We start from the raw sequence: 97,200 nt of genomic DNA, 5'->3' as shown, positions 1-97,200 counted from the left end.
TCCTTCAGATTCCGTCTCGCGGCGGACACCCTTGCCTTCGGCTATATCCTTCCCACTACCGGGTGGATTCGGGACTTGAACCCGTTGGAAACGTGCGCCGCTAGGCGCACTACAAGAATACCGCAGCCCTGTGGGCCGCGGTATCTTTCGAGTATTCTTTATTATTCAGTGAGGATCCTGTTCCCTGAGTCAGTCAGGATCCTGTTCCCTGAGATTTATTTATCCGGACAGTATTCTGCGTCTTTTCAGAACACATTGTCTCCCAATGCGAGAGTTCGGTCAGACCTTGGCCTTCTTGGCGTTTTCCTGCGTTCTCTTTTCTTTAATCTCAGCCAGTTCGTCGAATATGTAATCGTTCAGCACCTTGATGTAGGTGCCTTTCATGCCGCTTGATCTTGATTCTATGACGCCGGCGCTCTCAAATTTACGAAGCGCATTGACAATAACAGATCTTGTGATTCCGACGCGGTCCGCGATTTTGCTTGCGACAAGGATTCCCTCCGTGCCATCGAGTTCATCAAAAATATGGATAATCGCCTCCAGTTCAGAAAAGGACAGTGTGCTGAACGCAGATTTCACCACCTGGATCTTGCGATTCTCCTCTACATTTTCCTCATTTACAGAGCGCATCATCTCGAGCCCGACGACTGTAGTCCCATACTCACTGACAATGATGTCATCGATATCATACTGCGGTTTATACCGGTACATGAAGACCGTTCCGAGTCTCTCACCGGCAATCTCAATCGGATTAATAATTGCGGTATAGTTCTCGTACTTCTCCCCTTCAAAACCAAGCGTATTCAGATTGACATTTTCCTGCGTAGAAAGGACATTCAGAAAACGGTCATTCAATAAAGGATCCACGTGCGTTCCGACCTCATCTGTGATCAGCTCACTGATCTCATCAACACCGCTGCAGGTTGACACTCCGAGTACCTTTCCCTTCCGGCTGATAACGAGAATATTGGACTGGAGACAGTCCACCAGCACATCGCAGATGTCATTAAAGACAACCTTCGTTGAATTGTTGTTGTGAAGCAGTTTGTTGATCTTTCGTGTTTTGTCAAGCAGCTGTACGCTCATTACAATCTCCTTTCGTACGATGGGAATTTTCCATACCAATATCGACAACATATATAATACAGACACAAATAATTCAGCAGATGTTGTTTCGTCGGGATAAAACCAAAAAAGAATTGAACATATAAATAGAATCTACTATTCAACTAGAAGAATAGTAGCACAGCTTTTTTCTGAAATCAATAACAACTCATATATTTTGTCGAAATGTTCGACCATTTTTGTATAGATTCACAAGAATGCTTTTCGGAAAATTACGAAACATGTACTAAAACACCAAGGCATTCCCTTGAAATATATATATTTATTCATCGAAACTTCGATTCCACATCCTGTGTCAGCAAAAATTCTCATAAAAAAGATTACGAAAACAGGCGAAAAAAACTGTCCTCTCTGCAAAGATATCTGACAATCCGCGTCAGAATCCAGTCACAGGAGGACAGAATCACTTAATCATTCACTAAAATCGGTGTTTCACCGCTATATCCTTCGTTTGCTTTCCTTCCGGCTCAGTCAGTTCCACTCAATCCTTACAGATCAGTCATTCTGACTCCGTCACAGCCTCCTCAGGCTTTCCCGACGCCGCCTTCGCGGTATCCGGATCCTCCTGCTTTGGCCTCGGCATGACGTATCCGCATTCCTTGTCTGCACACACAAGCCGGCTTCCCTTTTCGAGCATATAGCCTCCGCATTTCGGGCAGCGGATGTTCGATGGCTTCTGCCATGTCATAAAGTCGCAGTCCGGATTATGCTCGCAGCCGTAATAGATCCGGCCCTTTCTGGTCTTCTTCAGGAGAACCTCTCCGCCGCATTTCGGGCACTTCACACCGATCTTCTCCAGATACGGTTTTGTATTGCGGCATTCCGGAAAACCGGGGCAGGCAAGGAACTTTCCGTGCGGGCCATATTTGATCACCATGTGCCGTCCGCAGTTCTCGCAGATGACATCGGTTACTTCATCCTCAATCTTCACCTTCTCCAGTTCTTTATCAGCCTTCTGCACAGCGGCATCCAGATCCGGCCAGAAGTTGCGCACAACCGTTTTCCACTCAATCGTGCCATCTCCGATTGCGTCCAGGAGCTGTTCCATGTTAGCGGTAAAATCCACATTCACGATGCCCGGAAACGCCTCCTTCATCAGATCATTTACCGCTGTTCCCAGCTCTGTGATGTAAAGGTTCTTCTTCTCACGTGTCACATAATGGCGTGCAATGATTGTTGTGATGGTGGGAGCGTAGGTACTCGGCCGTCCGATTCCAAGCTCCTCCAGCGTCTTGACGAGAGAAGCCTCGGTATAGTGAGCCGGAGGCTGCGTAAAATGCTGTTCCCTGTCGAAATTGATCAGAGAGAGCGTGCTCTCCTTCGTAATTCCGCTCAGATGATCATTCTCAAGCTTTTTGTCATCGTCCTGTGTGTACACCGTCATGAATCCGGCGAATTTAATCCTTGACGAGGACGCGTGAAATACATACTTTCCACCGGTTATTTTCACTGTGTTCGTCTCGTAACGGGCAGAAGCCATCCGGCTTGCCGCGAATCTCCGCCAGATCAGCTGATAGAGACGGAACTGATCCCTGGAAAGGAACTCCTTCACAGACGATGGCGTCCTCGTGATATCCGTCGGTCGTATCGCCTCATGCGCATCCTGTGCGTGCTTATTCTTGTTCTCTGTCGTGCTTCCGTCCGACAGGAACTGTTCCCCGTACTGCTCCCGGATATATTCTCTCGCCGCCTGATCCGCTTCTGTCGAGATACGGGTGGAATCGGTACGCAGATACGAGATCAATCCCACCGTACCGCCCTTTTTCAGATCGATTCCCTCGTACAGCTGTTGGGCAATCTGCATCGTCTTGTAAGTGGACATGTTCAAGGTCTTTGAGGCTTCCTGCTGAAGCGTACTCGTCGTAAAGGGCAGCGGTGCCTTCCGGCTTCTCTCAGAGGTCTTCAGCTCACTGACATGATAATCCGCATCCTTCAGACTATCCAGAATTCCCTGAAGCTGTTCCTCAGAGGATATCTCAATCTTTCCCTGCTGGTCTCCATAAAAATGAGCAGTCAGAGGTTTCTTCTCTCCGCTGACCTTGAAATCCGCATCCAGTGTCCAATACTCCTTCGGGATAAATGCGTTGATCTCCTCCTCACGGTCTGCTATGATCCGCAGCGCGACAGACTGCACACGGCCGGCAGACAGGCCCCGCTTGATTTTCTTCCAGAGCAGCGGACTGATCTCATATCCTACCATACGGTCAAGGCACCGCCTCGCCTGCTGCTCATCCACGAGATTCATGTCAATATCCCTGGCATTCTTTAAAGAGGATTTGACCGCTGTTTTCGTTATTTCATTAAAGGTAATCCGGCGCATCTTCTTCGGATCCAGCCGAAGGGCCTTTGACAGATGCCATGAGATCGCTTCTCCTTCGCGGTCAGGGTCTGTCGCGAGGTAGACTTTATCTGCCTTGTCTGCCGCCTTGCGGAGGGAAGCAACCAGTTCTCCCTTGCCCCGGATCGTAATATATTTCGGTTCAAAGTCATGCTCCACGTCAATGCCAAGGCTGCTTTTCGGCAGATCCCTGACATGACCGTTCGATGCCAGGACATTATAATTCTTCCCGAGAAATTTTTTGACAGTCTTAACTTTCGTCGGTGACTCTACAATCACAAGATAATTTGGCACGTAAACACCTCCATAAGCATTACCGGCGCTTTATGAGCGCTACGATTAGCACTATAACGCAAATAATTTGACCGTGCAAGCCCGAGTTATCTTCCAGGTGTCTTTCTATAAGCCCGAGTTATCTTTCACGTGCCTTTCATGCCTTGCAAATCACTGTCAAAACGAACGAACTACGCCAGCCGCAGGCTGAACGAGATAAAACACGCTGCGCGAGTTTTATCTCGCTATCGCGACGCTCGCCGCACACGAATACTTCGCATTCGGCTGCGGCTCACTGTTCGCGTACATATGCTGCGGACAGCTCCGTGCCGCCCGCTGAAAAATTCAGCTTCTGCTGTAATACCCTGCCGGAGCCTCATGCACATATCCGGAAAAGGTCAGCTGCACCAGTACTTTTGTCAGCTGCGAGAGCTCCATGCCGGTTCTCTCCTGCAGCGCATCCAGGCTCTGAGGATCATAGGAAAGCTTGCCGAATACCCTTTGAAAATCCTCTGCATCCTCATACTTCTTTGACAGCCTGCGCGGTGATTTTTCTTCTGCCGTTCCTCCTTCTCTCCGCCTGACACCATTTTCCTTTCCTTTCTTCTCTTCTTCTTTCTTCCCCGCTGTCATTCCATCTTTCTTTCCATCTTCCCTTCCATCTTTTATTCTGCCTTTCTTTCCGTCTTCCCTTCCAACTTTTATTCCGCCCGCCTTTCCACCTTTCTCTTCTTCGTTCTTTCCTGTATCCTTCTCCTTTCGCGCCCTTTTGCTGCCGCTCACGATCCCGAGTTCTTCCAGTATGACCTCCGGGTCCCATGCAATGCCGGCGCCCTGGGCAATCAGACGATTACAGCCACGGCTCAGCTCATCCAGGTTCCTCCCCGGAACCGCGTATATAGTTTTTCCCTGAGAAAGCGCATAATCCGCAGTAATCAGCGACCCACTGCGAAGCTTTGCTTCTACGACAAGAACCACATCGGCGAGCGCACTGATAATCCGGTTGCGAATCGGGAAATGCCAGGCTGCAGGACCATCACCCGGCTCAAACTCGGACATAATGCCTCCACCCTCACGGATAATCCTTCTATATATATGGTAGCTTTCCTTCGGATAACACACATCTACACCGCAGCCCAGTACCGCAAACCCTTGTCCTCCCGCCTGCAGAGCGCCATGCAGCGCCCACGAATCCACGCCATATGCCATGCCGCTGATAATCTGTACGCCTTCCGCGGCAAGCTCTTCACCAAAACGGATTGCCTCTGCCCTGCCGTACGGGCTGCACATCCTCGCCCCCACGATCGCGACCGTCTTCTTCCCGGGATCCGGAAAATTTCCGACAAGATACAGACCTGACGGCATCCTCGGATAATTACGCAGCTGCTCCGGATACTCCTGATCCTCACGCGCCACATATCTGATCTGTTCCAGAATCTCCGGGTTCTGCTCCCTGCGGAATCTGGCGTTCGTATTCTTCTGATTTGACTGCATTTGCACGTTCCCCCCGACTTGACTGTGTCGCCATTTTCCCGTGATCCAGCTGGCTCATCATTTTTTCGTCATCCGGCTGACTTGTCATTTTTTCGTCATCCGGCTGGCTTATCATTTTCTCGTCATCCGGCTGGCTCACCATTTTCTCACCGCCCGATACCATCCTCATCCTCCCTTCTGCCGTTTCGACGGCACCCTCATGCCCGGCATCTGATACGCTGAGGCGGAAGAAAAGCTTTCACTGCATCGCAGGCAGATCGCTTCGCTGATATGAGCATCATTGATCCGGTCGGTTCCCTCGAGATCCGCGATTGTCCGCGCCACCTTGATAACATGATGATACCCTCTTGCCGAAAGGCCCAGTTTGTCAAAGGCCAGCCGCACTGTCAGCTCCGCCTCATCAGTCATCTCGCAGTGTTTTGCGATGGAGGACGCCGTCAGTTCACTGTTAAATGTCACCCCCGTCCCCCGATAACGTTCCTTCTGAATCTCGATCGCGCGCATCACCTTTTTCCTCATACTGGAAGAGGAAACCTCGAAATCTCCCTTTTCCGTAAGCGACTCGTAACTGACGGCCTGCACATCGCATTTCAGATCGATACGATCCATGAAGGCCTTGCTCAGTTTTTTCTGATAATCCAGGACATCTCTGTGGGTACAGATACAGCGGTTCATATCCGGGAAATACCCGCAGGGGCATGGATTCGCCGCGGCAACGAGCAGAAAGGATGCCGGATATACACAGGTGCCTCCCAGCCTGGAGATCGTGATCTCGCGGCTCTCAAGCGGCTGCCGCAGCATCTCCAGTGTGGCAGGCATCATCTCCGGAATCTCATCCAGGAACAGGACTCCTCTGTGAGCAAGGGTTACCTCGCCGGGATGCGGGTAAAATCCGCCGCCGCAAAGCGCAGTCGGCGTAATCGTGTGATGCGGCGCCCGAAACGGTCTTCTCCGAATCCTCGAGACCCCGCGCGGCATCAGACCAACCACGCTGTAGATCTTGGAAACCTCCAGACTTTCCTCCTCTGACAGCGGCGGAAGAATGGTAGGTATCCGCTCCGCCGTCATGGATTTCCCGGATCCGGGCGGCCCTGACAGAAACAGGTTATGAAAACCCGCCGCTGCGATCAGGGCAGCGCGCTTGACTGTCTTCTGTCCGTGAATATCACTGAAATCAATCGTGTATTCCTCGTCTTCCGGAACGGAATTTCGCGGAACCGACGCCGGGGCTTTTCCATGGCTGAAGGCAATCAGTTCTGAAATATTTCTAACGCCGACAATCCGGATACCATCTACAGCACTGCCCTCCGCGGCATTTTCTGTCGGAACGATACACAGCTCACATCCGTTTTCCTTTGCGGCGATCACACTGGGCAGAACTCCTGGTATTTTCTCAATTGTCCCGTCCAGATGAAGTTCTCCGAGCACCATCGCCTTTCGAAACGCTCCCTTCTCAATATATCCCAATGCCTCCAGAACCGCAGTGGCAATCGGCAGATCAAACCTGGTTCCATCTTTTCTGATGTCTCCCGGCGCCAGATTGATCGTTATCCTCTTTGGAGCAAGCACTATACCGATATTGCGGAACGCAGTCCGAACCCGTTCCTGTGCCTCTCTGACCTGAGAAGAGACGCTGCCGACAATCGCGAAATAAGGCATCCCCTCGCTCACATCCGCCTCTACCGTCACGGGAACAGCCTCCACGCCGGAAATTGCAGATGATACTATGCTGCAAAACATACAAATTCCTCCTCTCCGCAGGCCTGTATCTGACAGGCATTGCCGAAAAATGCAGCAACCGGACGAATCGGACCTGCAAGATAAATACGAAGCCCGGTAAAAACGCTCCCCGTTTGCGACAAAATAAACGGTATTACAGATACCGGGCAACACTGTTTAATTAAAATAAAAATGGAATAGAATAGAATGAAATGATGTAAGTGTTCTTTTTTCAGAAGCAGGATAAAAATCGAAGAATAGTCAAAGAAGGATCAAAGAATCCGAGAATCAAAGATAAAACAAGAGAAAATAATAGGAAAGGACTCAATCACAAGGGTTCGATCACAGAACCGATGACGACGGGCAAGATCCGTCAGAAAGAATTGTTATATATATATAAATAGCACAAAACCCGCCTGCTGTAAATCATTAACTTGGAGCGGACAATAATGTCATTAACTCGGGAACGAACAATATTGTCCGCTCCGCAGTTTATGATTCCATGTTCTGTATCCCGTTACGGGCTTTCCGCAGTAAGGCTTTGTCCTGATTCCGTAAACACCAATGCCAGAACACATGTCGTTGCCATCCGTCGCGGTCGGAACATCCGAGCTTTTTCTGATCCCGTGAACAGCAGTGCCGGAACACGGCATTTGCTGTTCACATGTAGCAGATCACTCTGCTTCCTTCTTCATGCGAAGGATATCATTGACATCCGCTTTCTGCCCGAGGTCTACGTGCAGTTCCTGCTGCGGATGCGGCGCCGAGTCCATGGACTCGCCGTTTTCGTTATAAATTGCCCGAACAGTCACCTCTACATTCCGGCCGTCCGGCTTCATAATCTCAATCCTGTCTCCGGTCCGGAATTTGTTCTTCTGTCCGATCACAGCATATCCATTTTCATCCGTCGCGGATACGACACCCAGATACGTGTAGTTTGTGATATAGGTGTTGCTGTCATAGATCTGGTCCTCTTCGGACGGCTTTCCGTAGAAGAAGCCGGTCGTGAACCTGCGGAACGTGCAGTCCGCGATCTGCTCCTGATACCAGGGGAGATTTTTCTCATAGAGTGCGGGATCCCTGGCATAGTCGTCGATTGCCTTGCGATAGGTGCGGGCAACCGTCGCGACATACAAGGCTGTTTTCATTCTTCCCTCGATCTTGAAGCTGTCAATACCGGCAGTCATCAGATCCGGGATATGTTCAATCATACACAGATCCTTTGAATTGAAAATGTACGTGCCGCGCTCATTTTCCTCGATCGGAAGATACTCTCCCGGCCGGCTCTCCTCCATGACAGCATATTTCCACCGGCAAGGATGGGTACATGCTCCTCTGTTCGCGTCTCTGCCCGTAAAATAATTCGACAGAAGGCATCTTCCCGAATACGATATGCACATTGCTCCGTGAATAAAGGTCTCAATCTCCATGTCCTTCGGAATCTGTCTGCGCATCTCGCGGATCTCCTCCAGGGACAGTTCACGGGCAGTTACCACTCGTTTTGCCCCCTGCCGGTACCAGAACCTGGCAGATGCCCAGTTGGTATTGTTTGCCTGTGTGCTGATATGCCGCTCGATCCCGGGGCACTCTTCTCCCGCGATATCGAAAATACCCGGGTCCGCGATAATCAGCGCATCCGGCTGAAGCTCGTTGAGCTCGCGCAGATACAGACGGACGCCCTCCAGATCATCATTGTGTGCCAGAATATTCACCGTCACATGTACACGAACTCCGTGGCTGTGCGCGTAACGGATTCCTTCCGCCATATCCTCGTGATTGAAATTTTTTGCCTTGGCCCGAAGCCCATAGACATCTCCACCGATATAAACCGCATCCGCGCCAAAAGCAACCGCTACCTTCAGCACTTCGAGACAGCTCGCCGGGATCAGAAGCTCCGGCTTTCCGTTTGCAAGCATAAATAATCTCTCCTGTCTTTGATCTGTGACACCGGCTCTGTCCGCAAGAGAAAAATCTCCCGTGCGGACCTGTCAGGCGAAATCCGCCGCCGTGTCAGTTTAAATTTCCTCCGGCTGCTTCATGACTGAGATGGAGATACCATCTCCGAGCGGGACGATACTCGTCTCCAGACACCTGTCATCTTTCAAAGCCCGGAGATAATCTCTCATCCGCTTATAAATCGTTCGCTTTCTCCGCTCCACAATATAATGAGACTCGATAATATCTCCCTCCTGGAGAACGTTATCGGAAATCAAAACGCTTCCCGGACGCATCAGCCGGAGCACTTCCGGGAGGAAATGAATATACTGTCCCTTAGCCGCATCCATGAAAATGAAATCATACGGCCCCGCAAGCGTCTTCAGGACATCTGCCGCATCTCCCTCCAGAAGAGTAATCCGGTCCTCATATCCCGATTTTCGAAAATTCTCGCGCGCGACAGGGATCCGCTTCTCATAGTTCTCAATCGTTGTGATCCTGCTGGATTCCGGCCCGCAGGCGGCCATCAGGATCGTAGAGAAACCGATCGCAGTGCCGACCTCAAGGATCCTCTGAGGCCGCTGAATCCGGAGAAATACTTTCAGGAAGCTCTGCATCTCCCGGCGGATAATCGGGACATTATCCTCTGCCGCCGTCTCCCGGAGTTCTTCCAGAAAAGGGGTAAGCCCATGATCCAGAGAATTGATGAAGGTTATCATCCGTTCATCTACAATCATTCTGTCACCTCCCACAAAAGGGCCGCCGCACGAACTTTTCGCTGTTTCCGAGCGTCTTTCGTGCAGCAGCCCTGTCTTATACCGATAAACCGCACGCCCGTCCGGCGCGAAACAGTCTTCAGTCTGCCTATATGTATCATCCGGCAGCTGTCATACCATCATGACAGCAATGCTCAGCTCCGGTGTCTCTATGCCGGACTGCCGCGTTATGCGCCGATGCACCTTCTGTCCCCGGCGCCCATCATGGACCGCCTATGACACAGATATACACCGTTATTGCGCTGATGTCGATTCCACGCTGTCAGCCGAAACATTATCCGGAGTGTCAGAGTCCTCCTCCTGCGCAAGGATCGGGAACATATCATCCGCGGTCATGGACGTTCGAAGAGTGTATGTTCCGGGCAGGATCTCCCCGTGATAACCGGAAATCAATTCCTGAACCACAAATGCGTTTGCGCTCTCATTCAGAAGCCCGTTGGAAATCAGAAGCTTGCCGATCTGCCGCACCGACATATCATCTGTAATCGTTACGGTAACCGCCCGGCCGTCTCCGGAATCCACAGCCTTCTCATCAAAGATTTCATAGCCGAGCGAATAAGCCTGTTTCCCCAGATAGACCAGAATCATAATCAACGCGATGATGACAAGAATCCTGACAACACCCTTTATTCCACCCAGTGCAAGACGATATCCCAGGCTGTCATCCTTCTCTTCCCTTTTCCCTGCTGCCATTAAAAACTCCTTACCTTCCTGAATCGCCGTCCGGCTCACATGGGAACTTCTACATGGACTTCCCGGTTAATCGCGTTCATGACACGCTGAACCATTCTGCAGACAGCGCTCTCAGCATCCAGATAATCCGCTGCAATCTCATTGCGCAGGAGCGGCGAATACTCGTTAAGCACATAATCCGTCTCGTCATAGAGATCTCTGCCTGAGGTCTGCATCTCGTAGACCTTACGCCTGTACTCGTTGATTTTCTGCCTGAGCTCAGGCATCTCCTTCAGCTGGTTCTCAAGATTCCGGTACCTGATAAAGTCCTCACTCTGTTCCAGAGCCTGAATGAGCTCCTCCGCCTTCTCCTTCACGCTGTCCATCTTATGCCTCCATAATGATCGGCAGTATCATCGGATTGCGCTGCGTACGCTTCCATACAAAACTTCCCAGTGAATCCTTGATTGCCGATTTCAGCTTTCCCCAGTCAGTGATGTGATGTTCCAGGCAGTCGTTCAGAGCGTCCTCAACGATCAGTCTTGCTTCATCCATCAGATCCTCAGACTCCCTTACATAGACAAAGCCTCTGGACACAATGTCCGGACCGGCAAGAAGCTGTCTGCCGTATTTCTCAAGGGTGAGAACGACAATCAGAATACCATCCTCGGACAGATGCTGTCTGTCCCGAAGGACAATATTTCCGACATCACCGACTCCGAGTCCGTCAACCATAATCTCGCCCGTCTCAACCTTACCGGTCACCTTGGCTGACTTCTGATCCAGTTCAAGCACATCTCCGGTCTTCATGACGAAGATATTCTCCTTCGGAATACCCAGCTGAAGTGCCAGATTCTTCTGCGCTATCAGATGGCGGTACTCGCCGTGGACCGGAATTGCGTACTTCGGCTTAACCAGGGAGTAAATCAGCTTGATGTCCTCCTGGCAGGCATGTCCCGATACATGAACATCCTGGAAAATAACCTCCGCGCCTTTTTCATACAGCTCATTGATGACATTGGAGACCGCCTTCTCATTTCCGGGAATCGGATGAGAGGAGAATACAATCAGATCGCCGGGCTTAATTGTCACCTTCTTGTGGATGTCCGCCGCCATTCTCGACAGGGCTGCCATAGACTCTCCCTGGCTTCCGGTGGTGACAAGCACCATCTGACTGTCCGGATAATTTCTCATCTGATTGATATCGATGAGCGTATTCTGCGGCACATTCAGATATCCGAGTTCCTGTGCGATGGAGATGATATTCACCATGCTTCTGCCTTCTACAACGACCTTACGGCCGAATTTGCAGGCGGAATTGATGATCTGCTGTACACGGTCAACATTTGAGGCAAATGTGGCAATGATCAGACGCTGATTCCTGTGTTCGGAAAAAATCTGATCAAAGGTTCTGCCGACCGTGCGCTCCGACATCGTATAACCGGGCCGCTCCGCGTTTGTGCTGTCGCACATCAGCGCAAGAACGCCCTTCTTTCCGATCTCGGCAAAACGCTGCAGATCAATCGCATCACCAAATACCGGTGTATAATCCACCTTGAAATCTCCGGTATGCACGATTGTCCCGGCGGGTGAATAGATGGCAAGCGCTGCCGCATCCTGAATACTGTGGTTCGTCTTGATGAATTCAATCCGGAAGTGTCCGAGATTGATCGACTGTCCGAAACGGATCGTCTTCATCTTCGTACTCTTAAGCATGTTGTGCTCTTCAAGCTTGTGGCTGATCAGACCGATCGTGAGCTTGGTCGCGTAAATCGGAACGTTAATCTCACGCAGCACATACGGAAGTGCACCGATGTGATCCTCATGACCGTGGGTGATCACAAACCCCTTCACCTTGCGGATATTCTGCTTTAAATAAGTAATATCCGGAATAACCAGATCAATTCCGAGCATATCGTCATCGGGGAAGGCCAGACCGCAGTCCACCACCACAATGCTGTCCTCGTACTCGAATGCAGTGATGTTCATGCCGATTTCTTCCAGACCGCCCAGCGGAATGATCTTCAGCTTACTCGTATTTTCTTTTCCTTTCAAATTATACCTCCGTTCATTTTTTATTCACTCAAAAGACACGTCGTCCATCATCTGCTCGAAAATGCGTGCCACCGCCTCGTACTCCACATCATCTTCGACCATCACATACCGTGCTTCCGCCTCGCCGTCTTCCGAGAGATCCTTCATAATATAGGCGTTTGCCTCCTCGCCGTCAGAATCGGTCACGAGAAGATAATCCACGCCGCCTACCCGCGTTTCTTCCTCAACGAAAAACTCCTGCTTTTCTCCGTCTTCCGTTTCAAATAAAATTTTTTCCATAGAAATCCGATACTTATCCTTTATCTGTTTCCGTTGTTTCCTGTCCGCCGCAGTTGTCGAGCCATTCCTGCAGAATGATGCCTGCCGCGATCTGATCGATCACCGCCTTGCGGTTGTGCCTGCCCCGTACATCCATCTCGTCAAGAATCTCATCCGCCGCCACGGTCGTAAGCCTTTCGTCCCACATGATAACCGGAAGTCCGGTTCTCCGGTGCACAAGCTCACCAAATTCCGTTGCCTTCTCAGCACGCTCTCCGGGTTCGTCATTCATATTCAGAGGAAGTCCGACCACAATCTTCTCCACCTGATATTCTCTGCAGATTTCTCCGATCCTGGCGAGCGTCTGCCGAAGCTTGCTCTCTCTTTGACGGACAATCGTCTCCACTGCCTGAGCTGTCAGACCGAGCGGGTCACTGACTGCCACGCCTACCGTTACAGACCCGTAATCCAGTCCCAGGATCCGCATTATCTGGTCTCTTTCCAGGATTCGTTCCGAATGTACTCCTTAAGAAGCTCCTCGACCAGCTCATCGCGTTCCACCTTCATGATCATGCTTCTCGCACCATTATGACTGGTAATGTAGGTCGGATCGCCTGACATGATATAGCCGACGATCTGATTCACAGGGTTGTATCCCTTCTCCTCCATTGCGTGATATACAAGATCCAGAACCTTTTTCACGGAAATCTCATTTTCTGTATTTACTCTGAAAAATTGTGTGTTGCCTAAATCTGTCATCCTTATTCACATCCTTACTTATTCTGCAAAGAACTGCCAAGCTGCATCCGGCGTGACAAGCTGTATAAGCCTCACACCTCCCGCACACGTCCGAACACTCGTAATGATTCATTATAAACCAGATGTCCCGGATTGGCAACCCGGCAGCACATCTTTCCTGATTCCGGAAAGTCCACCGTAAAAGTTCGCAGCAGATTCTGCTCACACCGCAAGCAGGTACTCCTCTGACACAAGCGCCTGCGGTGTAACCACCATCATCTGATTCGTAAGATCTCTGGTATCGGCGAGCAGTATCTTCTGATACTCTCTTCCATGACCTGTCCAGTATTTCCTGCCCTCCAGTTCGATCTGCTCTTCAAACAGAACCTCAACCGGCCTTCCAATATAATAATTCAGGAATTCCTTTCTGCGCCGGATGTCTGTCTCCCGAAGCACGGCTCCCCTCTGTTTCTTGACCGCCTCCGTGTTCTGTTCCTTCATTGCGGCCGCCTTAGTGCCCTCTCGGCGGGAGTATGGAAAAATATGTGTCTCAAAAAAATGTACCTCTGACACAAATCTGCGGGATTCCTCAAAATCCTCCTCTGTCTCCCCGGGGAAACCGGTTATGATATCTGTCGTAATCGCGGGATGCTCATAATACTTCCTTAAAAGCCGAACTACCTCCATGAACTTCTCCGGAGTATAATGACGGTTCATATCCCGGAGCGTCCTGGCACATCCACTCTGAAGGGAAAGGTGAAAATGCGGGCAAACCTTGCGCAGCCCGCTGAGGCTCCGGATTACATTCTCGCTCATCGAACCGGGTTCAAGGGAGCCCAGACGAATTCTTTCAATTCCGCTGACATCGTGAATAGCGCGCAGCAACGCAACCAGATCTTCTCCTTCTCCCATATCCCGTCCATAGGAGCACAGATGAATTCCCGTGACCACAATCTCCCGAACTCCGGAAGCCGCTAGCCTCATGACCTCTTCCCGCACATCCGGAATCTTGCGGCTCCGCACACGGCCTCTGGCATAGGGGATGATACAATAGCTGCAAAACTGATTGCAGCCGTCCTGCACTTTGATAAAAGCTCTGGTATGCTCCTCCGTACGGTCGATCTGAAGGTTCTCATACATCCTGTCCACGGACCAGTCGCTGGTATCCAGCTGCTTTTCGCCGCTGCTTCTGAACTGCTCCAGTTCACGAATCAAATCTTCCTTGCGGTTGCTTCCAATGACGAGATCAATGGCAGGGTCCTTCTCAAGTTCCTCCCCTCTGACCTGTGCGTAACATCCCACGGCCACCACGATTGCTTCCGGATTCATTTTCTTCGCCTTATGCAGCATCTGCCTCGATTTCCGGTCCGCTATATTGGTTACGGTACATGTATTGATTACATATATATCCGCACCGGGTTCAAATGGCACGATATCATATCCGGCCTTCTCCAGCATCTGCTGCATCGCCTCCAGCTCGTAGGCATTTACCTTGCACCCCAGATTATGAAGAGCCGCCTTTTTTCCTCTTGACACCTTGACTTTTCTCCTGTTTACCATTAAGATTATTTAAGCAAATGCTTAAGAAAACTACTGCAATTTCGATATAATAAGGGAGGATATTAAATGCAAACGGTACAGATTTCATTAAATTCAATCGATAAAGTAAAGAACTTTGTAAACGCCATTTCAAAGTTTGACTTTGACTTTGATCTTGTGTCCGGCAGATATGTCATCGACGCGAAGTCCATCATGGGTATCTTCAGCCTTGATCTTTCCAAACCGATTGATCTGAACATCCACACGGAAGGCTCCGAGCTTGAGTCTGTCATGGAGGTTCTTAAACCGTATCTGATCGAGCAGTAATCCTCTGCCCACTCCATCCGGCATATATCGGAAATGACGGGAACATCGGAAGATGCAGGAAGCGCAACCGCGCTCCCCTGCATCTTTTTTCGTGTATAAGCTCTTCGAAAACGCAGACAGGATCGTCGCACGCGAAGCGCGCGTAAGAGACTGTATGCGATTTCGAAGGCAACAGGTATGAGCACGAAGTGACGCGCAAGCGGCACAGAAGTGCGAATATGCGCGGGCAGTGAGCCACAGCCGCTCACACATAGTGTGAAGCGGTGGGGCGAACGCCGCGACAGACTGACGAAGTCGGTCACCTGTAGGATTGCGAGAGTGCGAAGCACGGAGCAATCCGTAGCTTATACACTTTGTGATACAATATGTTCTTGGCCCGCGGGGAGCTTGCTCACCAGTGGGCAAGAACATTAGCGACGACAACAGGTATGAGCATGGAGCGGTGCGAAGCACCGCTCCTTATTCCTCTCCGTCCACCACAATCGTTTCCGTCGTCTCAATTGCTTCCTTCATCAGCGGCTCGATGACATCATCCAGCTTATGTTCCGAGTGCTCGATAACCTTCAGAATCGGATGGGTCACGGGATGCTTTGCGACAAAGATCGTACAGCAATCCTCGTAGGGAAGGATCGAAGTATCAAAGGTCCCGATCTGCTGTGCCCGATCCACGATCTCCTGCTTGTCAAAGCCGATCAGCGGACGGTAAACGGGAAGCGTACACACGGCATTGGTACACAGAAGACTCTGCGCCGTCTGACTGGCAACCTGACCAATACTTTCTCCTGTGATCAGTCCCAACGCGCCGTCCTGTCCGGCAAAAATTTCCGCGATCCGCATCATGTATCTTCTCATGATAATCGTGAGCTCCTCGTGCGGACATTTTTCATAGATTGCCATCTGGATATCCGTGAAATTCACAATGTGAAGTCGTATCTGTCCGGCATATCTCGCCACGAGCTTTGCCAAATCAACGACCTTCTGCTTTGCCCGCTCACTGGTGTACGGCGGCGCATGGAAATACACCGCATCGATCTTTACTCCGCGCTTTGCGATCATATACCCCGCAACCGGAGAATCGATTCCTCCCGATAACAGAAGCTCCGCGCTTCCGTTCGATCCCACGGGCATTCCTCCCGGCCCGGGTATTGTCTCGGAGTAGACATAAATACTCTGACGCACTTCTACGGAAAGCACCACATCCGGATTGTGTACATCAACCTTCATCCACGGGCAGCCGAGAAGCACCGCCTCGCCCAGATCTGCATTGAGTTCCATGGAATCATGAGGATATTTCTTGTTCGGCCTTCTGGCAACTACCTTGAAGGTTCTCGGAGTTCCCTCCGGATAGACGGTTCTCACAAACTCCGCAACCTGTGCCTTGACGTTGTCGTAATCCATATTCTCGATGATCAGTACCGGGCTGATACCCGCGATCCCGAACACCGTCTTCAGCGCCTCTATCGCGCCCTCATAGTCGAAGTCACCATCGGTGCGGACGTAGATTCTTCCCATTTCTCTGGTGACATCAAAGGTACCGTCTACTCTCTTCAGAGCTCTGACAATATGATGCACAAGCGCGTCCTCAAAGAGATGCCTGTTCTTTCCTTTGATACCAATCTCCGCATATTTGATTAAAAATGCCTGATACATAATTTTTCTTTCCTTTTTGCTTTCCTGCACGCGCTGCTGCCCGATCTTCCGAAACGTCCGCCGCGCATCACTTCCCGTTGAATCTTCAAAGCCGCGCCGCCGTATCTTATTTTCTGGTGAATCTCCGGAGCTGCGGCACCACTTCATGGAGTACCCCGATGGTATAATCAATTTCCTCCATCGCCGTCAGCTCGGAGAAGCTGAACCGCACCGAAGACTCCATGATTTCTCTCGGTGCATGAATTGCCTCCATAGTTGCGCTTCCTCCCCGCCTGTGGCTGGAACAGGCGCTTCCCGCAGAAACGCTGATTCCTCTGGACTCCAGGGTGTGCAGAAGCACCTCACTGCGAATTCCCTCGAATGAAATATTCAGAATATGCGGAGCACCCTTCCGGAGATCTGACGGCCCGTTGATATGGATCTTTCCGAGATCCGCTACGCCCTCTGCCAGATGTTCCTTCAGACTGTACATATGCTCCGCGTTTTCCCTGAGCGATGCACAGATTTTCTCCGCGGCGGTACCCAGTCCCGCGATTCCCGGAACATTGTCCGTTCCGGAACGCATTCCATTCTGCTGCCCGCCTCCATAGATCAGCGGATTTATCTTCACCCGCTGATCTATGAACAGAAATCCCGATCCCTTTGGTCCATGGATTTTGTGTCCGCTGACGGAAAGCATATCTATCTTCATTCGTTTTGGATAGATCGGATACTTTCCGAAGGACTGAATCGCGTCTACATGAAAAAAAGTACCCGGATACCGGCTGCGCAGCATTTCGCCGATTTCCGCCACAGGCTCCACAGATCCAATCTCATTATTCACCATCATGACGGACACCAGTATCGTGTCCTCCGTCATTGCATTCTCCAGATCATGAAGATCCAGAACGCCGTCTCTGCCAACTGGAAGCTTGACAATCTCATAGCCCATAGCCTCCAGTGCTGCTGCCGGAGCCGCAATCGCCGAATGCTCAATCGCTGTAGTGATAATCCGTCTGCCTCTGCGCCTGTTCGCGAGCGCCGTCCCGAACAGCGCCCAGTTATCCGACTCCGTGCCGCCGGATGTAAAATAGATCTCGCCCGGCTTTACCTTCAGAATCCCGGACAGAATTTCCGCGCTTTTCCGGATATATTTTTCCGCTTCGACGCCCTTCTGATGCATAGAGGAAGGATTGCCATAATCCTCCAGCATCGTTTTTCTCACGATATCCGCAACCTCCTCGTAGCAGCGGGTTGTTGCCGAATTGTCAAGATATGCTTCCATTTTACCGTTCTTTCCATATAATATTGATACTTTATCACGCGCTGCGGAATCCCCGTCAGTCTCTTTCCAGAAGATACATCAGGATCGACAGCATGGTCATTCCTGCAGTCTCCGTTCTGAGAATTCTCTTGCCGAGAGTAATGGTCGTAAATCCGCTCTTTCTCGCATCCTCAGCTTCCCGCTCATCAAACCCGCCTTCCGGGCCGATCAGGACACCGACAGACTGTCCCGGCCGGATGCCGGACAGAACCGATCGCGTCTTTTCCATTCCGCCCTCCATTTCATAGGGCATCAGCCGGACATCAAGGCTTCGGGAAAATTCCAGTGCCTCCCCGAACGTCATGATATCGTGAACCTCGGGGATGATGAGACGTTTTGACTGCTTGGCCGCGCTCTCTGCAATCTTGTTCCACCGGACCACCTTCTGTGCTGCTCTCTTCCCATCAAGCTTCATGATACACCGCCTGGACGAGACCGGAATCACCGAATATGCTCCCAGTTCGACCGCTTTCTGAACAACGGTCTCCATTTTATCACCTTTGGGAAGACATTGAAACAGGAAAATCCTCGACGGGAGTTCTTTTCCGGGCAGCTGTGCGTCCAGAATCCTGCAGACCACTTCTTTCTCCGACAGAGAAACCACCTCACAGGTATACTCCCACTCATCCTGGCAGGAGATCAGAACCGTTTCGCCCGGACGCATCCGCAGCACATTACGAATATGCTGTACATCCTCTCCCGTAATATGGACCAGACCGTCTTCAATCTGTGACCGGTCCGCAAAAAATCTGTACATATCTCCGCCCCTGTCTTAATCCGGCTTTCTCGCGGTAATCGATACCCACTCACCCTGCTGCGTCTGCTCCACTATTTCAAGCCCCGCCGCCCTGCAGGCATCCAGAACCTTGTACGCCTGATCCTCCAGAATACCGGAGGTGATATAAAGACCGCCCTTCTTCATCGCCGGCACAACCGCCGGAGTCATCGGAACCAGGATATCCGCCAGAATATTAGCCGTAACGATATCATACTTCTCATATCCCGCTCTGTCCCGTGTCTCCTGGTCATCGATCATATTGCCGATGATCATGTCAAAGGCGCCGTCCGGTATATCGTTCGCCTTCCTGTTATCCTCGACCGCAGGCACTGCGCAGGGATCCAGATCGGTTCCAAGCACATGCCCTGCGCCAAACTTGACCGCGACAATTCCGAGAATTCCACTTCCCGTTCCCACATCCAGCATCTCCATACCCGGCTTCACGTATTTCCTGAGCTGACGGATACACAGCTGCGTCGTCTCATGCATTCCGGTTCCAAACGCGGTGCCGGGATCGATGTGAAGGATCATCTTGTCCCTGTCCTCTTCCTTCACCTGCTCCCAGGATGGAATGATCAGGATATCATCCACATAGAACTGTTTGAAATACTGCTTCCAGTTGTTGATCCAGTCCTTATCTTCCGTCTCGGACTCCTCGATCGTTCCCTCCCCGATATCGGTGTAGGAACGCAGTTCGTCCAGAGCTTCCCTTGCCTTCTGAAGGACAGCTTCCGTATCTGTCTCCTCCGGGTCCAGATAAAAATTCAGATATGCGATGCCGTCATCGTCGGGCAGATCAGGCAGAATATCCACAAACATCTGTTCCTTTTCTTCCCTGGTAAGCGGCTTCTTGTCCTCAATCTCAGCACCTTCAATGCCACAGTCATAGAGCGTTGCAATGACTATATCCTCCGCGTCTTCGATTGTCTTTAAACGGTATTTCTTCCATTTCATCTCTGTAAATCCTCTCATTCATCGACATGCTTACCGGATTGCCCGGATGCGCAGTATAAAAACAATTCCCGATAGATCAGCCGTTTCCTCTCAGGGCATACATCGTGTACGGGTCCATTGCAAACAAAAAGAAGCCGCCATAAAAAATGCTTTCTCACCGGCAATGCGGTTTGTATGGGCCCGATGTCGGAGTATAGATACCACACGGTCTTTTTCGTCTCTTGAAGTATAACCGTATTTTCACTTCTTGAAAAGGAATATTTCCTGAAAGAGCGGTTTTTCTGAAAGAGCGATTTTCCTGAAAGAGCAGTTTTGAAATGAGAATGAACAGAGAAATACCTCCTCCCGGACTGCAGGGAGGCTGCCGTACCGGCCCTTCTCAGACCGATGCGACAGCCTCCTGATCTTCCGGCTGGATGCACCGGAAATCTGCTCTTCACTATTACCGTTTGTGGCACTATTACCGTTTGTGGCATGATTATCGTATGGGCGTTACTCTTTTTTCCGCCCAAATCTTACCTTTTTCTTCTTCGGCTCTTCTTCGCTTCCCAGAGAATTGCCGCTTTCGGCATCAAATTCTCTCAGAAGATCCTTTGCCTCTTTTGAAAGATTTGTGGGGGTCTGCACAATCAATGTCACATATTGATCGCCCCGCACATTTTTGTTGTGGATCGATGGAACGCCCTTTCCTCTCAGCCGGATTCTCGTCCCCGTCTGAGTTCCCGGCTTCACCGTATACACCACATCGCCGTCCACCGTATTCAGCCGGATATCCCCGCCAAGTGCAGCCTGCGCAAAGCTGACCGGTGCTGAGGAATAGATATCCACTCCGTCACGCTGAAAAATCGGATGTGGAGCAACCGCTACCTGCACAAGCAGATCCCCTCTCGGGCCTCCGTTTACGCCTGGTTCTCCCTTGTCGCGGATGCGGATGCTCTGTCCGTCATCAATTCCGGCAGGAATATCGACCTGAATTTTCTTTCTGGAGGAAGTGAACCCACTTCCATGACAGTCGGGGCATTTATCACGGATGATCTTTCCGGTTCCTCCGCAATGCGGACAGGTCTGGATATTCTGAATCATACCGAACATGCTCTGCTGGGTCTGCCTGATCTGACCGGTTCCGTGACAATGGGGACAGGTCTCCGGTGAAGTTCCGGGTCTTGCCCCTGAACCGCCGCACGTCTTGCAGGTATCCTTCAGCGTCAGCTCAATTTCCTTCTTGCAGCCGAATACAGCCTCCTCGAATGAAATGTGCACAATGGCTCTCAGAGATGCGCCTCTTCTAGGACCATTGTTCGCGCTGCTTCTTCCGCCGCCGCCGAAAATATCTCCGAAAATGTCGCCGAATCCACCGGAGCCGAAAATGTCATTGAAGTCAAAGCCTCCGAAACCGCCGGCGCCACCGGCGCCGCCATTCTCAAAGGCAGCATGGCCGAACTGATCATACTGTCTTCTCTTGTCCGGATCACTCAGAACGGAATACGCTTCACTGGCTTCCGCAAATTTCTCGGCCGCATCCTTATCTCCGGGATTCATGTCCGGATGATATTTTTTTGCAAGCTTACGATACGCCCGCTTGATGGTCTCCTCATCCGCATTCCTGTCAACCCCCAGGACCTCGTAATAGTCTCTCTTTTCAGCCATTGATTTTCCTCACAATCTGCTTCTGTTTCTAAAAATCAGAGAACGAGTTCCGGCCGAACGGATCGAAACCCGTGACCGGAACATCGCTGTCTCCTGTAATCTGAATCAGACTTCCTTGTAGTCTGCGTCTACGACATCGTCGCCGCCGTTATTGCCTGCGCTACTTCCGCCCTGAGCTCCGCCCTGCGGGCCTGCGCCTGCGCCCGGATTCGGGCCGCCCTGATTCTGCTGCATATTCTCGTACATCTTCGTGAACAGAGCCTGTGAAGAATTCATCAGTTTCTCCTTCGCCGCTTTGATGTCCGTTACCTGCGCGTCGGTCAGACTTCCGTCTGCCGGAGCCTTCGCGAGCAGATCCTTCAGTGCGTTCAGGTCTGCCTCAACGCCGCTCTTCTGATCCGCCGGCACCTTGTCGCCGACTTCCTTCAGAGCCTTCTCTACCTGGAATACCGTCGAATCCGCTTCATTCTTCGTGTCTACGGCTTCCTTTCTCTTCTTGTCCTCAGCCTCGTACTGCGCTGCCTCTTTGACTGCCTTGTCGATCTCCGCGTCGCTCATGCTCGATCCGGAAGTGATCGTGATGTGCTGCTCCTTGCCGGTTCCGAGATCCTTGGCGGATACATTTACAATACCGTTCGCGTCGATATCGAAGGTCACCTCGATCTGCGGAACACCACGCATTGCCGGCGGGATTCCGTCCAGACGGAACTGACCGAGGGACTTGTTGTCTCTGGCGAACTTACGCTCACCCTGTACGACGTTGATATCCACTGCGGTCTGGTTGTCCGCTGCCGTGGAGAAGATCTGGCTCTTCTTTGTCGGAATTGTGGTGTTTCTCGGAATCAGCGGTGTCGCGATTCCTCCCATGGTCTCGATGGAAAGAGTCAGCGGTGTGACATCGAGCAGAAGCACGTCTCCGGCTCCAGCGTCTCCGGCCAGCTTGCCTCCCTGAATCGATGCGCCGATTGCCACGCACTCATCCGGGTTCAGGTTCTTGCTCGGCTCATGTCCGGTCAGCTGTCTTACCTTGTCCTGTACCGCCGGGATACGTGTGGAACCGCCGACCAGAAGGACCTTCGTAAGGTCAGATGCGGTAAGTCCCGCGTCGTTCAGAGCGGTTCTTACCGGCTCCGCGGTCGCTTCCACAAGATCTGCGGTCAGCTCATCGAATTTTGCCTTTGTCAGGTTGAGATCCAGATGCTTTGCGCCGTCCGCCGTAGCGGTGATGAACGGAAGGTTGATGTTCGTGGTGGTTGCGCTGGAAAGCTCGATCTTTGCCTTCTCTGCCGCCTCACGGATTCTCTGCATCGCCATCTTGTCGCCGGAGAGGTCGATGCCTTCCTGCTTCTTGAATTCACTTACGATATAATCGGCAACTCTCTTATCAAAGTCGTCGCCGCCCAGATGGTTATTGCCGGCGGTAGCCAGTACCTCGATGACTCCGTCGCCGATCTCGATGATGGACACATCGAAGGTGCCGCCGCCGAGATCGTATACCATAACCTTCTGCTCTTTCTCATTGTCCAGGCCGTAAGCCAGCGCCGCTGCTGTCGGCTCGTTGATGATACGCTTTACATCAAGTCCGGCGATCTTGCCGGCATCCTTTGTCGCCTGACGCTGTGCGTCATTGAAATATGCCGGGCAGGTGATAACGGCCTCTGTGACCTTTTCTCCAAGATAGCCTTCCGCATCGCTCTTCAGCTTCTGCAGAATCATTGCGGAGATCTCCTGCGGAGTATAGCTCTTGCCGTCAATGGTAACTCTGTAATCGGAGCCCATGTGACGCTTGATCGATGAAATCGTGTGATCCGCGTTTGTAACTGCCTGACGCTTTGCCGGCTCGCCTACCAGACGTTCTCCTGTCTTTGTGAACGCGACAACGGACGGGGTCGTACGGCTTCCTTCCGCGTTTGCGATAACGGTGGGTTTTCCACCTTCCATAACGGCTACACAGCTGTTTGTTGTACCAAGGTCAATACCGATAATTTTTCCCATTCTATTTTCCTCCTGATCGGATCTGCTTTTCTGTAGTGTCAGTTGGCTACCTTCACCATACTGTGACGGACCACAACATCCTTGTACTTATATCCCTTCTGAAGTTCCTGTGTGATGATGTTTTCACCGACATCCGGGTTGTCTTCATGCATTACCGCGTTATGAAGATTCGGATCAAACTCAGCGCCCTCCGCTTCGATGGTCTCGACGCCCATATCTGTCAGGATCTTCGTCATCTGCTTGTAAATCTTGTTCATACCCTGAACAAACGAATCCGACTCATCCGCTCCGGCAAGTCCTCTCTCAAAATTATCGACAACCGGAAGGATCTTCTCGATAACATCTCTCGCGCCCATATCGAACATCTCGGATTTTTCTCTCTCCGTACGCTTGCGGAAATTGTCGAACTCAGCCATCTGACGCTGCAGTCTGTCGGTGAGTTCTTCAATCTTCTCATCCTTTTTGTCTTTTTTTATTTTTTTCCCGGAACCGGATCCTTTCGCATTATTACCATTTTCCACAGAGCCGGCGCTTTTTGCCTCATCCTGCTTCTCTTTGGAATCAGATTCCCCGGCTTCATTCTGCTTTGCCTTCTCTTGGGTCTGATCCGCAGCTTTTCCATTACGAACTCCGTCTTCCTTTTCTGTCTTCTCTTCCTTCATCGTATCTGTTTCTGCTGTACATTTCTCTGTATTTTTTTCTTTTTCTTCGTTCATATGATTATCCTTCTTCATGGCTCTTTTTTCCTCTGCTTCCGGGTCTGCCCCGTCGGCGCCCCGCCTGCTGTTATTCACGTCTGCCATGTCTGTCCCGCCTTTCTGTTTTATTGCTTCTAATCTAATGTGAATCTCCGCATGGATTGAGCACTTCTTCGTGCACTCCCGGATCCCGGTCTGCTAGGACTCTGTGCTGTCATCGATAATACCATGATCGGACGAAGTCTCGAGCTTGGCGTCCCCGTTTCCGAAGAGAGCATTCATCTGTGATTTCAGCTGTTTCAGATTTTCTACTACTTTCTTATAATCCATTCTACGAGGGCCTACAATAGCTACCGTTCCCTTCATCCCGTTTCCAAGATTGTAGTTTGCGGTGACAACGGAGCAGTCCTTCATGCCCTGAATCGGGGATTCGTTCCCGATATAGGCGGTGATCCCGTTCGAGGCTTCCTCGCCCGGGGCCGTCTCGCGGATCATCTCGGCCAGCTCCTTCTTGTCTCCGAACGCGGTCATCAGCTCCTTGGCTTTTCTTGAATCCGCAAGTTCCGGATAATCGAAAATGTTTGTTGCGCCGCTGAGATAGATCGGCATGTCCTCATCTCCCGGCTGTATGGTCTCCGCCACCGCATCGATCACGCTGCTGATAACCTCACTGTGTATACCCGCCTGCTGCTTCATCCGGGTGATCATATCCAGATTGATCTCGCCGATTGTCTTTCCGTTCAGCTCGTTGTTCAGAAGCAGATTCAGTTTCAGAATATCGTCTTCATCAATAGATTCCTTGAGGTCAATCATCTGGTTTTTCACCAGATTTCCCTGTGCCACAACTACCGCAAGAAGCTGTTTCTCATTGATCCGTGACAGCTGAATAAATTTCAATGAATTCTGATGATACGACGGTCCGGCAATCATTGTCGCATAATTGGTGTTCTGTGCCAGCACATCCACGACCTGCTTCAGTATTTTTTCCATACGGTCCGTTTTCTGAATCATCAGCGTCTGTGCTTCGGCATCCTGATTTGTTTTCTGTATCAGCTCATTTACATAAAGCCGATATCCCTTATCGGAGGGAATCCGTCCGGACGAAGTATGCGGCTGAATAATATACCCCATTTCCTCCAGATCCGACATCTCATTTCGGATGGTCGCGGAGCTCAGATTCAGGTCTGTGTATTTGGAAATTGTCCGTGATCCGACAGGCTCTCCCGTCTCCAGGTATGTCTGGATAATAGCCTTTAGAATCGTCTTTTTTCGTTCATCCAAATCTTCTCCCACTCCTTGGCTCCTTTCTTCCTTACTGAGGATTAATCTCCGACAGGATCGTTCCCTCTGCCGGTTTGTCAGCACTCTAAATTGCAGAGTGCTAACGCCTATGTTTCATAAGATAGCACTGCATTATTTTTTTGTCAACTACTTTTGCTGTTGAGTGGTGAATGCGCGGTGAATTGAGCGCGGCGCTAATGGCAAATTATTTTCGGGTTATTCTTATGGCAATTCATCGCAAAAATATTTGAACAACACTCCGGAAGGAATGACCTATCGGAAAATCCAACACATCAGCGAAAGAGATCTCCTTGATCTGTACTACTTCCGAAATGAGGAAGACACCGATTCACAACGAGATAAAACACGCTGCGCGAGTTTTATCTCGCTATCGCGACGCTCGCCGCACACGAATACTTCGCATTCGGCTGCGGCTCACTGTTCGCGTAAAAAAAGCAGGCCGTCACAGTCCCTTGTCTGCTCCAGCCTGCTGCCTGTCGGCATATAATACCGCGCAAGAGCGCAGCTTTATCCCTTGTAATGCTTCTGGTTATAATGCTTCTGCTTGTAATGCTTCTCTTTATAATGTTTCTGTCAAATCATTTACAATGCTTCTATTAAAATAAATGTCAGGGACTTGTCACTGCTTAGTATGACATGTGTCCCTCGCCATATGTCACGTGTCAGATGTCCTTTGCCGCACTGACCATGAATCTGTTCCTGTCAGTCGCTCAGATACCCGGCTTCATTGTAGATCAATGCCATGAACTCCAGATCATCGTCCGAATTGTTCTCCATGCTGTGATACTGTCCGACCTCAATCACGCAGACGTCTCCGGCTGACACATGATAAATCCTGTGGTCATTATCAATAAAGTCACCGTGGCCCTTCAGAATATAGTAAGGCTCCGTGTCATGTACATGCTGATGCCAGCCTACGCTTGCGCCTGGCGGAAGTGTAACCTTTGCGTACATCCTTCCATGCCCCATAAGTTCCTCCCTGGACACGATATGGGAAACCTTTGCTCTTCCTCTTCCTCCTGCAAGGCCATCTACATAAGTAACGTTCTCTTTACGGACCATTTTCTGTCCCCTCCTGTCTGGTTTTTAAAGCCGATGCACCTGTCCTTATCCTGAATATTGAACCCTGACCTGAATGTGCTGACATTCTGTTTTTTCTCAGACACGGATTGTGAGTATCCTGCCCGAGGAGTTATATTTTTCAAACTCTACTCCAGCTGCCTGAAACATCATTTTCGATGCAATGACGGAAGGTGTTTTGTCATACTTGTCATCATCATAGATGACCTTCCGGATTCCCGCCTGGATAATTGCCTTCGCACATTCATTACACGGAAAAAGCGAGACATACAGCTTTGCACCTTCGAGACTTCCGCCCCGGTAATTCAGGATCGCGTTCAGCTCGCTGTGCGTCACATAGACATACTTTGTCTTCAGCGGATCCTCGTTGCTTCTGGCCCACGGAAAGGCATCATCGGAGCAGCCTCTCGGAAATCCATTATAGCCGATGGAAAGAATCTTGTTGTCCTGGCTCACAATACAGCATCCCACCTGGGAATTCGGATCCTTGGAACGCATGCCTGCCAGCTTGGCAACTGCCATAAAATACTCATCCCAGGAAATATAGTCTTTTCGCTTATCTGACATCGTTCCTCCAGCATTCTGTGTATAAGCCCTTCGAAAACGCAGACAGATCGCCTGTAGGATCGCAAGTGTACGAAGCATGGGCAATCCGCAGCTTATACAATGTGTGCCCCTGTTCACAACATGTCGGCGCTTTACTTTGTTCCGAAAATCCTGTCTCCCGCATCGCCGAGTCCGGGCACAATGTATCCTTGTTCATTCAGATGATCGTCCAGCGCGCCTACCACGATCGATACATCCGGATGTTCCTTCTGCAGGCGCTCCAGTCCCTGCGGCGCCGCAATAATACACAGGAAATGGATTTTCTGGCATCCATGCTTTTTCAGCTGGCGGATCGCGTCACACGCAGAGCCTCCGGTCGCAAGCATCGGATCCACCACAAAAACCTCACGTTCTTCAATGTCGGAAGGAAGCTTACAGTAATACTCCACCGGCTGCAAGGATTCTGGATCTCTGTACATGCCGATGTGTCCGACCTTTGCGGCGGGGATCAGCGTCTGGATACCGGAAACCATTCCCAGACCCGCACGAAGAATCGGTACGATGGCCAGCTTCTTGCCGGCCAGTCTCTGAACGGTTGTTTTTGTGATCGGTGTCTGGATCTCAACATCCTCAAGCGGAATACTGCGTGTTGATTCATAGCACTCCAGCATGGCAATCTCGGAGATAATTTCGCGAAATTCCTTGGTTCCCGTACTTTCCTCGCGGATGATTCCGATTTTATGCTTGATCAGCGGATGATCCATAATAATTACTTTTCCCATTTTTCTTCCTTTCCACTCATATAAATGCAAGACACAGGTTCCTTACAGACGATCTGTCTCCGTCCGGACACAGGTGCCGCATTCTCCGGCAAATTACCGCTTCCTTCCGGCATCCAGGTCCTTTGCATTACTGTTTCCACGAGTTGTTCCTCTGCAACATGCAGCGGGCTTTCTTCCGGCAATTCGATTTTCGCCTCGTTACTGTTCCTCTTCAATCTTACGGATCCTTCGGATATGTCTCTCCCCTTCCGAGAACGGTGTGCTTAGAAACGCATCTACAATTCCGCACGCAACTCCGGGTCCCGTGACTCTTCCGCCCATCGCAAGTACATTGGCATCGTTATGCTCCCGCGTTGCCCTCGCCATATACTCGTTCGTGCAGAGTGCGCAGCGGATTCCCTTCATCTTATTTGCAGTGATCGAGATGCCGATTCCGGTACCGCAGATCAGGATTCCCTTCTCGCAGCTTCCATCCTGAACAGCGTGCCCGACCTTGTGGGCATAATCCGGGTAATCGACAGATTCTTCGCTGAAACATCCAAAATCCCTGTATGCGATTCCCTTAGCATCAAGATGAGTTTTGACCTCCTGCATCAGCCGGTAACCGCCATGGTCACATCCAAGTGCTATCATTTTGTCCTCCTTCTCTGCAGCACGCATGTGCTGATCTGTATCTGCCTCTTTCTGAAAACCCGGTCAGGCACCTATCACGCCTGAATCACTTCATGGCCGGCCGCCTTGATCAGACGATTCATGATTGCCTGACCCATTCTCGGTGTCTCAAAGGATTCTGTATAGATATAGTCAACCCCGTCAGCATCGAAGTCCCGCAGAATCTCATATAGATGGTGCGCAATAGTCCTGTCGTCTGCCCTGCTTCCAATACAACGGATATCTCCTTCTGTGTACCGGTCCCGGCTCTCCTCTGTGCAGATGATACCGACACGAAAGCCCTCCGAAAGTCTCTTTTCGGTCAGCTCCCGGATTTTTGAAAAAACAGCCTCCGGCTGTCCCTCTACGATCGCAAGATCTGCCTTCGGCGCATAATGCTTGTACCGCATGCCCGGTGCCTTCGGCCGCACATGAATATTCTCGGACATGATACCAGGGTCAACTGTGACCTCTCCGATCACCTTCTCCAACATCTCCTGATTCAGAAAACCCGGACGCAAAATGACCGGATGTCCCTCACTGAAATCCACAATCGTAGACTCCAGACCGATATTCACCTGACCTCCGTCAATGATCATATCGATCTTGCTGCCGAGATCCTCCTCCACATGACTGGCGAGTGTCGGGCTCGGTCTTCCGGACGTATTCGCGCTCGGCGCGGCAACATATCCTCCTCCCTGGCGGATCATCTCCCTTGCAATGGCATTGTCCGGAAAACGAACCGCCACCGTATCCAGCCCTCCCGTTGTCTCATAGGGAACCAGATCGGTCTTCTGAAAAATCATGGTCAGCGGTCCCGGCCAGTATCTCTCTGCAAGTCTCCTTGCTCCCTCCGGGAACTCACGAACCAGCGGAAATAGATGCTCCAGATCTGCGATGTGTACAATCAGCGGATTGTCCGAGGGTCTTCCCTTCGCGGCATAGATCTTTCGGGAAGCCTCAGGATCCAGGGCATTTCCTCCAAGTCCGTAGACCGTCTCCGTCGGAAACGCGACAAGGCCTCCCTCTCTCAGAATTCTTCCCGCCTCACGAAGGGCATCCATATCCAGGTTATCTTCCGTCATCCTGACAATTTTTGCTTTTCCAGTCTGCATGGATCGGTTCACTTCCATCCTTTAATAATCATCTTCGCGAAGCGGCAGGTCACAGTTCTCCCCTATCTCCGGGCTTTCGTTCACAATATCCTGAATCGTCTTGTAGGAATTCATGAACTGCTTCTGCACGCGGTTGAAGATCTCGACAACATTTGCAAGCTCTTCCTGGACAGCTTCATACTTCTGTTTCCCCTCGCGGTTGATCTCATCAACTTCCTTCTGCACGCCCGCCAGAGTTTTCTGTGCCTCCACCTGCGCTTCGTCACGAATTTTCCTTGCTTCCGTCTCCGCCTCTGAGATTCTTCTCTGCTTCTCAGCCTCAGTCTCACGGTCAATCTGCTTTGCGCGGATCTTTGCCTCATAGATCAGGCTTCCGATTGTCTCATAATTATCGACATACGACTGATACTTCTCGCGGATGGTTTTCTCCATCTTGAGGATCTCCTGATCCCGCGCCTCCAGTGTCTCCTGAAGCTCCGCAATCTTTGCGTCCTTTTCACTGATCTCGTTATCCTTCGCTGCAAGGGCTTTCTTTGCATCCGCGAGATCCCGGATTATTTTGCTCTTTTCCTGATAGGCATTATCCTTTAATCGCTGAATCTCAGCCAGCACATCGTCCTTGTCGTACCCTCCAAATGCGGTAGTCTTGAACAATTCTTCATTTTCGGCCATAGCGGTTACCCCCTTTGATCGTATACTCCCGTAATCGAAACGAGATAAAACGCACTTCGCGGGTTTTATCTCGTCTTCGCAATGCCCGCCATAAGGCGATGAGCGCCCGGCTCACCGTAAGCGTAAGTAAAGTATAGCACAGCATCCCCGGATTTTAAATCTCGGATTCCATTCCGGCTTTTCTCCCTGCCCGTCCGCGATCTCTGCTCACTCGCTGTCTTTCAGATAACTGCTGATGATTTTCCAAACATCAGATCGCTCGTAGCCGAGCCTCCATTCCGCAACACCGGCAAGACCCGCCTTTCGGATCAGTTTCATCTTCTCTTCGATGGATTTTTCATCCTCCAGCCAGATGCTGTAGGTCTCATCACCCACGGTGACACTCCCCGTGTTCTGACCGCTTTCCGAATCCCATCTTGTCTGGATACCAAGAGACTTTACCCACTCGTCCGCCTCGTCCATACCAAGAGCCTCACTCGAAGGTGCCTCCCCGGACACCGTCGTCCAGCCCCTCGTGTAAAACGGGATCGCGTTGATCACCTGGTCAGCGGAAACCTCCGCAAGCGTATCCTCAATGCCCTGCTTTACAAAGGAGAGCGAGGCAACCGACCCCGCCTCGTCGGATCCCGCCGTGTGCTCGTCGTATCCCATGATAACAAGATAATCCACGGTTTTCGCCTGTTCGGCACGATTCAGATATGCTGTATATACCGGAACATAATTATCTACGGAGACAATCAGATCTTTCGCATGAGCGGCAACGGAGAGTTCCCGAAGAAACTGCAGATACTGCGGCGTGTTCTCTGCAGTAACCGTTTCAATATCGACATTGATTCCGTCCATTCCCGTGTCTTCCGCAGCCTGAATCAGCTGAGTGATCACGAGAGAACGGCTGTCACCGTCCATCAGTATGGTGCCGATGTCGGCCTTGCTTCCGCCCACGTCCTGCAGACATCCCCATACCTCAAGTCCTGCGTTATGCGCCATGTTCACATATTCCGCATTGGCGTAGGAAGTCAGCTTCCCCTTGTCATCGGAAAAGCTGAACCACGTCGGAGAAATCGTATTCAATCCCTCCGCATCCTTGGTCAGCTCGGTGAAAGAGCCCGTTCCATCATCATTCTCACTGCAATACTGCCAGGCGAGATTAATCTTCTGATCCGCGAACTTATGGTCAAAGATGAAGCGGGAGTCCGTGGTATGCTTGATCGTACCCTCAGGAGCTGTCTTCAGCTCCGACTTCAGAATATATCCGATAAATCCGTCACTCGTGGACACCTGACACCATTCATCCGCATTCCCAGTCAGAACAACGACGTCGCCTTCCTTCACGCTGGTCAGAACATCGCTCTTCGGACCGCCGCGGAAGCGGATCACATCATCTTTTGTCACCGTCTCTGCCGTAAGGTTCGTCCATTTGGTTCTTGCAACGACTCTCCACGGATCCTGATACACTTCAAGATCGATATCCGAATTCTCCCCGATACAGTCCGCAGAGATATACACGGTGTCTCCGTCCTTCAGAACCGCATTGCTCCCGTCATCAGGCGTCCAGGTTTTTGTGCCGTCCGGAAGAGTGAGCAGAAGCTTTCCGCTGCCGCTTTCCCAGAAAAATCCCGGATTCAGATAGTTCTCCACGGTATCATAATCTACATACACCTGATTGTTCTTTACCAGCCCCTTGGTCTCCAGAACGGCGTCATCCACAACCAGTGCCGCCTCCTTCCCGGATGTAAGACCAAAGTAGGAATCCAGATCCATCTGATCATAGGTAAAGGAATGCCGGTTATAGATAAATGCCGCAGTTCCGATAATCAATACTACAATGATACCAAAAATAACAGCAGGGAGAACAGAACGCTTTCCCCTCCTGCTTCTCTTTCGCGAATTCGACATAACAGACCTCTTGCGCCTCAAACGGACGTCTTTTTTTACAATATATTTCCGTGCCAGGCGAAAGGACCCTGCTGCTCATTCATCCATGCCCGCCTGCTCAGGCGCTGCGGCCGAAATCCGCTCTGTCACAATCGGACTTATTTTAACATGTTAAATGAGGCATGGCAAGGAGAGCACCTTCCTTGAACTACCCCAACTGACCGAAGTCAGTTGGGGATTCCGATGGGTCAGCCTTGCGGCTTCCCCATAAGAACCCTCGGTTTTACCAGCTACGAGGTATATGCATGCTCTTTTCGAAACAAAGAAACCGAAGCCTCCCGAATCTAATGGGACATGCTTTCGAAGTCCGCATAGAAGCGTCCGTCCCCGCACCAGAGAGTGACATACAACTGCCGAGGCCAAATGTCGGGGTACCGCTATACGGCGTGATCCCTTGCGGGATGTTAATGATTACTACGATAGAAAACGGCAGATACCGGTTTTCTCGAAACAATACCGTTTATGATTACAAAGCGGCTGTGTACCAGGCAGGACAGCTTTTATCGTTCTGCCGCAGCCAGTCTTTTAATTTTGTGACAGTGCCAAGGTCCGGAAGATCCAGGTAGAAAGCATGTGTCCGGATTCCGGACAGCTTCTTATACAACGCCACGTCTTTTTCTGCAGCATAATAAGGGCCGGTCTGCTTTTTGCTGTCGAGAAGGTGTCCGTACACATCAGGGATGATAAGCTCGTCCAGTCTTTCCAGAGCACGGAGTCCGATGCAGTAAGCCGCGGCGGTATGGACGGAGATTCCGTACTTTCGCATGAACAGCAGCTTTCCCCAGAAGCTCGTATAGGCCGGATCTACGTACAGGACAGAAAAACCTTTGCGGCTTCCCTGTGAATCCAGATGAAAGCGAAACTTTTGATAAGCAAAGGACGAAACGAGGAAGTTGGATCTTTTTACGCTGTATTTCATGGAAGCCCGTTTTGTGGTAAGATCCAGATTCTCAAATACCAGCGGTCTGCCGGTTTCCTTGTTGAGTACTGCCACCCGGGAGACTACGTCGCCTATGATCTGATTGCGTTGCGTCGATGACTTATGTTCCAGGTCAAATGGGATTTTCCCATAACGAAGCAGTTTACCGGAAGGATCCACTTCCACCCATGCCAGATGATCCACATTCAGGTCACAGGAGATGCATCCCTCGGACAGATCCGCCGACGCTTCATGATCCGGGAGATCAAAGTTGGCGGATACGATTAAATATTCCCGGCCGTTTCCATCTGTCATCCGTTTCATCCGATAGCTGACGGCCTGACGAAGGTCTTTGCTGCACTGGAAACACGCGCGCCATTCCGCCTCATACCGCGCAAGGTGAAACTTTGGAAAAACAACCGTTCCCATCCCTTTCGGAAGATCCCAGTGCAGGTTTCCCGTTTCATCCGGATGGACCAGATAATTCCCATAACGGCTGGTATGCCTTCCGGTTGCCTGCATGGTTCGATATCTTCTTCGATGGAACTCTCTGCGCCATGTGTCGTCGCATCCGACGGTATCCTTGGTTTTATAAAATGCCATGGATCCGAACAAAATACGATCCGGGTTGGACTTGCCAAGTTTTTCCAACTTACACTCCCTGCGTCGGAAAGCTGCCTGTACGTTGTGCAGCCGCGCATTGGTATTGCGGATCCGCTGTTCGACGAGACGTTCATATTCTTCCAGAGCGTAGACGTGTCTTCCACCGGGAAAAGCCGTCTGCCCGCTGATTTTCATCATACAGCCCTTATAGGGCCGTTTGAATTTCCCGGTCCTAACATATGACACAATCGTTTGTTTGATCGCCCGCAGTTTTGTCAGGCTTTCCGTCAGGGAGATGATCTTTCTCTTCCGGGCAGCCAGATCATCTTTGATCCTTGCGAGATACCACTTCCGGAATTCTCTTTGTGAGGATAAGAGACCGGTGACTTCCGCATAGAGAGAAGTGGAATAATAATCATTGATGCCGTACTCCTTCATCCATGCGCTGTAGGTTATCTTTTTCAATCCAAGGATATCTCCCTTGGATCCCGGGAGATATCGATTGGCGTATATTGCATTATACATTTGGATCTTGAAATCGTTATAGCAACAGATCGATTGGATACAGAGATCAAATGCGCCTGACGCTAATTCTTCTTTATAATACCTTGGCCCGTTGATCGTAACCTTCATGTTTTATCCTCACATAAGATTGATTCAAATGCTTATTTATGTTAGTATTATAGCATGCAGTGTGTAAAATATGAAACGCAACATTACATTTATTTTGGAGGCTCAAAGGCCATGGAATATACAAAGGGCGCGCATTCGGTTTACAGTATGACCTACCATGTTGTACTGGTTACAAAATACAGGAGACCTGTTATGACGGAAGAGATGCGCGCGGCTGCAAAAGAAAGGGTTGCGTATCTTCTCAAGCTGTATGACGGGCGGATGATTGAAATGAAAGGAGAGCCCGACCACCTGCATATTCTGTTCAGCGTTCCACCGGCAAAAGCACCGGCTGTAGTCATAGCAACACTGAAAACGCAGCTGTCCAAGTTTTTCAAAGCGGAATACCCCGAACAGGTGAAACGATATCTCTGGAAGGATGCTTTCTGGTCGTCTAGTTATTTCGTATCAACAACAGGCGGTGCTTCCACCCCGACGCTTGAAGCGTATATCCGTGACCAGGGAACGGAACATCACAAACGAAAGTATGTGTGGTCCGGCAAGTATGCCAAGAAAAGAAAAAGGGCCGATTCATCCCCGACCGACTAAGGTCGGATCGGGGCGTTCTCGGCAAAAAATAGGTAAAAAAAAACAGGAAACTGCTCTTCGTAAGCGTCAAACGAGATAAAACACGCTGCGCGAGTTTTATCTCGCTATCGCGACGCTCGCCGCACACGAATACTTCGCATTCGGCTGCGGCTCACTGTTCGCGTAAAAAAGAGCCCCCTCCGGATGCGCGGATACGGTCGGGTATCTCTCATCGTCAGAAACGCAGCCGGTGAGGCTCTTATGATAATCTGACGCATCACGGCCATTCAAATTGCCGAACTGCCATCTGTGCCATTCTGTATCAGTTATCTGTCATTCTTCCTGATTCGTTGTGAATCAGATTATAATTGAGCATTTTCTCTCCAGTCACCGGATCATAATAAAAATCCGGCATGTAACATCCCCCTTCATGAACGGCATTTGCCCTCGCATTTTCAATCAGGATCGGGTTACTGGGATGATTGTCCAGATAAAGCTTCCACCCCTTCTCCTCCCACTGGAAGAGCTCCGACTCCGATGAATTCATCATTGCTCCTTCATAATACATTCTGATTCCCCCTCCCAAAAAACGTCGAAATATTACTGTATAAGCTCTTCGAAAACGCAGACAGGATCGTCACGCGCGAAGCGTGTGTAAGAGACTGGATGCGATTTCGAAGGCAACAGGTATGAGGATGAAGCGCGAACGCGCGAAATCCGAATACCTGTAGGATTGCGAGAGTGCGAAGCACGGAGCAATCCGTAGCTTATACGTATAAAGCCGTCGTCAAGCGGGCAGTTTTGGGCATGCGAAGCATGCACAGAAAACTGCATGCTTGATCGACGCTAACATGTATGAGCATGGAGCGATGCGAAGCAACGCGAGAATGCGAATACATGTGGCAGCTGCGTGAGTTGCGAAGCAACGGAGCAGCTGGCTTTATACACATTGGCGCACCCCGCCTGCGGCACAACAACCACATTGCCCTACTGCCATCAGTACAGATCTTTCCTTCCCACGCATGAAATCACCGGGAACGGTACTCTCAGAGATTCCGGAATCAGCGGAATCTGCCGGGATTCCGCGTTCCGGCTCCAGCAATCCATCACTGGAAGGAAAGAAACTTTAAGTGATAAACTGCTAAAAAAATAGGATTCTTCCGTGATAAAACTATATTGAATGAAAAATGGGATTCTTCCGGATAAGAACAGACCTCTGCCGGGAGGCAGTATTGGAAGAACAGAAAATATGGAAGAATAAGAAATATAGAAGAAAGACATTTCAGATTACAACCAGAAATATCCGCATAAGCTCTGACGAACTACATAACAGACCGGTACATAAGGATCACCTCTTTTCCTCACGCCGCCGATGTATTTCATGTATGTATATTATACATAATGCAGGTATATTGCACAAGCAGAAATATCCGAACCACTTTACAATTTTTCAGAGTGTGGTATATACTGTGGCTGAAAGGAAGTGATGAGATGAAAATCGAAAAAATTAGCGATAATAAAATACGCTGTATTTTGACGAGCGAAGATCTTTCCAGCCGAAATATCCGGCTGAGCGAGCTCGCATACGGTTCCGACAAATCGCGCAAACTCTTTCAGGACATGATGAGAGAGGCACACTATGAAGTCGGTTTCGATTCCGGGAACTCTCCTCTGATGATCGAAGCGATCCCCACCTCTTCCGAAAGTCTGACTCTGATAATTACAAAGGTGGAAGACCCGGAGGAACTGGATACCAGATTTTCAAAATTTACCCAGCCGACTGCCTCCCTGGGTGACGGCCTTTTCTCTGATTCGACAGGGGGCGATGCGGCCACCCTTGCGGAACTCTTTGACCGGCTGTTCGAGGCGAGAAGGAAGGACACCGGTGACACCGGAAAATCCGTTGCAGCCAAAGATGCTGCAGGGAACAAAACAGACGCTTCTCCTGCCACAGAAACCGCGGACTCCAGACGCTCAAAGCTGAATGATATGCTTCCAAAAAAGCTCATACAGGTATTCCAGTTCCGGAGCCTGGACGACGTCATTTCAGCGTCCAAAGCGGTTCACAATTTCTACAGAGGATCAAATTCGCTCTACAAGACCGAGGCGGAGCAGAACAATTACGAGCTGATCCTGCATCAGTCCGGGATGTCTCCGGTGGATTTTTACCGGACCTGCAACATTCTGAGTGAATACGGCACATGCAGCACAGTGGATGAAGCCGGCGAAGCTTTTCTGCGGGAGCACGGCACTTCCCTGATTTCGTCAAATGCGCTGTACAGGCTTTCACAGCTTTGACAATGAGATAAAGGGACGGCAAAAGAGCTTCTGATCTGAGTTCAGATCAGAAGCTCTTTTGCTGTCTACATATCTTCACATTTTCAGAGGCGGCCGCCCCGCCCGTGTAAATAAATCCGTTTCACTTGTCCTGTGTGAGATAGCTGCGGATGTTCTGAATTGCTTCCTGCTCATCTGCGCCGTCAGCGGTTACAATCACATTCTCACCGTTATCCAGTCCCAATGTCATCATTCCCATGATGCTTTTCGCATTTACCTTCTTTGTACCGCTCTCAAGATAAATGCTGCTCTCATACTGACTTGCCACCTGAACCAGCATAGCGATCGGCCTGGTCTCAAGTCCGTTGGAAATCTGAATTGTAACATTATCTTTAATCATCCTGAAAATTGCCTCCTTGTTTCTCCCTCAGGTCCTCAGCAATGATACTGATCTTCCTTAATCTGTGGTTGACCCCTGACTTACCCACCGGAGAGCTGAGATGCTTTCCAAGCTCAGATAAAGTCGCTGTCGGATATTGTAACCTAATGTTAGCCATTTCGTCAAGTGCTTCCGGTAAATTGGACAGACCGATCCGCTCCTCGATCAGCCGTATATCCGCTATCTGCTTTGCCGATGCCGTGGCCGTCTTGTGGATATTTGCTGTCTCGCAGTTGACCTGACGGTTCACATTTCCCCGCACTCCGCGCACAATCCGGATATTCTCAAACTCAAGCAGAGAAGCGCTCGCGCCCATCATGCCCAGCAGATCAGAAATCTGCTGACTATCCTTCACATAGACAACCCTGTATTTTTTTCGCTGAACAACCCTTGCGTCAACCTCCAGCATCTCCAGGATATCCCGCACTCCCTCGGCCTGCTCCTCCGTGGTACATACGATTTCCAGGTGATATGACGTGTTCGGATCGCTGATCGAGCCACCGGCCAAAAAAGCGCCCCGGATAAATGCCCGCTTGCAGCAGGTCCTCTGAAGAATGACCTGCCGGCTGATCGGCACACTGTCAGAGATGCGTTCCCTCTCATCGAGAAAGCGCACCGCCTGCAGAATACGAACGGCGGTCTCCCTGTCTTCCACGATAATCTGGTACAGATCCGTCTTTTTTCTCCTCTTATCTTCCACTCTGACAAGCTCCGGACGGATGCGGAAGATTTTCTTCAGCAGCGACAGATATTTATCCGCGACATCCATGTGCTCCGTGCGGAAAACGATCTGATAATCATCTTCTTCCGTCGTCCTGACCGTCGCGCAGAAAATCAGAATCGCAGCAAGCTCGGCAATCTGACAGTGTCTGGCCGGACCAGCCTGGCCGATAAGTTCTTTTTTTACCTCTCCGGAAAAAGACATGATTTCATGATTTCCTTCTCGCGGCATCCTTATCGATGTCGCGGTGCTCAATTCGAAGTCCGTACTCGCCGGAGTGGTCGAGGCGGTGATACAGTTCCTCGGCAAGGGTAACCGAGCGATGCTTGCCGCCGGTGCATCCCACGGCGATTACAAGCTGCGTCTTCCCCTCCTCGATGTAATTCGGGATCAGAAACTGCACCATGTCCACCAGCTTTGCGATAAACTGCCTGGACACATCGTATTTCATGACAAAATCATGAACCTCGCGATCCTTTCCGGTCAGATGCTTCAACTCCGGAACATAGTATGGATTCGGCAAAAACCTTACATCAAAGACGAGATCTGAATCGGCCGGGATGCCGTACTTGAATCCAAAGGACAGGATCGTAACCATGAGACTCTTGAAATCTTCATCCTCAACAAAAATCTTCTCCAGTTCCGATCTCAGCTCTCTGGTGAGAAGCTGACTCGTGTCCAGAATATAATCTGCCGCCTTTTTCAGTTCTTCCAGCTGCTCCCTTTCCCTGGCGATCCCGGTCTCGACCCTGCCTCCCTTCGCGAGAGGATGGCTTCGCCTCGTCTCCTTATAGCGCTTGATCAATGTACTGTCATCTGCATCCAGGAACAGAATCTTGTAGCGAATTCCCTTCTCCCGGAGCCCGCGCAGCACATCGCGAACCTCCGTCAGGCTTCCGCTTCGGATATCGACTCCCATCGCTACCTTATGAATCCTGCCCTCTTCTCCGTCAACGGTAAGCTCGATCATTTTTCCGATCAGAAAGACGGGAAGATTATCAACACAGAAATATCCCATATCCTCGAGCATTTTCAGAGCGGTGGACTTCCCCGCTCCTGACATGCCGGTTACAAAAACAAGTTCCAGTTCATCCATCTGCCTTCATCCTTTCCGATCTGCAATTATCCAGATCTGATACGGTTCTCACACTGACCAAAGGCTCATAAGCTCCCAAATACGATTCCCGCACTGACCAAGGGCTCATGAGCTCTTAACCGCGGTTCCCGCACTGACCAAGGGCTCATGAGCTCCCAAATACGGTTCCCGCACTGACCAAAGGCTCATGAGCTCCCAAAACGGGATTTTGCCTTCATCCGGAGCTGATGTAAGAAAAAACAGCCCTCTGTTCTCAGTCCCGGAATCCCAGGAAACGGACCTCCGGCTCCAGATGCACCTGAAATTTATCCCAGACGCGCCTCTGAACCTGACCAATCAGTTCCCTCACGTCCTCTGCCGTCGCGTGATCACGATTGATCACAAAACCGCAGTGCTTCTCCGAAACCTGTGCGCCTCCTACCCGGAAACCGCACAGTCCTGCGTCCATGATCAGTTTTCCGGCAAAATATCCCTCCGGCCTTTTGAAGGTGCTGCCGGCACTCGGATACTCCAGTGGCTGTTTCGTTACGCGCGCATCCCGAAGTTCGTTCATCCTTGCGGTGATTTGCTCTCTGTCACCCTCTGTAAGCGAGACCTCCGCCTCCAGAACGATCCATCTCCGATCCATGATCCTGCTGTGACGATAACCGAGATCCAGATCCCCGACCGTGACAACGCGAACCTCCAGATTCTCATCAAGAACGGTCACAGATTTCAGAACATTCTTCATCTCTCCCCCGTAGGCCCCCGCATTCATCGTGCAGGCTCCCCCGAGCGTTCCCGGTATGCCGGATGCGAATTCCAGCCCAGCAAGCGAGTGATCTCTCGCCTCTGCCGCCAGTCTGGACAAAAGGATTCCCGCTTCCGCGTGGATTATACTTCCCTCTGTGTGGACGTGCTGCAGATTCTGATCAATCCGGATGATCACACCCCGGTATCCCTCATCGCTGACCAGAAGATTGCTCCCGTTGCCGATGATAAACCATGGAATCTCCTGACCCCGGCAGAATCTGACGGTTTCTGCCACCGCCTCGCCTGACGTCGGACAGACCATCAAATCCGCCGGGCCGCCGATCCGGAAGGTCGTATGCCGTGACATCGGTTCCTCGCGGAATGCGTTATCTGCGCCGACAATCCTCTGGATTTCAACTATTGCTTCATTATTCATGTGTGTGCGTATTCTCCCTTCAGCCTCCCCAGCCTGACTGATTGAGCCCGTTAGCTGCTCCTGCTGTTCCCACATCTGCTCCTGTATCTGTTCCGGCGGTATCACCATCTGCACCTGTACCCGTTCCGGCTGTTCCGGCGCCTGCTCCATTACCGGTTCCGTCTGTTCCCTCATCATCCGCTATACCGTCGCCGTCCGCGTCGGCGTATCCGTTGTTCTGCGTCCCTGCCGTGTCTGCCGCGCCGGCGGTGCCCGCAGTATTCTCTGCTGTACCTGCCGTATTCGCAGCCGCTCCGCTCTGTCCAGTGCCGGAACCGGGTGTCGTATAGGTTCCGCCAAGCTCGGTAATGGCATACTCCGCGTATTCCGCCCTCCGCGTGTCCGGATTCGCGTCGATGATCGCCTGATATTCAGCGATTGCCTTGTCCGTGTCCCCGTTTTTCGCGTAGGCCTGTGCAAGGAGATTCATTACCTCGTAGTTATCGGCAGCATCCGAGGAATCGGTCAGCGCCAGTGCCTTCTCAAGATACGAAACCGCATCTTTCCAGTTTTCCTGATAAAAAGCAGTCTGCCCCTGCGTCACATAGGAGCTGTATGCCTGGCTCTGAAGATCAGACTTAATTGAGTCATAGATCTCACTCGCCTCTGTTGAAAGCAGGGAATTGTCCACCTTTGCGAAAGCGTCTCCGGCAGACTCGTAATCCCCGTTCTGATAATCCACATACGCCTGAAGCAGATTGTCATAGGACTGCTCCGTCGACTGAAGATCGGCGACCTGATCCTTCGCTGAACTCACCGAGCTGGTTGAATCATCAACCTGCTGCTGAAGATCATTGATTTTGCTCTGCTGCGCGGCGATCGTCGTTGTATATTCCGTGATCCTGGAATTTGTCGACTCACTGAGGCTCTTCCGGACAGCCGGACCGACCACAAAGGCCGCTCCCGCGATGCCAATCAGAACACCAAACAGTACATTTACCAGTGTCAGATACGCCGGCCTCTCACGAAATGCAGCCTGCCTGACTGCGGCGTTCTGCTGCAGATCCTCGTCCGGATTCTCATTCTTCTTTCTGCCTCTTCTTCTGTCGCGGGTCCGAATGTCCATTGTCGTCGTTGTGCCCGTCGCCTCATCAATCTCCCTGAGGTAACGAAGCGCGGACGGATTGACCCTGTCGATGCGAAGCACCCGCTTCAGCATCCTTCGCGCGTGAGAATACTTTCCATCCTTGATCTCAATCAGTGCCAGAAGGAGATAAGCGCTGACGAGCTTCGGATTGCGGCTGACAATTTTTCGAAGCTCAACCGCCGCGATATCATCGTTTCCCTCCCGGCAGGATCTCAGCGCCTCATTGTACTGACGAATTGTCTGATTCAGCTGTTCCAGGTGCTTCGGATCCGACCGCAGATTCTGAATAAAGTAAGCAGCATCGTTTCCTGCAGGTCGGAGATTGGCGCTGATAACCCATTCACTCAGGGCGGAAACCGCCTCCCCTGTCTCATAATATACCAGCCCGAGAAGATTTCTGGCCTGGATATTATTCTTGTTAAACTGCAGGCTGATACGAAGCTTATCAACCGCGCCGGAAAGGTCACGGATCTGGGCCATATCAAGTCCCTGATTGTAATAGCTTCTCGACAGCTGCTCCGCTATATCTTGGCCGAAAACCATTCATGACTCCTTTTCTGTCTTCGAAGAATTCCTATGATTGAGTTCCAGTTCTCTGAGAAGATCGACAATGTCTGTCAGATCCTGATTTTTTATCGCATTCTCAACATTCTCCACATCAAGACTCGGCTTAAACTTTTTCAGTTCCTCGTCATAATCCAGCATACAGAACCTGCTCCTTTCGTGTGTGAACTCCGGCGTTTTCTCCTGTTTTACTTCGTCGCATCCAGGAAACCTTCCGTTTCTCCTTGCAGCGTTCAGATAAACCTTCCGTTCCTCTTTGCTCCGTTCGGATAAGCCCTCAGTTTCTCTTTGCCGCGTTCAGATAAACCCTCAGTTTCGCTTTTCAGCGTTCAGATAAGCCTTCAGTTCTCCCGCCAGATACAGCGAACCGACGCAGAACAGCATACCATCCTCCTTCAGGACAAGGGCCAGATCAAGAGCCCGCTCTGGTGAAGGCTCCGAGAAAACCGCCACCGCTCCATCATTCCGAAACAGCTCAGCAAGTTCATCCTCGGAAACTTCACGGCTGCCGGAGATCCGGGTCGTAATGACGCGGTCAGGGTGAATTCCCTCCACCAGTTCCCGGATCATGTCCTGGTATCTCTTGTCCCGGACACAGGAAAACAGCAGTGTGATCTCCTGATCCTTATGAAAATGTTCCACTGTTCTGACAAATTCGGCAATTCCGTCCGCATTGTGTGCGCCGTCAATGATGACATCCGGAAGCACCGTCTCCATCCGGCAGGGCCATTTCATCCGGTAAAGGCCTGTCGCCAGTTTTTCCTCCGGTATCCCATGTACCTTCTCCAGAAGTTTCATCGTGAAAAATGCGAGCGAGGCGTTCATCATCTGATACTCCGCGATCTGTGGAATTCTGAGGCGAACAGCAACAGTGTCATCCGGCGTGAAATCAAAAGTGACTCCTTCCTTCGTTGTACGCACCGCATGGTACATGGCAGGTGTCAGCTCATAGCAGGGCGCTCCAAGTTCCTCTGCGCGCTTCCGGATCACTTCGGAAGCTTCCCCATCATGTCCGTCAAAGATTACCGGTGCGCCCTCCTTGATAATCCCCGCCTTCTCAAAAGCGATCTCCGGGATTGTATCCCCGAGATACTCCGTGTGGTCCAGGCTGATCGATGTAATGATGGATGCGAGGGGATGCCGGATCACATTTGTCGCATCCAGCCTGCCTCCCATTCCGACCTCAAGGATCGTATAATCTACCTGTTTTTCCCGGAAAATCATAAGGCCCATCAGGAATAAGGTCTCAAAGTAGGTCGGATGAGTATCCCCCTCCGCCATGGTCAGCTTCACCGCTGCCATCACTTTGTCAAAAGCCTCTGTAAACAGATCATCACTCACCGTTTCTCCGTTGATCTGGTATCTCTCATTGATCCGGATCAGATGCGGAGAGGTGAAAAGTCCGACCTTATACCCACCCTCCATCAGCATAGAATTCAAATAGGCGCACACACTGCCCTTACCGTTTGTCCCGGCCACGTGTATAATCTTCATTCCCTCTTCCGGGTGTCCGAGCCTGTCCAGAATGCGTCGTGTGTGATCAAGAGACGTCTTGGTGGTAAATTTCGGGATGCTTTCAATATAATCTACTGTTTCATTGTATGTCAATTTTTGGTTGCCTCTCCCTTTTCAAGGTATAATGCGAGCGGTTTTTCATCCGTTTCCGACAGGATCTCATTCGAAGTATCACTCTTCTGGACAACACTGATCTCATCCGTGCCTTTCAGCTCTAGTCCCTGCGCAAGAAGCAGGCCGTTGCTGACACAGACCGTATCCTTCACTATGTCACCATTCACCGCAAGTCTGCTGGCCGCTGTGAAGTTCTGTCCATAAACGTAATAAAGCGGTTCCTCATTGGTTCCGGACTTCACGATCCGCTCCACACGAATCGGCTCAGTACCCATCTTCATATCGGTCGGTGCGAACGGGCTCGTTCCGTTATAGACGTACCTCTCTCCATACAGCATATCGTACTGCATAACCTCTAGATTGCTCTGGTAGAACCTGTCTCCACGCTCCGACTCATGGTATCTGACCAGAGTTCCGTCGTACAGCCCGAGTCTCTTCAGGACCTCGGCTCCGATCTGGTAGGCTGCCAGATTCTTGTTTTTCTTCTTCAGGCCCATGTTATCCCAGATGATATAGGGTGTTCGGTAAAGATTCCATCCCTTCACATCACTTTCCTTCAGTCCCATCGTCGGCAGATGATCTCCGTACATCACCAGAACAACCGGCTCATCAAAATTCTGAAGCGTATCCGTAAGCTCATGGACGAACTGATCCATCTCATGAATCTGCTCACAGTAATATTCCCACGAATAATCGTTCTGCTCTTTCTTCTCCGCTCCGGTCACAGTGATTTCCGGATCACTGATCACGGGCTCTGTCGGATAATCCCCGTGTCCCTGCACGGATACGGTGTATACATAGTCCGCTCCTTCCGTCGACTTCAGCGCCTTCATGATTTCCGCCGTCAGAATATGGTCCTTGACCCATCCGGTTTCCGTCACGTCGGTGATATCCGGCATGTATTCTTCGGAGGTGAAGGTGTCAAAGCCGAGATTCGGATAAACCGTGTTTCTCCCGTAAAAGGTCGCCTCATTATTATGAATGGCATGCGTACTGTATCCGACTCTCTTGAGATCGAAGGGAATACTCTCTACGGTTTCCTTTTTCAAGACCGTCTTGTAGGGATACTCACCGGCCCCAAAATAAGACAGGCTCATGCCGGTGATCGCCTCAAATTCTGTGTTTACAGTTCCGGCACCAACGACCGGCACCTTCAGCATACCGGAAGAGTATTTCTTCTGCAGCTTATGGAAATATGGGATCGGGTCCTCAGAAATCTTCAGACCTGTCACAGTCTCCGGATCAAAAAAGGACTCCAGCTGAAGAAAAACGAGATTGGTGTCCGCTGCTCCCTCCGTATCGGAATCGGGAAGCTTTTCATCCTCATCCTTCTCGATATAGCTGATCAGCTTCTCGGAATATCCGTTCGGCCGGTTCATTCCGGTATCAAAAACAGTGACCGAGAAGCAGTAAGGGAAGCCATAGTTCTGATACGACATGGCAAGGTTTCCGAAATAACTGGAAAGGATTCTTGTGTGGATACCCATCTCGGTAGCACCCGCAAAAAGGGCAATACTTGCGCCGACGATGACAACATCCACAAACCAGTTGCGTTTTCCCTGGTATTTCGGTGCCTTAAAGAAATAGCGGATCAGGAAGAAAATCCCTGCCGCCAGTCCGGCCATCATCAGGCCGAACAGAACCGGCGGAATATACTCCGTTACGACCTTCTTCGCGTCTGCGAGGAGCTTCAGATCCTGTCCCGTAAAAGGCGTGACGCGGTTTGACAGAATAATTCCGTTCGCCAGACTCAGTACAAACCAGAAGCCAGACACAAATACCCGCACCCAGACGCGCCTGCGGAACAGAAATGCCACCGACATCGTCGTAAAGATCAGAAACGCGTTGTACAGAAAGACAAGAGGACTTCCTGTCATGTATTTCCACGCGCCAATAAACGAACGCCTGGAGATCAGCTCCATGATAAAATAAAGGATGCAGCACCACAATGCCTGGAACGGCACCGAGAAACGGTTCATCAGACGGACCCAGTATTTCAGGTCCGCCCTCTTTTTCCTCCCGTTCAAACATTCTGTGTCATTCCCGTCGCAGTTATCCTTCTGTCCGAACACGATTCTCTTCATCTTTCTTTTTCTCCAGCTCCGTCTGCTCTCAGTTCTTCTCCAGCTGAGCCAGACGCTCTTCCACCTGAGCCATCATCTGTCTGTAATTTTCAAGCTTATCCCGCTCCTCCTGCACCTTCTTCTCCGGAGCCTTCTGAAGGAATTTTTCGTTTCCAAGCATTCCGTTCGAGCGGGCAATTTCCTTCGTCAGACGTTCTCTTTCCTTAGTCAGACGCTCTCTCTCCTTGTCGATATCGATCAGATCCGCAAACGGGATGTAAATCACCGCACCCGGTATGATCGCCGAAAAGGCATCGTCATCGATATTCTCCTTCGTCTTCTGAAGAGAAACGCTCTCCGCATGAGCAAGTGTTCCGAAGAACGACTCTGCCTCTCTGAACTTCTTCAGCACATCCTCCTCACCGGAAACGATGAAGACATTTGCCTTCTTGCTCGGCGGCACGTTATGAGAGCTGCGCACGTCACGAATTCTGCGAACCGCCTCCTTCATCAGCTCGACAGCTGACTCTTCCTCTTCAAAATGGTATTCTTCCCTATAGACCGGCCACGGAGAGATCATCACAGATTCCTCGTCCGGATTCAATGTACAGTAGATTTCTTCCGTGATGAACGGCATGAACGGATGCAGAAGCTTCAGCGCCTCCGAAAGAACGGTCTTCAGCGTCCAGAGAACCGGAAGCTTCTCGTCTTCGTTCTCACTGTAGAGCACCGGCTTGGACATCTCGATGTACCAGTCGCAGAACTCCTCCCAGATAAAATCATAGACCTTCTGAACCGCAATTCCAAGCTCATACTTGTCCATGTTCTCCGTGACATCCTTCGCGAGGGTATTCGCCTTCGAGAGAATCCACCGGGAAGCGTAATCCAGCCTTGCAGGATCCATTTCCTTCGGAACCTCCGTATCGCCGAGGTTCATCATGATAAATCTCGAAGCATTCCATACCTTGTTTGCAAAGTTCCGGCTCGCCTCAACCTTCTCCCAGTAGAAACGCATGTCATTACCCGGAGCGTTTCCGGTCATGAGCGTCAGACGCAGCGCGTCCGCGCCGTACTTGTCAATCACCTCGATCGGATCAATGCCGTTTCCAAGGGACTTGCTCATTTTTCTTCCCTGCGAATCACGGACAAGACCGTGAATCAGCACATGATGGAAGGGAACCTTCCCGGTCTGCTCAATTGCAGAAAACACCATCCGGATAACCCAGAAGAAGATGATGTCATACCCGGTCACCAGCACATCTGTCGGATAGAAATACTCCAGCTCCGGCGTCTTGTCCGGCCAGCCAAGCGTAGAGAACGGCCAGAGCGCGGACGAGAACCAGGTATCCAGCGTATCCTCCTCCTGACGGAAATGCGTTCCTCCGCACTTCGGGCATTTTGCAGGCGCTCCGCCGCGCTGTACAACCATTTCTCCGCAGTCCTCGCAGTAATAGGCCGGAATTCTGTGTCCCCACCACAGCTGCCGGGAGATACACCAGTCCTTGATGTTCTCCAGCCAGTGTGTATAGGTCTTGCCATAGCTCTCCGGAACGAACTGCAGATCGCCGCTGTTCAGCGCAGCCAGCGCAGCCTGTCCCATCTCCTTCATCCGGACAAACCACTGAGGCTTGACCATCGGCTCGACGGTTGTATGGCACCTGTCATGCGTACCTACAGAATGCGTGTGCGGAACGACCTTGACCAGAAGTCCCAGGTCCTCCAGATCCTTTACAATAGCCTTTCTCGCCACATAACGGTCCATACCCGCATATTTTCCGCACTTCTCATTCATGGTTGCATCATCATTCAGAATGTTGATTTCCTCGAGATTGTGACGTTTACCTACCTCGAAGTCATTCGGATCATGAGCGGGAGTGATCTTTACACAGCCGGTTCCAAATTCCTTATCCACATATTCATCCGCAATAACCGGAATCTCGCGATCAGTCAGCGGCAGCTTCAGCATCTTGCCGACCAGATCCTTATATCTCTCATCATCCGGATTTACGGCAACCGCGGTATCGCCCAGAAGCGTCTCCGGACGTGTCGTCGCGATCTCGACAAATCTTCCCTCTTCACCCACGATCGGATAATTGATGTGCCAGAAGAATCCGTCCTGATCCACATGTTCTACTTCTGCGTCTGACAGAGAGGTCTGACACTTCGGACACCAGTTAATGATACGGCTTCCCTTATAGATCCAGCCCTTCTCATAAAGGCGACAGAAAACCTCCTCAACCGCTTTTGAGCAGCCCTCATCCATCGTAAAGCGTTCTCTCTCCCAGTCAGCGGAGGATCCGAGCTTACGCAGCTGTTTCATGATCCGACTTCCATAGTTATCCTTCCACTGCCAGCAGTATTTCAGGAATTCCTCGCGGCCGATCTCGCGTTTGTCAATGCCCTTATCCTTCAGCATATTTGTGACCTTTACCTCGGTCGCAATGGCCGCGTGGTCGGTACCCGGCTGCCAGAGTGCCTCATATCCCTGCATTCTCTTGTAGCGGATCAGGATGTCCTGCATCGTATTGTCCAGTGCATGTCCCATGTGCAGCTGACCGGTTACATTTGGCGGCGGCATAACGATGGTGAACGGTTTTTTGTCCGGGTTCACCTTCGCGTGAAAATATCCCTTGTCCATCCAGTTCTGGTAAATACGGTCCTCAATGCCCTTCGGATCGTAGGTTTTGGCAAGTTCCTTACTCATGAAAAAAATCCTCCTCTGCCTTTTGGAAAAGCGAAAAAATAAAAGCCCCCTGCACACATCGTGCAAAGGGCGATCATATCGCGGTACCACCTTGCTTCACATATGTATCCGCGAAAGCAGAATCATATATGCCTCATTCTATCCGTTAACGGGGATCAGGCGGGAATCCCTGGCGACATGACGGAATGCTTTTCCGCGTCCTCAGGATTCCGACTCAGAAGCTACCTTCCGCACAGGGAAAACCCGGACCTCTCTCAGCAGCTGAAGTCCTCTCTGTCGGTGCCGTTGTGCGTACTCCTCTTCGTCACAGTCTTTTCATATTTAACGTTAATCATAATAAGGAAGTTTTCTTTTGTCAAGCGGATCCTGACCGCCCATAAACGCACAAAAAAAACGCCCTTGCAAAGGCGTATTGTCATCTCAACCCGGTATCCTCAGTTTTCTCTGCTGCAGGAGGCAAAAGCTCCGAAACGAGGTCTCGGCCGGAATCTGTTATCTCATCTCTGTCTTGTCTGTCACAAGAGGGGCGGGAACTCCAGAACAGCTTCTGTTCTGCGGAAAATCGTCAGCCATCTGTTGCGGAGGAAATGGTACGATAAAACATTGGCGTGCTCTGAAGAATCTCACCCTGCCGTAAAACCATGCATAAATCCTGCTCAAGGTCTCTGGCGGAGTGATTACTCGTTCAGACATTCCATATCTTCATAAAATGAAAGCTTTGCTCGGAAGCTTTAACCTATAACCTCTCAGGCAGGTTTCCTGACTCACGGATCAACGTTTCATGCGCCTTCTCATATGTGCGGACATACAATGGCATTCGCATCTCGCTCCCCGTATACAGTGACCGGATCGTCCAGGCCTTCCACCTGGTTCCCTCTCAGACCCCTTCTGAGGTCTCACCTGAAAAGCTGATATAGAATTTATACACGACAATTATCATATGACAGATCGTTACGATTGTCAAGGCCCGAATGAAACGTTTCGCATCTGTCTGATTAAAACTTTTCGCATTTGCGGTTCACACATTCATGATTATTCATGACTGACGGGTAAGGAATTAACAATCCGGTTGCCATTCACCCTTTAAAAGCATTGTGACCCGCTGCAGTTTCCGTGCCGCCGGCATCTTCAGTGTCTCTGCGACATGTCCGAATAAACCTCACAAAAGCGTCCCATGAAAGAAGGCTCCTCGTGACCCGCCTTCAGGTGTGAGATATCTCCGATCCTCAGCGCGCGGAAGATCGCCGTACAAGATTCTCTTTCCTCCGTCACGAGCTCCGTCACAGATGAAGGCTGCATGCAAAGGAAATGCCAGGGAATGAACGGCGAACAGTTCCACAGATGTGACAGCAGTACGCAGCTGACCCCGAAGTGGCAGAATAGCGCCACGGTCTTTCTCGATTCTTTACTCACATGGTAGCAGCCGTTTTCTCTCCGGTATCCGTATCCTTCAAGCAGACGATCCAGCTCCCCGGTCACCCAGTCGTAGACCTCCGTCATATTGCTGTTCTGCGCCACAAGAGTCTCCCTCCATTTTTCGGGATCCAGATAAGCCGGATCCTGCATCAGTGACGAAGGAAGCATGTCCCACGGAATTCCACGCGCAAGAGTCCCGTCTTCCAGTTTCCGCGCGTCCGGATATGCTTTCCTGAGTACATCCGAATAGTTGATATCCATCCTGCACTCAAATTCATGCAGCCATTCCATTGTTTTTCCATTTTCCCCAAGCTTTTCCAGAGTATATGAGGCAGTTTTCTGTGCCCTGCCCATGGGGGACATATAAATATCATCAATCTCTTCTCCGGCAAGAAGATCGGCCAGAAGTTCCGCCTCCCGGTCTCCCTTTTCCGTCAGCGTATCATGTACATAATCCGGGTCACCATGTCTGATCAGTAATAATCTCATATGAAATTCCTATCTTCCTTCTCTTAAGGATAACGATTAAGCACCTCAATTTCGAGTCAGCACCTCAATCTCTAGAACGTATTCTTCTCTCGATATCAGAAGTCCCGGGCTCTTCGGCTCCCGGGCTCCTCATAATGATTTTGCAAGCGAACGATGCTCATTTTGAAGGAAAAACAGCATCCTGTCAAGACCGGAAAGGCCGGATAAATGCACTGGCAAAACCACTCACGCATCCGAAAACAGCGGGACTGCATGCACAGCCCCGCCGCTCTACCTCTTACAAGCCGCGTCTTCACGGTATTCTCGTTCAGTCTGAGTACTTCCGCAATTTCACGAATCATCAGTTCATCCGCATAATAAAGTGTAAGAATCATCCCATATTTCTCATCGACTCCCTGTATCAGTTCCCTAAACGAATCCCCTTCATTTTCCTCCCAGTTCTACATTTCTGTTTTCTCGGGAATTTCTCCACTTCTGTCGTAGTGGGCCTGATCCCGGATAATCGCGTAACAATGATTCAGGAGGATTCGAATCATCCAGGTACGAAAAACCGCCGGATTCTTCAGCGTGTATATTTTTTCGAAGCACGTCAGAATGGTCTCCGCGACCGCATCCGATGCATCCTCATTATTCCGCAGAACCGACCAGGCTGTCTTATACATGATCTGCGTATTCTGATCCATCAGTTCAAGAAACGCATCTGTATCTCCATTTATTGCTCTTCTAACCAGTTGTTCCAAATGAAAGCTCCTTTAGAATATATGTCTTCCCGAAATCATATCGCCGTTTCCAAGGGCCTCTTTTCCGGCGTTGAACGTTCCTCTTTCCTTTCGGTCTTCCTGAATATCCATTCATATATTAGATGAAAAGAGCGCAGAAATAGTTTCAAAAAAGCCGCCTATTAACGCGTCAACAAATTTCTCATAGTTTAAACGAGCTGGAATTTATAATCGTCCACCTTGCTCTTCGTCCTGTGTTTTTCTTTTTCACTCCTGCAATTGCATGGGAAGAAATAGCAGATCATGTATAATAATTTCAACCGTAAATTTCTGATGAATCAGAAGAATCCTTATCCCATACACTCGATAAATAATCCGTTCTGCCGGGTTTCATCCGCTAAAAAAAGGACCTCCACTCACAATGATTGGAAGTCCTTTTCATGATTTTATCATTTATCCGGCTCTATGGCCGGATTTCTCGCTCAATTTTACATCTTTTGTCATGTCCGAACAACAGTGCCGTGCATAGACATGCGTTTCCTTGCTTCGCCTGCTTTTCAGCTGCGTTTGCTCTGAACCTCGTCCCAGTATCTTGCAACCTCAGCAGAGTATTCCTTACCCTCCTGCGGGGCGCCGCAAACCTCGTTGTAGTATGCCCAGATATCGCCGAACGGAAGCATCTTGTCCGCCTCCTGGTCGATCATCAGCTGTGTGAAGTTGCCCGCGTTCTGAAGTTCCTTCAGATGCTCATTCGGCAGGCACAGCGCATTTAGCAGGCACTTCTGCCAGGTACGGAAGCCGACTGCCCATGCGGATACACGGTTGATCGAAGCATCAAAATAGTCGAGCGCCATATGCACACGATCAAGCGCGTCATTGCGTACGATCTCCTTCGCCATCTCCTTCGGCTCATCATCAAAGAGAACGACATGATCCGAATCCCAGCGAACCGGGCGGGTGATATGCAGAGCAATCTCCGGGAAGAAGGTGAGAAGCGCCGGAATCTTATCGGATACAACCTCCGTCGGATGATAATGGCCGTTATCCATCAGCGGAATCAGCTTGTCCTTATTGAATGCGGCATAGGTCAGCGCAAACTCAGAGGATCCGGAAGTGAATGACTCAACACCAATTCCGAACACCTTGGACTCCAGGCACGGCTTTACCTTGTTGAAATCATACGGCTCAGAAAGGATCTGGTCAACGGAATCCTTGTACCGCATTCTCGGGCCCATCCGGTCTGCGGGAACATCCTTCAGTCCGTCTCCGGTCCAGATATTCATCACACACACCTCACCGGTCTGCTCCGCGAAGTAGTTTGCGATCCGGATACATGCTTTTCCGTGCTCAATCCAGAACTTGCGGACATCCTCATCCGCGCTGGACAGGTTCATTCCGTCAGCGCCTGCACACGGATGAGAGAAGAAGGTCGGATTGAAGTCAATTCCCATGTGATGCTTCTTTGCGAAGTCCACCCATTTCTGGAAATGCTTCGGTTCGATCTTGTCGCGGTCCACCTTCTGACCCTTTTCAAAGATCGCGTAGCTGGCATGAAGGTTCAGTTTTACCTTTCCGGGAACAAGCTTAATCACCTCTTCAATGTCGGCCATCAGCTCCTCCGGAGTTCTGGCGATGCCCGGATAGTTACCGGTCGTCTGGATTCCTCCGGTCAGCTGGCCGTCTGAATCGAAGCCGTGAACATCATCTCCCTGCCAGCAATGCAGGGAAACCGGAATATCCTTCAGCTTCTCAATGGCAGCGTCTGTGTCGATTCCAAGCGCTGCATACTGTTCCTTCGCAATCTCGTAGCGTTCCTTTACGGTTGTCATCTCTGTTCCTCCCATTTATTCACCATTACAGATCATCTATTTTCACGGATCGATTCTTGCCGTGAGTCTTCGATCATCGTGAATCATTAATTACCATGTGTCATTTATTATCACCGGTCATTTCCCGGTGATGTGCTATGCGGCCGGCGGCTGTGGCGCAATTCAGAACCGGTACTGCGGCATACCGCTGAAATTCAGCCGGAAATCAGCTCTCCATCAGAGCTGTAAACCTTGATGCCGAAGGACTCGTGGATGTTCTCGCGGGCCTCTTCTACAGAATGGAAGACTCCGGTCGCGAGCATCTGTGCCGTGATATTGCCGATAGCGGTTCCTTCATTCGGACCTGCGTGTACCTCTTTGCCGGTTGCCTTTGCGGTCAGACGGTTCAGATAATCAACATTACAGCCTCCTCCGACAATATGAATTCTCGAGTAGCTTCTGCCGTTTGCTTCCTCCAGCTCTCTCTCCGTCTTCGCGTAGCACTCCGCGAGAGATGTATAGATCAGCGTCGCGAGCTGTCCGAAATTCTCCGGTACCTTCTGTCCGCTCTCCTCACAGGCTTTCTTGATCTCGCCGATCATGCTGTCCGGGGAAAGGAATCTCTCGTCATTCGCGTCCACCCGCGACGGAAAGTCCTTCTCCGCCTCCGCCATCTCTACAATCTGCGGGAAACTGTATTTGTCATTCACCTCATGCCGAGCCGAATTGATCATCCACAGACCCATGATGTTCTTCAGATAACGGAATCTGTGATCATAGCCGCCCTCGTTTGTAAAGTTCAGTGCACAGCTCTTTGCCGAGGTATCGGCGGTTTTGCGCTCCACGCCCATAAGCGACCAGGTTCCGGAGCTGATGTACACAAAATCATCGTCATTTGCCGGCACTGAGAGAACCGCAGAACCCGTGTCATGCGTACAGGGCACAACGACCTCGAAGTCGTAACCGATCTCCTCCGCGAGCTCCGGACGGATATGTCCCAGCTTTGTGCCGGGCATCACAAGTTTCTGGAAGATCCGGCGCGGATATCCGAGCCTGTCAATCAGCTCCCAGTCGTACTCACAGGAAGCCGCGTTGATCAGCTGTCCCGTGGTAGCCTCCGTGTACTCATTCACCTTCTGTCCGGTAAGAAGGAAATGGAAATAGTCGGGCACATACAGGAGCGTCTCCGCCTTATCCAGGTACTCCGGATGCTTCGTCTTCACCGCCATGAGCTGATAAATCGTATTGAAAATCGCCTTCTGAATACCGGTGCGGGCATACAGATCCTCAAGCGAGATGATCTTATATACCTCGTCATCCATGCCGTCTGTCCGGTGGTCGCGGTATCCGACCGTGTTGCCCACAACGTTGTCATCCTTGTCCAAAAGGACAAAATCAACGCCCCAGGTATCCACACCCACGTAGCTTGGCATCTTCCCGATTTCTTTACACTTCTTCAGTGCAATCTTGACTTCACGGAAAATCCGGTCAAATTCCCAGCAGAGTTCCCCGTCCTTCTTTACCATGCCATTCTCAAAACGGTGAACCTCCTGCAGCTGAAACTTTCCGTCCTCGATCCATCCGAGCATCATGCGTCCGCTGGATGCTCCGAAGTCCAATGCCCCATAATACGTCATAAAAAACCCTCCTTACACGCGCGTGATAAAATTACCCGATGTTTATCTTATTTATCTCGAGATTTTCCTTACATCCGACACCCCTGTGTCTTGCTGTTCCTCATTATAACAAAAGCGAAACGTTTTGAGTAGAACCAGGTTTGACAAAAAAAGGGTCCTCTTTTGCAACATAATCACAACAAATCGGTACAAAACCCTCGCAATTATACATTCTGTTTCTGTGAAGCCCACAGTCATATTGCGAAAAAAGCCTTTCCGAAAACAATGCCGCGTAACGAGATAAAACACGCTGCGCGAGTTTTATCTCGCTATCGCGACGCTCGCCGCACACGAATACTTCGCATTCGGCTGCGGCTCACTGTTCGCGTAAAAAAACCTGTGAAAAGTCCCGGGTATCCCGAAATCTTTCACAGGTTCTTTCAGCTATTCTTCTTTTGTGAGGTGGGAACATACTCCCGTTTACCACTTCGACCCCTGTGCCGTATTCCCTGCTCCGGCTTTGCAGTACTGAGCCCCAAGGTTCCGCCTCGCAATCACCGCCCCCGAATATCCCTGCTCCGGCTTCAATATGCCGGGACCGGTCAGGTCCGGATCATTTCATTCAATACTCTCCTGCTCCTCAGCGGACGGTCGAGAATCCGGTCTGTCTGGCGGTTCAGCGCATTTTCCAGTTCCTTCAGCACCTCCGGCTTCACCTCAAAGGTATACAGCTTTGTCAGAGGAGCGCTCATGACATAGCGGACTACATACAGCGCGGACGGACTCATCAGAGCAGGATCCGGCGCATATTCACCATTTATCGTCATGATCCGGATCTCAAAGATCCGTCTTACCAGCCGGTTGTCCAGGTGCGGATTCAGGATCGCCTTCATGGTCAGATACAGAAGATTCAGCATGTCAGTACCGTCGATGCCCTCTCTGCCGTAGTAATCCGCAAAATCAAGGAAGTAATACCCGTAATACACCCCCGGCTGTTCAAAGGCCAGCTCGGTGAAGTATTCCCGGATTGAAGCGGAGATCAGGCTGTAGGAATTTCTTCCTTCGATCAGCGTGAAGCTTCCGAAGGCAAAGGGATTGGACAGTGCCATGAGCGTGCTTCCCGGCCGTCGAGCGCCTCTCGCAAAACAGCTGATTCTGCCAAGCTCTCTCGTCAGAATCACAAGTCTTTTATCGTTCTCTCCGATCGGCATCGCCGACAAAACCATTCCAGATACATTGATCTGTTCATTCATATCTCTCAGCTCAGAATACTAAATCTGTTCACACCTAACGAGAGGCATGGATTTCAAGAAACACCGCCGTCTACTCCCTGAGCTCCTTCTTGTCGTAGCCGTAATTTTTGACGAGAATATCACTTTCTCTCCAGTCCTTCCGTACCTTGACCCAGAGCTTCAGATTAACCTTGCCGCCGAGCATCGTCTCGATTTCTTTCCGTGCCTCGGTTCCGATCTTTTTCAGCATGGCGCCGTTTTTTCCAATAATGATACCCTTGTGGGATTCTCTCTCGCAGATGATCGTTGCCTCAATATCTGTAATCGAACCATCCGGACGCTCCCGCATCTTGTCGATGACCACAGCGATCCCGTGCGGTATCTCCTCTCCCAGAGACCGGAGTGCCTTCTCGCGGATCATCTCCGAGGCGATCTGCCGCACCGGCTGATCCGTAATGGTTTCTTCCGAAAAGAAACGCGGCCCGTAAGGGAGCACCCGGAAAAGACTGTCGATCAGCGCCTCCAGATTTCTGCTGTGAAGCGCAGACACACAGACAATGTCCTCGAACCGGGTAATATTCCGGTATGCTTCCATCGTGCTCTGTACGATATCCTTTTTGACCTTGTCAATCTTATTGATAACAAGGATAATCGGAAGACCGGAGCGGTCGAGCATCTTTGCTATGTGCTGTTCCGCAGCGCCGATGTAATCGCCGGGTTCAATGAGCCACATCACAGCGTCCACGTCCTTCAGGGATCTCTCCGCCGCGTAAACCATGTATTCCCCCAGCTTGTTCTTCGCCTTGTGAATTCCGGGCGTATCAAGAAATACAATCTGACCGCGCTCGCTGTTGTAGATTGTCTGAATCCGGTTCCGGGTTGTCTGCGGCTTCCGTGAAGTTATCGCAATCTTCTGTCCGATCAGATGATTCATCAGCGTAGATTTTCCCACATTCGGTCTTCCAATTAATGCGACAAATCCCGATTTGATCGCCCCGGTTCCAGTCCCCATTCCTGCTTCCATACCTTTTCTCCCTGTCCTGTCTCAGGTAAGGCTTTCAATCTTCCTGAAGAGATCTGCGTGTTTATCCACGGAGCTTTCACTGCCGATCACACAGATATTGTGCGCGGCAAGAACCGATGCGACCGGATCTGCAAGATCCCGGATATTCTCTGCTTCCGCGTCCAGAACCTCATCTCTTTCCTGCTGAAAATCTTTCTCTGTCAGGCCTGCGAACCAGCAGTTCAGCGCAAAGCTTCCCCTGGAAGAAGCTGTCATCGGTGTATCCATCTCACTGATTGTACCGATGATGTACTTCGTCATTGCCTTTTCATCCGCGTCAAACTTTCTGAGATACTCCGGCAGACCGGCATATACGTCCAGTGTGTTCTTCAGATGAGGGTCCCTGTACGATACCAGATAACTGTCGCCGGAACGTTTGAAGCTGCTCATGCAGCCGTAAGCTCCGCCGAGTACCCTCAGATTCATCCACAGATAATCGTAATTCAGAATCATTCGAAGAATCCGGAAGGCTCCGGTATATTCATATCCGTCTTTCCGGTAATTGCCTGCCTGGGCCACAAACTGCACCTGTCCGGAGGTCTTGAATCCCTCATTCTTCTGCTCCGGCTTCCAGTCAAAGCTTCCTTCCTCGAAGGGATCTGTGCAGAGATTCTCCTCAAGCGAAAGAATTTCCTCTTCGATACCGTCAAATCCGTCTTCCTCGGCTGTCACGCTGACCGTCAGATTCTCAGGACGGAATACGATCTTCATGAGCTTCTGAAGGTTTTCGATCAGGTTATCCGCCTTCTCTTCAAAATGCTCATCCAGATCCTTTACCAGACGGAACTGATCAATTCCCGTTGTTTTCTCTGTCCACGCGGAAAGAAGAGACTGGTAGGACAGTGCACGCTTCGCCGCGGAAGTATGACCTGCGGCAGGGATTGCCTGCTCCATTCCTGCTCTTGTACTTGCAAGAATCTCATGAAGTCTCTTTTTGTCATTGAATTTCGATGTCTTCAGGATCTCCTGAATCATCTCGAAGACAAAATCTTTCTCACTGTAGAGATATTTTGCCTTTACCCCGAACATGCGATAGCCCTTGGAATCATCCAGCCCCTTCTCCGTCGGAAGAACCTGCAGACCGAAGTTGATTCCGCCGGTCCTTGCGTTGATTTCATGGAACAGCCTGCCGTAGGTATAGTGCTCCGTATCCACGACTCCGAGCATATTCTTCAAAATTCCGAGATAAGGAACCAGTTCATCCGGAACCTTCGCTGTATCAAACAGCAGCGTCAGATACGCGATTCCGTTTGTAAAATAATGATGTCTCAGATATGTGGTGTCGTTGACACGAATTTGTTCCGTGTCCGGATGAAGCGGTGTCTTCCGGTCGATATCCTTTCTGGAAAGCATCGGAAGCGAATTCAAAGCCTCCTCGGAATCCTCTGATTCCTGATATTCTTTTAACGCCTTCGTCCCGGCAACCATCGCATCCAACTCCTCATCTGAGAGCGATGCCTTATATGCTGCGAGCTTCTCCGCCGCAGCCTTCTCTCTGCGGGCAGCCAGACCTTTCTCCGGCTTCAGCGTCACAACCGCGGCATGATTGTTTGACAGGAGATACCTGCGAATCAGATTCTCAAAATAGCCCGTGCCATTTCGTTTCTTGAGTTCTTCAAAAGCATCCAGCTCCTTCAGGTATTCAAAAGGCTTCCCCTCGTCATAGAGCCAGCTGTCAAAAAGATCCATACCGTAGATCAGGCCCTTCGGGAACTGCGCATAATCTGCCTCCCGGAAACGAAACTCGAAATAATTGATTCCCGAGGCAATAGCGAGTGTGTCCAGCCCCTCCTCCGCCAGCTTCTCCAGCGTGTCATGCACGACAGACAGAAATCTGTCCTTGTCCTCCGCATTTGCGTTCTTCGCAATCACGGAAAAGAACGGCTGAAGAATTCCGTCGTTGTAGGCACCTTCCACATCTCTTCCGATTCCCGCGTCCAGCAGTGCCTGCTTGACCGGAGCTCCCGGTGCGTCCAGAAGTACATACTCCAGAACCGAGAAAGCAATATTCAGCGTAACATCCGAATAATCCCCTACCACCGTGTTGACAGACAGATACGTATTGTCCCTCTCAGGCTCACTGTCCAGAACCGGGTAACTCATCGTGACATCCTTTACCTCAGAGAACGGTTTCTGCATCGGAATCTCAGACTCAACTGGTATACGATCAAAACGGCTCAGATACTCCCGGTCCAGCCACTCCAGTTTCTCCTCCATGTCCATATTTCCATAGAGATAAATATAGCAGTTGGAAGGGTGATAATACTTTCTGTGGAAATCCAGAAACTCCTCATACGTCAGATCCGGAATTACCTCCGGATCTCCGCCGGATTCCACGCCATAGGGAGTATCCGGAAACAGAGCATTGAAGACGGCGCGGTCAAGCACCTCGTCCGCCGATGAAAAAACGCCCTTCATCTCGTTGTAAACGACGCCGTTGTAGGTCAGAGGATCCTCTCGGTTCTCAAGCTGATAATGCCAGCCCTCCTGACGGAAAATCTTCTCATTTTTATAGATATTTGGAAAAAACACAGCATCCAGATATACATCCATCAGATTCTGAAAATCCGTGTCATTACAGCTGGCCACCGGAAACATCGTCTTGTCCGGATAGGTCAGTGCATTCAGGAATGTATTCAGAGATCCCTTTACCAGTTCTACAAAAGGATCCTTCAGCGGAAACTTTCTGGATCCGCACAATACGGTATGTTCAATAATATGCGCGACTCCCGTCGAATTTTTCGGCGGAGTCCGGAAGGCGATGTTGAACACCTTATTCTCATCATCGTTAGAAAGGAGCGCAATCCTGGCGCCGCTCTTCCTGTGACGGAGAAGCTTTCCCTCAGCGTGCACGTCTTTGATATATTCTTCACTGATTAATTCATACTTGTCTGTCATACGCAGCTTCACTCTCCTGATTTCTCATTTCTACATCGTTCTCCCCGGAACCGGACGAAAACGAGTGCCTCCTGCTGTCCGATCTCCGTGCCCGGGCGGAAACGAACGCTTCCCGCTGTCCGATCTCCGTGGCCGTACGTCTGTCAGCGGCCGTTGCCTTCCCCGTAACGCTCAGCCATCTGTCTGAGCTGGTCCGCAGTAAGTACAAGGTTAAATCCCGCCGGATTAAAGACAAATCCCTCGGATTCCTTTACCAGAAAATTATGAATCCGGTCATAGGTGATCGGTGTCAGTTCAAGCTTCACGCCCTTGTTCCTCTGATTGAACTTCTGAACCTCGCCAAAATCCGTGTAAACCGGCTGAAAGGTCTTCCCCGCCTTTGTCTTGACAAGCGGAACCTTCACCTTCTGGTTCTTGTCCTTCGGGTCCCATTTTCCCTCAATCTCGCTGACATCAAACGAGATGATAAACCGGGAACGAAACAGATTGTGCGCCATCTCCTCTTCAAGGTCGTGCAGATGCTTCTTCTCCTCCTGATTACGTTCAACCGGTCTGGTAAGCTCCTGCATGAAATACAGTGCCGTCAGCTGAAGTTCCGGATTCGCCCTCGGAATCTTATCATTCCGCAGCGCATCAATATCCGGTTTCTCCACCAGATCCGTGAGCTGAATCCGGATCGGAGCGCCCTCCTCCTGATACATCACGGCATTGATGCCGTACAGATAAAGCGTCCGCAGGAACGGAAGAATCATCCCCCGTTCAACCTTCACTGCCTGCAGCAGATATTTGTCCAGGGTGTATGGATGCGCAAAGGTCTGTGTCATTTCCTTCGTAGTAAAAATATAGATCTGATCATCGAATGTCTCCGGATCGCACTCCACAAAAGGGCAATGCGTAAGTGCCGAATACAGGACATAGATGCTCTCATTCTTCTCGATTTTTTTTAACATAAAACTCTTATCAATTATTGCCATGTCAGTTCCTTACCGCACAGCTTTCCTGTGCCTGAATGATGAATAAATATAGTAACGTCCCTTTCGGGACCGGGATTTTTGTCACTGCAAACCACGCCTGCAAAGCGCGGACTTCCGCACACTATGCGATGTGGATCATCGCCTTCGACGCTGTAATATACTATATCATATTGTAAATCCACGCGCAACGAACCGAAATTTTAAAGGTTTGATCCGTGAATTCTTCGTTTTATATGCCAGGACCAATAAGAAAAAGATGCTGTAATCGAGACCTTTTCCCTGCTCAATTATATAATTGGTGAAGGATCCTGCAGAAGGAGCATGAAACTCAATGAGTGTGAGCGGATGTGATCTTTTTCCGCCTCAACTAATGATATGCCGAGCATCTGGAAATCATACAAAAAAAGAAACCCGGGGCAGATTTCTCTGCGCCGGGCGTATTACACGTTTGAACTCTATATATCCGACCGGATCTGTGATCCGGGAGCAGGGCCGCGGCATAGCCGGGTCCTGCATTTATTTTATCAAAATTTTACTGCTCTGCCGGTCCGTACAGCTTGATGAGCTTGTTGAGGTATGTATATCTCTCAGCAGACTCCTCTTTCTGTTTGCTCTGCAGTCTCTCAGCCTTCGCCGGGTTCGCACGCTTCAGAGAATTGTAACGTACCTCACCATCCAGGAAATCCTGATAGATATCTGCCTGCGGAGCCTTGGAATCCAGAGTAAATGCAGGCTTATCTGTTCCAAGCAGTGCCGGGTTGTAACGGAACAGATGCCAGTATCCGGACTTAACCGCAAGCTCTTCCTCGGTCATTACCTTGCCCATACCCTTGCGGATACCGTGGTTGATACACGGAGCGTAAGCAATGATCAGAGAAGGTCCGTCATAAGCCTCAGCCTCGCTGATTGCCTTAACAGCCTGGTTGTAATCAGCGCCCATAGCGATCTGCGCTACATATACATAGCCGTAGGACATAGCGATCGAAGCAAGGTCCTTCTTCTTGGTCTCCTTACCGCCTGCAGCGAACTGAGCAACTGCTCCGGTAGGTGTAGCCTTGGAGGACTGTCCGCCGGTGTTGGAGTATACCTCAGTATCAATAACCAGAACATTGATATCCTTATCGGAAGCGATGACATGATCCAGTCCGCCGAATCCGATATCATAGCCCCAGCCGTCACCACCGAATACCCAGTTGGACTTCTTTGCCAGGAACTGTTTGTTGTCCTTGATGAACGCAGCCTCTTCTGTTGTATTGTCAGCGATTGCAGCAAGCAGCTTATCTGTTGCGACTCTGTTCTCAGCACCCTTTGTCATGGTGTCGAGCCATGCCTGTCCGGCTTCCTTGACAGATGCATCCTTCTCAATAAGAGCTTCAACCTTTGTCTTCAGCTCATCACGGATAGCTTTCTGTCCAAGCAACATACCATAGCCGAACTCTGCGGCATCCTCAAACAGGGAGTTGGACCATGCCGGTCCTCTGCCGTTCTGATCTACCGTATAAGGTGTAGACGGTGAAGAGTTCGCCCAGATAGAAGAACATCCGGTAGCATTTCCGATCTGCATTCTGCTTCCGAACAGCTGAGTGATCAGCTTTACATAAGGAGTCTCGCCGCAGCCTGCGCATGCGCCGGAGAACTCGAGCAGAGGTTTCTTGAACTGGCTTCCCTTTACGGAAGTGATCTTGAATTTGTCGATAACATCCTGCTTCTCCGGAAGCTTAACCGCATAATCGAAGCCCTTCTGCTGATCCATGGCGTCGGCAATCGGAGTCATGGTCAGGGCCTTCTCACCCTTCTTGCCCGGACATACATTCGCGCAAGATCCGCAGCCTGTGCAGTCCATGGTGGAAATCTGAATGCCGAACTTGTAGGACGGCATACCGGTCATCGGAATGTTCTTGAAGCCTTCCGGTGCCGCAGCAACCTCAGCCTCTGTCAGAGCGAACGGACGGATAACCGCGTGCGGGCAGACATAAGAACATCTGTTACACTGGATACAGTTGTCGCTATTCCAAACCGGAACATTTACAGCGATGCCACGCTTCTCATAAGCAGCAGTACCGGACGGAGTCTCGCCGTTTGAATATTTCAGAACGTCGGAAACCTTCAGGTTGTTGCCCTCCTGAGAGGAAACAGCCAGCTGAATGTTGTTGACGAAGTCAACGGCATCCTTGCGGCCCTCGGAAACCTTCTTGAACTCAAGGCCTTCATCCTCACAGTCAGCCCAGCTTGCAGGTACCTCTACCTGAACAGCTCTGTCTGCGCCGGCGTCGATAGCAGCCCAGTTCTTCTTGACGATATCATCGCCCTTGCGGCCATAAGTAGCCTTTGCCGCTGCCTTCATCAGCTCGATTGCCTTCTCCTCCGGAATGATACCCGTCAGCTTGAAGAACGCGGACTGAAGAATGGTGTTGATACGGGTCGGTCCCATGCCTACCTCGATACCTGTCTTTACACCATCGATGACATAGAACTTAATGTGATGCTTTGCGATATATGCTTTAACCTGTCCCGGAAGATGCTTCTCCAGCTCTTCTCCGGTCCACGGGCAGTTCAGCAGGAATGTTCCGCCGTCTACCAGCTCCTGAACCATGTTGAACTTGGTGATGTAGGACGGATTGTGGCATGCAACGAAGTTTGCTCTGTGAATCAGGTAAGTGGATTTGATCGGTTTCTTACCAAAACGCAGATGAGACATTGTTACACCGCCGGACTTCTTGGAATCATAATCGAAGTAAGCCTGTGCGTACATGTCTGTGTTGTCGCCGATGATCTTGATGGAGTTCTTGTTTGCTCCTACGGTACCATCAGCTCCAAGTCCCCAGAACTTGCAGTTTACAGTTCCTTCCGGTGTGGTGACAAGCGGCTCGCCTACCGGCAGAGACAGATTGGTTACATCATCGACGATATCGATGGTGAATCTCTCCTTTGTCTCGTTGTCGAATACGGCAACGATCTGCTCCGGAGTGGTATCCTTGGATCCAAGTCCGTAACGTCCGCCAAAGATCTTGATTCCGTCGAACTTGCTTCCGCGAAGTGCCTCAACAACATCCAGGAACAGAGGCTCGCCAATGGAACCCGGCTCCTTTGTACGGTCAAGTACGGAAACCTTCTTTACCGTATCCGGGATTGCATCAATCAGTGCCTGTCTGGAGAACGGTCTGTACAGACGTACCTTTACAACACCAACCTTGCGGCCCTGAGCCATCAGGTAATCGATGGTCTCCTCGATACAGTCGCATACAGAACCCATAGCTACGATAACCTGATCTGCATCCGGAGCGCCATAGTAGTTGAACAGCTTGTAGTCTGTTCCGATCTTGGCATTTACCATATCCATGTACTTCTGAACGATTCCGGGCATTTCATCATAGAGGCTGTTGCATGCCTCACGGGTCTGGAAGAAGATATCCGGATTCTGGGCGGATCCCATTTCCTTCGGGTTCTCCGGGTTCAGAGCGTTTGCCTTGAACTCCTTCAGAGCCTTGATATCGATCATGTCTCTCAGATCCTCATAATCCCAGGTCTCAATCTTCTGAAGCTCGTGGGATGTACGGAATCCATCGAAGAAGTTGATGAATGGAAGATGTCCGGAGATAGCTGCTGCATGAGCGACAGGCGTCAGATCCATAACCTCCTGTACAGAAGATTCGCAGAGCATTGCAGCGCCGGTCTGGCGGCATGCATATACGTCTGAATGATCACCGAAGATGTTCAGTGCATGTGTAGCAACGCAGCGCGCAGATACATCAAATACTGCAGGCAGCTGCTCACCGGCGATCTTGTAGATGTTCGGGATCATCAGAAGAAGACCCTGGGATGCGGTATATGTGGTTGTCAGAGCACCGGCTGCTACAGAGCCGTGAACGGCACCAGCTGCACCTGCCTCAGACTGCATCTCTGTGATCTGAACTTCCTGTCCGAACAGATTCTTTCTTCCCTGAGTTGCCCACTCATCAGTGTGTTCAGCCATCGGTGAAGAAGGTGTGATCGGATAGATCGCTGCCACTTCGGTAAAAGCATACGAAGCATGAGCTGCTGCTGTGTTACCATCCATGGTTTTCATTTTTCTTGCCATCGTAACTATTCCTCCTTATATAACTTAAGATGTATAATTGATTTTATACACATACAAGGTTATTATAGCACCCGTATTTTTCTTTGTCACCAGTTCGGCACATGTATTTTATTAAATACACTATGTCTGTAACATACACCTCTTCTTTGAATACGCCGTTTCCGTTACATAAGCCTCTTCTTTGAATACACCGTGTCCGTTACATAAGCCTCTTCTTTGAATACACCGTGTCCGTTACATGTCGCCACGTTTCGGATCGTATTCCTCGTTGTTTTTCCCTGTCTCCGGTTCCCGGCCATCCCCAGCGACTGCCTTGCAATCCTTGTCGAGATCCACCCGGTGGTCCACCTTCTTCATGACACGTCTGGGGCGCAGCTTGGAGAAGATAATGACCTGACTCGAGAAAAGCCCGTTGTAGCCGGAGAAAACAAAGCTCAGCATACAGGCCACTCCGAAATAGGGAAGCCCGGCCCCACCGAAAACCTCCGCCGCGAGGAGTATCGATGTAATCATTGTGTTCGTGACGCCGGCAAACATGGCCGCGAAACCGACGGCCGCCGCGAATCCCGCCGGAATACCCAGTAGCTGGCCGAATACACAGCCGAAGGTCGCGCCGATATAGAAAGTCGGCACGATTTCTCCTCCCTTGAATCCGGCTTCCAGTGTAAGCGCCGTGAACAGAATCTTCATCGCGAAATCCCACGGCCTCGCCTGCCCCTGTCCGATCGCTCTTGCGATCACATCCACGCCGGCTCCGTTATAGTCCTGATTTCCCACCAGAAACGTCAGTCCGACAATAACCGCTCCGCCCACAAGAACGCGCAGATACGGATTTTTCAGGAACCGTTCATAGAGCCCCTTCGCATAATGTAGTACCATGACAAAAATCGCGGAGACAAGGCCGCAGGCTGCCGCAAGAAGCATGACCTTTCCCATCATCAGCGGACTAACATCAGGTGACTCAATCTGAAAGCGCACCGGTGTCGCCCCCATCAGGGATGCCACCTCAGCGGCAAAAACAGACGCGATCATTCCCGGAACAAGCGCCGCATGCTTTACCATCCCGACACTGATGACTGTGGCCACAAAAACCGCCGCCGTAACCGGCGTTCCGAACAATGCCGCAAAAAAAGCTGCCATTCCGGTCATCGTTGCGATCTTCTTATCCTCCTCATCGAAGCGGAACATCTGCCCGATGTGGTTCCCGATATCTCCGCCGATCTGCAGTGCGGCACCCTCTCGGCCGGCGGAGCCTCCGAACAGATGAGTGAGAACTGTTCCGACAAAAATCGCAGGTATCAGCCGGAATTTGAGAGAATCTCCCTCAACAGCAGAGTCAAAGACAGCGTTGGTTCCGACGCCGGATAATTTCAGTTTCTGATACATAAGGACAATCAGAAGTCCTGCCGCCGGAAGGAATAAGATCATCCATCCGTTCACTGACCGGAACTGTGTCGCCCACGACACGCAACGCGCGAATGCCCCTCCGGTCACACCGCATACAGCTCCCGTAACAAGAGAAAGGATGATCCACTTTATAAAATAGGCAAAATAATCTTTCGCCCATCGTCTGCCCTGTTCATTATTCTGATCTGTCATCTATTCAAATTCCTCTTTCTTTCCTAACTGCGGCAGCTCTGCCTCAATACTGCCGGCTGCTCTTATCTGCGTCCGCGAACGTAAATTGCCTTGTGCGGGCACATCTCCTGGCAGCAAAAACAGCGGATACATTTTCTGTAATTGTATACCGGAGGATGATCACGACCCTTTGAAAAACGCAATGCCTTTCCCTCTACCGGGCAGCTTTCTACACAGACGCCGCACCTCCGGCATTTATCCGCGTCGATTCTGGGAGCCGGTTTCAGGAATCGCAGAAACGTCACCGTGTTCATGATTCCCTCCGCCTTACCCTTCTTCCGGTTCACCCGGAAATCCGGTTTGCCATATTTTTTCACGGCAGACAGCATGGAAAGCGGTCCGTCCGGCGTCACAAGATCTATTTCTTCTTCCCGCCAGGTGCCAAGGCCCATCTGCGCTCCCGCGACTTCCGTCGGAACCGATTCCGGATCCAGATATACGAGTCTTGCGAACACACTGTCCAGCGCCACAGGGTCCGTCGAAAGCAGCAGCACATTCATCGGCACCGGATCTCCCGACGTCGGGCCATTTCCTTCCATTGCCACGATCCCATCCATCACATAAAGGCGTGACCGGACGAGAAGATTCAGATCCACGATCATTCTTGCCATGCTCTCCGCGCTCGGATATCTGGTGTGCCCCGCTGCCTTGTGCTTTCCCTGGACGCACCCGTACTGATTCTTTACAGCCCCTGTGATGTGTTCCAGCGCATGCGTCTTCATCTTGCAGACGCTGATCAATGCATCTGCCTCCGTGACATCCCGGGCAAGCATAAACTCCTTTGCGTGAATTCCCTGCGGATATTCCGTCCGAACGGCCTCGTCAAAGGGAGCCATACGGCAGCCGTATTTTTTCAGCTCCTTCCGCATCCCCAGACGCTCCATAGACCTGACGGAGGACCCGAAACCGCCGGAATCTCCGGCCGATACATCGATATAATGCTCCTCCGCCAGAATTCTCGCCAGCATCTCAACGACCACCGGATGTGTCGTAACCGCACGTTCCGCGTCTGCTTCCCGCACAAGATTCATCTTCAGCAGTACCTTCTCCTCCCTGCGGACATATTTTTCAATGCCTCCGATCAGGCTCAGGCCCTGCTTCAAAGCCTGATACACTCTCTCCGGATCATAACTGCCGCACGGAACAAGCGCAACTGTACTCTTCAAGCCTTTATCCTTCCCTCTGGCCATTTTCCTTCCTTCTGATCACTTCTCTTCGTTCTGATCATCTTACTTTCTTCTGATATTTTCTTCGTTCTGATCATTTTACTTTCTTCTGATATTTCTCTTCGTTCTGATCATTTCTCTTCGTTCTGATCATTTCTCATCCGCAGTATGTGTCACATGATATCACCAGGTGATTGCCGCACCAGAACCGGATGAAGATTTTTGTCTGCACAAACAAAAACTGCCACGCTGTTTTCCTTCTTTATAAACATAAGGATCGAAAAACGCGCGGCAGCTGGCTTTATACAGTATGTGGCGCCCCGTTTGCGGGGCATGAGAGTTTATACGGGAACGAATCACCGCTCTCCCGCTTCTCTCCGTCGCCTGATTATCCCGTTGCTTAAACAAGGGATCATTTGGCAAACCTGGTGACATCCGGTTATTACTCCGAGATTTTTGATTTGTCCCAGATGTTAATCTGTCTCGGATTATAACCGAAAAGGAGAAGTCAGTCCTTCGTGCCCATCTTTGTGATCAGAATACAGTTCGGTGTGTCAACCTTCATCGGCCTGCCCTTCATGACAAGAATATTTTTCTCATAGTCAACGGCAAATGTCGTGATGCTGTTGGATTCATGATTGACGCAGGCGATATGCTTCCCATCCGGGAACATCGCGATATCCTTCGGATACTCTCCACTGATCGGAAGTGCAAACTTCTTCGTCAGAAAACCGGTCTTCTGATCCACCTTAAACATGGCAACCGTATCATCGCCCGCCGTCGAAGTGAAGAGATATTTTCCATCCGGAGCAAAAGTCATCCCCGATGCAGCGTCATGGAGCTGATCCACGTTGTCAGAGGTCGTGCTGACGCTTTGGAGGTAATCAAACCTGGGGACATCATCCTCCACGGAATAGGCGAACACATCCACCCTGTTGGCCAGCTCATAGATCACATAAGCGAACCTTCCATCCTGACTGAACTCAATGAGTCTCGGACCCGATTCGCGCTCACAGCGGAGAATATCCACCAGCTTAAGCTTACTCTTGGAGCTGATGCGATAGATCTTCACCTGATCGATTCCGTTATCTACCGCACAGATAAAACGGTTGTCAGGCGTCATCTTCACGCAGCTGACATGCGGACGGAAGTTTCTCTCCGCCACACTGCCGAGGCCCTTGTGGAACACGCCGTCCATCACAGAGCCGAGGCGTCCGTCATGATGCGTATGAACCAGTGTCACCTTGCCGTCGTGGTAGCCCGCGACCAGAAGATACTGACCCGTCGCGTCAACAGATAAATAGCAGCCACGCATACCATCGATGCCGATCTTATTGATCATCTCAAGATCACCGTCGGACTTGATGTCAAATACCGCCACACCCTCATCCGCAATGGAGTACAAAAACTTTCCGTTCGCTGAGCGGCAGATATAAGATGAATTATTTACTGGGATCACCTTACGCAGCGAAAGAGTCCCCTCCTTCACATCAACGTCATACAGGTGGATGCCGATACTGCTTCCGTGGGTATACGTTCCAACATACGCAACATACTTTTCTGCCATAATCTCTTCCTCTTTTCTATTGTTGACTGCATTCTGAAAAATTACTGTATAAGCTCTTCGAAAACGCAGACAGGATCGTCGCACGCGAAGCGCGCGTAAGAGACTGTATGCGATTTTGAAGGCAACAGGTATGAGCGTGAAGCCGTGTGAAACACGGCGAAAACGCGAATATGCGCGGGCAGTGAGCCACATCCGCTCACACAAAGTGTGAAGCGGTGGGGCGAACGCCGCGACAGACCGACGAAGTCGGTCACCTGTAGGATTGCGGGAGTGCGAAGCACGGAGCAATCCGCAGCTTATACAGTTTGTGGCGCTGTTTACAGCATGTGGTTTGCTGTATAAGCTCTTCGAAAACGCCGCGACAGACCGACGAAGTCGTTCACCTGCAGGATTGCGGAGCATGGAGCAATCCGTAGCTTATACAGTATGTGGTGCCCCGCCTGCGGGGCATGTGGTTCAGTCAGAAAACAAGTGCGCCCTCTGCATTTCAGTCTGATCTGCAGTTCCCGGCAACACGCTAAAAGTATATCACGAATCATAAACCGGCACAAGGATTTCGCAGTTCTCTCGTCCTCCAGGAAACGGGCTCTGAACCGGCTGCTCAGCGACAACTCTGCCGCGCAGCGAATCCGACTTATACCCCGGCTGCTCATTGACAACCCCGGCCGTGCGGCGTTACGATATCAGAACCATGGAAAGAACTTTTACTTATATTATTAGAGAAGAAGACGACGGCAAGGACATTCACGCCTTCCTGCGCGGGAAGGGATACTCCAGGCACATTCTCGCCTCTATGAAGCCGATCCCGGACGCCGTTCTGGTCAACGGAGTTCATCAGTACATGCGCTATATTCTCCGCCGTTCTGATGTCCTCACAACCAAGGTTCGGGATGATGTCTCCTCAGAGACAATCATCCCTGCCCCTGTTCCCTTCCGGATCATTTATGAGGATCCGGATCTGCTTGTCATCGATAAGCCTGCCAATGAAGCAATCCACCCTGCCGTCGGCCATCCGGCCAATACTTTGGGAAATGGTGTCGTCTGGTATTTTCAGCAGAAGAATATTCCCTTTGTCTTCCGCTGCATCAACCGCCTGGACAGAGACACTACAGGTCTGCTGATCGTAGCGAAAAATCTCGTCAGTGCCTCCGTTCTGGAGCAGCAGCTTGTAAAAAGGGAAATCCACCGGACCTATCTGGCAGTCGTCGACGGACATACCCCTGCCGAAGGCACCATCGACCTGCCGATTGCCCGGAAGGAAGGCTCTCTCATTGAACGCTGTGTGGATTTTGACCGGGGTGACCGGGCGATCACTCACTTTCAGACACTTGCTTATTTTCCCGCACCTGGCAGAACCGATTTCCTGAATTCCCGGAAAGCAATATCTGCATCCGGCACAGATAAAACAGACTTCACACCCGGTTACTCCGCCGTCTGTCTGAAGCTTGAGACCGGCCGCACTCACCAGATCAGGGTCCACATGGCATACCGGGAACATCCTCTTCTCGGAGACACCCTGTATAACCTTCACTACCTGCGAAAGCCCGACGAACTTTCCGAGCCCGGAACCGTAAGGCCTTCCGGCGGAGACCCTCTTGCCATCACACGTCAAGCTCTCCACTCATGGAAACTTGACTTCATTCACCCCATCACCGGAGAAGCAATGCATTTCACGGCACCGGTGCCGGAGGATATGAGGACGCTGCTGTATCAGACACCGAAGAACAGCTTCTGACAGCACTGCTGTATCAGATATCATAAGGCATATTATGACGTTGCTGCCGTATCAGAGACCAGAGGCATCTGATGAAAACAGAATATTCTACGTCCTGTACGGATAACAGAAAAGAAAAGGAAAAGAAAGGAAAAAGAAATGGAAAAAATCGCAAGCTTTACCGTAAATCATCTAACTCTTATGCCCGGCATCTATGTCTCCCGAAAGGATCATATCGGCTCCGAGTGCCTCACAACCTTTGATCTGCGCATGACCGCCCCGAACCGCGAGCCCGTCATGAACACTGCGGAATGCCACACCATCGAACACCTCGGCGCGACCTTCCTTCGCAACGATACAGAATGGAAGGACCGCGTGATTTACTTCGGACCAATGGGCTGCCGCACCGGCTTCTACCTCATCCTCGCCGGCGACCTGTCATCCTCCGATATCACTGATCTTGTGATCCGTACCTTCACCTTCATCCGCGACTATAAGGGAGAAATCCCCGGTGCAGCCGCCAGAGACTGTGGAAACTATCTCGACCAAAACCTCAGCATGGCGAACTGGCTTGCCCGGAGATATCTGGAACGGGATCTGTCTCAGATTCACGAGGGGAGCACCGAACGGCTTGTATATCCCGACTGAACCGCGGATCCAACCTACCCCACACTGACGCCGCGGTGATCCTGGCTGCCTTCCCAGCCGGGGAATATACACAACTGAGAGAATTGTTCCCGTCAATTTCTGATATTCGCATAGCTTCTCTGCCGGGGCTCGCACACCCGGCAGTTATTTTCTCTGAATCACATCCAGTATACGCTGGAAATCTCCTCCGTTCTCCCGGAACACCGTCATCATCTCGCTGGTCAGGGAGATGTGTTCCCGGTCCTCCGGCACTTCCGCAGGCCCATACCAGCCGGCCATGGACAATTCATCCTCCTCCAGGGTGATCTGATCCTTGTCGCCGTCCAGCTCGCAGAAAAATCCCATTAGAAGTGTGTCAGAAAACGGCCAGGGCTGACTCTTGTAAAAGTGAAGATTACGGACCGCAAGCCCCGTTTCCTCCATCACCTCCCGGTGAACCGTATCCTCGATGCTCTCTCCACTCTCATTGAACCCCGCGATCAGCGCAAACCTCTTATATTCTCTCCCGGCGTACTTGCTCATCAGAAGCTTCCCGTCATGAACCACCGCAACGATAACACCGGGGCAGATGACCGGATAAAAGGTTCTACCACATCTCGGGCACTTCATCATCCTTTCTTTTTCATCCGCCACGAGCTCTGCCCCGCAGCCTCCGCAGTACCTGTGACTCGAGTACCACAGAGAGAGCTGTTTTCCGGTCACGCCGGCAAACGCCCGATCTCCTGGTTTTGCGCTCCGGAAGGTCCAGTCCTTCTCAAAGTGAAATCCCTCCTCAAGAAGAACCTCCGGAATCTCTTCAGGATCGATCACCGCAAGGTAATACTCCTCCTCATCAATCCGGAAGAGATAGGTGAACTCTGCGTTCGTCCCATCAAAATCTCTCGTTTTCGGATACGTAAGAACTCCGTCTTCATCCATCCGGAGCAATGTCAGCGGTCCATTGTACACCAGCGCCGTTTGATAACCGGCAGGCTGCTTGTTCTGATACTCGATGTGAAATTTTCTGGGTGCAATATCCTGAATCATTTTTCCCTGTCCTTTTCCTGCTTTCATCGGATCCGATGTGAAACGTCTTTTCGGATTCTCTCCATGCGTTTTCTCTGTCTTCATCGGTTCCGACGCGAAGCATCCCTCTATATTCTTTCTCTGGCCTCATCGGCTTCGACATGAAACGTCTTTTCAATATCTTTTATCACAAAGCGGTAGCAGATCCCGGTAAAAATACCCGCCGTAAGCCAGGCTGCCGGATCACAGAAGCAGGCTGCCAGATAGCTCATCATATGAATGGAAATAAATGCCGTAATTCCCCTGGCGACAAATTCGACAATTCCGCCGAACATCGGAAGCAGTCCGTAGCCACATCCCTGCATTGCGTTCCGGAATACAAAAATATAACTCAGCGGAATGAAAAAGCAGACCGCGACATTCACGTAGGTTTTTGCCCAGGGCATCAGCGCGCCGATATCCTCATTTCCCGAGAAGAAAATGCCCAGCGTCAGCGGCAGTATAACCACACAGATCACTGCAGCTCCGACCGCATATATCGTGTCGATCAGAACAGCGGCATTGACTCCCTTCTTCACGCGGCCGATCTGGCGGTTTCCGTAATTCTGCCCGCAGTAGGTCGAGATCGCCGATCCCATCGACGGCATCTCCTGCGACAACAGCGTAACCACCTTATTTGCAGCGGTATATCCGGCCACTGCCGTTGAGCCGAACAGATTCACGGCAGACTGCATGATCATGGTTCCGGAGGATGTGATCGCGAACTGAAGCGTCATCGGGATACTGATTCCGAGCTGCGCCTTCGTCATTTCCTTTGACAGACGCCACTCTCCCCGGCGCGGTCTCAGAATCTCCGCTTTCCGGTAAATGTAGATAAAGCACAGCACCGCAGCCATCGCCTGTGAAAGTACCGTAGCAAGGGCCGCGCCCGCCACTCCCATACGGATGCCCATTGTCAGCAGAAGGTCCAGAAAAATATTTGACACAACAGCGAAAATCAGAAAGTAGAGCGGTGCCTTGCTGTTCCCGATTGCCCGAAGCAGAGCCGCACTCATGTTGTACATGATCATAGCGATCAAACCGACGGTAATAATCATGATATAGGTATGCGCGTCCCTGTAAATATCGTCCGGTGTATTCATCAGGCGAAGCAGCGGTCCCATCAAAAGTGCGCCCGCCACCGTGAAAGCCGCCGTAAGAATCAGGCTGAGAAGCAGAGCATTCGCAACACTCCTGCGCACACCCTTCTCATCTTTTGCGCCGTAATACTGCGACGTCAGTACCGTAAACCCGGTAGACATACCCTGCGCAATTCCGCTCAGCAGAAACATGATCGTCCCGGTCGATCCAACCGCAGCCAGCGCGCCGGCACCTACCACTCTTCCGACAATCACCGTATCCACCACATTGTAAAATTGCTGAAAAAGGTTTCCAAAGAAAATCGGAATCAGGAAACGAAGCAGAATAGACGACGGTCTGCCCTTTGTCATATCTGTTTCCATTCAAAATACCCCCAGTATATCCGGAATTATTTAGCCTATCACAGTTCAGAATGCCCAGGTTCATCCGGAACTATTTATCCAGTTACAGTTCAGAATGCCCGGATTCATCCGGAATTATTCATTCCGTCACAAATCTGTATTTTATCCCAGAAAAGGAAGAGATTCAATATCAATCCGAGAGAAAGACATCCCACCGCGTCTCAACTCCCTAAATCTGATCCGTACCAGCCTTATTCACTCCGGACTTTTCCGGCAGGAACGAAAAGCCGCAGCTCCGGCAGGACATCTCAGGACATCTCTGCAATCCCGGGATATGGATTTTTTCTCTCTCCTTCGCTATAATACCTGTGAGAGCCGGTCCGCTTTCAACGAGTACCGGCTCTCAGTAACAGAGAATCACAGTTAATTTCTTCAATTACCGGAAATCAGAGCTGACTTCTTCAGTTACCGGAAATCAGAGCCAGCTTCTTCAATTACCAGGGGCAGAGCTAGCTTCTTCAATTACCAGGAATCAGACTTAATACTACAATTCGGAGGGATACAGCAATGACAGGATACAAAAACATCGTATTTGACATGGGAAGGGTTCTGGCTGATTACAACGCCGACAATGCCACACGGAAATACACATCGGATCCCGACGTGATCCGGGAGGTCAACCTCCTCGTCTATCACTCCGGAGAATGGATCATGCTTGACGCAGGTCTGATCCGGGAGGACGACGCGCTGGAGAAGATGCTGTCCCGCGCTTCCTCCGATGAGGTCCGCAGCGCGGTCCGCTTCAGCTTCCAGAACTGGGACAGATACAACCTAACCCCGCATCCCGGAATGGGCGCGCTGGTAAGGGATCTGCGGGAAGCAGGAAAAAAGACATACATCCTGTCCAATGTCAGTGTCCGTCTGGACCACGGCAAGTGGAAAAGCCATCTCGAGACGCCCGATCTTTTCGACGGGGTCTTTCTCTCTGCTCCTCATAAGGTTCTGAAGCCCCAGCGGCAGATCTATGAAATGTTTCTTGAGGAATTTCACCTGAATCCACAGGACTGTCTCTTCATCGACGATCTTCAGCGAAATGTAGACGCCGCCCGCTCCTGCGGTCTGGGCGGATACGTCTTCGATGGAGATGTCCGGAAGCTCCGGGATTTTCTCGGCATGGCGGATTCTGTACAAGCTCTTTGAAAGCGCCGACAAGCCGCCTGCCGCAAACCGCGCGTAAGCGACTTGTGTTGCCTTCAGCCCTTCTGATTTGTCTGTAAACCGCCTGCTGCGAAGCGTGCGTAAGAGACTGTATGCGATTTCGAAGACAACCGGTATGAGCACGGAACAATCCGCAGCTGATATAGTTGTTGACACGATCCTGACAGCTCCGCCCGCATGCCCGAAACGGCTCCCTTCGGGTGTGCGGGACCGTCTATGATTCTGCGGGCATCTGCCTGTCCTCGCGGGAATGCATCTCCCTCTTATTCATATACATCTCGTGATCTGCCCGCGACACAGTCTCAGATCCCTCCTCCCCCGGAAGCTGCTGCGCGATACCGTATGCAAAATCCAGAGGGTGATCTCCAAACTCCGGATCACATTTTTCCCTCGACTGAAGCTCACGAAGAACTGGAAGCAGTTTCTCCGGTCCGGTTTTCCAGGAAAGCAGGCAGAACTCATCTCCGCCGATCCGAAAGATCTCTCCAAAGGAAGAAAGCGCTTTCCGGGTTGTCTGACCAAAGGCAAGCAGATAAGCATCACCCGCATCGTGCCCGTATCTGTCATTCACAAGCTTCAGGTGATTCAGGTCGAACATAACGGCGGTAAGTGTCCTTTTTTTGCCGGAATACTTCTTAAGAGTCTTGTCATAGACCCCCCGGTTATGCAGCTTTGTCACCGGATCTATTTTCGCGTACATCTGTTCCAGGGCGAGATACATAAAGAGATAGCAGATGCTGATGCAGTTCCAGCTCGCTGCGAGATCCCCGTAGACAATCTGCGCAATCACACCTATCCCGACGATTACCTGTGCAAACAAAAGCATGATCCGGTCGCTTCTGTCGAACAGATAATTACGAGAGTAGTACATGCGCACCATCACCATATACATCACATATTCGGCGATTATATAATAAATATATTTATTGGTATAATACATATATCCGCCGCTGTGATAGAAAATAACCGGCTTCCAGATGTTTACTATCGGAATCACGCCGAAACAGATCAATATGATTACATTTAGAACCCTGTTGACAAGCGATATCTTTTTCAATCGCTGCATAGGTATAATCAGGATCAGAAACGCGACCAGAAAATAAATGACACAAGTCAGCACATTAAGTATGCAGTCAATCCGGGCAGTAATCCTGCATATCGTAAAAATCACCTGCCAGATCTGATCCAGAACAAGTATCGCCGCAATCACGCCTCCGGCACACACAAAATATCTTTTGATTCTCTGATCGATATTTATATTGTCATAGAGCCGGAACCAGGCGAATATCACCAGAATAAAGCTTATGACATCTTCAAAAAGAACTAACATATTTCTCCTAAATCAAACGAGATAAAACACGCTGCGCGAGTTTTATCTCGCTATCGCGACGCTCGCCGCACACGAATACTTCGCATTCGGCTGCGGCTCACTGTTCGCGTAAATCAAAATCACAGATGTTCATGGTGCCATTGTTGACAGCTGCGGCAGCGATATTCACCTCTTCTGATTCGTATAAGCGAGAATGCCCGCCACTGTTTTGGAATCCTGTATCCTTCCGCTGTAAATATCCTGAAGCAGTACCTCCGGCTCAATGGCACGCAGACGGATCTCCTCCGCTTCATCCAGCGCCTGGCCATGGGAGTCCTTCAGTTCAGAGGCAAGATAGACATCCGTGTACTCATTGCAGTAAGCAGCCGCTGTCTTCAGCCGCAGCAGCAGCTTCCATTTCCCGGCAGTGTATCCGGTTTCCTCCCTCAGTTCTCTTCTTGCGGTATCCTCCGTCGTCGCATCCTCCGCATCAACCGCTCCAGCCGGAAGTTCCAAAGTCTCCCGGTCAATTGCCGGTCTGTACTGACGCACCATAAGAATTCTTCCGTCCGCGAGAACCGGAACAATACAGGCGCCGCCTCCCTTTTTGTGACAGACAAAATCCCACTTCTGAATACAGCCATCCGGAAGCTCCATTGTGTCCTGATACACATCAACCACGGAGCCGCTGTAGGCCAGAGACCGCGACAATCTTCTCAGATGGCCGGCTCCTCTCTGATTTTCCGGGACCCGGCTCTCCGAAACCTGATTTTCCAGGCTCCGATTACTCTGACTCCGGTTTCCCGGGTTCCGGCATTCCGGGCTCTGATTTTCCAGATTCTGATCCTCGTCCTTCATATATTCAATCCTTTCGTCTGCTGTGGGCAGAAACTCCACGGCTGTAAGATTTTCGGCAGGTGAACGACCTCTCTTCTTTTTCCGAAATGAATCTGTCCGTCACCCGTCTTCTCCGTCTTCCTTCAGAATGGCGACGTTTTCCTCGCAGTGCTCAACCTGCCTGGAATAAAGGTGGGCGAGATCAATCATATCTTCAATGGTCAGCTTTCGCCCCGCTGCGTTCCATTCAGCCAGACACATCATCCACAGAAAACGAAGGCTTCTGTCAATGTAGCGGAAGACACCTGCCGAATCCCCGTCAGAATAGATGTCAAGTGTATAGCGAAAGACGAAGTACACGCAAAGCTTTGTGAACCATCCGGGAAGACAGTCGTCATGGAGCCTCTCAAATTCCGCGCGCAGTTGCGCCGCGATGTTGTCAGCCTCACCGCTGACCGTTATCCCTGCACCGCCGGTCTTACTGCTGAAAGTCGTCCCCGCATCGCCGGCCTCACCGCTGACCGTTATCCCTGCACCGCAGGCCTCACTGCTGAAAGTCGTCCGCGCATCGCAAGCCTCACCGCTAAAAGCCGTCCCTGCAACGCCGGCCTCGATACCTGTAGTTCTTACCAGTTCCAGCATTTCGGTCCAGCGGTGATCGATAACCTCGAGTCTCTCCATACGCCGCATCAGACTCCTCCGGCTCTCCTGTGTCGGAATGATGCCGATCTGCCGCTCAATGTCATTCATTTTCTCCCTCCAGGAAAGCTTATGATCCTCATCCTGGAGATAACGAACCGCATCATCGCGGATCGTCAGTATTCCGCGAAGCCGTTCGCGGTCCGTGTTGCCCCATCCCCGGTCTGTATCATCCTCCATGCGCTGCAGCTGCACCGGTCCCGAAGAAAAAAATATTCTTCCGAATTCCATACAGGAAAGGCTCATATCCATCTGCTGATAATTCCCGATCTGCTCAAAATACCTCGGATACTCATCACAGACGACACTGATCGCCTCCGGTCCCAGGTGAATGATGATCTCGCACAAATTGTCATCATTAAGGAAAGGGCAGCGATTCTGATCCGTAAGCGGGAAGAAACAGGTACGGACCTCTTGTCCGTCCGCGTTTTCTTCTGTTTCCGTTTTCATGGCACGCCGCAGGCGCTTCCCGAAAGGCCCCTCGACATACCGGTAGTATTCCTCCGTTTCCCGGTCCAGATCCACCTCCCAGCCAGCGCAGCAGGTATCCGGGCACTTTCCTGCAATGCAGGAAAACTTCAGAACCGTATCCGGATATTCATAAATCATATCTTCTCGTCCCCTTATGTGAATTCTCAGCCGCCTGAAATCCTCCGTCCATCAGAGCTTTATTTTACGAAGCCATTCATCACTCAAAGGCACCTGTCATTCATGATCACCTGATTTCCCCCGGATTCACGCGGATCTCCCGGTTTCTCTTTACATCCCAGAAACTGCAGTCAATCACCCCGCCCTTATGATTCAGAAGCTGTATGAACGGATCGCAGTCAGCGCTGTGCAGAAAATCCTTCGTCTGCCGGAAGAGACGAGCCTTACTGACATCATTCTCATGAATTGTAAGGGAACAGATCCATTCCTTTCCAGAATACACAACAGCCAGATACATGCGGTTTGCCAGAAAATCCTCCACATCTTTCCGCATGTATTCGAAATCGCGGTCTGTCGCCTCATAATGTGCATTCCAGTCACCGTAAGTCAAAGTGAAGCCATCCTCGAGATCAATATAGAGATCGTCGATTCCCTTCGGGTTTAACACCGAGACACAGAAATATCCATTTTTCAGATATTCATAACCCTCATCCTCATTCGTGTAGGTTGTGATCCTTTGTCCTCCCAGAAAATCGAGAACCGCTCCGAGCATCGCCGCAGGTCTGATCTTAACAGGTTTTGCCATTCTATTATCCTTTCTTTTCCAACTGAGTGATTCCACACTTCATCTTGCTTCTGACTTTCTTTGTCAAGGGCGTATTACAATCATACCACATCAAAAACGCTTCGAGTACATATACGCGACTCCTTTTATCAAAAAAGGATCAAAAAAAGATCTCCCTTGCCTGACGCAAAGGCACGCAAAAAGAGCCGCAGACCCTGTATTCCAAGGGTTTGCGACTCTCCATGAATTGCTTGATAATACTGTTTTTCGTTTACTCGATGATCGTAGCTACACGGCCGGATCCTACAGTGTGACCGCCTTCACGAATAGCGAAGGTAAGTCCCTGCTCCATAGCGATCGGGTGGATCAGCTCGATGGTCATCTCAACGTTATCACCAGGCATGCACATCTCAGTGCCTTCCGGAAGAGTGATAACACCGGTAACGTCAGTTGTTCTGAAATAGAACTGCGGACGATAGTTATTGAAGAAAGGGGTATGACGGCCGCCCTCGTCCTTAGTCAGAACGTAAACCTGAGCGGTGAACTTTGTATGGCAGGTTACAGTGCCGGGCTTAGCAACAACCTGTCCCTTTTCGATATCAGTTCTGTTGATACCACGGAGAAGAACACCGATGTTATCACCAGCCATAGCCTCGTCAAGGAGCTTATGGAACATCTCAATACCGGTAGCAACAGAAGAAAGCTTATCCTCAGAGATTCCAAGGATCTCAACCGGATCATTCAGTCTCAGAGTACCACGCTCTACACGGCCGGTAGCAACAGTTCCACGTCCGGAGATTGTGAATACATCCTCAACAGGCATCAGGAACGGCTTATCTGTATCACGTGTCGGAGTCGGGATATGCTCGTCAACAACGCTCAGGAGCTCCATGATCTTGTCGCCCCACTCGCTGTTCGGATCCTCAAGAGCCTTCAGAGCAGAACCGCGAACGATAGGTGTGTTCTCGAATCCGTACTCGTCAAGAAGCTCGGTAACCTCCATCTCAACCAGCTCGATCAGCTCGTCATCATCAACCATATCACACTTGTTAAGGAATACAACCATGGCCGGAACACCTACCTGACGTGCAAGCAGAACGTGCTCACGAGTCTGAGCCATAACACCATCAGTAGCTGCAACTACAAGGATAGCGCCATCCATCTGAGCTGCACCTGTGATCATGTTCTTTACGTAGTCAGCATGTCCTGGGCAGTCAACATGTGCATAGTGACGGTTCTCAGTCTCATACTCTACGTGAGCGGTATTGATTGTGATACCACGCTCTCTCTCTTCCGGAGCTTTATCGATGTTGGAGAAGTCAACGATCTGGTTCTCATCGGTAGGCATTCTGGTAGCCAGAACCTTTGTGATTGCAGCTGTCAGAGTGGTTTTGCCATGGTCTACATGTCCGATGGTACCAATGTTGCAATGCGGTTTTGTTCTTTCAAATTTCTGTTTTGCCATTGTAATACTTCCTCCTTAAAATGAATACCGGCGTTCTGCCTGCGTATTTACTTTATTAAAAATTACTGTAAAATAGAAAATCCGCTATGCTTGATTATATTTCATTTTCAGAATCTTTGCAAGTGAATTCTCTCTATCCGGAGTCCCATGCACGAAATTCCAGGTCTGTCCCGGGCAGTCGTGACCTCTGACGGAATGCTCCGTCCATCCGGCGCTGATCTTAACGGTGCTGCCCCGCGAACGGGGCAGGAACCGTTTCATTACTTATCAGAAAGGACCTTCTCCTGAACAGACTTCGGAACCGGCTCATAGCGGTCGAAGAACATGGAATAGTTTGCACGTCCCTGTGTAGCGGAACGAAGATCTGTGGAGTAACCGAACATCTCAGCCAGCGGAACAAACCCGCGGACAAGCTTTCCGTTTCCTACATCATCCATTCCCTCGATACGGCCACGGCGGGAATTCATATCACCGATAACATCGCCCATGTATTCCTCAGGTGTAGTAACCTCAACCTTCATGATCGGCTCGAGGAGCACCGGAGCGCCCTTCTCCATCGCCTGCTTGAAGGCCATGGATCCGGCAATATGGAATGCCATCTCGGAAGAATCGACCTCATGATAGGATCCGTCGTATACCTCAGCCTTGACTCCGACTACCGGGAATCCGCCGAGCTGACCGGCCTTCATGGCATCCTGAATACCCTCATCGATGGACGGGATATACTCCTTCGGGATAGAACCGCCGGTTACGCTGTTAACGAACTCGTAGGACTGCTCTGCGTTTGCATCCAGCGGCGAGAACTTAACTTTACAATGACCGTACTGTCCTTTACCACCGGACTGACGAACATACTTGCTGTCGATATCCGATGCCTTTGTAATTGTCTCTTTATATGCAACCTGCGGAGCTCCGACATTTGCCTCTACGTTGAACTCACGAAGCAGACGGTCAACGATGATCTCCAGATGGAGCTCACCCATTCCGGCGATGATTGTCTGTCCGGTCTCCTGGTTCGTGGTAGCACGGAAGGTCGGATCCTCCTCAGCCAGCTTTGCGAGAGCCTCGCCAAGCTTCTGCTGTCCGGCCTTTGTCTTCGGCTCGATCGCAAGCTCGATAACCGGATCCGGGAAGTCCATGGACTCCAGAATTACCGGATGCTGCTCGTCGCAGATCGTATCTCCGGTGGAGGAGAACTTGAATCCGATCGCCGCGGCGATATCTCCGGAATATACCTTGGACAGCTCGTGGCGCTTGTTGGCATGCATCTGAAGGATACGGCCGACACGCTCTTTCTTGTCCTTGGTTGCATTCAGCACATAAGAACCGGAGTTCAGTGTACCGGAATAAACTCTGAAATATGCAAGACGTCCAACGAACGGATCGGAAACGATCTTGAATACAAGAGCTGAGAACGGCTCTTCGTCAGAAGAATGTCTTACGACTTCATTTCCGTCCAGATCTGTTCCCTCGATGTCCGGTACGTCAGTAGGTGCCGGCATGAAGTCAACGATTGCGTCCAGAAGCTTCTGAATTCCCTTGTTCTGATGTGCAGAACCGCAGAGAACCGGAACGGCCTTATTCGCGATAGTTGCCTTGCGGAGCGCCTTCTTCATGTCATCGATGCTTGGCTCCTCTCCGTCGAGATAAGCCATCATCAGATCATCGTCGAACTCAACGATCTTCTCGACCATCTCTTCGTGAGCTGCCTGGCACTCATCCTTCATATCGTCCGGGATATCTACGATGGAGATATCATCGCCGGTCTTATTGTTGTAGATGTATGCCTTCATCTCGAACAGATCAACTACGCCCTGGAAATAATCCTCTTTGCCGATCGGACGCTCGATAACAACCGGGTTCTTGCCGAGCTTGGTAATGATCTCGTGAACGGTGTTGTCGAAGTTTGCTCCAAGGATATCCATTTTGTTTACAAATGCCATACGAGGAACATTGTAAGTATCCGCCTGACGCCATACGTTCTCTGACTGAGGCTCAACACCGCCCTTGGCATCGAATACACCTACGGCACCATCAAGTACACGCAGAGAACGCTCAACCTCAACTGTGAAGTCTACGTGTCCTGGTGTATCGATGATGTTGATGCGGTGCTCAAGCGCACCCGGAGCGGGTTTGTTCTGATACTGATGTGTCCAGTGGCAGGTTGTGGCAGCGGATGTGATCGTGATACCACGCTCCTGCTCCTGTGCCATCCAGTCCATTGTAGCAGTTCCTTCGTATGTCTCACCGATCTTGTAGTTAACACCGGTGTAATACAGGATACGCTCTGTCAGAGTAGTTTTACCTGCATCAATATGCGCCATGATACCAATATTTCTGGTTCTCTCAAGCGGATATTCTCTTCCGTTATCAGCCAACAGAGTTCCCTCCTTTTAGAATCTGTAATGAGCAAATGCCTTATTGGCCTCTGCCATCTTATGCATGTCTTCTTTACGTTTCACGGATGCTCCGGTGTTATTCATAGCATCGAGCAGCTCGTTTGCCAGTCTGTCAGACATTGTCTTCTCACTTCTCTTGCGTGAGAACATTGTCAGCCAGCGAAGTCCCAGAGCCTGACGTCTGTCCGGCTTAACCTCTACCGGTACCTGGTAGGTAGCTCCACCGATACGGCGGGCCTTAACCTCGAGCTGAGGCATGATATTGTTCATCGCCTCTTCAAAACATTCAATTGCCGGCTTTCCGGCCTTTTCCTCTACTTTAGCAAATGCACTGTAAACGATCTTCTGAGCGGTACCTTTCTTGCCGTCCAGCATGATGCTGTTGATCAGCTTGGTTACAACCTTGTTGTTGTATACCGGATCTGCTAAAACATCTCTTTTCTGAGTATGTCCTTTACGTGGCACGTTACTTCCCTCCTTAATCATTAACGATTAGATCTCAGGTACTCACATCTGGTATGGTACGAATGTGTCTGTACCGGTAATTTTTCTATCCAACCTGCAGCCGCGGAGGTTGTCGAAATACCGTTACACAAAACCATAAAACTTTAGTGAGATAATGAATTCTTATCCTGGTTGCTTTTGTATTACTTTTTCGGCTTCTTGGCGCCGTATTTAGAACGGGCCTGCTTTCTGTTGGCAACACCTGCAGTATCGAGAGTACCACGGATGATGTGATATCTGGTACCTGGCAGGTCCTTAACTCTCCCTCCACGGATCAGCACAACGCTGTGCTCCTGAAGGTTATGTCCCTCTCCAGGAATATAGCTTGTAACCTCGATACCGTTGGAAAGACGTACTCTGGCGATTTTTCTAAGCGCTGAGTTCGGCTTCTTCGGTGTAGCGGTCTTAACTGCTGTGCAGACACCACGCTTCTGAGGAGAAGACTGGTTTACAGATTTCTTTGTCAGAGAGTTGAAGCTTCTCTGCAATGCCGGTGCGTTGGACTTCTTTACGGAAGTCTGACGGCCCTTTCTAACTAACTGGTTAAATGTAGGCATTCCTTTTATTTCCTCCTTGTTTTTCTACGGCTGCTTCTTATTCAGTCATTACATGGAAAAAAGGCGCACGAACGCCTTTCACTTTTGCCATGCCGGCTTATTATATCGTTCCTGAAAATAAATGTCAAGCTGTAACCGCGTTAATTCCGGGTTTCCGGGTTTCCCGGTTTTCCTCATTCCGGGTATACCCAGCCTATATCCGGCCTGTGCACTGCTCTATAGCCGGCCTGTATCCTGTCTCTCAGATTCTTTTTATGCAGGACGGATAAGGCTGATCAAATCGATAGGGTCAGTACTGCACCTCCATCATGCAAAGCCCCTGTGCCGGCGCCGTCGGACCCGCGAGCTTCCGGTCCCTAGCATCCAGAAGTTCCTGCATGCTCTCCGCTGTGCGTTTTCCGTATCCGACCTCAAGAAGGGTTCCGGTCATGATCCGGACCATATTCTGGAGAAAACCATTCCCATGATACACAAAGCGGAGATACGGGCCTTTCTGCCGGATCTCGATCGAATCCACCACGCGCACGGTGGATTTCTTCATATGAGAATTGCCGCAGAAGCTTCTGAAGTCATGCATCCCTGAAAGAATATCCGCTGCCTCTCTCATCCGCTCCAGATCCGGCATTCTGTCCAGCACCGTCACATACCTTCTGTCAAAAACAGGCTTCGCGCCCCGTGGGTCGTACCAGCATGTATAGCAGTAAGTCTTTCCAATTGCCTTGAACCTGCTGTGAAAACGGTCTGCGCAGATTTTCAGTTCATTGACACTGATATCTTCCGGCAGATAACGGTTCATGTATTCCTGAATCTCCTGCTCTGTCATATCCGTATCCAGCAGCACATTCGCCGTCATTGCTCTCGCGTGCACGCCTGCATCCGTCCGTCCGGCTCCGATCACGGTCACCGGTTTATCTGCCGGCGCCCCGACCATTCTCGAAAGAACCGTTTCCAGCTTCCCCTGTATCGTCATTTCCTGATTGGGCTGGTGCTCCCATCCATAATAGCGGGTGCCGTCATAGCTGACCAGCATCTTGTAATTTTTCTTCATAAATATAATTCTTTCGTTTTGTGGGCGGAAATTGTGGATGGAAACGCACTGGCTCTGAGTGGGTGAGCAGTTGGCATTCCCTCATCCGCCAATCTACGGGCAAAACAAAACGTGGTTTGCCCGTCTTATCCTCCTGCCGCGGCGCATGCGCACAAGCAGATGATCAGGAGAATTCGATTGTGTCTCCGTTCTCCGGAATGATCAGCTGATCCAGGAAGCCTCTCTGCATCGCATACGCGCGCAGGGCATCCCGCGTCAGCTCCTGATTTTCAAAGGTTTCCATGTGAACGCACACAATTTTTGCATAGGGAGCTGCACTCTGAATCTTCTCAAGATCCTCTGTTCCCATCGTAATGTGCATTCCTTCCCCGTGGGCATACCCAAGATATGCGATAATCACATCCGGGTGATAGCCAATGCCCTCACGGACGCCCCTGCACCACACGGTATCGCCGGTGATGTAGACCGTCTTTTCGCCCTCCTTACGGACTACGATACCGCTTGAATTCTGCATGGTATTCAGCACATGCTGAATCTTTCCGTCGCCATGCCTGCCCGCCACACGAATGATGTCCACATCCTCATAATGTGTGCTGAGCGTCATATTGATGGTCTGCGTCTTGCTCATTCCGTAGTTTCGCACCAGATCCTTGTCGTTCAGATTCTGTGTGTAAAAAGGCATATCCTTCGGGATACAGTCCGCGGCCTCCTGATCAATATGTCCGGGATGGACGTGTGTCAGCAGAACCGCCTCCACGCCCTTCATAATTTCCTCCGGTGCTTCCGGAAGGTCTGTCAGCGGCGGTTTTTCCGGGTAATGCGTCGTCTTCAGCTGATGGGTGACCCCATGTGCCCGGAACATCGGATCGACCAGGAATACCTTTCCTCCATATTCCAGCTTCATTGTGCAGTTTCTATAAAAATGAATTCTCATCGCCAGTCTCCAATTGCTTATCGCATCCAGAATCACGCACACTTCGCGTGCGACGAGCTCTATCTTCGTTTTCGAAGAGCTTATACAACAACATGTGGATTTGTGTTATTAGTTGATTGCTTTACTCACAATTCTAACACAAACCCACATCAATGTGTACCGGAATATTCATTTTTCCGTCATGTCCTTGCCATCCGCCGCAGCCGTCCATGCTGTCGTCAGCTTGCCTGTCCCATTCCCAGGCCCTGCGCTCCATCGTGTGCAAACCGGAGAAGCTCCCATCTCGAGGAAATATTCAGTTTGCGGTATATGTTCTGAAAATGCTTCTGGAGGGTATGTTCCTTGATTCCGAGCTCGTCGCAGATCTCCAGATTGGATTTTGTGAGAAAGATCAGTGTCAGAATCTCCGTCTCCTTCGGCGTCATATGAACCTTCTTCGTGATCATCTCCACCGCGCCGCTCACAGAAGCCGCCGTGTCCCTCTCCCTGCAATGCTTGTAGAAAATCGTGTTCAGATGCTTGCTCAGTGCCTTCAGCAGGTACACATCTTCATCCGCAAAAGCTCCCGCCGCTCTGGTGCGGAACAGAGTGAGAACAGCCAGAAGATCATCGCCGCTCGCGATGGAAAGCTGAAGTGTATCGTAAATGTCAAATCTCCGGTAACATTCCTGGTATACCTTCGAATGAAGGCGTTCCGCCTCCGGCATCAGGCTGCTCTCACGCACCGATACGGTTTCTCTTGAGATATTCAGTCTGCGGTTCATTGCCTCCGGATATTTCTCCATATAGGTTTTCTCCGCCTCCATAAACTCACTCGGTTTACAGAAAAACTCGGATACCTTCAGACTTCCGCCCTTTCTGCTGTAATTTGGATCAATCAGCAGAATACTCGAATACTGATGCGGAATCAACTCCTCAAGATGACAGAGCAGCTTTCCCTTAAGATCCTCAAAATCAATGGCAGTATACAGAGAATATAAAAGGTTGTCATAAGCGAGAAAATTATCCATCATTTATACCTCCTGAAGACGGCTTCCAGTTCATTTACATTCAAAAGATGAATTTAGACAAAAAAAGAGGCACTTCCTTCTACAGGAAATGCCTCTTTGCATTTGATGTACTCATTCTAGCAGACTTCTCACAAAAAATCCAGTACTATTTTTTCTTTTATACTTATTTTTCAGCATGTCCTTGTACTTCACACTTAACGGATAAGGCGAAGAAAGTTCTACCTTTGCCTGCGCGTCACCGATTATCAGAAATTTGTAAATTGTTGATATTCCCTCACGATTATTATAAGATATGTCAATGAAGCAACAACGAAATATATTTTTAGAACGGATTACGTAATGCAATCTGCGTCTGATATATTAAAGAAAAAATCAGAAAAGGTGAACCATTATGCTGAATCAGTTTTCGCGAACCCAGCTTCTTCTGGGCGAGGACGGAATAAAAAAATTACAGGACTCCCGAGTCATTGTATTCGGAATCGGAGGAGTCGGAGGATATGTCGTCGAAGGTCTTGTCCGTGCGGGACTTGGCGCCGTTGATCTCGTAGACGACGATAAGGTCTGTCTCACAAATGTAAACCGCCAGCTTGTCGCCACCAGGCGGACAATTGGGAAGTACAAGGTGGATGTGACAAAGGAAAGGATTCTTGATATCAATCCACATGTGAATGTCACCCTTCACAAGTGCTTCTACCTGCCGGAGACCGCGGACCAGTTTGATTTCTCCCAGTACGATTATGTCGTAGACTGCGTAGATACCGTCACCGCCAAGGTAGAAATCATCATGCAGGCAAAAAAAGCCGGCGTACCCGTGATCAGCTGCATGGGAGCAGGCAATAAGCTTGATCCCTCGAAGCTCCAGGTCGCCGACATCTACAAGACCACCATGGATCCCCTGGCGAAGGTGATGCGCCACGAAATGCGCAAGCGCCGGGTGAAAAAGCTCAAGGTAGTCTTTTCCACGGAAAAGCCGACGCGTCCTCTTGAGGACATGTCCATCAGCTGCCGCACAAACTGCATCTGTCCTCCCGGAACTGCCCGCAAATGTACGGACCGCAGGGATATTCCGGGCAGTTCTCCGTTTGTTCCCCCGGCTGCCGGCCTTCTGATCGCCAGCGAGATCTGCCGTGACATCACCGGCGTCCAGCCCGCAAAGTAATTCCGAACCGTCTGCAGAAACTAAACTGCCATACAATACATCGTGCCGCAAACCGTAAGAGCTACGGATTGTTACATGTTCCGTGCTTTGCGCTCCCACAGTCTTACAAGTGACAGACTTCGTCCGTCTGTCGTGGCATTCACCCCATCGCCTCACACTTTCTGTGGGCGGATGTGGCTCACTGCCCGCACATATTCAGATTTCGCGTGTTTGTGCTTCAACACCGCCGTCCGGCACTCGGATCAACGCGTGCCGGGCAGTCGGTCATGAGGTTATTTCTCCCCGCAGGCCTCCCGGATTCGCTTAATCACAATCCGCAGCGCCTTGATACGGGCATATTTCTTATCATCAGATTCCAGAATGTACCAGGGCGCAAAAGTCGTGCTCGTCTTCCGGATCATTTCATTGACCGCTCCTTCATACAGATCCCATTTGTCCCGGTTTCTCCAGTCCTCATCCGTAATCTTCCACCGCTTCTCCGGCGTGTTCTGCCGTTCCGTGAACCGCTCGAGCTGAGTCTCGTTGTCAATCTGCACCCAGAACTTGATCACAACCGCTCCCCAGTCCGTCAGTTCCTTTTCAAACTCATTAATCTCATTATAAGCCCGCTGCCAGTCGTTCTCAGAGCAGAAGCCCTCGAGCCTCTCCACCATGACTCTTCCATACCAGGTCCGGTCAAAAATCGCGATATGGCCGGTCTTCGGGAGTCTGGTCCAGAATCGCCACAGGAAATGTCTCGCTTTCTCATGAGGCTCCGGGCTTGCAATCGGATGCACCTCGTATCCCCGCGGATCGAGTGCGCCCGCAACCCTCTTGATGTTGCCACCCTTTCCTGCCGCGTCCCAGCCCTCATAGGCGATGATCACCGGTATCTTCTTCCGGTAAAGCTCGTAATGCAGATGGTTCAGTTCCTTCTGAAGTCTGCCGAGTTCCTCCCGGTATGTCTCCTCAGACATTGTCTTGTCTTTCAGGGAGATATCCTCGAGCTTCGGCATCTGCTTCAGCGGGAAGGGATTCTGCAGAATCGGAGCCGCCAGCGCCTGATTTTTCAATGCCGTGTCAATGCCCTGATTCAGGAACCGCAGAACCTGAAGCTCCGCCCATTTCTTGTCCTCCGCATCGATGATATACCAGGGCGCGACAGAACGGTTGGTATCCTCCAGAAAACGGTCATACACCTCCAGGCATTTTCCGTAATTTCTGTTCTCCTTCCGATCCTCACCATTTACGCGCCAGCGGGTATTCTTGTCCGCCGCGAGCGCCTCCAGCCGCTTCTTCTGCTCCTTCCTGCCGATCTGGAAGAAAAACTTCAGAATCAGATATCCATTGTCGTGAAGCGACCGCTCCGTCGTGTTGATGCTGTGAATTTTCTGCTTGTACTCCTCTTCGCTCATCTCGCCGGACATCACCCCGTTTGCGACTTCCTCCAGCCAGTAGGTATCAAAAAAAGTAAATTTTCCCGCCTCCGGGATCTCGAGCAGATACCGATAGAGGAACGGATACCTTTTCTCATCGGCAGTCGGCGCCGCAAAATTTTTGACCTTGAAAAACCGGGGATCAATGTTCCGGATCACCTTGCCGATCACGCTCCCCTTTCCGGCAGCGCCCCAGCCCTCAAAAATCACCATGACCGGAAGTTTTGCCTCCTTGATCTTAAGCTGATAGCCGGCAAGCTGCTCCCGCGCCGTCTTAAGTTCCTCTTTGATCTCATCCCTCTCAGGCGGGACCGCCTTCACGAAATCCTTTAACATGCTGCACCCTCCTTTTTTTCTGTATATATTATGATTTTATCACTTTTTCACGAACATTTCACCTCGCAATGCTTATACAATAAACCACCATGCGATAAGTCGTGCCACAAACTGTATAAAGCCAGCTGCTCCGTTGCTTCGCAACTCTCGCAGCTGCCACATGTGACCGACTTCGTCGGTCAGCCGTGGCGTTCGCCCCACCGCTTCACACTTTGTGTGAGCGGATGTGGCTCACTGCCCGCGCATATTCGCATTCTCGCGGTGTTTCACACCGCTCCATGCTCATACATGTTAGCGTCGTTCAAGCATGCAGTTTTCTGTGCATGCTTCGCATGCCCAAAAACAGCCTGCTTGACGACGGCTTTATACAGTAAAAGGGGCTGCCTTGCGAATTTCTTCGCAGGGCAGCCCCGGATTCGTTCATTTTATAAAATTTAATGTATCTGACTGACAGTTAAACCGCCGGAGAGATTCCAGACGGACAGGATCCGTTATTCGTTGGCAGCATGCTCAAATGCCGCAAGCTCCGGATGCTCTCTCTTTTCCTTTGTATAGTTCTCGTAGGTCGGCTTCTTGTGTTTCTCACTCGCCCAGATGCGGTCTGCAACCGGTGCCCAGTTCTTTGCGTAATCATCGCACTTCTCACAGAGCTCCTCTGCGGATTCCGGTGCCTCCTCGTTGGTCTGGTGTGCTCCCGTCTCCTTCACCATCTCACGAAGCAGCTTCGGGTTCTCAAGCATCGGGCAGGGACGAAGATGGTTGCGGTTGAACGGCTGTCCCTCGTGATATGCCATGAACAGCGGGCTCTGAAGCATCTCCAGAATGGAGTTGTCATGAATGTTCGTATTGGAGTAGTGGATAAATACGCAGGGTTCTGCGTCTCCGCTTGCATTAATATGGAAGTAGTTTCTTCCGCCCGCGATACATCCGCCTACATACTCTCCGTCGTTCTGGAAATCCATCGGATAGAACTGAATCGGACACTCTGCGGAACGGATGTAGCGGATTCTATTGATCATATACTCTCTCTGCTCCGGAGTCGGCAGAAGCGCCGGTACTGCGTTCTGACCGGTCGGCATATAGTGGAAGTAGAATCCGAACTTAGCGCCCTTCTCCTCCAGAAGATGGAAGAAGTCATCGCTCGTAACTGCATCGATGTTTGCTTTAGTATAGCAGATCGATGTACCAAACAGGATTCCATACTCATGCAGAAGATCCATTGCCTTCATAACCGCCGCGTAATGGCCCTCGCCCCGTCTTGCGTCGTTCGTATCCGGTGTTCCCTCGATAGAAAGGAAGAAGGTCATATTGCCCAGACGTGCGATCTCCTTCACCAGATCCTCGTCAATCAGTGTAGAGTTGGAGAAGGCTGCGAAATAGCAGTCATGATGTTTCTCCATCAGCTTCAGGATATCTTTCTTGCGGACCATCGGTTCTCCGCCGGTCATCAGGTACAGGTATACGCCAAGCTCCTTGCCCTGAGTGATAATCTTGTCCATGTCCTCAAAGGACAGGTTGTTCTTGTGGCCGTATGTACCGGACCAGCAGCCCTCACAGTGCATATTGCATGCGGAGGTCGGATCAAACAGAATCAGCCACGGAATATTGCAGTTATACTTCTCGCGGTTTGCACGGATTGTCTTCGTGCCGCGAAGGAATGCTTCATATCCAAGGTTCAGCAGTGTCATCTTGGCAAACTGCGGATTGGTCTCATCAATAATCTGGTCAATGAATTTCATCCACTTATTGTCCGGATCCTGAATTGCCTTCTTTACGGCTTCCACCTTTTCCTCAGAAAAAGCCTTATTTCCAAAAAACTTCTCCGCCCATCCCATGAAGGTCAGGTAGGTCTGTCTTTTATCTTTACTATTCTTTGCGCTCTTTAATAAACCATCGATTACAACTTCAACAGCCTTACGCTCTGCTGCATGCTTAACGTAACCAAGTGTAGATGCCATGATATTGTCTCCTCCTTATCATTTCTCTTGGATTATATTCTTCAAACCGATTTCCGTCCATCGGACAAACTCACGTTTATGTCTCAAAATTCGCCCTGTTTTCCCACTTCAAAAAAACTGTTACCCTGTTTTTATCTGTTTTCCGATCATCCGGCAAAACCCATTCATGCAAAATCTGTCCATTATCCGTGACTGCGTACGAGACACAGGCCGGATCCTCTTCCATTTCTTCTGCATGATTTCGACTCCAATCTCTTCCTAATAAGTTTTATTATCCTGCCCCGCCTCTTATGCCGCCTTATTCTTCTTTATTTTCCCTTCTCGATTTCTTCTTATTAATTCTGCTATCCTGCCCCGCCTCTTATGCCGTCTTATTCTTCTTCATTTTTCCTTCTCGATTTTTCCTTATTAATTTTACTATCTTGCCCCTGTTCTTAAGCTGTCTTATAATAGATTGGTTCCCGGGGACACCCGCGCGGCACGTCTCCGTGGTGAAGGTCTGCTATAAGAGATAAAAGAAAGGAATAAATATATGTGTGGAATCTGCGGATTTACCGGAACTGATGTAGAGCAGAAACCAATTCTGACAAATATGATGAACCGGATGATACACCGGGGCCCGGATGGCGGAGGCCAGTATATCGGCCCGGATATTGCCATGGGGCACCGGCGTCTCTCCATCATCGATCTGACAGATGCCGGAACCCAGCCTATGTACAACGAAGACCGCACCCTCGTATGTACCTTTAACGGCGAAATCTACAATTACAAGGAGCTGAAGAAGGAACTGCAGGCGAGCGGTCACATCTTTACCAGCAGCTCCGACACAGAGGTTCTCCTGCACGGCTATGAACAGTGGGGCACCTCGATGCTCGACCGCCTCAGAGGCATGTTTGCTTTCGTTCTGTGGGACACTAAGAAGAAGGAAATGTTCGCCGCCAGAGATATGTTTGGCATCAAACCTCTTTATTATACAGAAATTAACGGAAACATCATCTACGCATCTGAGATCAAGAGTATACTGGAATACCCGCTCTATCAGAAGGAGGTTAACCTCAAGGCTCTGGAACAGTATCTCTCCTTCGAATACTCCGTCCTCCCGGAAACCTTCTTCAAGGGTGTCTTCAAGCTGATGCCGGGACATTACATGATCTGGAAAAACGGCAGCAAAACGATCACCCGCTACTTTGATCCGATGCTGACTCCCTCGAAGGATCCCGTCGACCACGCGAAGCTGGTCGATCAGATCGACGAGACCATGCAGGATTCGATTCGCTATCATATGGTCAGCGACGTGGAAGTAGCCTCTCTTCTCTCGAGCGGCGTGGATTCCAGCTATGTGGCCTGTCATTTCCACGGCTCCCGCACCTACACGGTCGGATTTGATTACGAGAAATACAACGAGATCCCCTATGCGCAGGAGCTCTCGAAAACGCTCGGGATCGAAAACCACAGCAAGGTGATCTCCACAGAGGAATACTGGAAAGAGCTTCCCAGAATTCAGTACTTCATGGACGAGCCCCTGGCGGATGCCTCTGCCTCCGCGCTCTATTTTGTGGACCGTGAGGCTGCCAAGGATGTCAAGGTCATCCTCTCCGGAGAAGGATCCGATGAGCTGTTCGGCGGATACACAATTTACCATGAGCCCATGTCTCTTGCCGGCTACCAGAAGCTCCCGAAGGCACTGCGCCGTGGAATTGCCGCCGTAGCGGAAAAAATCCCCGGTCACCCGAAGGGAAAGAGCTTCGTCATCCGCGGTTCCAAGGATGTCGAGGAGCGATTCATCGGAAATGCCAACGTGTATGATATGAAGCTCAGGAACAAGGTTCTGAAATACCCGAGCGCCGGTTCTGCACCGTACACTCTCACAAAGCCTTTCTACGACAAGGTGAAAAACCTCAAGGACACCGAGAAGATGCAGTATATCGACCTTAATTTCTGGCTGATCGGCGATATCCTGCTGAAGGCGGACAAAATGAGCATGGCTCATTCCATCGAGAGCCGTGTTCCCTTCCTCGACAGAGAGGTCTTTAATCTTGCGAAAAACATCCCGCTCTCCGAGAAGGTTACCGATGACAACACAAAAGTCTGCTTCCGTGAGGCTGCTCACCGCTACCTGTCGGACGCACAGGCAAAGAAAAAGAAGCTCGGCTTCCCGGTTCCGATCCGCGTATGGCTGCGTCAGGACAAGTACTATAATATTGTAAAGAAAGAATTTACGAGCGACATCGCCGAAAAGTTCTTCCACACCGACGAACTCGTCAGGATTCTGGACGCCCATAAGGAGGGCAAAGAGGATTACGCGCGCCACATCTGGGTGGTATACATGTTCCTGCTCTGGTACAAGGAGTACTTCGTTGACGGTGAATGCAGCGTCTCCATCGAGGATGAACTGGAATATGAGCGGATCCGCAAGAACAACAGAAACGCGACGATGAATAACATCGGAGCGTAAGACTGCAGCCGGACTTCTCCAGGCAAAAATCGAAAAAGAGAGTGTCACTTGTTTAGTGGCACTCTCTTTTTCGAATTAAACCGTCCTCAAGCGGGCAGTTTTTATCTTTTTTACCTCACGGCTGTTTAACTGATGATCCGCTTCGGCGCTATCTGCGGCCAGTACTGCCCGGCAGCAGCGGTATCCATGTTCGCTGCCCTTCTGAACTAAGCTCTTATCTCAGCACTTCCGGACGTCGGTCCTTGTCTCGTTCCAGATGTTCTCCAGAGCCTGGTCTCTAAAACTCCTGTCTTCCATATAGTTCGCGGCATGATCTCCCCCGCGGTTCTTTCTTCCGTGCTTTCGTCCACCGGAAGTCTTTGTGCTGCAGCTTCCTCCGCAGGAGCAGCTGCTGCCGCATCCCTCACAGGAATCCGGATGCTTCAATGTATATCTGAGTGCAAAAACGACTGCAACGATAACAAGTGCTAGTATAAGAATTGTTCCTGCCATGTTCACACCTCCTGTTCACCTTAGAGTTTAATGTCTTTAACCGTTATTGTCAATATCAAACTCAAAATTTACAGCACTTCAAGCTCAAAATTTACAGCACTTCATCAGACAAATATTCCGCAGTCCTTCTGTCATCCTTTTCCGACAGGCAAATACCAGATTCTGGCACTTTCCCGTCCCGTTTCAGGCTGACAGCAGCGCTGCGGAACTTCTTTCACATATTAATCATTTAGCAATCAGCGCGTTATGCCATTGCCCGCTCTCCGGCATATTTCTTTGACGGTCTGCGGAACAGTGCCCAGATTACGAACGCCACGATCAGGATTGCCGCCACAGTAGCAGCCGTAAATACGCCGCCCGTAACCAGAAGTCCAATGTTGTAGACAATCAGGGAGAAGCAGTAGCCGACAGCCATCTGGAAGCCGAAGGTGATCCAGCCCCATTTTCTTGTGCCCTGCTCACGGAACGCTGTTGCGATTGCCACAAGGCAGGGAGCATCAAAGATATTGAACAGCATGAAGGAAAGTCCGGCAAGCTTGTTTCCGTTGAACATCGAGAAGATCGCGTTCTGCACATCCACTTCGCCGTCGCTTGCCGCATGTGCCAGAAGCGCCAGTGTTGCCGGAGCCTGCTCCTTTGCCAGCTCTGCGGACACAGATGCGACAGCGGCTCTCCAGTTGCCAAAGCCGAGCGGACGGAAGATCACAGCAATTCCCTCACCGATATATTTCAGGAAGGACTGCTCAACGTCCGCAGTGTAACCGGATCCGTTGAAGTTCATCAGGAACCACAGTGCCGCGCAGGCGATGAAGATAATCGTTCCGGCCTTGATCATGTATGCCTTTACTCTCTCCCACACATGGATCAGAACACCTTTGATGGACGGAACATGATATGCAGGAAGCTCCATGACGAAGGGCGCCGGATCTCCTGCAAAATAGCCGACCTTCTTCAGGCAGATACCGGAAATTACAACAATTGCGATTCCAAGGAAATACATGGAAGTCGGAATCAGGGAATTTCCCGGGAAGAAGGTTGAGGACATGATCGCTACGATTTCCATCTTCGCGCCGCACGGAAGGAAGGTTGCGAGCATGATCGTCATCCGTCTGTCTTTCTCATTCTCGATGGTTCTGGAAGCCATGATTGCGGGTACGCCGCAGCCGGTTCCGACAAGCATCGGAATGAAGGATTTTCCGGAAAGTCCGAATCTGCGGAAAATACGGTCCATGATAAAAGCAACACGAGCCATATATCCGGAGTCCTCCAGAATTGAAACAAAAAGGAACAGAACCGCCATCTGCGGAACAAATCCGAGAACCGTTCCGACACCTCCTATGATACCGTCAACGATCAGTCCCTGGAGCCATGGCGCGCAGTTTGCTGCAGTCAGCGCAGCTGTAACGCCGTTGTTGATCCAGGTTCCGAAAAGCACATCGTTGGTCCAGTCCGTCATAACGGTACCGATGGACCAGACATGGGATCCAACCGCAATATCATATACCAGCCACATGATTCCGATGAAAATCGGAATGGCTGCCCAACGGTTTGTTACAACGCGGTCGATTTTATCGGAAATTGTCAGTGCACCCTTCTGTCTTCCCTTAACAACAGACTTGGAAATGACATTCTGGATATAGGTGTATCTGGCGTTAGTGATGATGGATTCCGCATCGTCATCCTCGTCCGCCTCTGTTTTTGAGACAATCTTCTCAATTTCGTTCTTCACGGAATTGCTCAGGCTGATCTTCTCGATAGCCTTCTCATCTCTCTCAAAAAGCTTTACCGCATACCACTCAAGGTTTGTATCATCA

79 protein-coding genes, 1 riboswitch and 1 other annotated feature (1 of these 81 cut by a window edge) are annotated in these 97,200 nt (G+C 50.6%); of the genes, 8 read left to right on the top strand and 71 right to left on the bottom strand.

Annotated features, from left to right (window positions below):
• Positions 1-279: 279 nt before the first annotated feature.
• The 14 genes from codY to mtaB form a co-directional block, all read right to left on the bottom strand.
• Positions 280-1,086: a GTP-sensing pleiotropic transcriptional regulator CodY gene (gene codY / locus ACTQZS_RS06145; RefSeq protein ID WP_441475031.1), complete on the bottom strand. Its 807-nt coding sequence runs from the start codon at positions 1,084-1,086 to the stop codon at positions 280-282.
• Between the two features lie 538 nt (positions 1,087-1,624).
• Positions 1,625-3,757, bottom strand: coding sequence for a type I DNA topoisomerase (gene topA / locus ACTQZS_RS06140; RefSeq protein ID WP_441475030.1), 2,133 nt, complete (start codon positions 3,755-3,757; stop codon positions 1,625-1,627).
• A gap of 324 nt (positions 3,758-4,081) precedes the next feature.
• Entirely contained in the window at positions 4,082-5,230 is a 1,149-nt protein-coding gene (gene dprA, locus ACTQZS_RS06135) for a DNA-processing protein DprA (protein WP_441475029.1), read from the bottom strand.
• The gene (locus ACTQZS_RS06130) at positions 5,142-5,399 is read right to left on the bottom strand and encodes a hypothetical protein (protein ID WP_441475028.1); all 258 of its coding nucleotides are present in this window, start codon (positions 5,397-5,399) and stop codon (positions 5,142-5,144) included. The genes dprA and ACTQZS_RS06130 overlap by 89 nt, the downstream gene beginning before the upstream one ends.
• On the bottom strand, positions 5,396-6,970 hold the full coding sequence (locus tag ACTQZS_RS06125; RefSeq protein ID WP_441475027.1) for a YifB family Mg chelatase-like AAA ATPase: 1,575 nt from the start codon (positions 6,968-6,970) through the stop codon (positions 5,396-5,398). The genes ACTQZS_RS06130 and ACTQZS_RS06125 overlap by 4 nt, the downstream gene beginning before the upstream one ends.
• A gap of 653 nt (positions 6,971-7,623) precedes the next feature.
• A complete protein-coding gene (locus ACTQZS_RS06120; protein WP_441475026.1) occupies positions 7,624-8,865 on the bottom strand; it encodes a peptidase U32 family protein in 1,242 nt (413 codons plus the stop codon).
• Positions 8,866-8,964: 99 nt separating this feature from the next.
• Positions 8,965-9,621: an O-methyltransferase gene (locus ACTQZS_RS06115; RefSeq protein ID WP_441475025.1), complete on the bottom strand. Its 657-nt coding sequence runs from the start codon at positions 9,619-9,621 to the stop codon at positions 8,965-8,967.
• A gap of 273 nt (positions 9,622-9,894) precedes the next feature.
• Positions 9,895-10,353, bottom strand: a complete 459-nt coding sequence (locus ACTQZS_RS06110) for an endolytic transglycosylase MltG (protein ID WP_441475024.1) — start codon at positions 10,351-10,353, stop codon at positions 9,895-9,897.
• Between the two features lie 35 nt (positions 10,354-10,388).
• The gene (locus ACTQZS_RS06105; RefSeq protein ID WP_441475023.1) at positions 10,389-10,718 is read right to left on the bottom strand and encodes a YlbF family regulator; all 330 of its coding nucleotides are present in this window, start codon (positions 10,716-10,718) and stop codon (positions 10,389-10,391) included.
• A gap of 1 nt (position 10,719) precedes the next feature.
• On the bottom strand, positions 10,720-12,387 hold the full coding sequence (locus tag ACTQZS_RS06100; RefSeq protein WP_441475022.1) for a ribonuclease J: 1,668 nt from the start codon (positions 12,385-12,387) through the stop codon (positions 10,720-10,722).
• A 24-nt stretch (positions 12,388-12,411) separates the two neighbouring features.
• Positions 12,412-12,666, bottom strand: a complete 255-nt coding sequence (locus tag ACTQZS_RS06095; protein ID WP_441099859.1) for a DUF1292 domain-containing protein — start codon at positions 12,664-12,666, stop codon at positions 12,412-12,414.
• A 13-nt stretch (positions 12,667-12,679) separates the two neighbouring features.
• A complete protein-coding gene (gene ruvX / locus ACTQZS_RS06090; protein ID WP_441475021.1) occupies positions 12,680-13,132 on the bottom strand; it encodes a Holliday junction resolvase RuvX in 453 nt (150 codons plus the stop codon).
• A complete protein-coding gene (locus ACTQZS_RS06085) occupies positions 13,132-13,404 on the bottom strand; it encodes an IreB family regulatory phosphoprotein (protein ID WP_441099863.1) in 273 nt (90 codons plus the stop codon). The genes ruvX and ACTQZS_RS06085 overlap by 1 nt, the downstream gene beginning before the upstream one ends.
• 201 nt (positions 13,405-13,605) lie before the next feature.
• A complete protein-coding gene (mtaB, locus tag ACTQZS_RS06080) occupies positions 13,606-14,943 on the bottom strand; it encodes a tRNA (N(6)-L-threonylcarbamoyladenosine(37)-C(2))-methylthiotransferase MtaB (protein ID WP_441475020.1) in 1,338 nt (445 codons plus the stop codon).
• Between the two features lie 66 nt (positions 14,944-15,009).
• On the opposite strand from mtaB, the gene ACTQZS_RS06075 reads away from it, so the two are divergent.
• Complete coding sequence (locus ACTQZS_RS06075; protein WP_441099867.1) at positions 15,010-15,249, top strand: HPr family phosphocarrier protein; 240 nt, start codon at positions 15,010-15,012, stop codon at positions 15,247-15,249.
• 459 nt (positions 15,250-15,708) lie between these two features.
• On the opposite strand, the gene thiI is transcribed toward ACTQZS_RS06075, so the two are convergent.
• From thiI to ACTQZS_RS05990, 17 genes are all read right to left on the bottom strand, one after another.
• Entirely contained in the window at positions 15,709-16,902 is a 1,194-nt protein-coding gene (gene thiI, locus ACTQZS_RS06070) for a tRNA uracil 4-sulfurtransferase ThiI (RefSeq protein ID WP_441475041.1), read from the bottom strand.
• A 103-nt stretch (positions 16,903-17,005) separates the two neighbouring features.
• A complete protein-coding gene (locus ACTQZS_RS06065; RefSeq protein ID WP_441475019.1) occupies positions 17,006-18,163 on the bottom strand; it encodes a cysteine desulfurase family protein in 1,158 nt (385 codons plus the stop codon).
• Positions 18,164-18,218: 55 nt separating this feature from the next.
• Positions 18,219-18,959, bottom strand: a complete 741-nt coding sequence (locus ACTQZS_RS06060) for a 16S rRNA (uracil(1498)-N(3))-methyltransferase (protein ID WP_441475018.1) — start codon at positions 18,957-18,959, stop codon at positions 18,219-18,221.
• Positions 18,960-18,974: 15 nt separating this feature from the next.
• Positions 18,975-19,934, bottom strand: coding sequence for a 50S ribosomal protein L11 methyltransferase (gene prmA, locus ACTQZS_RS06055; protein ID WP_441475017.1), 960 nt, complete (start codon positions 19,932-19,934; stop codon positions 18,975-18,977).
• Positions 19,935-19,948: 14 nt separating this feature from the next.
• Complete coding sequence (locus tag ACTQZS_RS06050) at positions 19,949-20,446, bottom strand: hypothetical protein (RefSeq protein WP_441475016.1); 498 nt, start codon at positions 20,444-20,446, stop codon at positions 19,949-19,951.
• Positions 20,427-21,581 (bottom strand): molecular chaperone DnaJ, encoded by a 1,155-nt coding sequence (gene dnaJ, locus ACTQZS_RS06045; RefSeq protein WP_441475015.1) that lies wholly within the window; start codon positions 21,579-21,581, stop codon positions 20,427-20,429. The genes ACTQZS_RS06050 and dnaJ overlap by 20 nt, the downstream gene beginning before the upstream one ends.
• A 105-nt stretch (positions 21,582-21,686) precedes the next feature.
• Entirely contained in the window at positions 21,687-23,576 is a 1,890-nt protein-coding gene (dnaK, locus tag ACTQZS_RS06040; protein ID WP_441475014.1) for a molecular chaperone DnaK, read from the bottom strand.
• A gap of 38 nt (positions 23,577-23,614) precedes the next feature.
• The gene (grpE, locus tag ACTQZS_RS06035; protein WP_441475040.1) at positions 23,615-24,292 is read right to left on the bottom strand and encodes a nucleotide exchange factor GrpE; all 678 of its coding nucleotides are present in this window, start codon (positions 24,290-24,292) and stop codon (positions 23,615-23,617) included.
• Between the two features lie 180 nt (positions 24,293-24,472).
• On the bottom strand, positions 24,473-25,567 hold the full coding sequence (gene hrcA / locus ACTQZS_RS06030) for a heat-inducible transcriptional repressor HrcA (protein ID WP_441475013.1): 1,095 nt from the start codon (positions 25,565-25,567) through the stop codon (positions 24,473-24,475).
• Between the two features lie 711 nt (positions 25,568-26,278).
• The gene (locus ACTQZS_RS06025; RefSeq protein ID WP_441475012.1) at positions 26,279-26,638 is read right to left on the bottom strand and encodes a cupin domain-containing protein; all 360 of its coding nucleotides are present in this window, start codon (positions 26,636-26,638) and stop codon (positions 26,279-26,281) included.
• Between the two features lie 96 nt (positions 26,639-26,734).
• A complete protein-coding gene (locus tag ACTQZS_RS06020) occupies positions 26,735-27,223 on the bottom strand; it encodes a deoxycytidylate deaminase (protein ID WP_441099885.1) in 489 nt (162 codons plus the stop codon).
• A gap of 131 nt (positions 27,224-27,354) precedes the next feature.
• Entirely contained in the window at positions 27,355-27,984 is a 630-nt protein-coding gene (gene upp, locus ACTQZS_RS06015; RefSeq protein ID WP_441475011.1) for a uracil phosphoribosyltransferase, read from the bottom strand.
• 198 nt (positions 27,985-28,182) lie between these two features.
• Positions 28,183-28,617 (bottom strand): ribose 5-phosphate isomerase B, encoded by a 435-nt coding sequence (gene rpiB / locus ACTQZS_RS06010; RefSeq protein WP_441475010.1) that lies wholly within the window; start codon positions 28,615-28,617, stop codon positions 28,183-28,185.
• Positions 28,618-28,691: 74 nt separating this feature from the next.
• Complete coding sequence (locus ACTQZS_RS06005; protein ID WP_441475009.1) at positions 28,692-29,768, bottom strand: L-threonylcarbamoyladenylate synthase; 1,077 nt, start codon at positions 29,766-29,768, stop codon at positions 28,692-28,694.
• Positions 29,769-29,771: 3 nt separating this feature from the next.
• A complete protein-coding gene (locus ACTQZS_RS06000; protein ID WP_441475008.1) occupies positions 29,772-30,422 on the bottom strand; it encodes a hypothetical protein in 651 nt (216 codons plus the stop codon).
• A gap of 207 nt (positions 30,423-30,629) precedes the next feature.
• Entirely contained in the window at positions 30,630-32,318 is a 1,689-nt protein-coding gene (locus ACTQZS_RS05995) for a glycosyl hydrolase family 18 protein (RefSeq protein ID WP_441475007.1), read from the bottom strand.
• Between the two features lie 505 nt (positions 32,319-32,823).
• Positions 32,824-34,512: a hypothetical protein gene (locus ACTQZS_RS05990; RefSeq protein WP_441475006.1), complete on the bottom strand. Its 1,689-nt coding sequence runs from the start codon at positions 34,510-34,512 to the stop codon at positions 32,824-32,826.
• Between the two features lie 111 nt (positions 34,513-34,623).
• Here ACTQZS_RS05990 and tnpA point away from each other — a divergent pair, with 111 nt between their 5' ends.
• On the top strand, positions 34,624-35,100 hold the full coding sequence (gene tnpA / locus ACTQZS_RS05985) for an IS200/IS605 family transposase (RefSeq protein ID WP_441475005.1): 477 nt from the start codon (positions 34,624-34,626) through the stop codon (positions 35,098-35,100).
• Positions 35,101-35,401: 301 nt separating this feature from the next.
• On the opposite strand, the gene ACTQZS_RS05980 is transcribed toward tnpA, so the two are convergent.
• The gene (locus ACTQZS_RS05980) at positions 35,402-35,647 is read right to left on the bottom strand and encodes a hypothetical protein (protein ID WP_441475004.1); all 246 of its coding nucleotides are present in this window, start codon (positions 35,645-35,647) and stop codon (positions 35,402-35,404) included.
• 923 nt (positions 35,648-36,570) lie between these two features.
• On the opposite strand from ACTQZS_RS05980, the gene ACTQZS_RS05975 reads away from it, so the two are divergent.
• Positions 36,571-37,377 (top strand): adaptor protein MecA, encoded by an 807-nt coding sequence (locus ACTQZS_RS05975; protein WP_441475003.1) that lies wholly within the window; start codon positions 36,571-36,573, stop codon positions 37,375-37,377.
• Positions 37,378-37,498: 121 nt separating this feature from the next.
• On the opposite strand, the gene ACTQZS_RS05970 is transcribed toward ACTQZS_RS05975, so the two are convergent.
• The 22 genes from ACTQZS_RS05970 to ACTQZS_RS05865 form a co-directional block, all read right to left on the bottom strand.
• Entirely contained in the window at positions 37,499-37,756 is a 258-nt protein-coding gene (locus ACTQZS_RS05970; RefSeq protein ID WP_441099898.1) for an HPr family phosphocarrier protein, read from the bottom strand.
• Positions 37,749-38,720: a DNA-binding protein WhiA gene (gene whiA, locus ACTQZS_RS05965; RefSeq protein ID WP_441475002.1), complete on the bottom strand. Its 972-nt coding sequence runs from the start codon at positions 38,718-38,720 to the stop codon at positions 37,749-37,751. The genes ACTQZS_RS05970 and whiA overlap by 8 nt, the downstream gene beginning before the upstream one ends.
• A 4-nt stretch (positions 38,721-38,724) precedes the next feature.
• Positions 38,725-39,603, bottom strand: coding sequence for an RNase adapter RapZ (gene rapZ, locus ACTQZS_RS05960; RefSeq protein WP_441475039.1), 879 nt, complete (start codon positions 39,601-39,603; stop codon positions 38,725-38,727).
• A gap of 262 nt (positions 39,604-39,865) precedes the next feature.
• Complete coding sequence (murB, locus tag ACTQZS_RS05955; protein ID WP_441475001.1) at positions 39,866-40,780, bottom strand: UDP-N-acetylmuramate dehydrogenase; 915 nt, start codon at positions 40,778-40,780, stop codon at positions 39,866-39,868.
• A 19-nt stretch (positions 40,781-40,799) separates the two neighbouring features.
• Positions 40,800-42,449, bottom strand: a complete 1,650-nt coding sequence (locus tag ACTQZS_RS05950) for a tetratricopeptide repeat protein (protein WP_441475000.1) — start codon at positions 42,447-42,449, stop codon at positions 40,800-40,802.
• Positions 42,450-42,611, bottom strand: a complete 162-nt coding sequence (locus ACTQZS_RS05945; protein ID WP_441474999.1) for a hypothetical protein — start codon at positions 42,609-42,611, stop codon at positions 42,450-42,452. It abuts the gene before it with no gap.
• Positions 42,612-42,779: 168 nt separating this feature from the next.
• A complete protein-coding gene (locus ACTQZS_RS05940; protein WP_441474998.1) occupies positions 42,780-44,078 on the bottom strand; it encodes a bifunctional folylpolyglutamate synthase/dihydrofolate synthase in 1,299 nt (432 codons plus the stop codon).
• Positions 44,075-46,183: an LTA synthase family protein gene (locus tag ACTQZS_RS05935; RefSeq protein WP_441474997.1), complete on the bottom strand. Its 2,109-nt coding sequence runs from the start codon at positions 46,181-46,183 to the stop codon at positions 44,075-44,077. Before ACTQZS_RS05935 ends, ACTQZS_RS05940 begins: the two co-directional genes overlap by 4 nt.
• A 28-nt stretch (positions 46,184-46,211) precedes the next feature.
• Positions 46,212-48,866 carry a valine--tRNA ligase gene (locus tag ACTQZS_RS05930; RefSeq protein ID WP_441474996.1) on the bottom strand — a complete coding sequence of 885 codons (2,655 nt, stop codon included), beginning with the start codon at positions 48,864-48,866 and terminating at the stop codon, positions 46,212-46,214.
• A 62-nt stretch (positions 48,867-48,928) separates the two neighbouring features.
• Positions 48,929-49,183, bottom strand: a binding site (T-box leader).
• 415 nt (positions 49,184-49,598) lie between these two features.
• Positions 49,599-49,785, bottom strand: a riboswitch (cobalamin riboswitch).
• A 209-nt stretch (positions 49,786-49,994) separates the two neighbouring features.
• Positions 49,995-50,771: a histidine phosphatase family protein gene (locus tag ACTQZS_RS05925; protein WP_441474995.1), complete on the bottom strand. Its 777-nt coding sequence runs from the start codon at positions 50,769-50,771 to the stop codon at positions 49,995-49,997.
• A gap of 95 nt (positions 50,772-50,866) precedes the next feature.
• Positions 50,867-51,175 carry a sigma factor-like helix-turn-helix DNA-binding protein gene (locus tag ACTQZS_RS05920; protein ID WP_441475038.1) on the bottom strand — a complete coding sequence of 103 codons (309 nt, stop codon included), beginning with the start codon at positions 51,173-51,175 and terminating at the stop codon, positions 50,867-50,869.
• A 36-nt stretch (positions 51,176-51,211) separates the two neighbouring features.
• Positions 51,212-51,511, bottom strand: coding sequence for a sigma factor (locus tag ACTQZS_RS05915; protein WP_441474994.1), 300 nt, complete (start codon positions 51,509-51,511; stop codon positions 51,212-51,214).
• A 536-nt stretch (positions 51,512-52,047) separates the two neighbouring features.
• Entirely contained in the window at positions 52,048-53,319 is a 1,272-nt protein-coding gene (locus ACTQZS_RS05910; protein ID WP_441474993.1) for an L-rhamnose isomerase, read from the bottom strand.
• 194 nt (positions 53,320-53,513) lie between these two features.
• A complete protein-coding gene (rhaB, locus tag ACTQZS_RS05905) occupies positions 53,514-54,935 on the bottom strand; it encodes a rhamnulokinase (RefSeq protein WP_441474992.1) in 1,422 nt (473 codons plus the stop codon).
• Positions 54,936-55,516: 581 nt separating this feature from the next.
• Entirely contained in the window at positions 55,517-56,167 is a 651-nt protein-coding gene (gene recO / locus ACTQZS_RS05900; protein ID WP_441474991.1) for a DNA repair protein RecO, read from the bottom strand.
• Between the two features lie 70 nt (positions 56,168-56,237).
• Positions 56,238-57,170: a GTPase Era gene (gene era, locus ACTQZS_RS05895; protein WP_441474990.1), complete on the bottom strand. Its 933-nt coding sequence runs from the start codon at positions 57,168-57,170 to the stop codon at positions 56,238-56,240.
• Between the two features lie 21 nt (positions 57,171-57,191).
• Positions 57,192-60,107, bottom strand: a complete 2,916-nt coding sequence (locus ACTQZS_RS05890; protein ID WP_441474989.1) for an insulinase family protein — start codon at positions 60,105-60,107, stop codon at positions 57,192-57,194.
• 143 nt (positions 60,108-60,250) lie between these two features.
• Positions 60,251-61,081 carry an SseB family protein gene (locus ACTQZS_RS05885; RefSeq protein ID WP_441474988.1) on the bottom strand — a complete coding sequence of 277 codons (831 nt, stop codon included), beginning with the start codon at positions 61,079-61,081 and terminating at the stop codon, positions 60,251-60,253.
• 532 nt (positions 61,082-61,613) lie between these two features.
• On the bottom strand, positions 61,614-65,159 hold the full coding sequence (nifJ, locus tag ACTQZS_RS05880; protein ID WP_441474987.1) for a pyruvate:ferredoxin (flavodoxin) oxidoreductase: 3,546 nt from the start codon (positions 65,157-65,159) through the stop codon (positions 61,614-61,616).
• Between the two features lie 234 nt (positions 65,160-65,393).
• Entirely contained in the window at positions 65,394-66,758 is a 1,365-nt protein-coding gene (locus ACTQZS_RS05875) for a chloride channel protein (RefSeq protein WP_441474986.1), read from the bottom strand.
• A 62-nt stretch (positions 66,759-66,820) separates the two neighbouring features.
• Positions 66,821-67,963 carry a DUF362 domain-containing protein gene (locus ACTQZS_RS05870; RefSeq protein ID WP_441474985.1) on the bottom strand — a complete coding sequence of 381 codons (1,143 nt, stop codon included), beginning with the start codon at positions 67,961-67,963 and terminating at the stop codon, positions 66,821-66,823.
• 508 nt (positions 67,964-68,471) lie between these two features.
• Positions 68,472-69,530: a lactonase family protein gene (locus tag ACTQZS_RS05865; RefSeq protein WP_441474984.1), complete on the bottom strand. Its 1,059-nt coding sequence runs from the start codon at positions 69,528-69,530 to the stop codon at positions 68,472-68,474.
• A 691-nt stretch (positions 69,531-70,221) separates the two neighbouring features.
• On the opposite strand from ACTQZS_RS05865, the gene ACTQZS_RS05860 reads away from it, so the two are divergent.
• Both ACTQZS_RS05860 and ACTQZS_RS05855 read left to right on the top strand, forming a co-directional pair.
• Complete coding sequence (locus ACTQZS_RS05860; RefSeq protein WP_441474983.1) at positions 70,222-71,265, top strand: RluA family pseudouridine synthase; 1,044 nt, start codon at positions 70,222-70,224, stop codon at positions 71,263-71,265.
• A gap of 138 nt (positions 71,266-71,403) precedes the next feature.
• Positions 71,404-71,892, top strand: a complete 489-nt coding sequence (locus ACTQZS_RS05855; protein ID WP_441474982.1) for an S-ribosylhomocysteine lyase — start codon at positions 71,404-71,406, stop codon at positions 71,890-71,892.
• A gap of 144 nt (positions 71,893-72,036) precedes the next feature.
• Here the strand turns inward: ACTQZS_RS05855 and nudC are convergent, their stop codons facing one another.
• Together nudC and ACTQZS_RS05845 are read right to left on the bottom strand one after the other, a co-directional pair.
• Positions 72,037-72,918 (bottom strand): NAD(+) diphosphatase, encoded by an 882-nt coding sequence (gene nudC, locus ACTQZS_RS05850; RefSeq protein WP_441474981.1) that lies wholly within the window; start codon positions 72,916-72,918, stop codon positions 72,037-72,039.
• A gap of 107 nt (positions 72,919-73,025) precedes the next feature.
• Entirely contained in the window at positions 73,026-74,399 is a 1,374-nt protein-coding gene (locus ACTQZS_RS05845) for an MATE family efflux transporter (RefSeq protein WP_441474980.1), read from the bottom strand.
• A gap of 546 nt (positions 74,400-74,945) precedes the next feature.
• On the opposite strand from ACTQZS_RS05845, the gene ACTQZS_RS05840 reads away from it, so the two are divergent.
• A complete protein-coding gene (locus tag ACTQZS_RS05840; protein WP_441474979.1) occupies positions 74,946-75,578 on the top strand; it encodes an HAD family hydrolase in 633 nt (210 codons plus the stop codon).
• Positions 75,579-75,810: 232 nt separating this feature from the next.
• Here the strand turns inward: ACTQZS_RS05840 and ACTQZS_RS05835 are convergent, their stop codons facing one another.
• From ACTQZS_RS05835 to ACTQZS_RS05785, 11 genes are all read right to left on the bottom strand, one after another.
• Positions 75,811-76,926: a GGDEF domain-containing protein gene (locus tag ACTQZS_RS05835; protein WP_441474978.1), complete on the bottom strand. Its 1,116-nt coding sequence runs from the start codon at positions 76,924-76,926 to the stop codon at positions 75,811-75,813.
• Positions 76,927-77,091: 165 nt separating this feature from the next.
• Positions 77,092-77,763, bottom strand: a complete 672-nt coding sequence (locus ACTQZS_RS05830; RefSeq protein WP_441474977.1) for an NUDIX hydrolase — start codon at positions 77,761-77,763, stop codon at positions 77,092-77,094.
• Between the two features lie 99 nt (positions 77,764-77,862).
• Positions 77,863-79,050 (bottom strand): flagellin lysine-N-methylase, encoded by a 1,188-nt coding sequence (gene fliB / locus ACTQZS_RS05825; RefSeq protein WP_441474976.1) that lies wholly within the window; start codon positions 79,048-79,050, stop codon positions 77,863-77,865.
• A gap of 106 nt (positions 79,051-79,156) precedes the next feature.
• Positions 79,157-79,675, bottom strand: a complete 519-nt coding sequence (locus ACTQZS_RS05820) for a hypothetical protein (protein WP_441474975.1) — start codon at positions 79,673-79,675, stop codon at positions 79,157-79,159.
• A gap of 250 nt (positions 79,676-79,925) precedes the next feature.
• Positions 79,926-81,119, bottom strand: a complete 1,194-nt coding sequence (gene tuf, locus ACTQZS_RS05815) for an elongation factor Tu (RefSeq protein ID WP_441100738.1) — start codon at positions 81,117-81,119, stop codon at positions 79,926-79,928.
• Positions 81,120-81,379: 260 nt separating this feature from the next.
• Positions 81,380-83,497 (bottom strand): elongation factor G, encoded by a 2,118-nt coding sequence (fusA, locus tag ACTQZS_RS05810; RefSeq protein ID WP_441100739.1) that lies wholly within the window; start codon positions 83,495-83,497, stop codon positions 81,380-81,382.
• A 15-nt stretch (positions 83,498-83,512) separates the two neighbouring features.
• The gene (gene rpsG, locus ACTQZS_RS05805) at positions 83,513-83,983 is read right to left on the bottom strand and encodes a 30S ribosomal protein S7 (RefSeq protein ID WP_441100740.1); all 471 of its coding nucleotides are present in this window, start codon (positions 83,981-83,983) and stop codon (positions 83,513-83,515) included.
• A 182-nt stretch (positions 83,984-84,165) separates the two neighbouring features.
• Positions 84,166-84,579, bottom strand: a complete 414-nt coding sequence (gene rpsL / locus ACTQZS_RS05800) for a 30S ribosomal protein S12 (RefSeq protein ID WP_441474974.1) — start codon at positions 84,577-84,579, stop codon at positions 84,166-84,168.
• Between the two features lie 289 nt (positions 84,580-84,868).
• The gene (gene truA, locus ACTQZS_RS05795; protein WP_441474973.1) at positions 84,869-85,627 is read right to left on the bottom strand and encodes a tRNA pseudouridine(38-40) synthase TruA; all 759 of its coding nucleotides are present in this window, start codon (positions 85,625-85,627) and stop codon (positions 84,869-84,871) included.
• 163 nt (positions 85,628-85,790) lie between these two features.
• On the bottom strand, positions 85,791-86,561 hold the full coding sequence (locus ACTQZS_RS05790) for an MBL fold metallo-hydrolase (RefSeq protein WP_441474972.1): 771 nt from the start codon (positions 86,559-86,561) through the stop codon (positions 85,791-85,793).
• Positions 86,562-86,779: 218 nt separating this feature from the next.
• Positions 86,780-87,574 (bottom strand): helix-turn-helix transcriptional regulator, encoded by a 795-nt coding sequence (locus tag ACTQZS_RS05785; protein WP_441474971.1) that lies wholly within the window; start codon positions 87,572-87,574, stop codon positions 86,780-86,782.
• A gap of 388 nt (positions 87,575-87,962) precedes the next feature.
• Here ACTQZS_RS05785 and ACTQZS_RS05780 point away from each other — a divergent pair, with 388 nt between their 5' ends.
• Complete coding sequence (locus tag ACTQZS_RS05780) at positions 87,963-88,730, top strand: tRNA threonylcarbamoyladenosine dehydratase (RefSeq protein WP_441474970.1); 768 nt, start codon at positions 87,963-87,965, stop codon at positions 88,728-88,730.
• A gap of 272 nt (positions 88,731-89,002) precedes the next feature.
• Here ACTQZS_RS05780 and ACTQZS_RS05775 read toward each other — a convergent pair whose 3' ends face one another.
• Positions 89,003-90,481 carry a phosphate--AMP phosphotransferase gene (locus ACTQZS_RS05775; RefSeq protein WP_441474969.1) on the bottom strand — a complete coding sequence of 493 codons (1,479 nt, stop codon included), beginning with the start codon at positions 90,479-90,481 and terminating at the stop codon, positions 89,003-89,005.
• A 491-nt stretch (positions 90,482-90,972) separates the two neighbouring features.
• On the bottom strand, positions 90,973-92,439 hold the full coding sequence (locus ACTQZS_RS05770; protein WP_441100747.1) for a radical SAM protein: 1,467 nt from the start codon (positions 92,437-92,439) through the stop codon (positions 90,973-90,975).
• Between the two features lie 532 nt (positions 92,440-92,971).
• Here ACTQZS_RS05770 and asnB point away from each other — a divergent pair.
• Positions 92,972-94,894 (top strand): asparagine synthase (glutamine-hydrolyzing), encoded by a 1,923-nt coding sequence (gene asnB, locus ACTQZS_RS05765; RefSeq protein WP_441100748.1) that lies wholly within the window; start codon positions 92,972-92,974, stop codon positions 94,892-94,894.
• 219 nt (positions 94,895-95,113) lie between these two features.
• On the opposite strand, the gene ACTQZS_RS05760 is transcribed toward asnB, so the two are convergent.
• Both ACTQZS_RS05760 and feoB read right to left on the bottom strand, forming a co-directional pair.
• On the bottom strand, positions 95,114-95,386 hold the full coding sequence (locus tag ACTQZS_RS05760) for a FeoB-associated Cys-rich membrane protein (protein WP_441474968.1): 273 nt from the start codon (positions 95,384-95,386) through the stop codon (positions 95,114-95,116).
• Between the two features lie 244 nt (positions 95,387-95,630).
• Positions 95,631-97,200 carry the 3' portion of a ferrous iron transport protein B gene (gene feoB, locus ACTQZS_RS05755; protein ID WP_441474967.1) on the bottom strand. Its footprint extends 575 nt past the window's final position, so 1,570 of the gene's 2,145 nt are visible here — the last part of the coding sequence; its start codon lies off the right edge, out of view; its stop codon occupies positions 95,631-95,633.

It is taken from the genome of Bilifractor sp. LCP19S3_H10 (assembly GCF_052119185.1).
Classification (GTDB): domain Bacteria; phylum Bacillota; class Clostridia; order Lachnospirales; family Lachnospiraceae; genus Bilifractor.
This window is presented reverse-complemented; position numbering and strand designations above follow the sequence as displayed.

What these genes read in the sequence shown, in the direction of transcription:
- codY (WP_441475031.1), bottom strand. Translation starts at nt 1,086, where the DNA reads ATGAGCGTACAGCTGCTTGACAAAACACGAAAGATCAACAAACTGCTT.
- dprA (WP_441475029.1), bottom strand. Translation starts at nt 5,230, where the DNA reads ATGCAGTCAAATCAGAAGAATACGAACGCCAGATTCCGCAGGGAGCAG.
- ACTQZS_RS06130 (WP_441475028.1), bottom strand. Translation starts at nt 5,399, where the DNA reads ATGAGGATGGTATCGGGCGGTGAGAAAATGGTGAGCCAGCCGGATGAC.
- ACTQZS_RS06125 (WP_441475027.1), bottom strand. Translation starts at nt 6,970, where the DNA reads ATGTTTTGCAGCATAGTATCATCTGCAATTTCCGGCGTGGAGGCTGTT.
- ACTQZS_RS06120 (WP_441475026.1), bottom strand. Translation starts at nt 8,865, where the DNA reads ATGCTTGCAAACGGAAAGCCGGAGCTTCTGATCCCGGCGAGCTGTCTC.
- ACTQZS_RS06115 (WP_441475025.1), bottom strand. Translation starts at nt 9,621, where the DNA reads ATGATTGTAGATGAACGGATGATAACCTTCATCAATTCTCTGGATCAT.
- ACTQZS_RS06110 (WP_441475024.1), bottom strand. Translation starts at nt 10,353, where the DNA reads ATGGCAGCAGGGAAAAGGGAAGAGAAGGATGACAGCCTGGGATATCGT.
- ACTQZS_RS06105 (WP_441475023.1), bottom strand. Translation starts at nt 10,718, where the DNA reads ATGGACAGCGTGAAGGAGAAGGCGGAGGAGCTCATTCAGGCTCTGGAA.
- ACTQZS_RS06095 (WP_441099859.1), bottom strand. Translation starts at nt 12,666, where the DNA reads ATGGAAAAAATTTTATTTGAAACGGAAGACGGAGAAAAGCAGGAGTTT.
- ruvX (WP_441475021.1), bottom strand. Translation starts at nt 13,132, where the DNA reads ATGCGGATCCTGGGACTGGATTACGGGTCTGTAACGGTAGGCGTGGCA.
- ACTQZS_RS06085 (WP_441099863.1), bottom strand. Translation starts at nt 13,404, where the DNA reads ATGACAGATTTAGGCAACACACAATTTTTCAGAGTAAATACAGAAAAT.
- mtaB (WP_441475020.1), bottom strand. Translation starts at nt 14,943, where the DNA reads ATGGTAAACAGGAGAAAAGTCAAGGTGTCAAGAGGAAAAAAGGCGGCT.
- ACTQZS_RS06075 (WP_441099867.1), top strand. Translation starts at nt 15,010, where the DNA reads ATGCAAACGGTACAGATTTCATTAAATTCAATCGATAAAGTAAAGAAC.
- ACTQZS_RS06065 (WP_441475019.1), bottom strand. Translation starts at nt 18,163, where the DNA reads ATGGAAGCATATCTTGACAATTCGGCAACAACCCGCTGCTACGAGGAG.
- ACTQZS_RS06060 (WP_441475018.1), bottom strand. Translation starts at nt 18,959, where the DNA reads ATGTACAGATTTTTTGCGGACCGGTCACAGATTGAAGACGGTCTGGTC.
- prmA (WP_441475017.1), bottom strand. Translation starts at nt 19,934, where the DNA reads ATGAAATGGAAGAAATACCGTTTAAAGACAATCGAAGACGCGGAGGAT.
- dnaJ (WP_441475015.1), bottom strand. Translation starts at nt 21,581, where the DNA reads ATGGCTGAAAAGAGAGACTATTACGAGGTCCTGGGGGTTGACAGGAAT.
- dnaK (WP_441475014.1), bottom strand. Translation starts at nt 23,576, where the DNA reads ATGGGAAAAATTATCGGTATTGACCTTGGTACAACAAACAGCTGTGTA.
- grpE (WP_441475040.1), bottom strand. Translation starts at nt 24,292, where the DNA reads ATGAACGAAGAAAAAGAAAAAAATACAGAGAAATGTACAGCAGAAACA.
- ACTQZS_RS06025 (WP_441475012.1), bottom strand. Translation starts at nt 26,638, where the DNA reads ATGGTCCGTAAAGAGAACGTTACTTATGTAGATGGCCTTGCAGGAGGA.
- ACTQZS_RS06020 (WP_441099885.1), bottom strand. Translation starts at nt 27,223, where the DNA reads ATGTCAGATAAGCGAAAAGACTATATTTCCTGGGATGAGTATTTTATG.
- upp (WP_441475011.1), bottom strand. Translation starts at nt 27,984, where the DNA reads ATGGGAAAAGTAATTATTATGGATCATCCGCTGATCAAGCATAAAATC.
- rpiB (WP_441475010.1), bottom strand. Translation starts at nt 28,617, where the DNA reads ATGATAGCACTTGGATGTGACCATGGCGGTTACCGGCTGATGCAGGAG.
- ACTQZS_RS06005 (WP_441475009.1), bottom strand. Translation starts at nt 29,768, where the DNA reads ATGGAAGTGAACCGATCCATGCAGACTGGAAAAGCAAAAATTGTCAGG.
- ACTQZS_RS06000 (WP_441475008.1), bottom strand. Translation starts at nt 30,422, where the DNA reads ATGGCCGAAAATGAAGAATTGTTCAAGACTACCGCATTTGGAGGGTAC.
- ACTQZS_RS05995 (WP_441475007.1), bottom strand. Translation starts at nt 32,318, where the DNA reads ATGTCGAATTCGCGAAAGAGAAGCAGGAGGGGAAAGCGTTCTGTTCTC.
- ACTQZS_RS05990 (WP_441475006.1), bottom strand. Translation starts at nt 34,512, where the DNA reads ATGAAGGTTACGATCAACGGGCCAAGGTATTATAAAGAAGAATTAGCG.
- tnpA (WP_441475005.1), top strand. Translation starts at nt 34,624, where the DNA reads ATGGAATATACAAAGGGCGCGCATTCGGTTTACAGTATGACCTACCAT.
- ACTQZS_RS05980 (WP_441475004.1), bottom strand. Translation starts at nt 35,647, where the DNA reads ATGTATTATGAAGGAGCAATGATGAATTCATCGGAGTCGGAGCTCTTC.
- ACTQZS_RS05975 (WP_441475003.1), top strand. Translation starts at nt 36,571, where the DNA reads ATGAAAATCGAAAAAATTAGCGATAATAAAATACGCTGTATTTTGACG.
- ACTQZS_RS05970 (WP_441099898.1), bottom strand. Translation starts at nt 37,756, where the DNA reads ATGATTAAAGATAATGTTACAATTCAGATTTCCAACGGACTTGAGACC.
- whiA (WP_441475002.1), bottom strand. Translation starts at nt 38,720, where the DNA reads ATGTCTTTTTCCGGAGAGGTAAAAAAAGAACTTATCGGCCAGGCTGGT.
- murB (WP_441475001.1), bottom strand. Translation starts at nt 40,780, where the DNA reads ATGAATAATGAAGCAATAGTTGAAATCCAGAGGATTGTCGGCGCAGAT.
- ACTQZS_RS05950 (WP_441475000.1), bottom strand. Translation starts at nt 42,449, where the DNA reads ATGGTTTTCGGCCAAGATATAGCGGAGCAGCTGTCGAGAAGCTATTAC.
- ACTQZS_RS05945 (WP_441474999.1), bottom strand. Translation starts at nt 42,611, where the DNA reads ATGCTGGATTATGACGAGGAACTGAAAAAGTTTAAGCCGAGTCTTGAT.
- ACTQZS_RS05935 (WP_441474997.1), bottom strand. Translation starts at nt 46,183, where the DNA reads ATGAAGAGAATCGTGTTCGGACAGAAGGATAACTGCGACGGGAATGAC.
- ACTQZS_RS05930 (WP_441474996.1), bottom strand. Translation starts at nt 48,866, where the DNA reads ATGAGTAAGGAACTTGCCAAAACCTACGATCCGAAGGGCATTGAGGAC.
- ACTQZS_RS05925 (WP_441474995.1), bottom strand. Translation starts at nt 50,771, where the DNA reads ATGAGATTATTACTGATCAGACATGGTGACCCGGATTATGTACATGAT.
- ACTQZS_RS05910 (WP_441474993.1), bottom strand. Translation starts at nt 53,319, where the DNA reads ATGACAACCGTAAAGGAACGCTACGAGATTGCGAAGGAACAGTATGCA.
- rhaB (WP_441474992.1), bottom strand. Translation starts at nt 54,935, where the DNA reads ATGACGTATTATGGGGCATTGGACTTCGGAGCATCCAGCGGACGCATG.
- recO (WP_441474991.1), bottom strand. Translation starts at nt 56,167, where the DNA reads ATGAATGAACAGATCAATGTATCTGGAATGGTTTTGTCGGCGATGCCG.
- era (WP_441474990.1), bottom strand. Translation starts at nt 57,170, where the DNA reads ATGGAAGCAGGAATGGGGACTGGAACCGGGGCGATCAAATCGGGATTT.
- ACTQZS_RS05890 (WP_441474989.1), bottom strand. Translation starts at nt 60,107, where the DNA reads ATGACAGACAAGTATGAATTAATCAGTGAAGAATATATCAAAGACGTG.
- ACTQZS_RS05885 (WP_441474988.1), bottom strand. Translation starts at nt 61,081, where the DNA reads ATGGCAATAATTGATAAGAGTTTTATGTTAAAAAAAATCGAGAAGAAT.
- nifJ (WP_441474987.1), bottom strand. Translation starts at nt 65,159, where the DNA reads ATGGCAAGAAAAATGAAAACCATGGATGGTAACACAGCAGCAGCTCAT.
- ACTQZS_RS05875 (WP_441474986.1), bottom strand. Translation starts at nt 66,758, where the DNA reads ATGACAGATCAGAATAATGAACAGGGCAGACGATGGGCGAAAGATTAT.
- ACTQZS_RS05865 (WP_441474984.1), bottom strand. Translation starts at nt 69,530, where the DNA reads ATGGCAGAAAAGTATGTTGCGTATGTTGGAACGTATACCCACGGAAGC.
- ACTQZS_RS05860 (WP_441474983.1), top strand. Translation starts at nt 70,222, where the DNA reads ATGGAAAGAACTTTTACTTATATTATTAGAGAAGAAGACGACGGCAAG.
- ACTQZS_RS05855 (WP_441474982.1), top strand. Translation starts at nt 71,404, where the DNA reads ATGGAAAAAATCGCAAGCTTTACCGTAAATCATCTAACTCTTATGCCC.
- nudC (WP_441474981.1), bottom strand. Translation starts at nt 72,918, where the DNA reads ATGATTCAGGATATTGCACCCAGAAAATTTCACATCGAGTATCAGAAC.
- ACTQZS_RS05845 (WP_441474980.1), bottom strand. Translation starts at nt 74,399, where the DNA reads ATGGAAACAGATATGACAAAGGGCAGACCGTCGTCTATTCTGCTTCGT.
- ACTQZS_RS05840 (WP_441474979.1), top strand. Translation starts at nt 74,946, where the DNA reads ATGACAGGATACAAAAACATCGTATTTGACATGGGAAGGGTTCTGGCT.
- ACTQZS_RS05835 (WP_441474978.1), bottom strand. Translation starts at nt 76,926, where the DNA reads ATGTTAGTTCTTTTTGAAGATGTCATAAGCTTTATTCTGGTGATATTC.
- ACTQZS_RS05830 (WP_441474977.1), bottom strand. Translation starts at nt 77,763, where the DNA reads ATGAAGGACGAGGATCAGAATCTGGAAAATCAGAGCCCGGAATGCCGG.
- fliB (WP_441474976.1), bottom strand. Translation starts at nt 79,050, where the DNA reads ATGATTTATGAATATCCGGATACGGTTCTGAAGTTTTCCTGCATTGCA.
- ACTQZS_RS05820 (WP_441474975.1), bottom strand. Translation starts at nt 79,675, where the DNA reads ATGGCAAAACCTGTTAAGATCAGACCTGCGGCGATGCTCGGAGCGGTT.
- tuf (WP_441100738.1), bottom strand. Translation starts at nt 81,119, where the DNA reads ATGGCAAAACAGAAATTTGAAAGAACAAAACCGCATTGCAACATTGGT.
- rpsL (WP_441474974.1), bottom strand. Translation starts at nt 84,579, where the DNA reads ATGCCTACATTTAACCAGTTAGTTAGAAAGGGCCGTCAGACTTCCGTA.
- truA (WP_441474973.1), bottom strand. Translation starts at nt 85,627, where the DNA reads ATGAAGAAAAATTACAAGATGCTGGTCAGCTATGACGGCACCCGCTAT.
- ACTQZS_RS05790 (WP_441474972.1), bottom strand. Translation starts at nt 86,561, where the DNA reads ATGAGAATTCATTTTTATAGAAACTGCACAATGAAGCTGGAATATGGA.
- ACTQZS_RS05785 (WP_441474971.1), bottom strand. Translation starts at nt 87,574, where the DNA reads ATGATGGATAATTTTCTCGCTTATGACAACCTTTTATATTCTCTGTAT.
- ACTQZS_RS05780 (WP_441474970.1), top strand. Translation starts at nt 87,963, where the DNA reads ATGCTGAATCAGTTTTCGCGAACCCAGCTTCTTCTGGGCGAGGACGGA.
- ACTQZS_RS05775 (WP_441474969.1), bottom strand. Translation starts at nt 90,481, where the DNA reads ATGTTAAAGGATTTCGTGAAGGCGGTCCCGCCTGAGAGGGATGAGATC.
- ACTQZS_RS05770 (WP_441100747.1), bottom strand. Translation starts at nt 92,439, where the DNA reads ATGGCATCTACACTTGGTTACGTTAAGCATGCAGCAGAGCGTAAGGCT.
- asnB (WP_441100748.1), top strand. Translation starts at nt 92,972, where the DNA reads ATGTGTGGAATCTGCGGATTTACCGGAACTGATGTAGAGCAGAAACCA.
- ACTQZS_RS05760 (WP_441474968.1), bottom strand. Translation starts at nt 95,386, where the DNA reads ATGGCAGGAACAATTCTTATACTAGCACTTGTTATCGTTGCAGTCGTT.